The sequence below is a fragment of the Onishia taeanensis genome, from assembly GCF_900100755.1.
Classification (GTDB): domain Bacteria; phylum Pseudomonadota; class Gammaproteobacteria; order Pseudomonadales; family Halomonadaceae; genus Onishia; species Onishia taeanensis.
Map to the genome: position 1 here is coordinate 1 of NZ_FNCI01000013.1, position 108,828 is coordinate 108,828.

Annotated in this window: 97 protein-coding genes; 44 read left to right on the plus strand and 53 right to left on the minus strand. The window is 62.2% G+C overall.

The annotated features are described in order from the left end of the window. The coding region (locus tag BLR71_RS13805; RefSeq protein WP_139172640.1) for a helix-turn-helix domain-containing protein at positions 1-464 on the minus strand (464 nt) is incomplete at its 3' end. A gap of 151 nt (positions 465-615) precedes the next feature. Here BLR71_RS13805 and BLR71_RS13810 point away from each other — a divergent pair. Further along, positions 616-1,392 carry a hypothetical protein gene (locus tag BLR71_RS13810; RefSeq protein ID WP_217629334.1) on the plus strand — a complete coding sequence of 259 codons (777 nt, stop codon included), beginning with the start codon at positions 616-618 and terminating at the stop codon, positions 1,390-1,392. 592 nt (positions 1,393-1,984) lie between these two features. Here BLR71_RS13810 and BLR71_RS13815 read toward each other — a convergent pair. The 3 genes from BLR71_RS13815 to BLR71_RS13825 all read right to left on the minus strand — a co-directional run bounded on the left by BLR71_RS13815 (position 1,985) and on the right by BLR71_RS13825 (position 5,186). Beyond that, positions 1,985-2,476, minus strand: coding sequence for a methylated-DNA--[protein]-cysteine S-methyltransferase (locus BLR71_RS13815; protein ID WP_092527584.1), 492 nt, complete (start codon positions 2,474-2,476; stop codon positions 1,985-1,987). After that, positions 2,466-3,890, minus strand: a complete 1,425-nt coding sequence (locus tag BLR71_RS13820) for a DNA-3-methyladenine glycosylase 2 family protein (protein WP_092527587.1) — start codon at positions 3,888-3,890, stop codon at positions 2,466-2,468. The genes BLR71_RS13815 and BLR71_RS13820 overlap by 11 nt, the downstream gene beginning before the upstream one ends. A 147-nt stretch (positions 3,891-4,037) precedes the next feature. Then, complete coding sequence (locus BLR71_RS13825; RefSeq protein WP_175491687.1) at positions 4,038-5,186, minus strand: PD-(D/E)XK nuclease family protein; 1,149 nt, start codon at positions 5,184-5,186, stop codon at positions 4,038-4,040. A 292-nt stretch (positions 5,187-5,478) separates the two neighbouring features. Between BLR71_RS13825 and BLR71_RS13830 the strand changes: the two genes are divergently transcribed. Further along, positions 5,479-5,991, plus strand: a complete 513-nt coding sequence (locus BLR71_RS13830) for an opioid growth factor receptor-related protein (protein ID WP_092527593.1) — start codon at positions 5,479-5,481, stop codon at positions 5,989-5,991. A 329-nt stretch (positions 5,992-6,320) separates the two neighbouring features. Here the strand turns inward: BLR71_RS13830 and BLR71_RS13835 are convergent, their stop codons facing one another. The 7 genes from BLR71_RS13835 to rhtA all read right to left on the minus strand — a co-directional run bounded on the left by BLR71_RS13835 (position 6,321) and on the right by rhtA (position 11,028). Beyond that, positions 6,321-6,752, minus strand: coding sequence for a DUF7282 domain-containing protein (locus BLR71_RS13835; RefSeq protein WP_092527596.1), 432 nt, complete (start codon positions 6,750-6,752; stop codon positions 6,321-6,323). Positions 6,753-6,875: 123 nt separating this feature from the next. Continuing rightward, positions 6,876-7,655, minus strand: coding sequence for an anti-sigma factor (locus BLR71_RS13840; RefSeq protein ID WP_092527599.1), 780 nt, complete (start codon positions 7,653-7,655; stop codon positions 6,876-6,878). Beyond that, complete coding sequence (locus BLR71_RS13845; RefSeq protein WP_092527602.1) at positions 7,652-8,245, minus strand: sigma-70 family RNA polymerase sigma factor; 594 nt, start codon at positions 8,243-8,245, stop codon at positions 7,652-7,654. Before BLR71_RS13845 ends, BLR71_RS13840 begins: the two co-directional genes overlap by 4 nt. A 174-nt stretch (positions 8,246-8,419) precedes the next feature. Continuing rightward, entirely contained in the window at positions 8,420-8,764 is a 345-nt protein-coding gene (locus BLR71_RS13850) for an AzlD domain-containing protein (protein WP_092527605.1), read from the minus strand. After that, on the minus strand, positions 8,757-9,482 hold the full coding sequence (locus BLR71_RS13855; RefSeq protein WP_092527608.1) for an AzlC family ABC transporter permease: 726 nt from the start codon (positions 9,480-9,482) through the stop codon (positions 8,757-8,759). The genes BLR71_RS13850 and BLR71_RS13855 overlap by 8 nt, the downstream gene beginning before the upstream one ends. Next, positions 9,479-10,006 carry a helix-turn-helix domain-containing protein gene (locus tag BLR71_RS13860; protein WP_092527611.1) on the minus strand — a complete coding sequence of 176 codons (528 nt, stop codon included), beginning with the start codon at positions 10,004-10,006 and terminating at the stop codon, positions 9,479-9,481. The genes BLR71_RS13855 and BLR71_RS13860 overlap by 4 nt, the downstream gene beginning before the upstream one ends. 143 nt (positions 10,007-10,149) lie before the next feature. After that, positions 10,150-11,028, minus strand: a complete 879-nt coding sequence (rhtA, locus tag BLR71_RS13865; protein WP_092527614.1) for a threonine/homoserine exporter RhtA — start codon at positions 11,026-11,028, stop codon at positions 10,150-10,152. Between the two features lie 60 nt (positions 11,029-11,088). Here rhtA and BLR71_RS13870 point away from each other — a divergent pair, with 60 nt between their 5' ends. Then, positions 11,089-11,670 (plus strand): helix-turn-helix domain-containing protein, encoded by a 582-nt coding sequence (locus tag BLR71_RS13870; protein ID WP_092527617.1) that lies wholly within the window; start codon positions 11,089-11,091, stop codon positions 11,668-11,670. 144 nt (positions 11,671-11,814) lie between these two features. On the opposite strand, the gene BLR71_RS17765 is transcribed toward BLR71_RS13870, so the two are convergent. Both BLR71_RS17765 and BLR71_RS13875 read right to left on the minus strand, forming a co-directional pair. After that, a complete protein-coding gene (locus BLR71_RS17765; RefSeq protein ID WP_217629335.1) occupies positions 11,815-11,943 on the minus strand; it encodes a putative transporter small subunit in 129 nt (42 codons plus the stop codon). Between the two features lie 77 nt (positions 11,944-12,020). Continuing rightward, positions 12,021-13,673, minus strand: a complete 1,653-nt coding sequence (locus BLR71_RS13875; protein WP_369700305.1) for a sodium:solute symporter family protein — start codon at positions 13,671-13,673, stop codon at positions 12,021-12,023. 792 nt (positions 13,674-14,465) lie between these two features. On the opposite strand from BLR71_RS13875, the gene BLR71_RS13880 reads away from it, so the two are divergent. Next, on the plus strand, positions 14,466-15,422 hold the full coding sequence (locus tag BLR71_RS13880) for an NAD(P)-dependent oxidoreductase (protein ID WP_092527623.1): 957 nt from the start codon (positions 14,466-14,468) through the stop codon (positions 15,420-15,422). A gap of 92 nt (positions 15,423-15,514) precedes the next feature. Then, complete coding sequence (locus BLR71_RS13885) at positions 15,515-16,282, plus strand: class II aldolase/adducin family protein (RefSeq protein WP_092527626.1); 768 nt, start codon at positions 15,515-15,517, stop codon at positions 16,280-16,282. A gap of 175 nt (positions 16,283-16,457) precedes the next feature. Here the strand turns inward: BLR71_RS13885 and BLR71_RS13890 are convergent, their stop codons facing one another. From BLR71_RS13890 to BLR71_RS13905, 4 genes are all read right to left on the minus strand, one after another. Continuing rightward, the gene (locus tag BLR71_RS13890) at positions 16,458-17,288 is read right to left on the minus strand and encodes an ABC transporter permease (protein WP_092527629.1); all 831 of its coding nucleotides are present in this window, start codon (positions 17,286-17,288) and stop codon (positions 16,458-16,460) included. Between the two features lie 9 nt (positions 17,289-17,297). Then, positions 17,298-18,017 carry an ABC transporter permease gene (locus BLR71_RS13895; RefSeq protein ID WP_092527632.1) on the minus strand — a complete coding sequence of 240 codons (720 nt, stop codon included), beginning with the start codon at positions 18,015-18,017 and terminating at the stop codon, positions 17,298-17,300. Positions 18,018-18,117: 100 nt separating this feature from the next. After that, positions 18,118-18,894, minus strand: coding sequence for a transporter substrate-binding domain-containing protein (locus BLR71_RS13900; RefSeq protein WP_092527635.1), 777 nt, complete (start codon positions 18,892-18,894; stop codon positions 18,118-18,120). Positions 18,895-19,019: 125 nt separating this feature from the next. Next, positions 19,020-19,790 carry an ABC transporter ATP-binding protein gene (locus BLR71_RS13905; RefSeq protein WP_092527639.1) on the minus strand — a complete coding sequence of 257 codons (771 nt, stop codon included), beginning with the start codon at positions 19,788-19,790 and terminating at the stop codon, positions 19,020-19,022. 364 nt (positions 19,791-20,154) lie between these two features. Here BLR71_RS13905 and BLR71_RS13910 point away from each other — a divergent pair, with 364 nt between their 5' ends. After that, the gene (locus BLR71_RS13910; protein WP_175491688.1) at positions 20,155-20,832 is read left to right on the plus strand and encodes a TetR family transcriptional regulator C-terminal domain-containing protein; all 678 of its coding nucleotides are present in this window, start codon (positions 20,155-20,157) and stop codon (positions 20,830-20,832) included. Positions 20,833-20,842: 10 nt separating this feature from the next. Continuing rightward, positions 20,843-22,063: a pyridoxal phosphate-dependent aminotransferase gene (locus BLR71_RS13915; protein ID WP_092527645.1), complete on the plus strand. Its 1,221-nt coding sequence runs from the start codon at positions 20,843-20,845 to the stop codon at positions 22,061-22,063. Between the two features lie 93 nt (positions 22,064-22,156). On the opposite strand, the gene sstT is transcribed toward BLR71_RS13915, so the two are convergent. From sstT to BLR71_RS13960, 9 genes are all read right to left on the minus strand, one after another. After that, positions 22,157-23,386 carry a serine/threonine transporter SstT gene (sstT, locus tag BLR71_RS13920; RefSeq protein WP_092527838.1) on the minus strand — a complete coding sequence of 410 codons (1,230 nt, stop codon included), beginning with the start codon at positions 23,384-23,386 and terminating at the stop codon, positions 22,157-22,159. A 191-nt stretch (positions 23,387-23,577) separates the two neighbouring features. Next, on the minus strand, positions 23,578-23,985 hold the full coding sequence (locus BLR71_RS13925; protein WP_092527648.1) for a gamma-glutamylcyclotransferase family protein: 408 nt from the start codon (positions 23,983-23,985) through the stop codon (positions 23,578-23,580). 57 nt (positions 23,986-24,042) lie between these two features. Continuing rightward, positions 24,043-24,633: a gamma-glutamylcyclotransferase gene (locus tag BLR71_RS13930; protein ID WP_092527651.1), complete on the minus strand. Its 591-nt coding sequence runs from the start codon at positions 24,631-24,633 to the stop codon at positions 24,043-24,045. A gap of 179 nt (positions 24,634-24,812) precedes the next feature. Continuing rightward, positions 24,813-25,016, minus strand: coding sequence for a cold-shock protein (locus BLR71_RS13935; RefSeq protein ID WP_092527654.1), 204 nt, complete (start codon positions 25,014-25,016; stop codon positions 24,813-24,815). A 245-nt stretch (positions 25,017-25,261) separates the two neighbouring features. Further along, positions 25,262-26,503 (minus strand): metal-dependent hydrolase family protein, encoded by a 1,242-nt coding sequence (locus tag BLR71_RS13940; protein ID WP_092527657.1) that lies wholly within the window; start codon positions 26,501-26,503, stop codon positions 25,262-25,264. A 22-nt stretch (positions 26,504-26,525) separates the two neighbouring features. Continuing rightward, complete coding sequence (locus BLR71_RS13945; protein ID WP_092527660.1) at positions 26,526-27,833, minus strand: TRAP transporter large permease; 1,308 nt, start codon at positions 27,831-27,833, stop codon at positions 26,526-26,528. A 10-nt stretch (positions 27,834-27,843) separates the two neighbouring features. Then, complete coding sequence (locus tag BLR71_RS13950; protein ID WP_092527663.1) at positions 27,844-28,350, minus strand: TRAP transporter small permease; 507 nt, start codon at positions 28,348-28,350, stop codon at positions 27,844-27,846. Then, the gene (locus BLR71_RS13955; protein ID WP_092527666.1) at positions 28,347-28,979 is read right to left on the minus strand and encodes a TetR/AcrR family transcriptional regulator; all 633 of its coding nucleotides are present in this window, start codon (positions 28,977-28,979) and stop codon (positions 28,347-28,349) included. Before BLR71_RS13955 ends, BLR71_RS13950 begins: the two co-directional genes overlap by 4 nt. 119 nt (positions 28,980-29,098) lie before the next feature. Next, positions 29,099-30,235 (minus strand): C4-dicarboxylate TRAP transporter substrate-binding protein, encoded by a 1,137-nt coding sequence (locus BLR71_RS13960; protein WP_092527669.1) that lies wholly within the window; start codon positions 30,233-30,235, stop codon positions 29,099-29,101. A gap of 207 nt (positions 30,236-30,442) precedes the next feature. Here BLR71_RS13960 and BLR71_RS13965 point away from each other — a divergent pair, with 207 nt between their 5' ends. Further along, the gene (locus tag BLR71_RS13965; protein ID WP_092527672.1) at positions 30,443-31,171 is read left to right on the plus strand and encodes an AzlC family ABC transporter permease; all 729 of its coding nucleotides are present in this window, start codon (positions 30,443-30,445) and stop codon (positions 31,169-31,171) included. Further along, positions 31,168-31,503 carry an AzlD family protein gene (locus tag BLR71_RS13970; protein WP_245696478.1) on the plus strand — a complete coding sequence of 112 codons (336 nt, stop codon included), beginning with the start codon at positions 31,168-31,170 and terminating at the stop codon, positions 31,501-31,503. The genes BLR71_RS13965 and BLR71_RS13970 overlap by 4 nt, the downstream gene beginning before the upstream one ends. 68 nt (positions 31,504-31,571) lie before the next feature. Here BLR71_RS13970 and BLR71_RS13975 read toward each other — a convergent pair whose 3' ends face one another. From BLR71_RS13975 to BLR71_RS13995, 5 genes are all read right to left on the minus strand, one after another. Further along, entirely contained in the window at positions 31,572-31,898 is a 327-nt protein-coding gene (locus tag BLR71_RS13975) for a YnfA family protein (RefSeq protein ID WP_092527675.1), read from the minus strand. Between the two features lie 92 nt (positions 31,899-31,990). Continuing rightward, a complete protein-coding gene (locus tag BLR71_RS13980; RefSeq protein WP_092527678.1) occupies positions 31,991-33,649 on the minus strand; it encodes an FMN-binding glutamate synthase family protein in 1,659 nt (552 codons plus the stop codon). A 173-nt stretch (positions 33,650-33,822) separates the two neighbouring features. Next, the gene (locus tag BLR71_RS13985) at positions 33,823-34,185 is read right to left on the minus strand and encodes a DUF6164 family protein (protein WP_092527681.1); all 363 of its coding nucleotides are present in this window, start codon (positions 34,183-34,185) and stop codon (positions 33,823-33,825) included. Beyond that, on the minus strand, positions 34,185-35,048 hold the full coding sequence (locus BLR71_RS13990; protein WP_245696480.1) for a murein L,D-transpeptidase catalytic domain family protein: 864 nt from the start codon (positions 35,046-35,048) through the stop codon (positions 34,185-34,187). Before BLR71_RS13990 ends, BLR71_RS13985 begins: the two co-directional genes overlap by 1 nt. Positions 35,049-35,238: 190 nt before the next feature. Continuing rightward, positions 35,239-35,733, minus strand: a complete 495-nt coding sequence (locus tag BLR71_RS13995; protein WP_092527684.1) for an arsinothricin resistance N-acetyltransferase ArsN1 family B — start codon at positions 35,731-35,733, stop codon at positions 35,239-35,241. 127 nt (positions 35,734-35,860) lie between these two features. Between BLR71_RS13995 and BLR71_RS14000 the strand changes: the two genes are divergently transcribed. The 9 genes from BLR71_RS14000 (at position 35,861) to BLR71_RS14040 (ending at position 43,015) form a co-directional block, all read left to right on the plus strand. Continuing rightward, entirely contained in the window at positions 35,861-36,220 is a 360-nt protein-coding gene (locus BLR71_RS14000) for an ArsR/SmtB family transcription factor (protein ID WP_092527687.1), read from the plus strand. Then, complete coding sequence (gene arsC, locus BLR71_RS14005; protein ID WP_092527690.1) at positions 36,217-36,630, plus strand: arsenate reductase (glutaredoxin); 414 nt, start codon at positions 36,217-36,219, stop codon at positions 36,628-36,630. Before BLR71_RS14000 ends, arsC begins: the two co-directional genes overlap by 4 nt. Next, positions 36,627-37,343, plus strand: a complete 717-nt coding sequence (gene arsH, locus BLR71_RS14010) for an arsenical resistance protein ArsH (RefSeq protein WP_092527693.1) — start codon at positions 36,627-36,629, stop codon at positions 37,341-37,343. The genes arsC and arsH overlap by 4 nt, the downstream gene beginning before the upstream one ends. Before the next feature lie 11 nt (positions 37,344-37,354). Next, positions 37,355-38,665: an arsenic transporter gene (locus BLR71_RS14015; protein WP_092527696.1), complete on the plus strand. Its 1,311-nt coding sequence runs from the start codon at positions 37,355-37,357 to the stop codon at positions 38,663-38,665. A gap of 299 nt (positions 38,666-38,964) precedes the next feature. Beyond that, positions 38,965-39,171: a cold-shock protein gene (locus tag BLR71_RS14020; protein ID WP_092527699.1), complete on the plus strand. Its 207-nt coding sequence runs from the start codon at positions 38,965-38,967 to the stop codon at positions 39,169-39,171. 283 nt (positions 39,172-39,454) lie between these two features. Next, the gene (locus BLR71_RS14025) at positions 39,455-41,224 is read left to right on the plus strand and encodes an SLC13 family permease (RefSeq protein WP_092527702.1); all 1,770 of its coding nucleotides are present in this window, start codon (positions 39,455-39,457) and stop codon (positions 41,222-41,224) included. Between the two features lie 87 nt (positions 41,225-41,311). Further along, positions 41,312-42,004 (plus strand): alpha/beta hydrolase, encoded by a 693-nt coding sequence (locus tag BLR71_RS14030; protein WP_092527705.1) that lies wholly within the window; start codon positions 41,312-41,314, stop codon positions 42,002-42,004. A 10-nt stretch (positions 42,005-42,014) separates the two neighbouring features. Beyond that, entirely contained in the window at positions 42,015-42,647 is a 633-nt protein-coding gene (locus tag BLR71_RS14035) for a DUF938 domain-containing protein (protein WP_092527708.1), read from the plus strand. Positions 42,648-42,793: 146 nt separating this feature from the next. Further along, positions 42,794-43,015: a hypothetical protein gene (locus tag BLR71_RS14040; protein ID WP_092527711.1), complete on the plus strand. Its 222-nt coding sequence runs from the start codon at positions 42,794-42,796 to the stop codon at positions 43,013-43,015. A 112-nt stretch (positions 43,016-43,127) separates the two neighbouring features. On the opposite strand, the gene BLR71_RS14045 is transcribed toward BLR71_RS14040, so the two are convergent. From BLR71_RS14045 to BLR71_RS14070, 6 genes are all read right to left on the minus strand, one after another. Then, complete coding sequence (locus tag BLR71_RS14045; RefSeq protein ID WP_092527714.1) at positions 43,128-44,540, minus strand: PhoH family protein; 1,413 nt, start codon at positions 44,538-44,540, stop codon at positions 43,128-43,130. 307 nt (positions 44,541-44,847) lie between these two features. Continuing rightward, positions 44,848-45,225 (minus strand): nitrite reductase small subunit NirD, encoded by a 378-nt coding sequence (gene nirD / locus BLR71_RS14050; protein WP_092527717.1) that lies wholly within the window; start codon positions 45,223-45,225, stop codon positions 44,848-44,850. 174 nt (positions 45,226-45,399) lie between these two features. Further along, positions 45,400-47,982, minus strand: a complete 2,583-nt coding sequence (gene nirB, locus BLR71_RS14055; RefSeq protein WP_092527720.1) for a nitrite reductase large subunit NirB — start codon at positions 47,980-47,982, stop codon at positions 45,400-45,402. Beyond that, positions 47,979-49,325 (minus strand): NAD(P)/FAD-dependent oxidoreductase, encoded by a 1,347-nt coding sequence (locus tag BLR71_RS14060; protein ID WP_092527723.1) that lies wholly within the window; start codon positions 49,323-49,325, stop codon positions 47,979-47,981. The genes nirB and BLR71_RS14060 overlap by 4 nt, the downstream gene beginning before the upstream one ends. Before the next feature lie 345 nt (positions 49,326-49,670). After that, positions 49,671-50,696, minus strand: coding sequence for a CmpA/NrtA family ABC transporter substrate-binding protein (locus tag BLR71_RS14065; protein WP_092527726.1), 1,026 nt, complete (start codon positions 50,694-50,696; stop codon positions 49,671-49,673). Next, positions 50,693-51,286 (minus strand): ANTAR domain-containing response regulator, encoded by a 594-nt coding sequence (locus BLR71_RS14070; RefSeq protein ID WP_092527729.1) that lies wholly within the window; start codon positions 51,284-51,286, stop codon positions 50,693-50,695. Before BLR71_RS14070 ends, BLR71_RS14065 begins: the two co-directional genes overlap by 4 nt. 516 nt (positions 51,287-51,802) lie before the next feature. Here BLR71_RS14070 and BLR71_RS14075 point away from each other — a divergent pair. The 14 genes from BLR71_RS14075 to BLR71_RS14140 all read left to right on the plus strand — a co-directional run bounded on the left by BLR71_RS14075 (position 51,803) and on the right by BLR71_RS14140 (position 66,705). Beyond that, positions 51,803-54,553 carry a nitrate reductase gene (locus tag BLR71_RS14075; protein WP_092527732.1) on the plus strand — a complete coding sequence of 917 codons (2,751 nt, stop codon included), beginning with the start codon at positions 51,803-51,805 and terminating at the stop codon, positions 54,551-54,553. A 12-nt stretch (positions 54,554-54,565) separates the two neighbouring features. After that, the gene (gene cobA, locus BLR71_RS14080) at positions 54,566-55,531 is read left to right on the plus strand and encodes a uroporphyrinogen-III C-methyltransferase (protein WP_245696482.1); all 966 of its coding nucleotides are present in this window, start codon (positions 54,566-54,568) and stop codon (positions 55,529-55,531) included. 436 nt (positions 55,532-55,967) lie between these two features. Then, positions 55,968-57,956: a methyl-accepting chemotaxis protein gene (locus BLR71_RS14085; protein ID WP_245696484.1), complete on the plus strand. Its 1,989-nt coding sequence runs from the start codon at positions 55,968-55,970 to the stop codon at positions 57,954-57,956. 289 nt (positions 57,957-58,245) lie between these two features. Then, on the plus strand, positions 58,246-59,229 hold the full coding sequence (locus BLR71_RS14090) for a DnaJ C-terminal domain-containing protein (protein ID WP_245696485.1): 984 nt from the start codon (positions 58,246-58,248) through the stop codon (positions 59,227-59,229). After that, positions 59,216-59,539 carry a chaperone modulator CbpM gene (locus tag BLR71_RS14095; protein WP_092527738.1) on the plus strand — a complete coding sequence of 108 codons (324 nt, stop codon included), beginning with the start codon at positions 59,216-59,218 and terminating at the stop codon, positions 59,537-59,539. Before BLR71_RS14090 ends, BLR71_RS14095 begins: the two co-directional genes overlap by 14 nt. Continuing rightward, a complete protein-coding gene (gene atpD / locus BLR71_RS14100) occupies positions 59,536-61,116 on the plus strand; it encodes a F0F1 ATP synthase subunit beta (protein WP_092527741.1) in 1,581 nt (526 codons plus the stop codon). The genes BLR71_RS14095 and atpD overlap by 4 nt, the downstream gene beginning before the upstream one ends. Then, positions 61,091-61,513 (plus strand): F0F1 ATP synthase subunit epsilon, encoded by a 423-nt coding sequence (locus BLR71_RS14105; RefSeq protein ID WP_245696486.1) that lies wholly within the window; start codon positions 61,091-61,093, stop codon positions 61,511-61,513. The genes atpD and BLR71_RS14105 overlap by 26 nt, the downstream gene beginning before the upstream one ends. Then, entirely contained in the window at positions 61,506-61,910 is a 405-nt protein-coding gene (locus BLR71_RS14110; protein WP_092527744.1) for an AtpZ/AtpI family protein, read from the plus strand. The genes BLR71_RS14105 and BLR71_RS14110 overlap by 8 nt, the downstream gene beginning before the upstream one ends. Next, positions 61,903-62,259, plus strand: a complete 357-nt coding sequence (locus BLR71_RS14115; RefSeq protein ID WP_217629337.1) for an ATP synthase subunit I — start codon at positions 61,903-61,905, stop codon at positions 62,257-62,259. The genes BLR71_RS14110 and BLR71_RS14115 overlap by 8 nt, the downstream gene beginning before the upstream one ends. Continuing rightward, on the plus strand, positions 62,243-62,959 hold the full coding sequence (locus BLR71_RS14120; protein ID WP_092527747.1) for a F0F1 ATP synthase subunit A: 717 nt from the start codon (positions 62,243-62,245) through the stop codon (positions 62,957-62,959). Before BLR71_RS14115 ends, BLR71_RS14120 begins: the two co-directional genes overlap by 17 nt. Positions 62,960-63,056: 97 nt before the next feature. Further along, the gene (locus BLR71_RS14125) at positions 63,057-63,338 is read left to right on the plus strand and encodes a F0F1 ATP synthase subunit C (protein ID WP_092527749.1); all 282 of its coding nucleotides are present in this window, start codon (positions 63,057-63,059) and stop codon (positions 63,336-63,338) included. Positions 63,339-63,341: 3 nt separating this feature from the next. Continuing rightward, positions 63,342-64,160, plus strand: a complete 819-nt coding sequence (locus BLR71_RS14130) for a F0F1 ATP synthase subunit B family protein (protein ID WP_092527752.1) — start codon at positions 63,342-63,344, stop codon at positions 64,158-64,160. A 71-nt stretch (positions 64,161-64,231) separates the two neighbouring features. Further along, positions 64,232-65,803, plus strand: a complete 1,572-nt coding sequence (locus BLR71_RS14135) for an alternate F1F0 ATPase, F1 subunit alpha (protein WP_092527859.1) — start codon at positions 64,232-64,234, stop codon at positions 65,801-65,803. Next, positions 65,800-66,705, plus strand: a complete 906-nt coding sequence (locus BLR71_RS14140) for a F0F1 ATP synthase subunit gamma (protein ID WP_092527755.1) — start codon at positions 65,800-65,802, stop codon at positions 66,703-66,705. The genes BLR71_RS14135 and BLR71_RS14140 overlap by 4 nt, the downstream gene beginning before the upstream one ends. A 37-nt stretch (positions 66,706-66,742) precedes the next feature. Here BLR71_RS14140 and BLR71_RS14145 read toward each other — a convergent pair whose 3' ends face one another. After that, positions 66,743-67,675, minus strand: coding sequence for a LysR substrate-binding domain-containing protein (locus BLR71_RS14145; RefSeq protein WP_092527758.1), 933 nt, complete (start codon positions 67,673-67,675; stop codon positions 66,743-66,745). Positions 67,676-67,771: 96 nt separating this feature from the next. Here BLR71_RS14145 and BLR71_RS14150 point away from each other — a divergent pair, with 96 nt between their 5' ends. After that, positions 67,772-68,713, plus strand: coding sequence for a DMT family transporter (locus BLR71_RS14150; protein ID WP_092527761.1), 942 nt, complete (start codon positions 67,772-67,774; stop codon positions 68,711-68,713). A 74-nt stretch (positions 68,714-68,787) separates the two neighbouring features. Here the strand turns inward: BLR71_RS14150 and BLR71_RS14155 are convergent, their stop codons facing one another. After that, entirely contained in the window at positions 68,788-69,264 is a 477-nt protein-coding gene (locus tag BLR71_RS14155; RefSeq protein WP_092527764.1) for a peroxiredoxin, read from the minus strand. An 820-nt stretch (positions 69,265-70,084) separates the two neighbouring features. Between BLR71_RS14155 and BLR71_RS14160 the strand changes: the two genes are divergently transcribed. The 5 genes from BLR71_RS14160 to BLR71_RS18025 all read left to right on the plus strand — a co-directional run bounded on the left by BLR71_RS14160 (position 70,085) and on the right by BLR71_RS18025 (position 84,260). Then, complete coding sequence (locus BLR71_RS14160; RefSeq protein WP_092527767.1) at positions 70,085-71,869, plus strand: type I secretion system permease/ATPase; 1,785 nt, start codon at positions 70,085-70,087, stop codon at positions 71,867-71,869. Between the two features lies 1 nt (position 71,870). Next, positions 71,871-73,259, plus strand: a complete 1,389-nt coding sequence (locus BLR71_RS14165; RefSeq protein WP_092527770.1) for an HlyD family type I secretion periplasmic adaptor subunit — start codon at positions 71,871-71,873, stop codon at positions 73,257-73,259. After that, on the plus strand, positions 73,259-74,791 hold the full coding sequence (locus tag BLR71_RS14170; protein WP_092527773.1) for a TolC family outer membrane protein: 1,533 nt from the start codon (positions 73,259-73,261) through the stop codon (positions 74,789-74,791). Before BLR71_RS14165 ends, BLR71_RS14170 begins: the two co-directional genes overlap by 1 nt. Before the next feature lie 87 nt (positions 74,792-74,878). Continuing rightward, on the plus strand, positions 74,879-75,634 hold the full coding sequence (locus tag BLR71_RS14175; protein ID WP_092527778.1) for a hypothetical protein: 756 nt from the start codon (positions 74,879-74,881) through the stop codon (positions 75,632-75,634). A 49-nt stretch (positions 75,635-75,683) separates the two neighbouring features. Then, the gene (locus tag BLR71_RS18025; RefSeq protein ID WP_092527781.1) at positions 75,684-84,260 is read left to right on the plus strand and encodes a calcium-binding protein; all 8,577 of its coding nucleotides are present in this window, start codon (positions 75,684-75,686) and stop codon (positions 84,258-84,260) included. 106 nt (positions 84,261-84,366) lie between these two features. Here BLR71_RS18025 and mmuM read toward each other — a convergent pair whose 3' ends face one another. The 7 genes from mmuM to BLR71_RS14215 form a co-directional block, all read right to left on the minus strand. After that, positions 84,367-85,326, minus strand: coding sequence for a homocysteine S-methyltransferase (gene mmuM / locus BLR71_RS14185; protein WP_092527784.1), 960 nt, complete (start codon positions 85,324-85,326; stop codon positions 84,367-84,369). A 110-nt stretch (positions 85,327-85,436) separates the two neighbouring features. Beyond that, complete coding sequence (locus tag BLR71_RS14190) at positions 85,437-87,284, minus strand: ABC transporter ATP-binding protein (protein ID WP_092527787.1); 1,848 nt, start codon at positions 87,282-87,284, stop codon at positions 85,437-85,439. 130 nt (positions 87,285-87,414) lie between these two features. Then, on the minus strand, positions 87,415-88,383 hold the full coding sequence (gene tal / locus BLR71_RS14195) for a transaldolase (protein WP_092527790.1): 969 nt from the start codon (positions 88,381-88,383) through the stop codon (positions 87,415-87,417). A 60-nt stretch (positions 88,384-88,443) separates the two neighbouring features. Further along, positions 88,444-89,115 (minus strand): nucleoside triphosphate hydrolase, encoded by a 672-nt coding sequence (locus BLR71_RS14200; protein WP_092527793.1) that lies wholly within the window; start codon positions 89,113-89,115, stop codon positions 88,444-88,446. Between the two features lie 3 nt (positions 89,116-89,118). Beyond that, positions 89,119-89,904 carry an ATP-binding cassette domain-containing protein gene (locus BLR71_RS14205; RefSeq protein WP_245696487.1) on the minus strand — a complete coding sequence of 262 codons (786 nt, stop codon included), beginning with the start codon at positions 89,902-89,904 and terminating at the stop codon, positions 89,119-89,121. Then, positions 89,904-90,977 (minus strand): ABC transporter permease, encoded by a 1,074-nt coding sequence (locus BLR71_RS14210; RefSeq protein ID WP_092527799.1) that lies wholly within the window; start codon positions 90,975-90,977, stop codon positions 89,904-89,906. Before BLR71_RS14210 ends, BLR71_RS14205 begins: the two co-directional genes overlap by 1 nt. Before the next feature lie 80 nt (positions 90,978-91,057). Further along, positions 91,058-92,098, minus strand: coding sequence for a sugar ABC transporter substrate-binding protein (locus BLR71_RS14215; RefSeq protein WP_217629338.1), 1,041 nt, complete (start codon positions 92,096-92,098; stop codon positions 91,058-91,060). Between the two features lie 408 nt (positions 92,099-92,506). Between BLR71_RS14215 and BLR71_RS14220 the strand changes: the two genes are divergently transcribed. Then, a complete protein-coding gene (locus BLR71_RS14220; RefSeq protein ID WP_092527802.1) occupies positions 92,507-93,751 on the plus strand; it encodes an ROK family transcriptional regulator in 1,245 nt (414 codons plus the stop codon). Between the two features lie 33 nt (positions 93,752-93,784). Here the strand turns inward: BLR71_RS14220 and BLR71_RS14225 are convergent, their stop codons facing one another. After that, positions 93,785-95,206: an aminotransferase-like domain-containing protein gene (locus BLR71_RS14225; protein ID WP_092527805.1), complete on the minus strand. Its 1,422-nt coding sequence runs from the start codon at positions 95,204-95,206 to the stop codon at positions 93,785-93,787. A 230-nt stretch (positions 95,207-95,436) separates the two neighbouring features. On the opposite strand from BLR71_RS14225, the gene BLR71_RS14230 reads away from it, so the two are divergent. Further along, positions 95,437-96,057: a LysE family translocator gene (locus BLR71_RS14230; protein WP_092527808.1), complete on the plus strand. Its 621-nt coding sequence runs from the start codon at positions 95,437-95,439 to the stop codon at positions 96,055-96,057. 82 nt (positions 96,058-96,139) lie between these two features. On the opposite strand, the gene BLR71_RS14235 is transcribed toward BLR71_RS14230, so the two are convergent. The 4 genes from BLR71_RS14235 to BLR71_RS14250 all read right to left on the minus strand — a co-directional run bounded on the left by BLR71_RS14235 (position 96,140) and on the right by BLR71_RS14250 (position 101,490). Continuing rightward, the gene (locus BLR71_RS14235; protein WP_092527811.1) at positions 96,140-96,829 is read right to left on the minus strand and encodes an SDR family oxidoreductase; all 690 of its coding nucleotides are present in this window, start codon (positions 96,827-96,829) and stop codon (positions 96,140-96,142) included. A 141-nt stretch (positions 96,830-96,970) separates the two neighbouring features. Further along, complete coding sequence (locus BLR71_RS14240) at positions 96,971-98,320, minus strand: MFS transporter (protein ID WP_092527814.1); 1,350 nt, start codon at positions 98,318-98,320, stop codon at positions 96,971-96,973. Positions 98,321-98,661: 341 nt separating this feature from the next. Continuing rightward, complete coding sequence (locus BLR71_RS14245) at positions 98,662-100,392, minus strand: peptidoglycan DD-metalloendopeptidase family protein (RefSeq protein ID WP_092527817.1); 1,731 nt, start codon at positions 100,390-100,392, stop codon at positions 98,662-98,664. Positions 100,393-100,629: 237 nt separating this feature from the next. Continuing rightward, on the minus strand, positions 100,630-101,490 hold the full coding sequence (locus BLR71_RS14250) for a pirin family protein (RefSeq protein ID WP_092527820.1): 861 nt from the start codon (positions 101,488-101,490) through the stop codon (positions 100,630-100,632). A 107-nt stretch (positions 101,491-101,597) separates the two neighbouring features. Between BLR71_RS14250 and BLR71_RS14255 the strand changes: the two genes are divergently transcribed. Together BLR71_RS14255 and BLR71_RS14260 are read left to right on the plus strand one after the other, a co-directional pair. Next, on the plus strand, positions 101,598-102,506 hold the full coding sequence (locus tag BLR71_RS14255) for a LysR family transcriptional regulator (protein ID WP_092527823.1): 909 nt from the start codon (positions 101,598-101,600) through the stop codon (positions 102,504-102,506). 102 nt (positions 102,507-102,608) lie between these two features. Then, positions 102,609-103,613 (plus strand): glutathione S-transferase family protein, encoded by a 1,005-nt coding sequence (locus BLR71_RS14260; RefSeq protein WP_092527826.1) that lies wholly within the window; start codon positions 102,609-102,611, stop codon positions 103,611-103,613. 351 nt (positions 103,614-103,964) lie between these two features. On the opposite strand, the gene BLR71_RS14265 is transcribed toward BLR71_RS14260, so the two are convergent. Then, the gene (locus BLR71_RS14265; RefSeq protein ID WP_092527829.1) at positions 103,965-104,414 is read right to left on the minus strand and encodes a YaiI/YqxD family protein; all 450 of its coding nucleotides are present in this window, start codon (positions 104,412-104,414) and stop codon (positions 103,965-103,967) included. Between the two features lie 530 nt (positions 104,415-104,944). On the opposite strand from BLR71_RS14265, the gene BLR71_RS14270 reads away from it, so the two are divergent. Next, a complete protein-coding gene (locus BLR71_RS14270) occupies positions 104,945-106,645 on the plus strand; it encodes a DEAD/DEAH box helicase (protein ID WP_092527832.1) in 1,701 nt (566 codons plus the stop codon). 230 nt (positions 106,646-106,875) lie between these two features. Further along, complete coding sequence (locus BLR71_RS14275; RefSeq protein WP_092527835.1) at positions 106,876-107,865, plus strand: DMT family transporter; 990 nt, start codon at positions 106,876-106,878, stop codon at positions 107,863-107,865. An 8-nt stretch (positions 107,866-107,873) separates the two neighbouring features. On the opposite strand, the gene BLR71_RS14280 is transcribed toward BLR71_RS14275, so the two are convergent. Continuing rightward, positions 107,874-108,828 (minus strand): aldehyde dehydrogenase family protein (locus tag BLR71_RS14280; protein WP_139172642.1); only part of this gene is annotated, 955 nt, incomplete at its 5' end.

Below are 108,828 nucleotides of genomic sequence, written 5' to 3' on the forward strand. Positions count from 1 at the left end.
CGGGTTGTATCACGGTCGGGCGCATTGGCCAGGCCCCGACGCACAGCGCGTTCCATGATGTTGTCGATGGCAGTCCAGCTCAGGCGCAACTGCTTACTGACCGCAGAGGTCGAGGCTGCCCTGAGCCAACTGATAACGAAGGCTTCAAACAGCAATGTGTACCGGCTGTTCTGCTCAGCCCAGGGCACACTGATCGTCAGGCAACCATGCTCGGGACACTGCACACGAGGGACTTGAGCAACGACTTGCGTTCGAAACTGACAGGTATCGAGGTGTCGCCAACGACGTTCCCGGGAGTCGTAGCCCGGGCAGGCATGACCACAGCGGGGGCAGTCAAGCTTGGCGCTGCGATCCAGACTGACCTGAACGACGACTTCTCCCTGATCCTTATCCAGTTCGATGCCTGAGACAAACCAGGGAGAGAGGAGTCCCAGGATCTGTTCGTAGAGAGTGCATTGATCCAACGTTAGTCACCATCCATCGGATTAATCGGATGGGATAACAGTGACCAAAATTGGCAGGTAAATAAAGGGTTACCCACCAGAAGAAGTGAAGAGCCATAGAAAAACATCTATCTACTTCCCCCTTGGGCAGGTACAAGAAGGAGTTCTAGGCTTGGACTCCGTTGCTCATTCTAGAAGATGGCATCTGTGGCGAAAGGTGGGATATCCATTCTGGTTCTCTCCACAGTTTTCAGGTGTTGAGCTAACGGAAATCGCTCATGAAATGGAGAAATATCTTAGCCGAGAGGTAAAAAACATACCTCCGATGAAAGTGAATATGCTGTTTCAATACAAGCGTCCGCAGTATATCACTATGTCGACGGGCGCCGAGTGGCACTTGTGGAACAGAAAGTATTTCCGGTATGACCTGTACGCTCAGCAACATGCCTTGCTCTCACATATAGAAAAGAAATTCGGTAACGATGCTGTAGTTCTTTATGCCGCTCCTTCTGTCCTAGATGTGAGCGAATTGGTCAAGCTTAAGAGGGTTGGCTCAATCATTGATAGCACTAACTTCAGGCGCGCATGCGAATTAGATGGGCACCACAGGAACACTTATATCAGGGCGGGTACATACTCACAGGCTTGCAGCGAACCAGAGCGGATCGATAACTTCAGTCTGATCGAAATGATTGAAACGGTAGAACCGAGCCAGTTACGGGATAACGACGAGTTGATCGTTAATTTCGCCAAGAAAATCGATTCGGCAATGAGTGAGGTTAAAGGGCTGGGGTGTTTTAAAACCGCATTCGAAGATCGCATGAATGAGTTCAGAGATTACGAGCTTGAGCAGTTCGATATTATCTACGCAATGCTTACTATGGCAGTGTTCAGAGAGATTACTGGGTGCCAATGGTTGATACCATTTGACGGGCGAAAAAGTGCATAAATAGGCCAAGTACAGCGATATCTTTTTCGTTTCGGCTTCGCCTCCACAACCAAGCTGCGCGTGTTGGCGGCGTTGGTGAATGGTGAAGTTGTATATCAGAAAATCACAAAGTCCGCTTATGGCTAAGCGGTCAGCATGCCTCTGAGAGAAGCAATTTTGCGCCCCTCATAGGCATGCTGTTCGAGGGGGGAGGTCCTTGAGCGGTACACCAGCGGTACACACACCAGCTTCGTGTGCTATCCTCAGCTTTCGCTAAGCTACTGATTCCAAAGAGCTGTACCTTTCGCTTGATTTCGGTTGCTTTCCTTTGGATTTCAATAACCTATTGTTTTAAAAGCGAACTCATAATCCCTTGGTCGTCAGTTCGAGTCTGACTGGGCCCACCAAAAATCAGCAAGTCACCTCGCTTTATCCCCTCTTCGCTGTACCGTTTTTCTTCAAGTGTCCGCCTTGTTTTCCCCGTACTTTGGGCTCTGAATCTGGGCGCTTTGGCTAGATGATTGGCATACATATGCGCCTAGCGCATGGTGATCTCGATCTCGCTGCGATACCTTCAGACGCAAGTGATGACGGCGAAACGGCCCAGGTGCTTTCAGTTAAGCGGGAAGGCCGTTTCGCCGCTCTCATGCGCCAATAACCACTGCTTGCGGCCGATGCCGCCGGCGTAGCCGGTGAGGCGGCCGTTGCTGCCGATCACCCGGTGGCAGGGCACCACGATGGCCAGCGGATTGCGGCCGTTGGCCGCGCCTACTGCGCGCTGCCCGCCCTTGCAGCCGAGCTGCTCGGCAATTTCGGCGTAGCTGCGCGTCTCGCCATAGGGAATACCGGCCAATGCCTGCCAGACCCGGCGTTGGAAGTCGGTGCCTTTTGGACCTAGCGGCAGCTCGAAGGTCCGGCGGCTGCCCGCGAAGTATTCGGCGAGCTGGGTGCGGGCCTGCGCGGTGTGGGCGTTGGGTCGGGCCGGTTCGTTCTCTTCCATGACGAAGGCGATCTCGGTTAGCCCGGCGTCGGAGGCACTTAGGCGAATCAAGCCGAGCGTCTCGTCCTTCGGTGGGCGGAAATAGTCCAGGGCATCATCGTGCATTGTCTTGGCTCCTCGTGGCTTCGGGGTCGTATGACCATAGCTGCAGGGTCAGGTAGCTGCGCCAGGGTGCCCCTCGGGCCGGGTCGGCGCCCGCCAGGCGGGGCAGGGCGCGGCGCACACCGGCGTCGCCGTCCAGCCAGATATCGGGAGCGCTGGTGCCGCGCAGCGCCGCATAATGGGCTGTCCAGGGGCCGATGCCCTTGAGCGATGTCCAGGCCAGCGGGTCTTCGTCGGCCTTGCCCTCGGCGAACCAGCTGGCGAGGCGCTTGAGTGTCGCCTTGCGGGCGCCGGGCATGCGTAGCTCGTCGAGTTCGCTTGCGGCGACGGCATTAGGCGTCGGGAAATGCCGGCCTAGATCGCCGGCCGGTTCGCCTAGGGCCTCGACTAGCCGGGTGACCAGGCCCCGGGCGGCATCGGTCGAGACCTGCTGGCCGAGAATGGCGCGTACTCCGGCCTCGAAGGGCGACCAGAGCCCGGGTAGCCTGAGTCCCTCGATAAGCGCGAGATCAGGAAAGGCGTCGGCCAGGTGGGCCTCGATGGTGGTGGTGTCGGCGTCCAGGTCCAGCACCCGGCGAACATGCCTCACTACTGGTGACAGTGCGCGCAGGTCGTCGAGCTCGAGCCGGACCCGAAAGGCGTGGCGCTGTGGTACGTGCTCGGCGGTGAAGCTGCCCTTGGCGATGGCCTTCTCATCGCCCCAGCGGATATGCCGTCCATAGTGGTCGTCGCCGACCCACTCCAGGCCGGGAATGGCGCGGCTGGCGTGAAAGTCGCGCATCGCCGACCAGGCATAGGGCGGGCGGTAGGCCAGCCACAGCGTCAGCGCTTCGCTGCACTGGCTGGCGTTGTCGCTGCCCTTGGCCGTGCGGCGTAGCGTCCGCGGCGCCAAGCCGATGCGGGTCACGAAAGCGTCGTTGAAGCGTCGCAGGCTGCGAAAGCCGCTGGCGTAGGCGATGTCGGTGATCGGCAGCGCGGTCTGGTGCAGCAGCTGCTTGGCGAACAGGCATTGGCGGTACTGGGCGTAGGCCTTGGGCGAGACGCCGAATGCGTCTTGGAAAAGCCGCCGCAGGTGACGCTCGCCGACGCCGAGGCGCTCGCAAAGATCACCCAGCGAGCCATCGCGTAGGGCGCCGTCGTCGATCAGTCGCAGGGCACGTTCCAGGGTGGTGCGGGTGCCGCGCCAGGCGGGGGAGTCCGGTGCGCTGTCCGGCCGGCAGCGCAGGCAGGGCCTGAAGCCCGCCTCGGCAGCGGTCAGCGGGCCATCGAAATAGCGGACGTTGGCTTCTTGGGGCAGCCTGGCGGGGCAGATCGGCCGGCAGTAGATGCCGGTGGTGGTCACGCCGACCACGAAGCGGCCGTCGAAGCGGACATCTCGCGCTAGGCGGGCCTGACGGCACTCGGCGGAATCCAGCATGTCGGTGCTCCTGTTGCCGACGTTTCATCGCCAGTGTAACGCGCCAGGGCCACGAGACTCGCCGGAATCGGACGTCTATGCCGCCAAGGTGGTCGGGCCTACCCAGGCCGAGCTGGTCGCTGTGCCCACTCGTCAATGGCTTCAAGCTCATGTATTGGCCAAGAGCGTTGCTTGGTGTCGGACCTCGTCGGTCAGTGCCTTCAGGGCGCTATTGCGTTCTAGTAGCGCTATGGCGTCGCGAACGGCGTGGCGAATCGCGTCGCGCTGTTCTTTCATGGTGGTCGTTCCCCGTAGCACCTCGAGTAGGGGCGTCTCCAGGTACAGGGGGTGATGGCGATTGGCCGGGGAGTCCTCGAGGTGGTTATAGAAGTGCCAGCCTTTGTGGGGCGTCAGCTCTTCTAACTGTTGCACGAGTCGCTGGTAGGCCGAGAGCCCTGGGTAGATGTCGTGCAGCTTGTACGAAAAGTCGAGGATGACGCTTAGCATCATCTGGTCGGTATGCCGTTCATGCACGCGGTGGTCGCGGCCATCGAGAATCACGCCGACGAACAGGCCCGGCATCCAGTTGAGTGGGCCGCCCGCAGGGATTAGTTCAAAACCCAGCCGGCCCCAGCGAGTGCCAGGCACGCGTCCTTCATAACGCTCTATGAGCGGCCATTCCTCGCCCGCCAGCGGTGTCAGCGCGGCCGTCAGCTGTTCCGGAAAACGCCATGCTACCGGGTAGAAAGCCACTGCCTGATGGCTGATCGGCGCCGCCGGATGCAAGCCTTCGTGCTTCAGCAGGGCAAGGAAGCTTGCGATATGAAACCGCTCGGTGGGGGGCGTCAGTGTCTCGTGCTTCGCCTGTAGCAGCCGATAAACGTCTTCCCAACACAGGCAGCCGTGGGCTTCCGGCCGATGCTGGCCGGTATTGGCGGAGATCACGATCACCCTGGCGGCCCGGCCGGGAAATTCCGATGCCGCCAGTTTGCGATATTTGTTGATCTGCTCGGCCGAGAGAGGGGCGTGTACCTTATGCTCGAAGATAAGTGCACCACCCGGCCATTGGGCGAGCATGTCGAGGCGGGACCCGGGATAAGATCTTTGCGTGTCCCAGGTGACGTCCTGGTCGGCATTGGGCAGTTCGATGCGATCCGCTTCTGGCAAGCGCGCCATGACCTTGTCGAGAAAGGCATCGGCGACTTCACGGGAGTTGCGGAGCAGCCAAGCGAAAATCTCGGTGATATAGTCCTCGAGGCTATCGCGGCCTTCTCGGGGCCGATAGCGACGGAGGTTGACCAGCAGGGAATCGTCCATCAATGCAGTCCAGAAAGGTGAGGTGCAGGCGCGGATATCAGGAAGTGGCCGGGGCGCCATCCAGGCGGTGTAGCGATGGCCATTAGACTTTTCCTTTAGTTACAACAAAGTCTTGCGATGAAATCATGGCGATAGAGTGAGGTCCAACACGTCACTCGCCGATTGGCTCAGGACGTAAAAGACCGGAAAGCAACGTTAGATTATCCTTATACTTTGGCGTCCCTGAGGCGGTAAGTAAGCTGACCTCACTCGCCCTGCTGAAGCACCATCCTCTCCCTCAAGGACGACAGCAATGAGCACCCCCGATACGCAGCTCCTCGCCTTCTATCGCGGAGAAGGCAGTGATCACCAAGGGCGGCGGATTCACGACATCTGGGAACTGTCGCCGTTCTGGCTGGAGCACACCCACGACTACATTCAGTGGCTGTTTCCGATTCCCGAGGCAGGGCGCTTCAACAGCTTCGCTCCGCTGCTGGGAGAGGGCGCGCGTGCCGCCTTTGCCGAGGATGAAGTCCTAAGAGCCAATCAGCGGCGCTCACTGGATACCATGCTGGCATTCTTCGGATTGACGCGCAGGGAACTCGTCATCGAAGCGCTACCCGAGCTCAATATGCGGGAACATATCTGGCTGAAGCGCGGTGGCCATAACCACCTGAGGATCTCGCGAATCATCCGCAGCCTGCATCTGTGTCACCAGCCCGAGCTGGCGGCCGCCTTCCAGCAGGCGGTGATCGAGATCGGTACCACCCAGGGTATCGTGTCCGAGCAGTCGCTTGCTTACTGGCAAGCGGCCACGAACACCTGATGCTTTTCTCCAGGGAATGAGGCGTCATCAGGGCGCTTGGACGCTCGTCGCACCTAGCAGGCTTGCCGGCGCCATAAGGCGAATCTTGGCCACGACTAAGTGGATATCGTTTCCGTGGGTGAGAACCACAAGCCGTGCTTAACAAGCTGAACTCAACAAGCAGAGCTCAACAGGGAGAGCTCAACAGGGAGAGTGCCGATGTATGGCGTATTGCTTCTCTGCGGCGGATTGGCAGGGGAGACCGAAGGCTTGGGGAAGCCGAGGGAATAAGCGACAACGAAACGGGGCCGCTAAAGGCGGCCCCGATATATCGCGATGAAAGGATGGCATTATTCGGCGGTAATGACCTTCATCACCAGGTTGCCATCCATCTTGATCGGGCCGTCTTCTTTGGCGCCCAGGGTATACTCGAAGGCGCCGGTCTTCATGCCGCCTGCTTCGCTGTGCACCATCAGCATTAGGTGGTCACCGGGCATGACGTCTTCGGTCAGAATAGCGGCCACGTCCATGTTTTCGCCTTCCTTGAGCGGGGCATAGCCAACCACCGGGCCCGGCTTCATGTCTTCGCCGGTGCGGTGGACGACCAGCCAACCGTTCTCGTTGGCCATGACTTTCTCTGCCGTCACGGTACCGCCTGAAACGGACTGATCATCGGCCCACACCGCTGGGTGCATGTCGCCGTGGTCGGCAGCCTGTGCGAAGCCGGCACCGGCGAGCAGAGAAACGGATACGAAGGCGCTTGCCATTAGTTTGTTGATCATTTTTCTCTCTCCTTGGTCTGTCGTCGCTATCGAGTCACAGCCCACTCGAGCCCCGTGGCTCAAGTGGGTGTGATGGTAGTTACGCAAGGAGTGCGTGCGGGGTTTCAGGCTCAGCGAAAAAAATTACAGCCGCTGAGCGCCGGCCTGGCCGGTGGGGTAGAGATAGCCGTGAATGGCGGGGCCCGTGGGCTGGCCGGTGGGAGAGCCGCCGCTGGGTTCGATGCTGATGCCGAAGGTCGCGCGCTTCAGAAGTGCCGGGTCGTAGTCGCTCAGGGCGCCGGCATCCAGGCTCAGGTCGTCGTTCAGCACCCCCACCGAGCGGGGGTTGGGCCCGAGCGAGTCTTCCTTGATCCATAGCTGGTAGGACTTGTTCGCTAGCGGCTCGGCGGACACCGGCAAGACGTTCAACTGCTTATTGGAAAGGTCGACGGATAGCATGAACGCCGGCTGGCGGTCGTCCTCCTGGAAAACGGCGACGAACGAAGGATCGCTGGGCGCCTTGTTCAGTGGCCCGGCGAGGATGATGGCGAGCACCAGGGCCGCCGCGGTGGCAAGGCCGGTGCTCCATTGCCAGCGGACCAGTCGCCGCTGCAGGGTCGCAACCTGGGGATGGTCGCTCGCACGGGTCTCTTTTTGTGCGGCGTTCTGTTTTGCTTGAGCCTCTTGGGCCTCGGCTTCGATGGCACGGATGCGCTGTTCGATTCTTTCCTTGAGCTCGGGGCCGGGAGCGACGGCGACGGCTTCGTCGCCCAGGGGGGCGAGGCGCGCTTCCCAGGCCTGAATCAGTGCCTCCAGCTCGGGTTCCTGCTGGCGCCGCCTGGCCACGTCGGCGCGGGTATCGGCGTCCAGGGTACCCAGTGCGTACTCGGCGGCGAGCATGTCGAGATCGTCGTGTTGGGTCATGATGCCAGGCACCCCTTGAGCTGCTTAAGCGCGCGATGCAGCCATGTCTTGACGGTATTCACCGGCTGGTCGAAATGGGTGGCCAGGTCTGACCGGGACCAGCCTTCCAGATAGGCGAGCCTGACCATGTCCTGTCGGCCGTCCTCGAGGGTATCGAGGCAGCGATACAGGCGCTGGGCATCCTGCTCTTGATGCAGCTCGTCCTGGGCGGACGGTCCCTCGTCGGGCGCTTGCGCAAGGGCTTCCTCGGGTTCCCGATAGCCCTTGGGCTGGCGGCGCAGCTCGTCGATGGCCAGGTGGCGGGCGATGGTCACCATCCAGGTGATGGGTGAGGCGCGCCCTGCGTCGAAGACGGCGGCCTGCCGCCAGATCTTCACGTAGGCTTCCTGTAACACATCATCGGCGCTGCCTCTGTCTCGCAAGATACGCAGCACTGCGCCATAAAGTTTCGCCGAGGTGGCGTCATAGAGGTCCGCAAAGGCCTGGCGATCCTTTTGGGCCACGCGGTCGAGCAGGCCGCATAGATGCGCAATGCCAGCGGCAGGCGGCGAAGAAGCGGCGGTCGAGGAAGGCCGCGAAGCATTGGGCATACAGGGGTCTCTTGTCGGGAAGCCAACACGCTATTTAACAGCGACTGCCAACGGCTAATGAAGTTTGGCGGTCACCCGGCAAGAGTGCTGCTTAGGGCTTGCACCGGTCAAGATGGCAAGGCCGTTCGGCCATCGGGATGAAGGCTGCACTCAGCAGGCGGATGGCGCTGTGCGCTAAACGAGGCCGGCAAGGATCACGACCGCGCCGAAGGCCGCGACGCCGGCGGCGATGGGCCAGCCCAGCGAGCGGGTGAACCGCCAGGTGATCAGGGTGGTGGCGACGCCGATCAAGGTTGCCAGCCAAGAAAGGGCATCGGGATGGCGCGGTACCAGCGAGACCCCGAAAAGAGCGGCGATCATCAGCGGACCCAGAATGCCGAGCCACTGAGGTAAGGCTTCGCTGCCATTCTCGCCGTCATGCTGGCGGAGTCTGCGGCGCATCCACAGCAGCGGAACCAGGCGCAGCAGCAGGGTACCGGTGGCCGAGGCCAGTACGGCCAACCAGAGGGCGTTACTCATCGTCACCTCCTGCCCGGGCGGTATCGGCCTTCACCAGATAGAAGCATAAGGCCCCGCAGGCGGCGGCGAAGGGGATGCCTAAGTTGGTGTAGCCGGCCAGGGTGCACAGCAGCGCCACCAGGATGCTGCTGCCCAATGCCAGGCTCCAGCGCCAGGAGGTGAAGCGGGGTACCACCAGCACCAGGAAGAGCGCCGGCAAGGCGAAGGGCATGATCTCGCCGAGCAGCGGCCAGCGGGCCATTAGCCAGTTGCCGGCCACGGCGCCCAGGGCGGTGCCGGCGATCCAGCTCGCCCAGGCCAGCAGCGCGGCCCCGGTGAACCAGCCGAGGCGCTGCGCTTCGGGCAGTTGCGGCAGGCGGTGATGGGCCAGGGCGAAGACTTGGTCGGTGAGGCCGTGCATCAGCCAGGGCCACCAGCGGCTGGCGGTCAGCCAGGGCGCCAAGTTGGGGCCGTAGACCACATGGCGCAGGTTGATCAGCAACGTCATGGCGATGACCAGCCACAGGGGCGCACCGCCAGCCACCATGCCGACGAAGAGGAACTGTGAGGCGCCGGCATAGATCAGCGTCGAGACGGCGACCGCCTCCCAGGGGCTGAAGCCGGCCTGTACGCTAATCAGGCCGAAGGAGACGGCTACTGGCACATAGCCGCCCAGCAGAGGAATGGCCTCGCGTAGGCCGACCAGCCAGGGCCGGGGAGAGGCGGCTAGCTGGCTCATGGGGTGCCTCCTTCGGCGTAGACGATGGTGACGAGCAGCGTGGCCCAATCCTCATGGGTGCGGTAGAGGTGCGGGCGGTCCGCCGCAAAGGCGATCGTGTCGCCGGCCCGCAGCACGCGAGTCGCGTCTTCCGAGCCAGCCTCCAGCGTCCCGCTGATGAGGGTGAGGGTCTCCTGAGCGCCCGGCGTGTGCGCCTCGGCATGGCGCGAGGTGTGGGGCGCGCAGCGCATCCAGTAGACGTCCACCTGGGGGCGATCCTTGCCCTGGTCGATCAGCCGTACCTGCACGCCGTCCTCGCCCAGGGGCACGGCGATAGGCGCCACCAGGGTGCCGAAGGGCACGTTTAGCTGCACTGCCAGGCGCCAGATGGTGTCCAGGGTCGGGTTGCCGTTGCCCTGCTCGAGGCGCGACAGATTTGACTTGGCGATGCCAGCGGCAGCGGCTAGCTGCGACAGCGACAGTCCCTGTTCCTGACGCAGCCGCTGCAGGTGCTGGCCCAGGGTGCCAAGCGAGAGGTGGTCCACGTGACGCGCTCCTTGAGAGTTCCTTCCAAGCCTGTGCATGACAGGCTATGTTCAATAGAAAGATTGTTCTATATAAAGAACGTTCTATAAAAGGAACGAGGCGCTGTCAAGCCCAAGCGGGCGCGGCTGAGTCGTTAAGGCTGTCAGCCGGCCGCCACGGCAGGCACCGGCTTCTGGCCGGTCAGGGTGGTGCCGATGGAGGCGGCGATCACCAGGGCGATGGCGAGCCATTGGGTCAGGCTCAGCGCCTGGCCGAGGAAGACGAGGCCGGAAAGTGCCGCGACGGCGGGTTCCAGGCTCATCAGGGTGCCGAAGGTGTGGGTCGGAAGCTTCGGCATGGCGATCATCTCGAGGGTGTAAGGCAAGGCGGTGGAGAGCACCGCCACCCCCAAGGCCAGCGGCAAGAGCGCCGGCGAGAACATCGCGGTGCCGACCTCGACGAGCCCGATCGGGAAGAAGATCAGCGCGGCGATGGTGATGCCGAGCGCGGCGGTCTGGGTGCCGTGGTCGGTGCCGGCCTTCTGGCCGAAGAGGATATACAGCGCCCAGCAGACCCCGGCGCCCAGCGCGTAGGCGGCGCCTATCGGGTCCACGTCCCAACCGCTTTCGCCGCCGAGCAGCAGCAACAAGATCAGCCCGCTGATCGCCATCGCCACCCAGCACAGGTCGAGCCAGCGCCGGGAGTTGAGCAGGGCTACCGCCAGCGGGCCGGTGAACTCCAGCGCCACGGCGATACCCAACGGAATGCGATTCAGCGCCTGATAGAAGAGCAGGTTCATCAGCCCAAGTGCGGCGCCGTAGATCGCGATGGTGCGCCAGCCGCGGGCATTGATCCGGCGCCGCCAGGGGCGCAGCACGGCCAGCAGGATGAGGGACGCGATCAGTAGACGCATGGCGGTGGTGCCGGTTGGGCCGATAGCCGGAAACAGCGAGGTGGCAAGCGAGGCGCCGCTCTGGATCGAGGTCATGGCCACGATCAGGATCGCTACCGGCCACAGCCGGGCCCGCATAGATGCACTCATGCTACGCTCCCTTCCTATCGAGTTTCAGTAAATCAGGTCTCAGTGCCGGGAAGTGTAGCGATGAGCAGTATATTGCACAATGGGGCGGACGAAGAAACGTCGCGCCCGGACGTGCTGGTGCACGTGGCGGCCAATGTGCGCCGCCTGCGTAAGGCCTCCGGCCTTAGCCAGCAAGCGCTGGCCGAGGCGGCGGGGGTCAGCCGACGGATGCTGGTCAGCATCGAGCGCGGCGACGTCAACGTCAGCCTGACCACGCTCGACCGGCTGGCCGAGGCGCTGGGGGTGATCTTCCACGTGCTGGTGCAGCCACCGGAGACCGAGGATTCCGCCTACATCGACGAAATCGCCTGGGCCGGGCGCTCGCCGGAAAGCTACGGCCGGCTACTGGCCAGCAAGGCAACGAATGAAGTCGAGCTGTGGCGCTGGCAGCTGGCGCCGAGCGAGCGCTATGCCTCCGAGCCTGATGCCAATGGCTGGCACGAAATGATCGTGGTGGTCGAGGGCACTCTAACGCTGCGTATTGGCGAGCAAGAGCTGACCCTTCAGGAGGGGGAGTTCCACGTCTTCCCGAGCGACCAGCCCTATGCCTATTGCAACGAGAGCGAGGCCACCGTGGGCTTCATTCGCAACGTGCTGCATTGATTTCGCAGCGCACAGCACTGAGCTCGTGACGTGGATTCGCAAGGTGTTGCACGAGCCACCGCGGGGCGCGGCGGCTCGTGGGGGTAACGGTACCTGAGCGTGGCGTTACCTTACATCACACCGGCTGGCATCACGCCTTAGGCGTCAGACCAGTTCGCGTTGCTCCTGGCGGGCATCGCGACGGTCGCGGAGTACGGCGCGACAGATCAGTACCAGCACGCCGAGGGTCAGGGCGGGCCAGATCAGTACATAGAAGGCAAACAGTGCGGTCATGGAAAGACTCCTGTTGGCGGGGCGCCGGCGCTCCGGCGCCCCTGATGATGGGATAAGCGGACGATCAACGAGCCGGCTCAGCGCGAGGCGCTTGCCAGGCGATCCCCGGCGGTCTTTCCGGTATCGCTGCCGGCACCGCTCGAGCTCATTGCGTCGTCATAATCGCCCACGCGTTGGGCGATGGTGTCGAAGTCGAAGCGCTGGCGGCTCATCAGGCTCATCACCACGCACACCAGGGTGCTGGTGCCGTAGGCGGTCAGCGAGGCCAGCAGCACGGTGTAGTCACGCAGGAAGTTGGTCGCGAACACCAGCATGGCCAACATGGCCAGCACCCCGGCGATCAGCCCGGCGGCGCGGCCCAGGAAGCCAAACACCATCAAGGCAATGATGATGCCGCCACCGATGCTGGCCAGGCCCTCGAAGGCCAGGGCGGTCAGACCGCTCATGGGCAGCAGCTCGAAGCGCGCGATGCAGAAGGTGACCATGGCCACCAGCACCGAGGTAGTGAAGGCGGCGTTGGTCACCCGGTTCCAGAAGCAGCTGGCGATCACCGGGAAGACGATCGCCCCCCAGAGCGCGCCGACGAAGACCAGCATCACCAGGATATCGAGCGAGAAGCTGGCGAAGACGATGCCCACCGCGGTGGCGATGATCATGGTCAGGCGACCGACCAGCAGCATGCGCTTGGGGTCGGCCTTGCCGCGGGCGATGTTCTTGCCGTAGACGTCGGCCATCATGATCGCGGACAGCGCCGAGAGGTCGGAGTCGGCGGTGGACGACAGCGAGCCGATCACCAGCACGAAGAACAGTGCGATGAATACCGGTGGCAGGTAGCCGGAGACCATCTGCGGAATCAGGTTGTTCATGTCGCCGTCGAGCGGCTGGATGCCAAGCGTCAGGGCCATCAGGCCGATCATGCCAAGGCCGATGACGATGGCGCCGTAGCCCACGGTGGCGGTGATGAAGGTCGGCTTGATGTGCTCTTCGTTGACCGCGAACAGGCGCTGGGAAATGGTCTGGTTGCCGATGGCGTAGGCCAGCACGGCGACGAAGAAGGGCGCGCCCTGATTGAGAATCGCATCGACCGAGAAGAAGTTGGCCTGCTCAGGCGTCAGGTTGTCCAGACCGGCCACCAGCTCGCTGGGCCCGCCCATGGCGAAGAACACGGCAGGGATGATCACCACCGCGATGGCCATCAGCGCCACCAGCTGGGCGAAGTCAGTCAGCACCGAGGCACGAAATCCGGACCATAGGGTATACAGCAACACGCCGATGCCGGCGATGATCACCCCGGCCTGGAAAGAAAGCGGCGAGAGCACCGAGACCAGGGCGCCGGCGGCGGTGAAGTTCACCATCAGGCTGATGATGCTGCCAAGCACGTTGGAGAAGGCCAGGATCAGCTGGCTCGAGGAGCCGTGGCGGGCATGGATCAGCTCGCCGAGGGTGTGGGCGTTGGGGGCCAGCTTGCGAAAGCGCCGCCCGAACGGATAGATGAATAGGATCATCAGCGCGCCCCACAGGCCGTAGTGGATGGGCCCCGAGACGCCATAGGTGTAGCCGGAGGTGGCCGCGGCGTAGAAGGAGGCGGCCCAGATCCAGGTGGCGGTCATGCTGGCCGCGCCGATGCCGAAGCCGACCCGGTGATTGGAGACCATGAAGGCGTCGGCGTCTTCTTTCTTCTTGCGGATGCCGAGCGTGAGGAGATAGGTGCCGCCGTAGAAGGCGAACATCAGCAGTAGCACGGTGCTGGTCGAGAACTGGTGAAGAGACAGACTGTTCAAGGGCATTCCTCGGTTGATGGGAACGCAGGCACTCATCGACCGGTCGTCTCGTCTGCTGCGCAAAGCAGAGACGAGCGGCGGCCCGCAGAGGCGGCGTCGTTGGATCGTTTCAGGATCGCGAAGGGGCGGCGGCCATGCGGCGTCAGTGAGATGACGCAGGCGCAGGAGGCCCCGGAGATATCGGCTCAGGCTGAGCCGATCAGGCATCGCCGATCAGGCGCTTCCCGGCAGGCAGGTCGGTGGTGGGCGTCGTGGCATGCAGTGCCCTTGAGAAAATGCGGGGGTCGACATGGGTTCCCTCTTGTTCGCTGACTGTGTAGGCCGGGGCTGACGCCAGTGTCTGGCAGTGGCAGAGGCCTATCGCGTCACCGTTGAAGCGAGATTTATGCGCGTTTTAGCAAGATTGATACGACAGGGCGCGTTGCCCACTCGGGCCGCCGTGCTGACGCTGATGCCCGAAGAAGGGCGCTACCTTAATGATTTGTGCCGACCAAGTCCAATCAACTCTCAGCATGAAGTGAATGGTCGGGAGTGTCTGCGAACGTGCCTGGCCAAGCTGGGCAAGGGTGACTGCTGATCTCGTTGGTCCAGGTTGACTGCGGGGGCGGCCTGCCATCCGCTGCACAAGCAGTGATTGTCCGGTCGCTCCATGGCACCGGAGTCCAATTTATTATACATTTGGGTAACAAGAGGCTGCTTGGCAGCCACTGCTCATCTGTAATGTGAATCGAAGGAAGCTGTATGACTAACGCGAACCCGATCCTGGGCGTCTATCTGAGTGATTCACTCGACCTGGATGCCGTCTATGGTGACGCTCTGCGCAGCGCTGCCGATGACGTCGTTCTGCGTCACCCGCACGAAATCGACAACCCTGAAGACGTGCGCTTTGCGATCTGCTGGTTGCCGGGCGAGCAGGCCTTCGAGGCCTACCCCAACCTGACGCTGGCCATGTCGATCGGCGCCGGTGTCGATGCCCTGCTGGCGCACCCAGGCCTTGGCGATGGGGTACAGATCGCCCGGGTGCGCGACCCGCATCAGGCCGACCTGATGGCAGGCTTTGCCGCGCACGAGGTGCTCCACCGCGAACGCGAGTTCGCAACGCTTGAGCGCAATGCCGCCAAGGCCCACTGGGAGCCGCTGCCGATGCGCGCGCCGGCCTCCGCCAAGGTGGCGGTGCTGGGGCATGGCACCATGGGGCGCGCTGTGGTCGAAGCGGTGGCCGCGCTAGGTTTTTCCGTGCGCGTGGCCTGCCGCAGCCAGCCACAAGCTCCGGTCAAGGGCGTGACCTACCTGACCGGCGAGCGCGCGGTGATGGAGGCATCAAATGGCGCCGATTATCTGATCAATGTGCTGCCGCTGACGGCATCTACCGAGAACGTGCTCGGCAAGGCTCTGTTCGCGAAGCTTGCCAAGGGTGCCTGGCTGGTGCAGATCGGCCGCGGCGAGCACTTGGTCGAAGATGATCTGGTCGCGGCTATCGAGAGTGGCCAGCTTTCTGGAGCGAGCCTGGATGTCTTCAGGGGAGAGCCGCTGCCTGCCGATCATCCCTTCTGGCAGAATGAGCGCCTGCGCATCACGCCGCATATCGCCAGTGACTCCCTGCCAGAGGTGGTCGCGGGGCAGGTCATCGACACCGCCCGTGCCCTGCGCGACGACCAGCCGCTGGCGATGGGCGTCGATCGCGCTCGCGGTTACTGAAGTCACCCCTTTTCTTTGGCTATAGAAGAGCTTTGGCTAAAGAGCTCTCGCTAATGAGCTTTCGCTACGGAATTTTCGCTAAGGAGCGTCCGATGAGTCTCGATCAGCCCAAGCGCGCCACGATCAGCAACACCGAACGAGAGGCCCGCATCGCGCTGGCGGCCTGCTATCGCCTGGCCGCCCACTACCGCATGACAGACCTGATCTATACCCATATCACCGCGCGGGTGCCGGGTGAGAAAGGTCACTTCCTAATCAACCCCTATGGCTGGCGCTGGGAAGAGATCACCGCCTCCTCGCTGGTGAAGATCGACGTCGACGGTCGCAAGGTCGATGACAGCCCGGAGGCAGTGAACCCGGCCGGCTTCACCATCCATTCGGCGATCCATGGCGCCAGCCATGACGCGGCCTGGGTGATGCATACCCACACCCGAGCCGGGGTGGCGGTGTCGTCGCTGGAACAAGGTCTTGAGACGCGGCTCAACCAGATCTCGCTGCAGTTTCACGAGCGGGTGTCGTACCACGACTACGAGGGCATCGCCCTGGACCTGGCTGAGCGCGAGCGCATCGTGGCAAGCCTTGGCAACAACCCGGCGCTGGTGCTGCGCAATCATGGCCTATTGACCACTGGCGCTTCGGCCGCCGAGATGTTCAACAACATGTTCTATCTCGAGCGCGCCTGCGAGCTGCAGGTAGCGGCGCAGTCCACCGGCCAGCCGCTGCGGTTGGTATCGGAAGACACCGCCCACCATGTGGCCCGCCAGTACGATCAGACTATCCATGAAGATGGTGACCTCGAGCTCGAGTGGGCAGCGCATCTGCGTACCCTCGAAGCGCTGGATCCGAGCTATCGCGACTGAGCGGCCTGGACAGGGGACCGAGAGACTCATTAGTAGAGAGGCTGGTCGACAGAGGCAGGGCGTCTGGTGAGACGCCAGTAGGACGAGAAAAGGGGGCGGCCATTTGGCCGCCCCCTTTTTTTGTGGTGCATCGTCTCTTGAGGCCAGTGCCCCCGGCAAGCCGGGCAGGCGGCCGTCAGTGCGGTACGCGGTTCTCGAGCCAGCGCAGGCCGACGATCAGGATGCCGCTCAGGCACAGATAGACGGCGACTAGGAACAGCAGCGGTTCATAGGTCAGGTAGGTGGTCTGGCGCACCTGGGTGATCACCGCATAGAGATCCATCACCGTGATGGTGGCGACCAGAGGCGTGGACTTGAGCTGCAGGATGATCTCGCCGGTCAGCGTTGGCAGGGCACGGTGCAGGGCGCGTGGAAACCAGACGCGGGTAAAGACCTTGATCCGTGACATGCCGAAGGCCTCGGCGGCTTCCAGCTCGCCGTGGGGCACGCCAGCAAAGGCGCCGCGCATGATCTCGCCCTGGTAGGCGGCGAACGACACGGTCAGGGCGATGAAGCCATAGGGCCAGGCTTGGCGCAGGTAGTCCCAGGCCCAGGAGTCACGGATCTCCGGGAACTGGCCGAACAGCGCGCCCAGGCCGAAATAGAACAGCCACAGCTGCAGGAGCAGTGGGGTGCCGCGGATCACGGTGCAGAAACCGGTGGCCAGCCAGCGTAGCGGCCAGACACCGCTGACCTGCGCAAGCCCTAGGGGCAGGGCGAACAGAAAGCCTACGACCACGCTTGAGAACAGCATGATCAGGGTCATCTGCAGCCCTTCCCAAAGCTTGGGCAGGTAGCGGGGCAGCCAGCTCCAGTCCATCAACAGGATCGCGGCCACCAGGCCTGCTATGAACAGCGCCAGCAGAATGAGGCGATGGGGCTCGAGCAGGCCCGACAGCTTGGTGATTGGGCTCGTTCGCGAGGGGCGCACGAGCGACGCGAGAGAGTGGGGTTCAGACACAGGCATTCCTTGAAGTCAGCGTGCGGAGACAAGACCGCGCCGTGCGTAACGCTCGAAGCGGCGCAGGGCGAGGTTCGACACCAGCGTCAGCGCCAGGTACAGCACGCCCGCGGCCAGGAAGAACATGATGTAGGACTGTGTGGCACCGGCGGCCTGGCGGGTCACCAAGGTCAGCTCACTGAAGCCGATCACGGCCAGCAGGGCGGTGTCCTTGGTGGCGATCATCCACAGGTTGGCCATGCCGGGCAGGGCATGCGGCGTCATGGCCGGCAGCGTGACCCGGCGCAGCACCTTGCTGGGCGGCATGCCGAAGGCATGAGCCGCTTCGATCTGGCCGCGGGGGATGGCCAGAATAGCGCCGCGAATGACCTCGGTCGCATAGCCGCCCTGCACTAGGCCGATGACCAGGATGCCGGCAGTCAGGCCGTCGATATTGACGCTACCGAAGCCCATGGCGGTCGAGGCCCGGCTCAGAAGGTCGGTGCCGACGTAATAGAACAGCAGCATTAGTACCAGTTCGGGCACGGCGCGGATCACCATGGTGTAGATTTCCAGCAGGTCGCGGACGACCTTGTTGCCGTAGAGCTTGCCGGTGGCGCCGAAGATGCCGATCAGGATGCCCAGCAGATAGCCACCTGCCGCCAGCTCGATCGAGCGCAGGAACCCGACCAGCAGCACCTTGCCCCAGCCGGGGGGCTCAAAGGCCAGCAGGCTTAAGTCGAAGACGGTCGTCATGGATGGCGATTATCCTTGTGAGTAACGGATGTCCAACGAATGTCCAAGTAAAGACGGAAAGACAAAGGCCGCCACTAGGGCGGCCTTCGCAGGTGGGCAATTAGCCGCCGTAGATGTCGAAATCGAAGTAGGGCGCGGTGATGTCCTCATAGGTGCCATCGGCACGCATCGCCTCGATGGCCGCATTGACGCGTTCCTTGAGCTCGGTATCGCCCTGGCGCAGGCCTACCCCGATGCCCTCGCTCATCAGCTCAGCATCGCTTGCCACGGCACCGCGGTATTCACAGCAGGACTGGCCGGTCTCGGAGTTGATGAAGGTCTGAACGGCCAGGGTGTCGGCGACCACCGCGTCCAGGCGGCCGGCGACCAGGTCCTGAAGCTCTTCATTGAGGGTCTGATAGACCTTCAGGTTGGCCGTGTCGGCGAAATGCTTGCGCGCGTACTGTTCCTGGTTGGTGCCCGACTGAATGCCCAGATAAGCGCCTTCAACGCCCTCGGCAGTGGGCTGCACGTCGCTTGATTTGAGCGCCACGATGCCGGTGGGGCTGGCGTAATACTTGTCGGAGAAGGCGATCTGCTCGGCGCGTTCCGGGGTAATCGACATCGAGCCAATGATCATGTCGATCTTGCCGGTTTTAAGAGCCGGAATGATGCCTTCCCAAGCGACTGGCGCAAGCTCGCACTTGGCCTCAAGGCGGTTACATAGCTCGTCGATGAAGTCGATTTCCCAGCCCGACCATTCACCGGCAGCATCCGGCGAGTAGAAGGGGGGGTAGGGCTCGGCAGACAGGCCGATCTTGTAGGTATCGGCCAGAACCGGTGCAGCGAAAAGGCTCAGGCCGATCAGGCTGGCGGTCGCGGTGAGTGTCTTGAACATGGGGATTACCTCTCTTGTTTTAGGCGTTCTTGGCAGACGGGTTACATCTGCCGTTTAGGGTGTTTACGCGTGTCGTTTATGACGCCGTCGTTGATAAAGCTGTGTTGATAAAGAAAGGCCGGCGGTCAGGCCACCGAACTGATGAACTGCTTCAAGTACGGCGACCGGGGATCGCCAAAGATCTGATCGGGCGGGCCCTGCTCTTCGATGACGCCTTCTCGGAGGAACACCACGTGGCTTGCCACGTCGCGAGCGAAGGCCATCTCGTGGGTCACCAGCATCATGGTGCGCTGCTCGGCGGCCAGATCGCGGATCACGGATAGCACCTCGCCGACCAGCTCCGGATCGAGCGCCGAGGTGGGTTCATCGAACAACATGGCCAGCGGATCGACCGCCAGCACCCGGGCAATGGCGGCGCGTTGCTGCTGCCCGCCGGATAGGAAGCCCGGATACATCGACTTCTGGCTGCCCAGTCCGACTCGGTTGAGCAGCTTCTCGGCGCGATGAACGGCCTCGTCGCGCTTCATGCCCAGTACGTGGATGGGTACCTCGATGACGTTTTCCAGCACCGTGCGGTGCGGCCAGAGGTTGAAGTTCTGAAAGACCATGCCGAGGTGGGCGCGGATGCGCTGGACCTGACGGCGGTCGGCGATTTCCATATCGCCATGGCGAGAGGTTCGCATGCGATAGGTTTCGCCTTGAATCGCCACCTCGCCCGATGTCGGGCGTTCCAGCAGGTTGATGCATCTTAGCAGCGTCGATTTACCCGAGCCCGAGCCGCCAATGATGGCGACGATATCGCCCTGGCCGGCGGTCAGGGAAATGCCCTTCAGGACCTCGAGGGAGCCGAATCGCTTGCGCAGGTCGCGTATCTCTATTGCAGGTTCGTTTGCCATTGATTCTCTCGTCTCTGGGGGCGCCCATCTGCCTCCTGGAGGGGGAAGTGTCGTCATTTAGCAGGCGCTTGCAATTAGTTCCTTGTTATACGACAGTATAACTGTAAGCCAAGTACGGCGAGATTCAAAGCCTCAATATTAAACGAAAGGCTAGCTAGGCGCTTTAGGGTCGGCAGTTTCAAGGGCAGATCTGGTGTCAAAATCACCAATTTTTTCAGCACCTTGATGTATGTAGGGGCGCCCACGCGCAGCGGTCTTTATGAAGCGGTCTTTGTGAGGTGAGCTTTATGAAGCCGAGTGGGTGGGCGGCCTATATGCAGTGAAGCGCCGAGAGGGATGCTTCTTACCGGAAACGATGGAGACTATGAGCAGGAAATCATTTCAGCGTTGGTCCATGGATGCGCGGCGCCGCAGCTTGCTCGAAGCCACTCTGGACTGTGTCGCTGAGCACGGCATGAGCGGTGCCAGCGCTCGGCGGGTGGCCGAGCGTGCCGGCGTGACGGCGGGGTTGATTCGCCATTACTTCGGTTCCAAGGACGCGATGGTAAGTGCTGCCTACGGCTACCTGATCGGGCAACTGACCGGCGAAGCCGAGGAATCGGCAGAGAAAGCCGGCGAGGAGCCCGAGCAACGCCTGGCACGCTTCATCGTCGCCAACGTGACGGCGCCCAACCTGTCGCCCCGCAAGGTGGCGCTCTGGGCCACGTTCATCGGCCGTGTACGCACCGATCCTGGCTATGCCGACATCCACCGTGAGAGCTATCGCGAATTCCTGATCCTGCTGGAAACGCTGATTCATCCGCTGCTGCTGGCGCTCAAGCGTCCCGCGGACCCTGTCACCTGCCAGCACTACGCCATTGCGCTGAATGCGCTGATCGATGGCTTGTGGCTGGAAGGCGGGCTCGGGCACGGCCTTTATGACACGGCGCTGCTGCCAAGGATTGCGCTGAGTGCGGCAGAGGGCATCCTCGCACTGCCGGCCAATACTCTGATGCAGCATATCGCCGCCCCCTCAATATCTTCTCAACACGCAACACGATAGGAAACGTTTCATGCGCTACGCATCGATTACTGATCGCCTGTATGACCTCGGTGGCGACAAATGGGCGGTACACAACGCCGCTAGAGCGCGCCAGGCCAAAGGCGAAGAACTCATCGAATTGAGCATCGGCGAGCCGGATATCACCACCGACCCGGCCCTGGTCGAGCACTGCATCGATGCCCTGCGGGCCGGGCGCACGCGCTATTCCAACGGGCGCGGCGAGCCGGGCCTAGTGGATGCGTTGATCGAGAGCTATGCGCCGCGCTTCCCCGGCATCGGCGAAGAGAACGTGCTGTGCTTCCCCGGTACCCAGACCGCGCTATTCGCGGTGATCCTGGCGCTGGCCGGTGAGGGAGATGGCGTGCTGAGCGGCGACCCGTACTACGCCACCTATGAAGGGGTGATTCGTGCCGCAGGGGCTCATCTTCAGCCGGTGCCGCTGCGCATGGAGCACGACTTCATCATGCAGCCTGACGATCTGGCCGCCGCCATCACCCCGGAAAGCCGGGTGCTGATGCTCAATACGCCGCATAACCCCACCGGCGCGGTGTTGGATCGCGAGACGCTGGAGCAGTTGGGCAAGCTGTGCATCGAGCACGATCTGTGGATCCTCTGCGATGAGGTCTACGAGGCGCTGATCTTCGACGGCGACTTCGTCTCGCCGCTGGAAATCGAGGCGCTTCGCGAGCGCACCGTGGTGGTGTCCTCGATCTCCAAGAGCCATGCGGCCACCGGCTTCCGCAGCGGCTGGTCGATCGGCCCGGTGGAGTTTTCGCGGCGCCTGCTGCCGATTTCGGAAACCATGCTGTTCGGCAACCAGCCGTTCATTGCCGACATGACCGAGGCGGCTCTGCGCCAGCATTTCGATACCGCCGATCGCCTCTGTGAAGCGCTGGGCCGTCGCGCCAAGCTGCTGCACGAGGCCGTCGGCCGGGTGCCCGCGCTGTCGTCGAGCCTCCCGCAGGGCGGCATGTTCCTGATGATCGATGTCGCGAAGACCGGTCTGGACGGCGAGGCTTTCGCCTGGCGGCTGCTCGAAGAACAAGGGGTGGCGGTGATGCCGGGAGCCTCTTTCGGCGATAGCGCCACGACCCTGATTCGGGTGGCGCTAACGGTACCGGATGAAGTGCTGATGCAAGCCGTCGACAAAATGGCGACGCTTTGCCAGCGCTTGGACGGCAAGGATCTGGACGCTGAGACCCACCAGACCGAGGCCAGCAACCCGGCCTGATCACTGCCGGATGGGCCTTTCTACCCCGCCATGGTGTCTGCCATGGCGGGGTTTTTCGTTCCAGAGCGGACGGCTGGAAGCGGGACGGGTGGTTCAGTCGCGCTCGGTGGCCGCGTCACCGGCCCGACAGGCGGCGGCGGTGAACAGCACGTCAGTGGAGGAGTTCAGCGCCGTTTCGGTGGAATCCTGAACCACGCTGATCACAAAGCCAATCGCCACGACCTGCATGGCCACGTCGGTGGAAATGCCGAACAGGTTGGCGGCCATGGGGATGATCAGCAGCGAGCCGCCGGCCACGCCGGAGACACCGCAGGCGGCCAGCGCCGATACGATGCATAGCAGCAGCGCAGTGGCGAAGTCGACGCTGATGCCCAGGGTATGAGCAGCGGCCAGGGTGATCACGGTGATGGTGACCGCCGCACCGGACATATTGATGGTGGCGCCCAGCGGGATCGAGATCGAATAGGTGTCGGCGTGCAGGTCAAGGCGCTTGCACAGCTCCAGGTTGACCGGAATGTTGGCCGCCGAGCTACGGGTGAAGAAGGCAGTGATGGCGCTGCCGCGCAGGCAGGCGAAGACCAGCGGATAAGGATTACGACGCGTCTTCAGGAACACGATCAGCGGGTTGGTCACCAGTGCCACGAACAGCATGCAGCCGACGATCACCAGCAGCAGCTGGCCGTAATCGAGCAGTGCACCGAGGCCTGCGCTGGCAAGGGTGCCGGCCACCAGGCCGAAGATGCCCAGCGGTGCCAGGCGGATCACCCAGCGAATGATCTGCGATACCGCATCGGCAAGGTCAGCAAGCAGGGCGCGGGTGCTATCGCTTGCCTGGCGCAGCGTCAGGCCAAGGCCGGCCGACCAGACCAGAATGGCGATGAAGTTGGCATTCATCAGCGCGCTGACCGGGTTGTCGACGGCGCTCAACACTAGGTTCTTGAGGATCTCATCGACCCCACCGGGCGGGTTGCCGGTGGCCTGAGGAGCGTCCAGTGTTAGGGTGGTCGGGAAAGCGAAGCTCGCCACCACGGCGACCAGCGCGGCCGCCAGCGTGCCGATCAGATAAAGCACCAGCACCCCGCGGATGTGGGTCTGCTGGCCGCGCTGATGGCTGGCGATGGCCGCCGTGACTAAGACGAAGACCAGAATCGGTGCCACGGCCTTGAGGGCAGAAATGAACACTTGCCCCAGCAGTGACGCCGACTGGGCGAGATCGGGTGAGGTGGTAGCCAGCAGGATGCCGCAGACGATGCCGATGGCAATTTGAGCGATCAGCCCTATCCGCTGCAGGGGGCGGAAGAGGGTGTTAAGGGTTGCGATCATGACGCGTCTCTTGGAGGGTTCGGGATCGTGGGTTGCACGCAGAAGCCAGGAGTGCGCGGCGCGATTGGGTCCACCTGCCAGCCGCGCCGGGCCAAAACGGGCGCGGTATTCTACCATTCCCGTCGCCGCCGCGTCGGCGATCATCCCTATATCCCGCTTGAGAGCGATGCTGTCGTTGCCGTCAGGCTTGCCTAATTGCCGGACGATTTATCGCTGGGCGACCAGCCGCCTTGGCGAATCGCCGGATAGCCGGCCACGTCGAGGTTGTAAAGATACAGCCAGGCCGGGCCGAAGGCGGTGTCGTGGACGATGCGGTCGTAGGTGCCGGAGTGCGGCGCACGAACCCGGTAGTCTTCCAGCCGGTCGAGGCCGGACATGCAGCGGCTATCGACCCGGAATACCTCGATGTCGATCCCGCGAGAAGGCTCGAGCCTGGCGCCAGGGTAGGGGCCCAGGTCGTAGAGAGTGGCGGTCGTCAGGGTGTCTTCACCGACGAACTCGGCGCCCTCCAACCAGTGGTGGTTGCGCAGGCCACGCTTCAGGGTGCCGTAGACGGCGACCAGTGGCGTGCGCTGAATGGCGATGGCGGGAGAGGACATGGCTCACCTGAAATTCACGAGTGGCTTGGTGTCATATCTGAAAGGCGGTGCGGCCTCTCAGCCAGCGATTTTCCCATCGAGGTGGCGTGCCAGGGAGACCACATGCTCGTCGTGATGGCCTAGCCGCTCCAGCGCTGCCGCCAGGTTGAGCAGGTAGTCGCGGTTCGGGCCGCTGGCGCCTTGGGCCATGGCAATCTGGCGGGCGATGGCGTCATGGGGCGCGTCGCCGAGAAAGGCGGCGTTGTCTTCGGTGGCGAGATAGACCAGGCCTTCCGCCGACTCGCTGGCTCGACTGTCTTCATGGGCATCATCGAAGTGCAGTTCGGTGACCACGCGCAGATAGCCGTTCTTCTCCCGCACATCGAGAGGGCCGAGGGTTTCCGGTGTGATGCGATAGGCCATGCCGTGGCAGATGGCACCTGGGGCGCGCACCAGGGTCGCCACGCGCCCTGGGGCTTCGGGTGTGCCGCGATGGTCGTGGGAGCCTTGCCAGAAGCGGCGCACCCAGCCGCGAATATGCGCCGGGCGACGTTCCAGGTAGGGAAAGTCGGCTTTCCAGATCAATGAGCCATAGCCGAACAGCCAGATTTCCTGGTGTCCGTCGAAATGGGTCATTTGCTGGTTGATATGGGTGGTGTCGATCGTCATGGGCGTCCTGAGTAGCGTCACGCAGAGGTGTCGATTCTACCATTCGCCGGGAGGGGGGATGCATCTACCACACAAACGCAACTCTTTACCTCTCAAACGCAACAAGGCCCGCCGAAGCGGGCCTTGTACCTCAAACCTAGGGTTTGAGAGGCTTTCTAATCTCGACAGGAAGTCGGAGTTTAGATGGCCTTGATGTTTGACGCCTGCAGGCCTTTCTTGCCCTGGGTGACGTCAAAGGAAACTTCCTGGCCGTCCTGCAGAGACTTGAAGCCTTCTGCTTGGATCTCGGAGAAGTGTGCGAACAGGTCGTCGCCACCGTCTGCCGGAGAAATGAAGCCGAAACCTTTAGTGTCGTTGAACCACTTAACTGTGCCAGTTGCCATTTTCAATATCCTTACGCGCAAAAGCGCTCTTACAGTTGCCGGGTGATACCCGAGAAATAGTGGGTAAAACAAAGGAGATATACACCAGGGCTACCGAAGGACTTCGATTACAACTGACTATATTCAACTTGCTAACCAACTGAGATGCATCTTTCCACGTTGGGACCGCCGGGTCAACATTAATTTACGAGGATCCCCTGAGGGCGCGTGCGGCAATCTCGGCACGCGCCCAGCCAGGCCGGGGCTTACAGCGTGTTCTTGTAGATCTTGCCGCCTTTCATGATCATCAGTAGCTGCTGGTCAGGCTGCGTCAGCACGGAAATATCATCCAGCGGGTTGTCACGCAGGACGATCAGATCGCCACGGGCGCCGGGGATCACTTCGCCGAAGTCGCCGCGATTGCCATAGGCGTCGGCGGCGTTGCAGGTCGCGGCGCGGATCAGGTCATCCGCCGGCACCACGTCCTTGCGCAGCAGGAACTCGTTGAGCTGGTGGCATTGCATGCGACCCAGCAGGTCTGAGCCGTATAGCATCTTCACGCCGTGGCGTTGGGCCATTTCCAGGGCCTTGGCGCCGGCATCCAGCACGTCATAGACCTTCTGCTGGAGGTGTGGCGCCATGCCGGCCTCGACGCCTTCCCGGGCCAGGGCATCGTAGGTGGATAGGGTCGGCGTCAGATAGGCATCGTGCTCAAGGAACAGCCGGCAGCTTTCTTCGTCCATCAGGTTGCCATGCTCGATCGTCTTCACGCCGCGGGGAATCAGCCGGTTGATGGCGCGAGCGGTATAGGCATGGGCCATGGTGTGGATGTTGGCGGCGGTGGCTTCCTCGACGATGGCATCGATCTCCTCCAGCGAGAACTGGGTGCTGTCGATACGATCGGTGGGGGAGGAGACGCCGCCGGACGCCATGATCTTGAGCTGAGTGGCGCCCTTGCGGATCTCATCCCGAGCGGCGCGGCGCACCTCGCTGACGCCGTCGCAGACACGCCCGAGTCCCGAGCAGCAGAAGCAGCCCTCGAAGGTCTGTTGGCCTGGGCCGCGCATGTCGCCGTGGCCGCCGGTCTGTGACAGCGCCCGGCCGGCATACAACAGGCGCGGGCCGATCAGGCTGTCTTCCTCGACGGCGTTGGCCAGGCCATGATCGGCGCCGCCGGCATCACGCACGCTGGTAAAGCCGCGCATTAGCATGTCTTTCAGCAGCTCGCTGGATTTTGCCCCCACATAGAAAGGCGACAGCGTTTCGAGCAGCGCGAAATTCGGCGTAATGGCGGTGACGTGGACGTGGGAGTCGACCAGGCCGGGCATCAGATAGCGGCCTTCGAGGTCGATGACCTGATCGTCTTCGCCTTCGAGCGGGCCGGCACCGAGCGCGACGATGCGGCCATCCTGAATGCGCACCTGTTGGTCAGCCAGCACCTTACCCTGACGGGTATCGATGACGTTGGCATTGATGAAGCGGGTACGGGGGGCGTGTGTTGTCGTCATTGTTTTTCCTTGGACTGGCGAATCAGAACATTTGTTGTGGGAGATAGAGCGAGAGAGCCGGAATCATCACGATCAGCAGCAGGGCGATGATGTCCATGGCGATGAACCAGCTGACACCGCGAAAGACCTCTTGAAGGGAGACGCTTTTGCCTAGCGCGCCCTTGATGACGTAGACGTTCAGGCCGATGGGGGGCGTGACCAGGCCGACCTCGAGCAGCTTGACGACGATGATGCCGAACCACACCAGGTTCAGATCGGCTCCCTCGACCAGCGGCAGGATCAACGGCAGGGTCAGCAGCAGTAGCCCGATGGAGTCGATGAACATGCCTAGCACCAGGTAGATCACGGCAACGGCGAGGATGATCCACCAGCTCTCGGTGCTGACACTCAGGATCATCTCCGAGAAGGCCGTGGGCACACCGCTCAGGGCCAGAAAGCGGGTGAAGAACAGCGAGCCGATCAGGATGATGAAGATGCTGGCGGTGCTGACTGCGGTTTGCACCAGCGCCTGCTTGAGGGCCTCTATCGTCAGCGTGCGCCGGGACAGGGCGATCAGCGCGGCGATGGAGGTACCGACGGCACCCGCCTCGGTCGGCGAGAAAATGCCGCTGAAGATACCGCCCAGTACGGCGCCGATCAGCAGCGGCAAGGGCCAGATTTCCTTGAACGCATCCCACTTCTCCTGCCAGCTCGATTGCACATTGGCATGGCCGGCGAGGCTGGGTTTGAGGTGCGTTCGCACCATGATCATGACGATGTAGAGTAGCGCCGAGACGATACCGGGCAGGAAGCCGGCCATGAAAAGCTGACCAACCGACACCTGTGCATAAACGCCGTACAGCACCAGCAGCACGCTGGGCGGAATCAGCGACCCCAGGGTGCCAGAGGCCGCCACGGTGCCGGTGGCCAGGCCACGGTCATAGTTGTGCTTGAGCATCTCCGGCACGGCGATGCGCGACATGGCCGCCGAGGTGGCCACGCTCGAGCCCGAGGCTGCTGCAAAGAAGGCCGAGGCCATGACGCTGGAGACCGCCAGTCCGCCCGGTAGGCGAGCCATGTACAGGCGCATGGCCTGAAACAGACCCTGGGTCATGTTGGTGGTGGTGCACAGATAGCCCATGAACAGGAACATGGGGGCAGCGGTCAGCTCCCAGGTGCCGGCAAAGTCGAAGGGGGTCGCGGAAATCATGCCCCAGGCGATCGAGAAGTTGGTGATCTGGCTGATGCCGACGATCGATACCAGGCCCAGCGTCACGCCGATAGGCACGCGCAAGGCGATCAGGGCCAGGGCGATGGCAATGCCTGCCACGCCGATCTCGAGATTGGTCATGCTGATGCTCCTAGAGGGCGTGACGCAGGCGAATGGCCTTGATCATGTTGGCAAGGGTTGCCAGGCACATGGCGGCGAAACCGAGCGGCAACGCCCAGCGGCTGGGCCACAGGTAGAAGGTGAAGTTGGCCATGGCAGTTTCCAGTCTGCCGGTGGCGCGCACGGCATCCAGCAGGCTCTGGTAGCCAAGCAGGCCGAAATAGGCGAGCCCCAGCAGGCCGGCAAAAAGATAGAGGCCGAGCTGCACGCCAGCGGGAAACCGGCCGACCAGCACGTCGACACTGATATGCTCACGCTGCAGTTCCACGTAGGCCAAAGGCAGGAAGACCACGCCGATCATGTAATAGAAGGACACCACCTCCAGCGTGCCGGGAAAGGAGGTGCCTATCAGGAAGCGCAGGGTGACATCCAGGGTGACGTGCAGCGCCATCAAGGCCAAAAACAGGGTCGATGCCGCAAGCGTTGCCTTGCTCAGCCAGGTGCTGAAGACCTCGAGTCGGGTTTCCTCGGTCGTCATATGTGAATCCTCCGCTGCGGCGCGCTGCGTTCGCTGAACCCCTGGTCGATCAGGGTCTGTTTCCAGAAGGTCAGCATGTCGCGATAGAGCGCCGGGTCGTCGCGCCAGATGCTCTGAGCGCCCATGCCTCGCATCATGCACAGGGTGGCGTTCAGGGCGACGCGTTTCTCGTGAGAGCTGTGCCGGGTGCTGATCAGCAGCTGTTCCCAGATGGCCTCGAGTGAGGCATTGAAGCGGGCGGCCAGAGGTTCGAGCACTTCCTTGATCGACGCGTCGGTACGGGCCGCCGTGAGGTATTCCAGGGTGACCATGTAAAGGTTGCCCTTGAAGTGTTCATGCAGGGTGTCGATCAGCGTATCGAAGTCCAGGGTGCCCGCCTTGATGCCGTCAGCCATTTCTTTGACGCTGACCACCTCCTGGTTGAGCAGGTCTTCCAGGGCGGCCTGCATCAACGCTTCCTTGGAGGGGTAGTGGTGCATCAGTGCGCCCCTCGAAACGCCTGCCTGGCGTGCCACGTCGACCGTCGAGGTGGCGCGGATGCCTTTCTCCAGGATGCATTCCAGCGTGCCCCGCATGATCTTCGCTTGAGTCTGGCGCGAGCGTTCTTCCTGTGTCTGGCGTTGGCTCATCGGTGTGCCTCCTCGGTTGGCTAGGCAATGTCTGCAAAGTACTGCGCTCGTCGACTTTTCAGGCACAGCCTAAGGGTCGCCAAAGGGGCCGCCGAGAGCGGCCCCGGGAGTTGGCGGTTTCAGTAAATGCCGTAGTCGGCGGGCAGGGTGTCGTAGATCTCGCGCATGGCCAGTTCTGCCAGGGCGTCTTCGTCATGACGGTCTACGTCGGCAAGCAGTTTGACCCACTTGGCATGGGTGGCCAGGAAGTCGTCGATCAGGGCATGGGAGTCTTCGATGCCGTATTTGTCAGTTGCCGTGTCATAGACGCCCGTCAGTGCCTGCTCGCGGAACGCTTCGACGGACGCCATCAGATCCGCTTCAGGCTCATAGACATGGTTGCCCTTGGCAATCGCTTCTTCGAGGGCGGCATCTGCGGTGTCCAGGTACTCAACGATCATGCGGGTCATTGCCTTGGCGGTGGCTTGCTTGAAGACATCGCGCTGGTCGTCGCTGAGATCGGCCCAGAACGACGGGTTGAAGCCCCACTGTGGGCCTGACCAGTACATGCCGGTCGGCAACAGGGTGGTGTATTCGGCGACTTCCCACAGCGAGCGGTCGATCAGGTCGTTGGCGGCGTTGGTGGCGCAGTCCAGCGAGCCGCGATCCAGGCCACTGTACATCTCGCTGGAGGGCACGTTGACGGGTATGCCGCCTGCCTGCTCGACCCAGGCCGAGACCGTGGAGCCGGCGGTGCGAATCCGCTTGCCGCGCAGTTCCTCGAGGTTACGCACCGGCTCGCGGCAGAACAGCACATAGGGCGGGGTGTTGTAAGCGCCGAGATAGACAATGCCGACGTCTTCCCATTCCTGGAGCTGGACGGGGTTATGGGTGCTGAAGTCGGTGACGGCGAGAATGCCGACCAGCGGGTCATCGAAATTGAAGCCCAGCTCCTGAATGGCATTGGCGACCGGCAGTTCGGACGGCGTGTAGACGGCGGCGTGGTGAGCTACCTGCACCACATTGTCGCGGATGCCCTGCAGGTTGGCGCGCGGCGCCAGCAGCACGGTGCCGGTGAAGACTTCCGGCTGCAGTTCGCCGTCGGATAGTTCTTTGACGGTCTCCGCCCACTCGATATAGCCGTAACGAGAGTGCGGGTGCTGCTGGTCGTAAAAGGAATTGGCGATGAAGGACGTGGCGGCCATGGCCGAGGTCGCGAAGGCAGGAAGGGCAAGAGCGGCCACTCCCAAGGCAAGTCGGGTGGACTTGAAATGCATGATTCTCTCCAGTGCCGTGACGGTCGGCAGATTGTTGCTATTGTGGTACCAGTCACCTGGGCAAGGCGCAGAGTGGCGCCTTGAAATTGAGCCTAGTTCGCACTCATGAAAAAAACAAGCAGGCCTGTTTGTTTTTATTGGGGCCGTTAGCGGCTAGGCTAGAACCAGCGCTTTATGGCGTTTTCATCACCCTCAGGAGGGGCGAGCATGACATCTTCGCTCGAGTCGGCGGCGGCTATCCTGGATCGACCCGGCACTTGGCGCGGGGTGCGCCAGATGCTGCCGCTCGCCGCCTTTACCGTTGCCTTCGGGCTGGCGTTCGGCGTGGCGGCCGCCCAAAAGGGGCTGCATGGTTGGGAGGCCATGTTGATGAGCGCGCTGATGTTCTCGGGCCCCTCGCAATTTGCCGTGCTCGAGCTATGGGCCTTCCCGCTGCCCCTGCTGGCCCTGGCGCTGACGACCATGGCCATCCATACCCGCCATCTGTTGATGAGCGCGGCCTTGCACCCCTGGTTGCACGGCCTGCCCAAACGCCAGCAGTTTGCGGCGGTCTTTTTCTTGACCGATTCCAGCTGGGCCATGGCGCTGGGTGAATATCAGCGTGGCGAGCGTAACGTGGGCCTGCTGTTGGGTGGCGGCATTGCCCTGTGGGTGGCCTGGGTGGTGGGTAGCGGTATCGGGCTGATGTTTGGAGGGCGTTTGGCCGAGCCGGAGCGCTATGGGCTCGACGTGATCATGCTGTGTTTCCTGCTGGTGATCGTCGTCGGCGGCGTTCCGCGGCGGGACATGTTGCTGCCGTGGGGGGCGGCGGCGCTGAGTGCTTTGCTGGCCTATTACTGGTTACCGCCCTACCTTCATGTGGTGGTGGGGGCCTTGGTGGGGGGCGGCGTTGCCGTGCTGTGGCCTGCCGCTTCTGCTCGCCGGGCGGCATCATGATGGGAGCCTTTGCAAGCGCGAGCGGTGCGGCCTCGCTGGTGGCGATCATCATGATGATCATGATTGCGCTGGTGTCGCGCATCGGTGGGCTCATGATCATGTCGCGGCTACCCATCGGCCCCAAGGTGCGACGCTTCGTCGATGCCATGGCAACCTCGGTGTTGATCGCCGTGATCACCCCGATGATCGTCGACGGCGATGGCGGCGCGCGGGTAGCGGCCGTGGTTGCCGGCGCCGTGGCGATTTGGCTGCGAAGCCCACTGGTGGCGATTGCCCTGGGGATGATCAGTGCCGCCCTGTGGCGATTCGTGATGGCCACGGGGGGCGGGTGAGAAAAGCCAGCGGATGGCCTTGCGAATGGGAGTCTGAGTTGAGGTTGAGCCTGACAGAGCGCTGAGGCTCAGGCGCTGCGCGGCCCTAGCAGGATGATCCCCGCACCGATCAGGCACAGGGCCGCACCGATCAGATCCCAGCGGTCCGGCGCGCGCTGCTCGACAAGCCACAACCAGACGAGCGAGGTGGCGATATAGACCCCGCCATAGGCGGCATAGGCCCGCCCGGCGTAGTCGGCATCGGTGAGGCTTAACAGCCAGGCGAACAGGGCCAGGCTTGCTACCCCCGGCAGCAGCCAACCAAGCGGCTTATCGAGCCGCCACCAGGACCAGAAGGCGAAGCAGCCGGCGATCTCTGCCAGGGCAGCGGCCACGTAGAGCAGCGGGGTGGGCATGCGAGGGCTCCTGCGAAGGTTTGGCGGATCAGGTGCAGACGAGTCGGTGCTCCTGGTCGCCATCGGCTCATTGGTCTTGCATCAGGCATTGCCTAGTAAAGCTTGCTGGTTCGGCGGTCGCTCAACACCTCAGGCGGTGTAAACGACTCGGCGCTGGCTTGTTCCCAGTAGCTGTCGAATACCTGGTGATCGGGCTGGTGGGTGAGCAGCGACCCCGGCGCCAGATAGTTGAACATCTGGTCGAAGGCGCGGATCTCGTGGTCGGAGACCCGGCGCAGGATGTGTTCGGGCCCGAGCTCGCTGGGCGAGTTTAGGCCGGCGGCGGCCAGCATCTCGGCCATGGCCTTCATGGTGTTGTCGTGGAAATGCTGGACCCGGACGCTCTTGTTGGCCACGTCCAGGTGGGCGCTGCGCCGCGGGTCCTGGGTGGCCACGCCACTGGGACAGCGATCGGTGTGGCAGGCTCGGGCCTGGATGCAGCCCAGCGCGAACATGTAGCCGCGGGCGGCGTTGCACCAGTCGGCGCCCAGCGCGATGGTTCGCGCGATATCGAAGGCCGAGATCAGTTTGCCCGCGGCGCCGACCTTGATCGTTTCGCGCAGATTGGTGCCGACAAGGGTGTTGTGTACCAGCAGCAGCGCCTCGGTGAGGGGCATGCCCATGCGGTTGATGAATTCCAGCGGTGCCGCCCCGGTGCCGCCTTCGCCGCCGTCGACGACGATGAAGTCCGGGTGTTCGCCGGTGGCGAGCATCGCCTTGACCAGGCCGAACCACTCCCAGGGGTGGCCAATGGCTAGCTTGATGCCCACCGGCTTGCCGCCTGAAAGCTCGCGCAGGCGAATGATGAAGGCGATCAGCTCGCGGGGCGTGGTGAAGGCGGTGTGGGCAGAGGGGGACACCACGTCTTCGCCGGCCTTCACGCCTCGGGTCGAGGCGATCTCGTCGGTGACCTTGGCTGCGGGCAGAATGCCGCCGTGGCCGGGCTTGGCGCCCTGACTGAGCTTGATCTCGATCATCTTCACCTCGGGCCGGGTTGCGCCCTCGATGAAACGCTCCTCATCGAAGTGCCCATCCAGGGTGCGACAGCCGAAGTAGCCCGAGCCGATTTCCCATACCAGGTCGCCGCCCTGGAGGTGATAGGGCGAGATCGCACCTTCGCCGGTATCGTGATAGAAGCCGCCCCGAGCGGCGCCCAGGTTCAGCGACTCGATGGCATTGCCGGAGAGCGAGCCGAAGCTCATCGCCGAGATATTGAACACGCTGGCCGAGTAGGGCTGGGCGCGACCGGCGCCGATCGTCACCCGGAAGTCATGGCCATTGATCGGCTTGGGGGCCAGCGACGGATTGATCCATTCATAGCCCGGCGCATACATGTCCAGCAAGGAGCCAAAGGGTTTCTTGTTCATGCTGTTCTTGGCGCGCTGGTAGACGGCGTCACGCTGCTCTCGGGAGAAGGGGCGCGGTTCGGTATCCGACTGGATGAAGTACTGACGAATCTCGGGGCCGATCGCTTCGAGGCCGTAGCGAAAGTGGGCGAGAATCGGGTAATTGCGGCTCACCGTGCGCCGGCGCTGGCGTAAGTCATAGGTACCCAGCACCACCAGGGCGGCGAAGACTAGCGCCGCCAGGCCCCAAAGCGGACTGATGGCCATCAGGGCGAGGCTCGTGATCAGACCGATAATGCTGGCACCGTAGGCGGCATAGCGGGATAGGCTGCGCCATTCTGGCAGGCGAGCAAGTAATGAGGGCATGCGACAAGCTCCTGAGCGGTCTGCGGTAGTCGTGGGCCAGGTTCGGGCCATGTTGGCGATGAGGGCAGTGATCGATATTACTAAAGGTCGTTCAATGGCCTGCGGTTTTATAACCTGTGGTGACTTGGGCGCTCGCTCCCAGCCCTGGGGTCTAGAACCTAGAGCCCAAGGGGCTAGAACGTCAGAAAGAAAGGCAGCAGGCTTAGCCCCAACAACAGGCCAAGCGCGATCAGGGTGACCAGCACGCCGGTAGGATGCTGGCGCACTCTATCCCAGATGCTGGGCGCCTCGCCTCTTTGCTGAGCCTCGGCGTATTCCCGGTGCACCCGCTCATAGAGGGATTGCTGGTAGGCGTCGATCAGGCCACGAGCCTCTTCGAGGCGCGATTCGTCGACCAGCCAGAGGGCCGGCACCGAAAGCTTCCAGCGGCCGGCTTCGGTCTCGTAGACCTCGAGACCATGTTCGGCCAGCAGAGCACGAACCTCTTGGGCCTCTTCTTCCGGCACGTCACGCAGGTGAAAGAGCAAGGCGGCCATCAGTTGTCGCCCCCCTGGCCGCGCTCCTGCTGCATGACCAGCATGGGGTCGCCGGTATCCACGGCCTGGCTAAACGCCAGGTCGCGCTGCCCCGCCCCGGATTGGCAGGCCAGGAACTCGGAGTGGTCGAGCCACTGCGGGTCCGGGTAGTAGGCGAACAGGTACTGGTTGTCCTCGAGGCTGTCGATCAGCGGCTTGGCCACCTCGCTGGGTACCGCCGGGCAGCCCCAGCTGCGGCCCAATCGGCCATTGGCCGCGATGAAGTCCTCGCTGACGTAATCGGCACCGTGTATGACGATCGCCCGTTCAAAGGCCCGGTCGTTGATGCCGGGTTCCAGGCCTTCCAGACGCAGGGAATAGCCGTTGCGGCCGGTATAGCTCTGCTTGGTGCGAAAGAGCCCCAGGCTCGATTGATGGCTGTCCGCCATGTTGGAGAAGTCACTGGCAAATTCCTGACCCGTTCCCTTGCCGTGGGATACCAGCTCCTTGAACAGCAGTCGTTGCTGCTGAAGATCGAAAACCCAGAGGCGCTTTTCGTTGGCCGAGCGCGAGAAGTCGATGACCGCCAATCGCTTGGCATCGGGGTCGGCGCAGTTGAGTGCCTGGGCCGCCAGTTTCAGTACCTGGGGCGAGGCTCCGGGCGCCAACTGCTCTAGGATCCGGGAAAGTGACTGCGGCGCTATCCGAGCGTACTGTTGAGAATGCTCTGGAGAGTGCTCTTGAGACTGCCCTTGAGAGAATGACTGGGCCTGAGCCGGCGCCGCCAGGCCCAGGGCGACAAGACTCAGCATGGCAAGGCTCAGCATTGTGGTGCCTAGCTTGGTCAGAAGCGGTTCTGGGCGCCAAGGCGGGGTCGTCGACATGGCAAAAAGCTCCTTCCACGGCGGCATAGCCGGTGGGTGATAAATCCTTAGAATAGGAAAAAGGCCATGTGACGGGGCCTCGACGTAGATGTCGGCCATTATGACAACGCGAAGGGGCCTCGCCAAACGAACGATGGCTCGCAGATATCGAGTGCGAACATGCTGCTCTGGGAACCTCGTCGTTGAGGCGCTATTGAGCGTTCAGTGTGCCCTGCCAGTAGCCCACGTCCAGCCAGCGGCCAAACTTGAAGCCGACTTCGCCTAGGTGGGCGACTTTTTCCATGCCCATCTTTTCATGCAGGGCAACGCTGGCGTCGTTGGGCAGTGCGATCAGGCCAATGGCGGTGTGGATGCCCCGCCCGCGCAGCTCGGCAAACAGGGCCTCGTAGAGCCGCGACCCCTGACCCCGGCGGACCCGCTCGTGTTCCAGGTACACGGTCACTTCCACGCTGTAGCGATATGCCGGCCGCGTGATCCATTGACCGGCGTAGGCAAACCCGATGACCTGCTCCGATGCTTCCAGAACCAGCCAGGGCAGGCCGTGATCCTGGCAGGCCTGGATACGAGTGGCCATGATCTCAGCGGTGACCGGCTCTTCCTCGAAGGTGATGACCGTTTGCTCGATGTAATGGTTGTAGATGTCGGCGATGCGCCCTGCATCTTCAAGCGTGGCGTTCCTGATCATGGATCTCTCCTGTCCTTGGCTGGTCTCGCATCGGGCTGTTGCATCAAACGATCAATTTATCAGCACCTCACGCGCAAATCATCGGTGTGGATTGTGCGCACAACAATATGTCGATAAACTCCGACATATGGACACGAACAATGCTATCGACATCTTCGCCGCCCTGGCCCAGGCCACTCGGCAGGAGGCCTTTCGCCTGCTGGTTGCCAATGAACCGGAAGGCTTGCCGGCCGGCGAAGTCGCCCGGCTGCTGGCGGTGCCTCACAACACCATGTCATCGCACTTGGCCGTACTGGCACGGGCGGGGCTGGTGCGCTCGCAACGCCAGAGCCGGTCGGTCATCTATCGGGCCAACCTGGACGCCATTCGCGACACGGTGCAGTTCCTGGTGCAGGACTGCTGCGGCGGGCGCCCCGACGTCTGCCAGCCGCTGCTCGATAGCCTGCAGCCATGCTGCCCACCGCCTGCCAACGGAGCATCTTCATGACTGTCACGATCTACCACAACCCGGACTGCGGCACCTCTCGCAATACCCTCGCCATGATCCGTGCATCCGGCGAGGAACCGCAGGTGATCGAGTACCTGAAAACTCCACCAACCCGGGAAACGCTGCTTGAGCTGCTGCTGGCAATGGCGATACCGCCCCGGGAACTGCTGCGCCGCAAGGGAACGCCTTACGACGAGCTGGGGCTTGACGACCCTGCGCTGAGCGACGAGCAGTTGATCGACGCCATGATGGCTCATCCCATCCTGATCAATCGCCCGATTGTCGTCTCCGAAAAGGGCACGAAGCTGTGCCGTCCCTCCGAAGCGGTGCTCCCCCTGCTCGACAACCCGGTGTCGACGTTCACCAAGGAAGACGGCGACGTGATTCACTTTGACGGGAGCGCGTCATGAGTCTGGCGGACCTGCCCAATATCGATCCTGAGCAGTTGCACCCCATCGACCATGCCTGCCTTGCCGGCCCGGACGCGCCACGCCATGCACCGCGCATCCTGGTCCTGTATGGCTCCCTGCGGGAACGGTCCTACTCGCGCCTGCTGGCGGAGGAAGCCGCGCGCCTGCTGCGCTGGTTCGGCTGCGAGGTGCGCACCTTCGACCCGCAGGACCTGCCGCTGCCGGATGGCGCCGATACCGACCACCCCAAAGTCGCTGAACTGCGGGAACTGGCCAGCTGGTCGGAAGGCATGGTCTGGGTCAGCCCGGAACGTCATGGCGCCATGACGGCGGTGATGAAAGCTCAGATCGACTGGATTCCGCTGGCCCTCGGCGGTGTCCGCCCGACCCAAGGCAAAACCCTCGCCGTGATGCAGGTCTGTGGCGGCAGCCAGAGTTTCAACGCCGTTAACCAGTTGCGGGTGCTGGGTCGATGGATGCGGATGTTGACCATTCCCAACCAGTCCTCGGTGCCGAAAGCCTTTACCGAGTTCGACGATGCCGGGCGCATGGCATCGTCCCCTTACTACCGGCGGGTGGTCGACGTGTGTGAGGAACTGGTGAAGTTCACCTGGCTGACCCGCGGTCACGGCGCCTACCTGACCGACCGCTATTCGGAGCGGGTGGAAAGCGCCGAACAAGTGTCCCAACGCGTTAATCAAGGTTCGCTCTAGGGGTTAATACGATGCTTGCTTTGCTGATTTTTATCGCGACCTTGGTGCTCGTGATCTGGCAACCCCGCGGCCTGGGGATCGGCTGGAGCGCCCTGGGCGGTGCGGCCCTGGCCCTGGCGACCGGCGTGGTCCACTGGCCCGATGTCGCCCTGGTCTGGGACATCGTTTGGGATGCCACCTTCACCTTTGTGGCGCTGATCATCATCTCGCTGATCCTCGATGAGGCCGGCTTTTTCTCCTGGGCCGCGCTGCATGTGGCCCGCTGGGGCGGGGGGCGAGGGCATGTGCTCTTCCCACTGATCATCCTGCTGGGGGCCTTCATCGCCGCCTTCTTTGCCAACGACGGCGCGGCCCTGCTGCTAACGCCGATCGTGGTGGGCATTTTGATGCGGCTGGAATTCAGCGCAACGGCAGCCCTGGCCTTCATCATCGCCACCGGCTTCGTCGCCGATTCCACCAGCCTGCCGCTGATCATTTCCAACCTGGTCAATATCGTCACCGCCAACTACTTCGATGTGTCCTTCGTGCGCTATGCGCAGGTGATGGTGCCGGTGAACCTGGCGTCGCTGGTGGCCACGCTGGCGGTGCTCTGGCTTTATTTTGGCCGTCGAATCCCTTCACACTACGACACTTCGACCCTGGCCGAGCCGTCTTCGGCCATCCGCGACCGGCAGGTATTTCACGCCGCATTCCCGATGCTGGTCCTATTGATGCTGGCCTATTTCGTGACCGCGCCGCTGGATATTCCCATTGCCCTGGTGACGGGCGTGGCGGCCCTGGCCCTGATGGCCATTGCCGGGCGCTGGTATGTGGCCAAGCGGGGGCGGGTCATCTCCCTTAAGCGGGTCTTGCAACAGGCGCCCTGGCAGATCGTGCTGTTCTCGGTGGGGATGTATCTGGTGGTTTACGGCCTCGGCAATGCCGGCCTGACCCATAGGGCGGCACAGGCCATCACCTGGCTGGGGGAACAGGGGCCCGTTATCGCCACCGTGGGCACCGGCTTCTTGACGGCGGTGTTGGCCTCGATCATGAACAACATGCCATCGACGCTGGTAGGCGCCCTGGCCATCGAGCAGGCCCAGGTGACGCCGCTGGTCCGAGAGTTGATGGTCTACGCCAACGTGATCGGCAATGACCTGGGCCCAAAGTTCACGCCGATCGGCAGTCTCGCCACCCTGCTGTGGCTGCACGTCCTGGCGCGCACCGGCCATCGCATCAGTTGGGGGCAATACATGAAGGTGGGGCTGATCATCACTCCACCCGTGTTGCTGGCGACCCTGCTGGCCCTCGCGTTCTGGCTGCCGGTGGTCAGCAGCCACTGAGCGACAGTCGATAATCGAGGGCTAGCGTCGTTTGTGGTGGGCGTACGAGCACCCGCCCAGATGCCCATGAACGGGGCGTTACAGAGCGCGCTGCGCGGGGCAAAAAAGGGCGTAAAAATTTGTTTGACGGGCCCTGAGCGCGCATGCATAGTTCGATGAGTTGGTCGGCAAGATGCATTTCGTCAGTAGTACTCGAACTCGCTGTAATTGCTTCGGTAGTCTGGTGAATATCGTACTTGTTTTGCCCACTCACTTCGGGTAATTCCCGGTTCATCATCAGCTATTCGAGGATTTCGACAATGGCAACTGGCACAGTTAAGTGGTTCAACGACACCAAGGGCTACGGCTTCATTTCTCCGGAAGATAACGGCGACGACCTGTTCGCGCACTTCTCCGAGATTCAGGCTGACGGCTTCAAGACCCTGCAGGACGGCCAGAAGGTTTCCTTCGACGTCACCCAGGGCAAGAAAGGCCTGCAGGCTTCCAACATCAAGGTCATCGACTGAACCGCGACCTTGATGCATTGCGGCTGGCTCGCTAGCCAGTCGCTTGGCAAGGCCCGCTTCCGGCGGGCCTTGTGCGTTTTACCGCCCGACAACGCCGCGCGGGTTTCTCTTGCCTGCGGTCCTGCCTGCTTTTCTTCTCGCTTGCCTCAAGGGTTCGTTATCGCGCCCCGCGCTTGAGTGTGCGATCGCGCTATTGGGAATAACGAAATTTCTACAAATAACTTTTCGCTATATTCGCAAGGCGTCACAATAGGCTACTTTCGATTTTTCTGGTGGGTGGTCGATGTCTTTGGATGCCTGGCTTGCCGTTGCCGTGGTGGTTGCCGTCTTCCCGATGATGGCGCTGACCCGGATCGGTACCGACATGATTCTTCTGGGTGCGGTCGTGGTGCTGATGACCTTCGGTGTGATTGGCCCGGATCAGGCGCTGGCGGGGTTCTCGAGCAGTGGCCTGTTCACGGTGGCCTTCATGTACGTGCTGGTGGCCAGCATCCGCGAGACCGGTGGCATCGATCTGATCATCCGCCATGGCCTGGGCCGGCCCGGCAGTGAAGCGGCTGCCCAGTGGCGGTTGCTGGTGCCGGTAGCCACCATGAGCGGCTTTCTCAATAATACGCCGGTGGTCGCGACCTATATTCCGGCGGTACTGGGCTGGAGCCGACGCATCCGTCAGCCGGCCTCGCGCTTTCTGATGCCGCTGAGCTTTGCCTCCATTCTTGGCGGTACGGTATCGCTGCTCGGCACCAGCACTAACCTGGTGGTCAATGGCCTGCTCGGCGAGCGCTATCCTGAGCTGAGCCTGGGGCTCTTCGACATCGCCTGGGTGGGGGTGCCGATGGCAGTGGTCGGTGTGATCTACCTGGCACTGGTGGGGCGACACTTGTTGCCCCGCGGCGGTGGTACCGCTCAGGCCTTCGAGAACCCGCGAGAGTTCACCATCGAGATGGAGGTCGATCCCGAAGGGCCGCTGGTCGACAAGAGCGTCGAGCAGGCGGGACTTCGTCACCTGGAAGACCTGTTTCTGGTCGAGATCGAGCGCGGCGGTAACGTGGTTAGCGTGGTGGGCCCGGGGGAGATGCTCAAGGGCAACGACCGGCTGGTGTTTGCCGGCACCTCGGCAGGCGCGGTGGAGCTGCAGCAGATCCGTGGGCTGATGCCTTCGCGGCAGGGCGAGCTGAGCCTCGAGAAAGACTACAAGGAGCGCCGGCTGGTCGAGGTGGTGGTCTCCGATCAGTGCCAGTTCGTTGGTCAGCGCATCCGCGAGGGGCATTTTCGCACCCTCTATGGCGCGGCCGTGCTGGCGGTGTGCCGTGGTGGCGAACGAGTCGCCGGCAACCTGGGCCAGATACGCCTGCAACCCGCTGACGTGCTGCTGCTCGAGGCCCGCCCGCCGTTCATCGAGCGTCACCGACAGTCTCGCGACTTCCTGCTGATCAGCCAGGTCAACGGCCAGGCGCGGCCGGTGCACGAGAAGGCCTGGCTCGCCTGGAGCATCCTCGGTGGCGTGGTGGTGCTGGCGACCTTCGGCGTGATGAGCATGCTCAACGCCGCGATGCTGGGTGCAGCCCTGGCCGTGATCACCGGCTGTTGCTCGGTGGGGGCCGCCAAGCGCGGCATGGACACCCAGGTGCTGCTGACCATCGCGGCCTCCTTCGGGCTCGGCGCGGCCCTTGAGAGCTCCGGCGCGGCGGCGGCGATGGCCAGTTCCGCCCTGGGGTTGGTAGATGCCAGTCCCTGGCTGCTGTTGGTGGGCGTCTATGTGCTGGTGGCCTTGCTTACCGCGCTGGTGACCAACAATGCGGCGGCGGTGATTACCTTCCCCATCGTGACGGCGGCCGCCGAAAACCTCGGCGTGAGCCCGATGCCCTATGTGATTGCGGTGATGTTTGCCGCCTCGGCGAGCTTCATCACCCCGATCGGTTATCAGACCAACCTGATGGTCTACGGGCCCGGCGGTTATCGCTTCCGCGATTATCTGCGGGTCGGCGGGCCGCTGAACCTGATCACCGCGGCGGTGGCGCTGGGGCTGATTCCGCAGATCTGGTCCTTTTAGGCCCTATCCGGCCACGGTCGGCGCTCGCCGCGGCGGGGGCGGCTGGGGTAGGGTAACGGCAACGTTTTTCCTGCTAGGAGCCCTCTGATGAGCACTTCCAACGAGCGCGTGATAGAGCCTGCCGGCGGCCGACCGGCCAATGCCAGCCTCATCCTTCTGCATGGCCTGGGCGCCGACGGCAATGATCTGGCGCCGATCGTGCCGGCGTTCACGCTGCCCGATAGCGTATCGCTGCGCACGGTGCTGCCCCATGCGCCCCGTCTGCCCGTCACCGTGAACGGCGGCATGCAGATGCCCGCCTGGTACGACATCCTCGAGATGAATCTCGGGCGCCGGGTCGACGAGACCCAGTTGCGGGCCTCCGCCAAGCGCGTGCATGAGATGATCGATGCGGAGATCGCGCGTGGCATCGACAGCCGCCGTATTATTCTGGCCGGTTTCTCTCAGGGCGGCGCCGTGGCCTATGAGGCGGCGTTGACCTATCCCGAGCCCCTCGGTGGCCTGCTGGCGCTGTCGACTTACTTCGCGACCGCGGACTCCATCGTGCCCAGTGACGCCAACCGTGACCTGCCCATCGAGGTGCATCACGGCACCTTCGACCCGGTGGTGCCGGAGTCGCTGGGGCGCGAAGGTGCCAAGCGCGCCGAGGCCATGGGGCACCCGCTGACCTATCGCAGTTACCCCATGCAGCATGCGATCTGTCCGCAGCAGATCACCGACATCAGTACCTGGCTGGGCGAGCGCCTGGGCGAGGGCGTCGATGCGTCGGCCAACAGTTAAAGGAACCGCGATGTACTCTGATTCCCGTCTATCGAGCCCGGCAGTGGCGCGCAATCGCGCCCCGATTCTTGAGGTGCTCGAGCCTGCGCTGCAAGAGGTGCTGAGCGCGTGCGGTGCCGACCGCCTGCGAGTGCTGGAACTGGCCAGCGGTAGCGGTGAGCATGCGCTGTATTTCTCCCAGGCATTGCCCTGGGTCGACTGGCAGCCCAGCGACCCGAGCGCCGAGGCGGTCGCCTCGATTCGCGCCTGGCGGACGGAGCAGGGCACGGCCAATCTGGCCGAGCCGCTGACCCTGGATGTCACCCGCCGGCCCTGGCCGCTGGAGAGCATCGATGCACTGGTGGCCATTAACCTCGTTCACATCTCGCCCTGGGAGGTGACCGAAGCGTTGATGGCCGAGGCCGGCGAGCGTCTGCCGCCGGGTGGTCTGCTTTTCCTCTATGGCCCTTATCGCCGCGACGGCCAGCACACGGCCCCCAGCAACGAGGCCTTCGATGCCTCGCTGCGCACACGGGATTCGCGCTGGGGCATTCGCGATCTGGAAGCGGTGCTGGCCTGCGCACAGGCCGAAGGCCTGACGCTAGACAAGGTCGTCGAGATGCCGGCGAATAACCTGAGCGTGGTCCTGCGCAAACAAAAGTAAAGCCAAGGGGAATGCCAAGAGGAATGCCCGGTACCGGGAACCTCTCAGCGGTGTCAGTGTTTTATAAGGTAGCGCCGGCTTGAAGTCTTGGCTGATTGCCCAGATCATTCATTGACGACACCACCAGACCTTCCCAGGAGACATGCATGCCCGATCTATCCGAAGACTTCCGCCTGCCGGTCGGTTGCCCCAACTGCGCAAGCCACCGCATGCGGGTATCTCAGGTGCACAATCCTGACGACAAGGTGTTCTGCGCTTCCTGCAACACGCCGGTGTGCCTCTATCACGAGGCCGAGGAGATCATTCGCAAGGGCGCGGGCAGCGAGAGCGAAGCCTTGCTCGAGGAAGCCGCCAACCGCCAGCGCTGAACCGCGCGCTAGCCGCGCAGACAGGGCGGCTAGCAAGACGCGCAATGTTAGACTGGAATGTAAGACGCCCGCCTGATGGCGGGCGTTTTTGGTTGCAGGTAAAGCAGGTGGGTTAAAGCAGTTCCTCACCCGCCAGGGCCAGCCGCGAGCGCTCGACGCTTCTCAGCGTGATGTGCCCCGCGTGGGGCCAGTCGCGGAAGTTTTGCACCACTGCCGCCATGCCGCAGGTGTTGGCAGTGAGGTAGGGCGTGTCGATCTGGCCGACGTTGCCCAGGCAGACGATCTTGGTGTTGCGCCCGGCGCGGGTGATCAGGGCTTTCAACTGCTTGGGGGTGAAGTTCTGCGCTTCGTCGATGATCAGGAAGGTGTCATTGAGGGTGCGGCCGCGCATGAAGCCCGGCGAGCGGATTTGCACCCGCGAGCCGATCAGCGACCGGGTGGCGTCATTATTCCAGCTCGATGAGCCGTCTTTCTCGTCACGCAGCAGGTTATCCATGTTGTCATGGAAGGCGCCCATCCAGGGCGACATCTTTTCTTCCTCGGTGCCGGGCAAGAAGCCGATGTCCTCGCCCATGGGAATCGGCGCTCGCGTGAAGACGATGCGCTCGAAGCCCTTCATGTCCAGCGTTTGCTGAAGCGCTGCCGCCAGGGTCATGAAGGTCTTGCCGGTGCCTGCGTTGCCGGCAATGGTCACCAGGTCGATATCCGGGTCCATCAGCAGGTTGAGGGTGAAGTTTTGGCGGCTGTCGTGGGCGTGTACGCCCCAGACGCCGGCGTGATGACGATAGTTGGCGAGTAGCTGCAGCCGCGCGCTGTTGGGGCCCAGCTCACGGATGATGGCTTCGAAGTTGGCGCCGTTTTCACAGTCAGAGACCAGCATGCCGACATGCCAGTCACTGGGCATCTCGCCGCTTAGCTGGTAGTAGGTGTGGTGGTCGGCGCGCTCGACCTTGACCTCGACATTGAGCGCCTCCCATAGCCCCATGGCATGCTCGCCGGCATCCGGGTATACCTTGGCGCCCTCGCTCATGACGTCCTGGTCAGAGAAGGCGCGGTCGTTGAGGTAGTCCTCCACCGGCACCTTGAGCGCGGCGGCCTTGACGCGAAGATTGATGTCCTTGGTGACCAGAATGACCGAGGCATCCGGGCGCTCATCACGTAGCCGACAGGTTTCGGCGAGGATGCGGTTGTCCGGACTGTCTTCCAGGTTGTCCAGCGGTTTCAGATCGTTATAGCAGAGAAAGCGCAGGCGTCCGGTGACGCCGATGGAGCCGGGAATCGGTATGCCGGCCTGGATCTCGTCGAAGCCGACTTGGCTGGTGATATCGGAGAGGGTGCGGCTGACTTGGCGGGCGGTACGGGCGATCTCGCGAATGCCGTTCTTGTGCTTGTCGAGTTCCTCCAGAACGGTCATGGGAATGACCACATCGTGCTCTTCGAAATGATAAAGGGCGGCAGGATCGTGAATCAGAACGTTAGTGTCTAGCACGTAAAGCCGGGTGGCTTTCTTGTCGATTCGTACCATCGGCAGGAACACTCCTTGGTTAACGGCAGTTCCGACACTGGCATTTAGCCCTTACGAGGGCATGACAGTTCAAACCTGGTCTCGGCCGGTGTCGCTTCTCCTGTCCTTGCGGTCGTTTGACTCCTCCTGTCGCTGGGGGGCGTTACCCAATAGCTTTAGCATGCACCCAGTGCGCGCGATTCGCCAACCCGATGTCTTTCACGTTGTGGCGACGCTGTGCCTAGTTGACCAGGGTTGGGTCGATGCCCTCGATATTCCGGATGGTGCAGACGACCGGCTCGAGGGCCTGTCCACGCCCAAAGCGCTCTCAGCCCAGGTCGATCAGCACCCGTTCTCCATCGAAGCGCAGCGGCCAGCAGCGCAGCCGCACCGCTTCGTCTTCCACGCATTGGCCGTCCTTGAGCCGAAAATGCTGCTTGTAGATCGGTGAGGCCACTACCGGCTCCCCTTGGATATCGCCGACGATGCCCCTGGCGATGACGTTGGCGTCGGAGAAGGGGTCGTGGTGATCAACGGCGAAGAGCTCGGTGGCTTGGCCGGGCAGGTAGAACACGGCCACCTGCACCGGTCCCTCTGGTGTTTCAGTCCAGGCGGCGACGCCGGAGTGGGCGACCAGGTCGGCCTTGGTGCAAAGGGGCTGCCACGTCTGGGTCATTGTCTGGTCTTGTGCGGTTGCGGCGGTCATGGAGGGTTCCTCGAGAAGATGGTGTCGGGTAGTTGGTGGGGTCAGCTTATCCGGCGACAAGCCCCGCGAGGGCGCTAGGAACTAATCCATGGGCGCTACTTTGGCCACCCATGGCCAAAACCCCCTCGCTTGGCCTTGTCCCCGGCGGTCATCCCGGTGTTGGCAACGACTCGTTTACGCCGGACGCAGCTGGCCGCGCTCCTCGGTGACGATGATGTCCGGGTCCGGGCGCGAGTCGTTGACGAAGCTGCGGAAGCGCTTGAGCTTCTCGGGGTCGTCGAGGGCGTTGGCCCACTCGCATTCGTAGCTGCCGATGACGTGGCGCATCTGGCTTTCCAGTTCCTCGCCCAGCCCCAGGCTGTCGTCGATCACCACGTCCTTGAGGTAGTCGAGTCCACCCTCGAGATTCTCGCGCCACACCGAGGTGCGCTGCAGGCGGTCAGCGGTCCGCACGTAGAACATCAGGAAGCGGTCGATGGTGCGGATCAGCGCCTCGTCGTCGAGGTCGGTAGCGAACAGTTCGCCGTGGCGGGGGCGCATGCCGCCGTTGCCGCATACGTAGAGGTTCCAGCCGTTTTCGGTGGCGATCACGCCGACGTCCTTGCTCTGGGCCTCTGCGCACTCGCGGGTGCAACCGGAGACGGCGAACTTGATCTTGTGCGGTGAGCGCAGGCCCTTGTAGCGGTTTTCCAGGTAGATCGCCATGCCCACGCTGTCTTGCACGCCGTAGCGGCACCAGGTGCTGCCAACACAGGATTTCACGGTGCGCAGTGACTTGCCGTAGGCGTGACCGGTCTCGAAACCCTCGGCGATCAGCTCGCTCCAGATATCCGGCAACTGCTCGAGGCGGGCGCCGAACAGGTCGACACGCTGGCCGCCGGTGATCTTGGTATAGAGCCCGTACTTCTCGCCGACCTCGCCCAGCACGCGCAGCTTGCTTGGGGTGATCTCGCCGCCGGGAATGCGCGGCACCACCGAATAGGTGCCGTTCTTCTGCATGTTGGCCATGAAGGTATCGTTGGTGTCCTGCAGTGGCACATGGGCGGCATCGGTGATCGGCTCGTTAAAGCAGGAGGCGAGGATCGAGGCCACCGCCGGCTTGCAGATGTCGCAGCCAAGTATCGGGGCTGATGAAGAGCCAAGTTTCGGGGCTGATGAAGAGCCCAGGCTCGGTGTCGACGAGGCACCGTGCTTTTCGATCAACTCGCTGAAGGTCTTGATGCCCTCGACACGGACGATCGAATAGAGCTCCTGACGGGTGTGGGTGAAGTGCTCGCAGATCGAGTGATCGACCTCCACGCCGCGGGCCTCGAGTTCATGGTCGACCACGCTCTTGAGCAGGGCGGTGCAGCCGCCGCAGCCGGTGCTGGCCTTGGTCTCTGACTTGATGGCGCCCAGGTCGCAGGCACCGGCATCGATGGTCTCGCAGATCTTGCCCTTGGTGACATTGTGGCAGGAGCAGATGGTCGCGCCCTCGGGCAGGGCGTCGGCGCCGAGGGTGGGGGCGCCCTCGACGCTGGGGAGGATCAGCGAGGCCGGGTCCGCCGGTAGCGCGATGCCGTTCTGAGCGTATTGCAAGAGGGTATCGTAGGAGGCGTTGTCGCCCACCAGCACCGCGCCGATCACGCGCTTGCCATCGCCGCTGACCACCAGCCGACGATAGACGCAAGTTGCCTCGTCGCTGTAGCGATAGCTGATGGCGCCGTCGGTTGTGCCGTGGGCATCGCCGATCGAACCGACATCGACACCCAGTAGCTTGAGCTTGGTGGACATGTCGGCGCCCGCGAAACGCTCGCCGGCAGGCTCTGGCCCGCGAAAGGGGCCGGACAGGGCGTCGGCCGCGCAGCGCGCCATGGTATAGCCCGGCGCCACCAGGCCGAAGATGCGGTTGTCCCACAGTGCGCACTCGCCGATAGCGAAGATCTCCGGGTCCGAGGTGCGACATTCGTCGTCGATGACGATGCCGCCGCGCTCGCCGATCTCCAGCCGACATTCGCGGGCCAGGGTGTCCTGCGGGCGGATACCGGCGGAAAACACGATCAGGTCGGTCTCCAGGTATTCACCGTCCTGGAAGGTCATGCGATAGCGATAGTCGTCGCCGGCGGTGATCTCGGTGGTGGCGCGGTTGAGATGCACGCCCACGCCGAGTTCCTCGATCTTTTCGCGCAGTGCCGTGCCGCCCTGGTCGTCGAGCTGGACCGGCATCAGGCGCGGGGCGAACTCCACCACATGCGCCTCCAGCTCCAGCGACTTCAGCGCATTGGCGGCCTCCAGGCCCAGCAGGCCGCCGCCTACGACCACGCCGCGCCGGGCATCGGTCGCCGCCGCGCGGATGGTGTCCAGGTCGTCCAGGGTACGGTAGACCAGCCGGTTGGGCTGGCCCGTCTCGGCGCCGGGGATCGGCGGCACGAACGGGTAGGAGCCGGTGGCCAGCACCAGGCTGTCGTAGCGATAGCGGCCCTGGTCGGTGACGACCTCACGGTTTTCGCGGTCGATGCGGCTCACCGCCTCGCCGAGGCGCAGGGTGATGTCGTGGGTGGCATAGAAGTCCGCCTCGCCGAGCGCCAGGTCGGCGGCATCGCGGCCGCTGAAGTATTCCGAGAGGTGCACTCGGTCATAGGCCGGGTGGCGTTCCTCGCCGAATACGGTGATGCGGAAGTGATCGACACTGCCGCGCTCGACCAGTTGCTCGACCAGGTGATGGCCGACCATGCCGTTACCGATGATGATCAGGTCTTGGGGAGTGGGCGTCGTCATGCGGCGGCCTCCTGAGTGGCGTTGTTGGAAGGGGCGTTCTCGAGCAAGGGGACGGCATCGCCGGCCCCGAACAGTAGGGCTTGGCGGCCAGCCGACAGGTCTTGTCCGGCTAGCGACTGTTCGAAGTACCAGGGACCGGCGGCGGTATCGCCGTAGAGCACGGCCCCCTCGAGTCGGTTGTCGCGCAGCAGCAGGCGGCGATAGTCGCCCTGCTGCGGGTCGTGGTAGCAGAGCACCTCGTGGTCGTCCTCGGGCTCGATGGGGCCGAAGGCGTAAAGCGAGACGCCGCTGATCTTGAGCTTGGTGGCGGTAGGGCGTTCGACGTAGCCAGCCACTGGTGCCGCGTCTTTATCACGGCAGAGGTGATCGGCTAGGACCTCGACTTGGCGCCAGATCGGTTCCACCAGGCCGTAGGTGGTGCCCCGGAACTGGCAGCATTCGCCGAGGGCGTGGATGGCTGGGTCCGAGGCGGTGAGGTGTGCGTCGACCACGATGGCGCGGTCCACTTCTAGGCCGGCGGCGCGGCCCAGCTCGGCATTGGGGGTGATACCGGCGGCGATCACCACGCAGTCGGCGGCGAGGCGTCGCCCGTCTTCCAGGTTCACGGCCCTGACTCGCCCCTCGGCATCGCCCTCCAGATTGGCCAGACGGGCACCGGTGATAATCCCCAGGCCGCGCCGGGTCAGCTCGTCTTCCAGTAGCCCGGCGGCGGTGGCATCGAGTTGGCGGTTCATCAAACGATTCGCGCGCTGCAGCACCTTGACCGTCAATTCCGGGGGCGACTGGCCTTCGTCATCGCAGCTGCGCTCGGTCTGGGTCCGCGCCTGCTTGCGCAACCCCTCGGCGGCCTCGAGGCCCAGCAGCCCACCGCCGACCACCACCGCGTGGCCGCCCTGCTCGGCGGCACGGGTTAGCGCGGCGACATCGCCAAGGTCGCGAAAGCCGTGCACGCCCTCAAGGTCGATACCCTCAATGGCGGGTATGGCCGGGCGCGAGCCGGTTGCCATCACCAGTCGGTCGTAGCGGAGGGTGTCGCCGCCGCTGGTGACGAGGCGACGTGCCTGGCGGTCGATCTCGACGACTCGCTGGCCGAGCTTCAGGTCGATGCCATGTTCGCTGTACCAGCGGGTATCCCGCAGGGTCAGGGCCTCACGATCCATCTCCCCGGCCAGCCATGGCGATAGCAGAATGCGGTTATAGGCCGGGGCGGTTTCCTCGCCGATCACGGTGATACGCCCCGGGCGACCGGGGCGTTCGAGCAGGGCCTCCAGCAGGCGGTGGCCGGCCATGCCATTGCCGATGATCACTAGATGCTCGGGGCAAGATGTCGGGTGAGGGGTCATGGCGCCTCTCCTCCAGCGGTCGGGTCCTTGCCGTGTGTCGTTATGCGGCCGGCTCGTTATGTTGAGTGCGGCGCTAAACGCACGGCATAAAAAAACGCCCGGCCGGGCACTGCCGCGTGGTGCGGCAGTACCTGGCCGGACGTCTTCGTCCGTGGCTGAGCGGCGACCGCCATTGGTCGCTACTAGCCCGTCGGGGTCACCCCTGGCGTTAGGGGCGATACTGTTGGATGCAATGCATGGAGCCTGCCAAGGGCCCCTGTGGTAGATTTTTTTATTTTATAAGCAGTGGGTTAAGCCAGATGAGAAGGCGCCGGCCGGCTTGGCCGACGCCTCTTAAGGCGCACATCATTGGTGCGTGGCGGCATCGAAGTGCACGGGGGAGTAGCATTCATCGAGGGTGGCTCGATCCAGGTGACGACCGTTGTCGCGCATCTGCTGATCCATTTGCTCGGCAAAGAGCCCGGCGGCCTCGACATCGGGTCGCAGCACGCCCGGCCCGTAGAGCTGCTGGCAGATCGGCGGCTCGTCCAGCGGCAGGTGCGAAAGATGGCTTATCGAGCGGTCCAGGTAGGGCGGCAGGGCCAGCCACTCCCGGGCCTGGCGCCGGTGAGCGGGGTCGGCCGCGAGCCACTCGCTGGCCTCCCAGATCGCACGAATCAGGCGGGATAGGGTGGCGGGGTAGCGGTTGGCCCAGGAGCGGGTCACGCCCAGCACTTTTTCCGCAGGCGTGCCCCACAGCTGGGCTCCGGTAGCGACGATACGGCCGGCCTGTTGCGATTCAGCAAGCGAGCCCCAGGGTTCACCCACGCAGAAGCCATCGATGCTTCCGGCCTCCAGGGCCTCGACCGTTTGCGATGGAGGCAGGACGGTCAGCGTTACGTCCCGGTCTGGGTTCAGGCCACCGAGGCTCAGCCAGTGGCGCAGTTGATAGTGCTGGCAGGAATGCGGGTAGACCATGGCCAGGGTCAGCTTGCGGTCGGTTTGTCGGCTCAAGTAGTCGGCGAGGGCGCGAGCACTGTCGGCCGGGCCCTGCCGATGGTCGGCGCCGCTGGCATCGGCAAGCCCATTGGCGAGGACGATGGCGTTGCCGTTACGCCCCAGGGTGATCGGCGCCAGGGTGTCGCAGGGCGCGCGGCCGAGACCAAGGCTCATTGCCAGCGGCAGCGGGGCCAGCATCTGGGCGCCATCCAGCAGGCCGGCGGCGACCCGGTCGCGTAGGGTTGACCAGGCGTTCTGGCGCGACAGGGTAACCTCGATGCCCTGGGCGGCGAAGAAGCCCTGCTCCCGGGCGACCACCAGCAGGGCGCAGTCGAGCAGCGGCACGAAACCCAGCGTCAGCCGGTCGAGTTCGGCATCTTGCAGCATAGTCATTGGCCCTTCTCCAGGGGTTCGAGAATATCGATGACGCTCTTGGCGACCTCGAAGATGCGCTGACTGCGATCCATGGCGATCTTGCGCAGCATGCGGTAGGCCTCTTCTTCTCCGCAGTTCTGGTGTTGCATCAACAGGCCCTTGGCACGTTCGATGCGCTTGCGTTCAGCAAGCTTGTTGCGCGCCTTGTCGAGCTCGGTGCGCATCGACTGGAAGGCATCGAAGCGGGCGATGGCGACATCGATGATGGCGCGCACCCTGCCCGGTACCAAGCCATCGACCACATAGGCGCTGACCCCGGACTTGAGTGCCGCTTGCATGATGTCGGAGTCGTGCTGGTCGGCGAAGAAGACCACCGGGCGGGGGTTCTCCCGATTGAGCAGCGCCATGCTGTCGAGGGTGTCGCGGTCGGGGGACTCCATGTCGATGATCACCACGTCGGGCTCGTGGCGGGCGACCATCTCGTTGAGACTGGTGGGGTTCTGCAGCCGACAGATGACTTGGTGGCCCTCTGCGGTGAGTGCCTCCTCGACCATGGCGGCGCGTACAACCTCGTCGTCGACCAGCAGGATGTTGAGTGGTGGGGGCATGGCGGTGACTCGCGATGTTCGATGGATGTCATGCAGCGTCTACCGGGTCATGCAAGGAATGTTCCGTCTAGTCGCATTTTTTAGCGAAGATGCACTGATGCGGCGCAGTTGGCGCAGCCTTTTACAGCGCGTGCAGCGCTCGACGTTGGCGGGAAGACAGTCGCGGGGAAATCTGGTGAGTGAGCTGTGATGGTGCGATATCGTGCTGAGATGTCGCCTGATGGTGCGTCGTATGAGGCTAGGCCGACCGAGCCCGCGCTCGATTGACTGCACTCGCAAGCCGAGCAGCCCCGTCGCGGCGGGCCCTGGCCGGGATACAGGCTCTTGGCCGTCTTTAGTTGGCATGTGGCTTGCTAGGTAGAGGCTAACAACGAGGCGCCAATGACGGCGCGCTCATCCAGACAATGGCGTCCGGCTCCCTGCCTCTCACGGCAGCGGAGCCGGGCGCTTTTTTTAAGGGGCGGCCCGGCGGCGAGGTGCGATAGACCACGGGCGATCAGGAAAGGAGAGAGCCGTATGCATCAGGTGCGGACGACCTGCCCCTACTGCGGCGTCGGCTGTGGTGTCGTGGCCGATATAGCGGATGGGATCATGACTTCGGTCGACGGCGACCGAGAACACCCCGCCAACTTCGGCCGGCTCTGCGTCAAGGGCTCGGCGCTACACGAGACGCTGGGCGAGCCGGGACGGCTGACCCGGCCTCGGGTCGATGGTCGTGAGGTCGACTGGGACGCGGCGTTGGATACCGTGGCGGAAAGGCTTACTGCCACTCGCCAGGCGCATGGCGATGAGGCGGTGGCGGCCTACCTGTCCGGTCAACTGCTGACCGAGGATTACTATGTGGCCAACAAGCTCTTCAAGGGCTTCCTTGGCACCCCGCATCTGGATACCAACTCGCGGCTGTGCATGGCGTCGGCAGTGGCCGGCTACAAACGTTCCTTCGGCGCCGATGCCGTGCCCAGCAACTACGAGGATCTGGAAGAGGCGGAGCTGGTGGTGCTGGTGGGCTCGAATCTGGCCTGGAACCATCCGGTCATCTACCAGCGCCTGCGCACCGCCAAGGCTCGCAATCCGCTGATGCGGGTGGTGGTGATCGACCCTCGGGTCACCGACAGCTGCGAGATAGCCGATCTCTACCTGGGCCTGGCGCCGGGCAGCGATGCACGCCTGTTCAACGGCTTGCTGGCCTTCATGGCGGACAAGGGACGCCTCGATCGCGTCTACCTGGAAGGCCACGCCGATGGCCTGGACGAGGCGCTGGCCGCTGCCCGGGAAGGCGACGCCTCGGTGGAGGCGGTGGCCGCTGCCCGGGAAGGCGACGCCTCGGTGGAGGCGGTGGCCATCGATTGTGATCTCGACCCCGAGGCGTTGCAGACCTTCTACTACTGGTTCGCCAGCCAACTGCACGTGGTCACCCTCTATTCCCAGGGCATCAACCAGTCGAGCAGCGGCACCGACAAGTGCAACGCCATCATCAACTGCCACCTGGCCGGCGGCAAGATTGGCCTGCCGGGTGCCGGCCCTTTCTCGATCACCGGCCAGCCCAATGCCATGGGCGGGCGCGAGGTCGGCGGACTGGCCAACCAGTTGGCCGCTCATATGGACTATGACACCCCCGGCGCCCTCGATCGGGTCACGCGCTTCTGGGCCACCGAGTCTCTAACGCCGACCCTGCCGGAGGGGCCCGGCCACAAGGCGGTGGCGCTGTTCGAGGCCATCGAACGCGGCGAGGTGCAGGCGCTATGGGTGATGGCCACCAATCCGGCCGTCAGCCTGCCGGAGGCCAACCGGGTGCGCGCGGCGCTGGCCAAGTGCCCGCTGGTGATCGTCTCCGAGTGCATGGCCAATACCGATCTGATCGCCTATGCCGACATCGTGCTGCCGGCGTCTTCCTGGTCGGAGAAGGATGGCACGGTCACCAACTCCGAGCGTTGCATCTCGCGCCAGCGCGGCATGCTGCCGCCTCCCGGCGAGGCTCGCCACGACTGGTGGATCATCAGCCAGGTAGCAAAGCGCCTGGGGTATGGCGAAGCCTTCGACTACAGCCATCCCGCCGAGATCTTCGATGAGCACGCCCGCCTTTCCGGTTTCGAGAATGACGCGGCCGCGCGCGGCAAGGGCTTTCGTCTGTTCGACATCTCGGGTCTGGCCGGGCTCGATCGCGACGGCTACGACGCCTTGGCGCCGATCCAGTGGCCGGTCAATGCCGCCGCGCCCAAGGGCACCGCCCGCCTGTTCGAGGATGGGCGCTTCGCCACGCCGAGCGGGCGGGCCCGCTTGCTGCCGGTGCGCCCACGGGGACCGGCTCAGGCGCTCGATGACACCCGCCCCCTGCGGCTCAACACCGGCCGGGTGCGCGATCAGTGGCACACCATGACCCGCACCGGTCGTGCTCCGCGGCTCATGAACCATCGTGCCGAGCCTTTTATAGAGGTGCATCCCGAGGATGCGCTGGCGGCAGGCCTCGGCGACCAGCAACTGGCGCGGCTCAGTGGTGCCGACGGTGACTACCTGGGGCGGGTTCGGCTTGCCAAGGGCCAGCGGCGTGGCGAGGTCTTCGTGCCCATGCACTGGACCGATCAATTCAGCAAGAGGGCCCGCATGGGCGGACTGCTCAGTGCCCACCTCGATCCATTCTCCGGCCAGCCGGAATCCAAGCATGGCGCCGTAGCGCTGGACCCGCTTCAGCTTTGCTGGGAGGCCACACTGCTGGTGGCCGCCGACCTGACTGCCGAGGCCGCCTGGCGAGACGAAGCCACCTATTGGTCGCGTATCCCGCTGGCCCATGGCGAGCGCTGGCAGCTCGCCGGTGGCGAGACTGACAAGGGGGCTGCCGATCTCGACGACTGGCTGGCGCGGCTATCGGCCTGGCTGCCGGTGGCGCCGACCCTGTGGTGCTCCGACCCGACGAGCGGCCGGCTGCGTGCTGCGGGAGTCGCCGATGGTCGTCTGCGCTGGTGGTTAATGGTGGGTCCGCCAGCGGAGTTGCCGGGGCTTTCCTGGTTGGACGAGCGCCTCGCCGAGGCAGCACGTGGGGATTGCCTCACCGATGACGCGCGGCGGCGACTGCTGGCCGGCTGCGCCAGCGGCGAGGCCGATGCCGGCCCGCTGGTCTGCAGCTGTCATCAGGTCGGTCAGAAATCCATCGTCGCGGCCATTCAGGACGGGGATGCCAGTGTCGAGGCATTGGGTGCCCGGCTCGCCTGCGGCACCCAATGCGGCAGCTGCATTCCCGAACTCAAATCCCTTATCGAAGAAAGTGCCTAACAGGAGCCTGTCATGCGGACGTTGACAAGAAGCGGGAAAAACAAGCCCTTTGAGGCCATGAGCGTGCTGGTTCGCCTGGGTCATGCCCTGTCTCGGGCTATTTCACGGGCCATGCCACGGGGAATATTGAGAGAGCCGCTGGGCACCGTAGGCCCGGCGGTCGATGCCCTTGGCACGCGATACAACACGGTGGCTGGTCGCTGTCGCGCCGGCACGGTGTATCTGGTCGGCGCCGGCAGCGGCGATTGCGAGCTCTTGACCCTGAAGGCCGCGCGGCTACTTCAAGAGGCCGATGCGGTGGTCTACGACCGCCTGATCGGCGACGACGTTCTGGCGCTGATTCCACCTCGCCGGGAGCGCTATTACGTCGGCAAGGCCCGAGGCCAGCACAGCGTGCCCCAGGCCGAGATCGGCGCGCTACTGGTACGACTGGCCCAGGAAGGCAAATCGGTGGTGCGTCTGAAGGGGGGTGATCCCGGCGTCTTCGGGCGCATGGGCGAAGAGCTTGCGGAACTCGGCGCCGCCCAGGTACCCGCCGAGATCGTGCCCGGCATTACCGCGGCTTCGGCGGCCGCCGCCAGCCTTGGCATTCCGCTCACCGACCGGGCCCATGCCCAGCAGCTGCGGTTGGTCACCGCCCAGCTGTGTCGCGAGGGCGGCGAGCCGGACTGGGCATCGCTTGCCCGCCGCGACGAGACCCTGGTGTTCTACATGGGGCTATCGAAGGTTGAGGCGATCTGCGCCGGGCTGCGCGGTGCCGGGCTTCCCGATGACTGGCCGATCATGCTGGTTGCTAATGCCAGCCTGCCCGAGCAGGCGGCTCTTACCGGCACCCTGGCCGACATGCCCGGGCGTCTCGCGGCATCGCCGTTGCCGTCGCCGTGCCTGATCGTGGTGGGCAGCGTGGTCGGCATGGTCGAGCACTCACCGGTGGCCTTGGCAGACCAATACCCGCCGTTTGGACATCGCCGACCATGACGCAGGCAATGAGGTTGGCGTCGCAGGTGTCGGAGAAAGGTGCCGCTGATTGTTGAGTGGCAGATATGCGCAGGGGGCGTAGACGGCGCTTCATTTTTTGATATGGATCAATGTTGCCATCTTGTTGTTTTCCTTACTCGTGACCTTTTCGGTCTAAAAAACCGTATTTTTGGATCTATAAGGTATATGTCACCCCCTTGTATTTTTTATTTAACTGTAATTATTAAAAAGCATAGATTTTTGAGCCTTTTTTTATGGTAATTACAGATGATTTTTCTTTTTGGCCGTAGGCTTCGGGCGGTGAAAGCATTTGGCTGATCTGCCGATGAGTCATCGATGTAGGGCGGGTGGCGACAAGGAATAAAGCGACCCGAAAAAAGAATTCAAGCTCAATAACCTCGAGCAAAGCCCAAGATTTCAAGAAGAGTGATTGTTGATGAAGAATTTACTCAACCGCATAACCATGGGGCGAAAGTTCGTGCTGACGCTGGCACTTCCTTTGCTTGCCATGGCTTACTTTGCGATCAGCGGTATCGTCGAACGCCAGCAAATGGCCACTAGCATGAAGCATCTTCAGTCGCTTACTGCCATGGCGCAGCAGGCTGGCGACCTCGTGCATCAGCTTCAGCGTGAGCGGGGTATGACGGCAGGCTTTCTAGGCAGTGAGGGGAAAATTTTTGGCGGGAAGCTGCGTGAGCAGCGACAGTCTACCGACTTTCAGGCCAAGGCCTTTGAGCGTCACGTTGAAGGGTTGAGTGATGACAACCTAGGCACTGAAATGCTGGATCATATTGGTGCCATTCGCCAACAGCTGACATCCATAGACGGGCTGCGTCAAAGCGTGGACGGGTTTACGGTGCCCACTGGCGAGGTCATCGCGAACTATACCAATCTCAATGCCGATCTGATGGAAGTGGTCGCCATGATGAGCCATGCCACTCAGCAAGCGAGTGTCTCTCGTCGTCTTGGCGCTTACTATAATCTGTTGAAAGCCAAGGATCTCGCCGGTATCGAGAGAGCTGTATTGTCGAGTGCCTTCGGCGCCGATCAAATAAGCCCGGCGACGTTTCAGCGCTTCTTGAGCCTGATCGGCAAAGAACAAGCATTTTTAGCGAGTTTTCGCGCCATGGCTGAAGATGCCATGAGTCAACGCCTCGATGACGCCTTGTCCGGGCCTGATATCGAGCGATTAAAGGAGCTGCGTGAGTTGGTCATGCAGCGTGCTGACCAGGGTGGCTTCGGTGTCGACCCTGAGCAATGGTTCGAATGGCAGACGGTCAAGCTTGGCCGCCTGAAGGCCGTGGAGGATGCCGTGGCCGAGGATGTGTTGGCCACCACCGGCGATCTGTATGAAACGGCGCGCAATGATTTGCTGCGGTATGTCGTGATTGCCCTCCTGGCCTTTGGCTTGGCGACACTGTTGGCAACGCTGATCGTGCGAAGTATCACTGTGCCTCTCAAGCATGCGCTTGCCAGCATCCAATCGCGGGGTGGCGACTTGACCCTGCGCCTGGATGTGACAGGTAGCGATGAGCTGTCGCAACTCTATCGAGCCTTCAATGAATCCACTGCTAGTACCGAGCAGTTGGTGGCGAATACCAAGCAGACGGCGATGAGTGTGAAAGTGGCGAGCGGCGAAATCGCCAAAGGGAATCAGGACTTGGCCCAGCGTACCGAGGAGCAGTCAGCCTCGTTGGTGGAAACCGCATCAAGCATGGAGCAAATGACCGCTACCGTGCATCAGACCACCGACAATGCCCGTGAAGCACAGAAAGTGTCTGACGAAGTGGCTGAACAGGCACGGCAGGCCAGCCAAGTGGCGACTCAGGCGCGTGCGGCGATGACTCAGCTTCACGAGGCGAATCAGCAGGTCGCCAGTATCATTTCCACCATCGATAATATTGCCTTTCAGACTAACCTGCTGGCACTCAATGCATCGGTTGAGGCGGCACGCGCGGGTGAGCATGGACGTGGCTTTGCCGTGGTGGCCGCTGAAGTTCGCAATCTGGCGAGTCGGAGTGCCAGTGAAGCCGACCATATCCGCAAGCTGATCGACAACAACGTGGCCAAGGTCAATGAAGGCGACACCTTGGTCACCAATACCAGCGATACACTGGAAGCTATCGCCGATCGAGTGAAGCAGATGGCTGGGCTGGTAGCCGAGATTACGGCGGCAACCACGGAAGAATCCTCTGGCATCGAGCAAATCAATCAAGCCATGACGCAACTCGAGGAAGTGACGCAGCATAACGCTGCACTGGTGGAGCAGATGGCGGCGGCGAGCAAGTCGCTGGATGAACAGTCCGATGACTTGGGCGAAACGATCGGTCGATTCAAGGTCAGCCCTGACCTGGAGCAAGGCATGAGCCGTCAGGAGAGCAGGCCTATGCTCGTGAGCAATCGACAAACAGAAGAGGCGTTCTGATCACGCTCGACTAACTACCCCGGTGTTCTGTGGCTAGGCCACGTCATCCCACCTCTAGCGCTGATGAGCCACGTCGGTCTGTTTCTCGACTGACGTGGCTTTTTTCATATGTCGGCTTATGTCGTGCTCACCAAACGAGTTTTTTCGCGCTTTGTCGTGGTGATAAGTACGTTCTGGATGAGCGCTCACTCCCCGGCTGCCGAGAATGCTGCGCAAATGGCCATGACTTGAGCCATATCATTCTCTGAACGAGCGTTTTCAACTAGCTTTGAGACATCGGCGTTCATTCGTGGCACGCCGCCACGCTTGCTCGGAGTCCGGCCAGTTGGAATTCAAGGATTACTATCAGACGCTCGGGGTAGCCAAGACCGCTACCGCCGAGGAGATCAAGAAGGCCTATCGCAAGCTGGCCCGCAAGTACCACCCCGATGTCAGCAAGGAGCCAGATGCCGAGGATCGCATGCAGGCGATCAACGAGGCCAAAGAGGTGCTGGGGGATCCCGAGAAGCGCGCTGCCTATGACCAACTGGGCCAGAACTATCGGGCCGGTCAGGATTTCAGGCCGCCACCGGACTGGGATGCGGGCTTCGAATTCACCGGCCGCGGCTTCGACGGGGCTGAGGCGGACGAATTCAGCGACTTCTTTGCCAACCTGTTCGGTCAGGCCGGACGCCGCAGGCAACACGGCCAGGGGTACCGCATGCGCGGCGAGGACCGCCACGCCAAGGTGGTGATCGACCTGGCCGATGCCTATCAGGGTGCGACGCGCACCATCAGCCTGCAGGTGCCCGAAATGGATGCTCAGGGCCGGGTAGTGACCCGTCAGCACAGCCTCAGTGTCAAGATTCCCAAGGGCGTCAAGGAAGGCCAGCACATTCGCCTGACCGGGCAGGGTAGCCCGGGCATGGGCGGCGGTCCGCCGGGCGATCTGTTTCTGGAAATCCACTTTCACCCCGACCAGGCGTTTCGCGTCGAGGGCCGCGATGTCTACGCCAGTGTGCCGGTGACACCTTGGGAGGCGGCTTTGGGCGCCAGCATCGAAACACCTACGCCCGCAGGGCCGGTCAGGCTCAAGGTGCCTGCTGGCTCGCAGAGTGGGCGTCGACTACGGCTAAAGGGACGCGGCATTCCTGGGCAGGAGCCAGGCGATCTCTATGTGGAACTCACGGTGGTGCTGCCGCCGGCGGATACCGACAAGGCCCGCGAGCTTTACGCCACCATGGCACGGGAGCTCGATTTCGATCCGAGGAGGGCAGGTCATGGCAGACGATAAAGCCGTGCGTGGTGAGTTGATCGATGAGGCCACGCTGACCCTCGAGGAGCTGGCCCGGGCCTGTGCGGTGGAGGCCGACTGGGTCATCGAACGGGTCGAGAGCGGCCTGCTGGCCGATGGCAGCCGCTATGTGAGACGTCAACGCTTAACCAGCCAGCGCTTCACCAGCCGAGACCTGACCCGGGCCCGGCGCCTGCGCCAGGTCGAACGTGACTTCGAGGCCGAGCCGGAGCTCGCCGCACTGGTCGCCGACCTGCTCGAGGAGGTCGAGCGGCTGCGTACCCGGCTTCGCGCAACGGGAGCGGAATGAAAAGCGGGGCAGCCGTGAGTGGGCCTGAGGCCAACCGCGGCGTGGTGTCGGCGGTGCGCGGCAGCGTGGTCGAAGTGCATTTCGATGCCCGCCTGCCAGCGATTCACAGCATCCTGCGGGCTGGCGCCGAGCAGCAGATCGTCATCGAGGTACTGGTGCAGCTCGATGACCACCGGCTGCGTGGCATCGCCCTGACCCCGACTCAGGGGCTGGCTCGCGGCATGCCGGTGGTCGATAGCGGTGGCCCGCTGAAGGCCCCGGTGGGGCGCCAGACCCTGTCGCGGATGTTCGATGTCTTCGGCCGGCCCATTGATCGCCTGCCCGCCCCGGCACCGGTCGAATGGCGCTCGGTGCACCGGGCCCCGCCGCCGCTGGCGAGTCGCTCGACCCAGTCGGCGATCTTTCTGACAGGTATCAAGCTGATCGACGTGCTGGTGCCGCTGGAGCGCGGCGGCAAGGCGGGCCTGTTCGGCGGCGCCGGGGTCGGCAAGACGGTGCTGCTCACCGAGATGATTCACAACATGCTGGGCACCCAGCAGGGCGTCAGCCTGTTCTGCGGCATCGGTGAGCGCTGTCGCGAGGGCGAAGAGCTCTACCGGGAGATGAAGGAGGCCGGGGTGCTGCCCAACATGGTGATGGTGTTCGCGCAGATGAACGAACCGCCCGGGGCGCGTTTCCGGGTCGGCCATGCGGCCCTGACCATGGCCGAGTACTTCCGCGACGACGAGCAGCGCGACGTATTGCTCTTGATCGACAACATCTTCCGCTTCATCCAGGCCGGCGCCGAGGTGTCGGGGCTGATGGGCCAGATGCCCTCGCGGCTCGGCTACCAGCCGACCATGGGCACCGAGCTCTCGGGGCTCGAGGAGCGCATCGCCAATACCGATAGCGGCGCCATCACCTCGATTCAGGCGGTCTATGTACCGGCGGACGACTTCACCGACCCGGCGGCGGTGCACACCTTTTCGCACCTCTCGGCTTCCATCGTGCTGTCGCGCAAGCGGGCCAGCGAAGGCCTGTATCCGGCCATCGACCCACTGCAGTCGAGCTCCAAGATGGCGACCCCCGGCATCGTCGGCGAGCGCCACTACCGGCTGGCCCAGGAAATTCGACGGACTCTCGCCCAGTACGCAGAGCTCAAGGACATTATCGCCATGCTCGGCCTCGAACAGCTTTCTCCAGAGGATCGTAAGGTGGTGGCCCGGGCCCGCCGCCTGGAGCGCTTCCTCACCCAGCCGTTCTTCACCACCGAGCAGTTCACCGGCCTTAGCGGTCGCCTGGTCAGCCTAGAGGATGCCCTGGAGGGCTGTGAACGGATTCTCGCCGACGAGTTCCAGAACGTGCCGGAAAGCGCCCTCTATATGATCGGCGCCATCGATGAAGTGAAGCTCAAGGCTGACGATGAAGCCAAGCGCAAGACGGATGACGCGAGCCGAGGTAACCCTGGCCTAGCCAGGGCCAACCAAGAAGCCAAGGTCAGCGAAGAGGCAACGCATAACGCGCAGACGGGGAAAGCGGGCAAGGAGAAGGCGAGCCAGCAGGAGGCCGGACATGTCGACTCAAGCGACGACGCCTGACGGCTTGATGACCCTCAAGGTGCTACTGCCGTTTCAGGTATTCGTCGAAACCGCAGGAGTGTCGCGGATCGTGGCCGAGACCGTCGAAGGCTATGTCGGCCTGCTGCCCCGGCGGCTTGACTGTGTGGCTGCGCTCGCGCCGGGCATTCTGATCTACGAGACCGCCGCAGAAGGTGAGCGCTATGTTGCCGTGGACGAAGGCGTGATGGTCAAGGCCGGCTCAATGGTGCTGGTATCGGTACGCAGGGCGCTGATGGGCCGCGATCTTGCTGCACTGCATGTGGCGGTAGAGCAGGCCTTCCTCAGCGTGGACGAGCAGGAAAAACGGGTGCGTTCGGTGATGGCCAAGCTGGAAAGCGGCTTTCTCAAGCGCTTCGCAGGCTTCGAACATGACTGAGGCACCGAAGCATGGCAGCGACAAGGGCAAGCCGAGCCTCTCCGAGCAGGTCGGGGCCAAGGCGGCGCGCAAGCTCAAGGCTCGCCGCCACAGAAGCCAGGGCGTCTGGTTCGGGCTTGGCATGATGGGGTTGATCGGCTGGTCGGTGGTGGTGCCGACCCTGGCTGGCGCGATGATTGGAGTATGGCTCGACAAGCGTCATCCGGGGCCGCCGTCCTGGACATTGACGCTACTGCTGGTCGGGTTGGTGATTGGCTGCTGGAATGCCTGGCACTGGGTGTCCAAGGAAGACCGGGCCATCCACGATGCGCAGCGCAACGGCGATGAGGATGAGCCCAGGCCCCAGACAGAGGCTAAGCCCCCACCGGGTAATAGCGAGGAGCAGCGGCGTGACTGAGCGATTCAACGCTTTTGGCCCGATAGTATACGAGGCGCTGTGGGCCTGGGCTCCGGCGTGGCTGGCGGGCCTGGCGCTTGGCGCCTTCTTCTTCGGAGGGCTCTACTGGACCGTTCGCCACGGGCTCGTCTCGACGCGGCCGGCACGGTGGTTTGTGATCAGTCTCGCGGTGCGCCTGGTGGTGACTCTCTATGGCTTCTATCTGGTGGCCGGTGATCAGTGGCCGCGGTTGCTGGCCTGCCTGGTCGGTTTTCTGATCGCCCGCGTGGCGGTCACCTGGCTCACCCGAGGGCCCCGCTCAGCGAATGCCGCCCCGGCCAAGGAGGCCCGTCATGCGCCTGAGCCCTGATGAGATCATCTTCTGGCAGTTCGGCATGCTCAAGCTCAATGCCACCATCCTCTACACTTGGGGACTGATGCTGGTGCTGGTGATCGGCGCTTGGCTGATTACCCGCCGGCTATCGAGCGGCCATCAGCGTTCGCGCTGGCAGAACCTGCTGGAAATCATCGTCACCGGTATCATGGGCCAGATCCGCGACGTGGGCCTCGATCAGCCGCGCCATTATATCGGCTTCATCGGCACCCTCTTTCTGTTCGTGGCCGCGGCGAGTCTCGCCACCATCTTGCCGGGCTATGAGCCGCCGACCGGCTCGCTGTCGACCACCGTGGCCCTGGCACTGACGGTATTCGTCGCGGTGCCGTTCTTCGGTATTGCCGAGCAGGGCCTCGGCGGCTATCTGCGCTCCTACACGCAGCCGACGGTGGTAATGCTGCCCTTCAACATCATCAGCGAGCTGTCGCGGACCCTGGCACTGGCGGTGCGCCTGTTCGGCAACATGATGAGCGGCACCCTGATCATCGCGATTCTGCTCTCCATCACGCCCTTCCTGTTCCCGATCATCATGAACTTGCTGGGTCTGCTCACCGGCATGGTGCAGGCGTATATCTTCAGCATCCTGGCCACCGTCTACATCGCGGCGGCCACCCGCACGCGAAAACCCGAACCCAAGGTCGCCGCGCCGGCCGACGACCAGCCCCCGCCGGAATAGTCGCGGCTATGCCAAAACGGGCCCTGTGCTTTTGCGCCTCTGATCGCTTTTATGCAATGCGCCTCGCTACGGATCAAAACGCCTCACGGAGACTTCTATGGACAGCATGACGCTCATCGCGGTGATCTCGATCTTCACCGCCGGCATTACCACCGGCATTGGCACCATGGGACCGGCGTTCAGCGAGGGGAGGGCGGTCGCGACTGCCCTGACGTCACTGGCCCAGCAGCCGGACGCCTCGGCCACCATTACCCGCACCCTGTTCGTTGGCCTGGCAATGATCGAGTCCACCGCCATCTACTGCTTCGTGGTCTCGATGATCTTGATCTTCGCCAACCCCTTCTGGAATCACGCCATTACGCTGGGCTCGGGGTCCTGAGTCATGATTATCGACTGGTTTACGGTGCTGGCTCAGCTGCTCAATTTCGCCATTCTGGTGTGGCTGATGAAGCGTTTTCTCTATCAGCCGATTCTGAATGCCATTGACGCTCGGGAAAGCCGGATCGCGGCGACCCTGGCCGATGCCGATGCTCGGCAGGCCAAGGCCGATAAGGAGCGCGAGCGCTTCAAGGCGAGCAATGCCGAACTGGAGGCACAGCGCACGGCGTTGATGGCTAAGGCAAGCGAAGAGGCGGCGGCCGAACGCGCGCGGCTGCTCGAGGAGGCTCGTCAGGCCGCCGATGCCATGCGCGATCAGCGCCAGCGTGCGCTGCGCACCGAGGCCGAGCGGCTAAACCAGACGCTGCGGCGCCAGACCCAAGACGAGGTGTTTGCGATGACGCGCCAGGCGCTGTGTGACATGGCCGATGAGGGGCTGGAAGCGCGCCTGGTCGCGGTCTTCCTCAAGCGCTTCGATGAGATGGATGAGGACACCGAGCAGCGCTTCGGTGCGGCGCTCGAGAGTGCGCCTGACAAGGGCGCATCGTCCGTCAGGGTGCGTAGCGCCTTTCCCCTGCCCGACGCCCAACGGGCGGCGATTCGCGAGGCGCTCACGCGGCGCTTTCCCGCTGCGTTTACCCTGGAGGCCTTGGCAACCGGCAGTCTTCTCGGGTTCAAGGTGGCGCCGGAGGTGATCAGCGGCATTGAGCTCAGCGTCAATGGCCAGCAGCTCACCTGGAGCCTCGAGGGCTACCTCGAGGCCCAGCAAGAGGCCGTCGCCGCGCTTTTCAAGGATAGGGTCACGCCGGACGCCGCGTCATGAAGGATGAGCCCCCCAAAACCGGCACCCAAAGCGAGTCTGACGCCGTGAAGGCGTCGGGTCCTGGTGACGTCATGCCCGGACCACCGGCAAGCCTCGAGGCCGTCTTCACCGAGGCCTTCGCCGACCTTCGCGAGGTGCGGGAGAGCACGACCTATGCGCTGTCGACCCACGAAGTGGGCATCGTCACCAGCGTTTCCACGGGCATCGCCCGGGTCGCGGGCCTTCCCAACGTCGGCTTCGAGGAACTGTTGCGCTTTCCCGGTGAGATCTATGGCATTGCCTTCAACATCGACGAGGACGATATCGGGGTGGTGCTGCTGGGCAACTACTGGCAGCTTCAGGCCGGTGATGACGTTGAGCGCACCGGCCGGGTAGTGGATGTGGCGGTGGGCGAGGGCTTGCTTGGACGCATCATCGACCCGCTGGGGCGCGCGTTGGACGGTCAGGGTGCGCTTGTCTCCGATGAGCGCCTGCCCATTGAGCGGCCGGCGACGGCGATCATGGATCGCGCCCGGGTCAGTGAGCCGCTGCAAACCGGCCTCAAGGTCATCGATGCGCTGATCCCGATTGGTCGCGGCCAGCGTGAGCTGATTCTTGGCGACCGTCAGACCGGCAAGACCGCTATCGCGCTGGACGCCATCCTCAATCAGCGCGGTCAGGACCTGGTCTGCGTCTACTGCGCGATTGGCCAGCGGGCCTCGGCGGTGGCCAAGGCGGTGGCCGTGCTGCGTGACAATGAAGCGCTTGCCTATACCGTGGTGGTGGTCACCGAAGGCAATCAGCCGCCGGGACTTTCCTATATTGCGCCCTATGCGGCGACCAGCATCGCCGAGTACTTCATGGAGGCTGGCCGCGATGTGCTGATCGTCTACGACGACCTTACCCAGCACGCCCGTGCCTATCGCGAACTGTCGCTGTTGCTGCGCCGCCCGCCGGGTCGCGAGGCGTTCCCCGGCGACATCTTCTACATCCATTCGCGGCTGTTGGAGCGCGCTACCCACCTGCGCGAGGAACGGGGCGGCGGCTCGCTCACCGCCCTGCCGATCATCGAAACCGAGGCCCAGAATATTGCCGCCTACATTCCCACCAATCTGATCTCGATTACCGATGGCCAGATCTATCTGTCACCGACGCTGTTCGAGCTTGGCGTGCTGCCTGCGGTGGATATCGGCCAGTCGGTATCGCGGGTCGGTGGCAAGGCTCAGCGGGCCGCCTATCGAGTGGCGGCCGGTGATCTAAAGCTGGCCTACGCCCAGTTCGAGGAGCTCGAGACCTTCGTGCGCTTTGGTGCCCGCCTCGACGAGGCTACGCGACAGGTGCTCGAACATGGCCGGCGCATTCGCGCCTGTCTCAAGCAGCCGGCCTTCGCGCCGGTTTCAGTGCCAGCGCAGATCACCCTGCTACTGGCGCTCGGCGAAGGGCTATTCGACTCGCTGCCCCTCGAGAAGATGCCGGCCGCCGAGCAGGCTCTGTATGATGCGGCCGCGACGCTGCCCGAGACGATATGCGAGCGTTTTATTAGCGCCAACACCCTGAGCGATGAAGACCGTCAGGCGGTACTCGACGTGGTCCGCCAGGCGCTGCTTCCGTTTCAGCCGGTCGCCGACGATGCGGCTATCGCCGCCAAGGAGGGGGCGTCGTGATCGAGACCATGGGCAGCCTGCGCCGCAAGATCGACAGTGCCGAGGACCTGCAGTCGGTGGTGCAGACCATGAAAGCGCTGGCGGCCTCGAGCATCGGCCAGTACGAGCACGCAGTGACGGCCCTTGCCGACTACACCCGAACCGTGGAGCTGGGGCTTTCGGCCTGCTTTCGCGAGGCGGCCCTGGCAACGCCGGCGCTAGAGAATACCAGCCCCGGCACTGGTGCTGGGAATGGCGCGGCAACGGGGCCGGTCAGTGCCGTGGTGTTCGGCTCCGACCAGGGCTTGGTGGGGCAGTTCAACGACCTAGTGGCCGACGAGGCGTGTCGTGTGCTCGGCGCATTGCCGGGTACGCCGGAGGTGTGGGCGGTGGGCGAACGGGCGTACGCCCGGTTGGCCGATGCGGGGCTCGAGCCGGCCGGACAGTTCGGCGTGCCGGGCTCGGTGGAGGGGATCGCACCGCTAGTCGGGCAGATCCAGCTTGAAAGTGACGCCCACCGCGATGCCGGCGTTTTCTACGTTTTCCACAACAGACCCAAGCGGGGCTCGCTGTATGAGCCGACCCACCAACGTCTGCTGCCACTCGATGCGGCCTGGCAGCGGCGCCTGTCCAATATTCCCTGGCCGACCCACAACCTGCCCGAGGTGCTCTGCCAGAGCGGCGTCACCCTGCGCGGGCTGATCCATGAATACCTGTTCATTTCGCTGTATCAGGCCTGTGCCGAGTCGCTTGCCAGCGAGAACGCCAGCCGGCTGGCGGCGATGGAGCGCGCCGATCGCAATATCGATGAACTACTGGAGACGCTTCACGGCACCCTGCATCGCCTGCGTCAGAGCTCGATTGATGCCGAGCTTTTTGACGTCGTGTCGGGGTTCGAGGCACAGCCCAAGGATGGCAGCTGAGCAAGCCCCCTGATGACGCTGGCGAACACGCCCATCACTAGGCCTGGTCTCGGAACTGCTGTGCCTCATCGCTTAACCAGTCGATGAAACGTTGCACGAGGGGAGGGGCGCTACCGGCGGCGGGCAGGATCAAGTCGTAGGTGAATGGCGAGCCGATCACGTAGCGGTCTCCGAAAGGTCGCACCAATACACCACTCGCCAAGCGGTCGGCGACCACGGCGGGATTGGCAAGCATCACGCCGCGCCCGGCGATGGCCTGATCGAGGGCCAGCCCCGAGAGCGAATAGCGCCGCTGGATAGGTACCTCAATATCGGCTAGGCCGGCGGCGTCAAACCAGGCCCGCCATCCTGGAAAATCAATGCCCTGCGGTGATTCCCAGGCCACCTCGAGCAGCGGGTAAGCGAGCAGGTCGGCGGGCGTTTCGATGGTGGCGTATTCCAATATTGCCGGGGCGCAGACCGGGAATAGCTGGTCATCGAACAGCCGAACGCTCTCAACACCCGGCCAAGGCCCCTGACCATAGCGAATCGCCAGTCGCCCTCCGTCACCCTGCCAGGTGGGTGAGATCAGCTCAGGGCTGGCATCCAACGTGATGTGCAGGCGCTGTTCCTGTGCTTCGAAGTCCGCCAGGCGCGGTAATAGCCAGAACTGTGTGAATGACGGTGGTGCACTCAGCACCAGCGTCTTTTCCGTGCGTTTGTGTTCGCTCGCCGCTCTGACACCGGCGGCAATCCGCTCAAGTCCGGCTTCTACTTCCTCGGCCAGCCGACGCCCGGCGTCATTGAGAATAACGCCGTTGGGATGGCGCTCGAAAAGCGTCAGGGCGAGCCGATCCTCGAGCTGTTTGATCTGCCGGCTAACCGCACCGGGTGTCACACCCAGCCGGTCCGCGGCGGTCTTGAAGCTGCCCTCTCGAGCGGCTTCCACGAAGGCACGTAGCGCGTTGAGGGGCAGCCTTTCGATTCGCATAGCGTGATTTTTCCTAAGCCTAGAGGGACAGATTAATCGTTTGGAGTCGGTGCCGGCAAATGCTGAACTGGGCGCTCTTTCTCACAGGAGTCGCTCATGAAATCCTCGCGTCTTACCTCGCATGATGGCGCCGTTTCAGCATGTGCTTTGCAGCGCCGCTCCTTGGATAGCCAGGCCGGTGTGTTGATGACGCTGTTCTGTCTGGCGCTGGGGGCGCAGCAGGTGGCAATCAAGGCCGTGGCCAGCGATATTCCGCCCCTGGCGCAGGTGGGGTGGCGCTCGCTGATTGCCGCTGGGCTGGTATTGGCGTTTGCCTACTGGCGCGGGGTGCGGTTCAGCGACTTTCGTGCCGGCTTGGGGCCGGGTGTGTTGGTGGGGCTAGGCTTCGCCGCCGAATTCGGCTTTGTGGCCTGGGGGCTGAACTACACCCTGGCCTCTCATATGTCGGTGTTTCTCTATACCGCACCGGTCTTTGCCGCGCTTGGCTTGCACCTTTGGGTGCCGGGTGAACAGTTGGCTCGGCGCCAATGGTGGGGAATAGGGCTGGCATTCGCCGGCATGCTGATCGCCATGGCGCCAACCACGCAGCAGGTCGATGCCTGGTCGGTACTGCTGGGCGATGGACTGGGGCTCTTGGCCGGTTTGTCCTGGGCCGCCACTACGCTGGTATTGCGCCGCTCCTCGCTTTCCGAGGCGCCGCCGGTGCAAACGCTGTGCTATCAGTTGGGCGTTGCGGCGGTGGTACTGCTGCCATTATCGGCGTGGTTGGGGTATCTCGACGCTATCACGCTGACGGGGCCGGTGGTGGCGAGCATGGCGTTTCAGACGTTGGTGATCTCATGCGCTGCGCTATTGCTGTGGTTTGCGCTGATGCGCCGTTACTGGGCATCGCAACTCGGGGTGTTCTCGTTTCTTTCGCCGGTGTTTGGCGTGCTATTCGGCGTCATGCTGTTGGGCGAACCGCTGACGTTGAATTTCGTCGCCGGAGGCATCGCCATTCTGATGGGGATTCTGCTGGTTAGCGGTAAGGGTGTGTGATGCCAGTCGTTGATCGAGCCGGCAAGCAGGGGGTAGGTGCGCCGAGCCGGTGTCGCCGGCTCGGCTTTCGAACGTTATAGCTTGCTTAGAACGGTATCGGCGCTGCTTTCGTCAACGCCCTTGGCGTCGACGCCCAGGTATTCCACCACGCCGTCGTTGGCGATCAGCGCAAAGCGCTTGCTGCGGATACCCATGCCACCCGCGCTTACATCCATGTCGAGCCCCAGGGCCTTGGCGAACTCGGCGTTGCCATCGGCGAGCATGGTGATTTGCTGGGCGTTCTGGTCTTTCTGCCAGGCATCCATCACGAAGGCGTCGTTGACCGCCATGCAAGCGATGGTGTCCACACCCTTGGCGAGGATGTCGTCGGCCTTGATCACGAAGCCGGGCATATGGGTGTTAGAGCAGCCCGGCGTGAAGGCACCAGGGACGGCAAACAGCACCACCTTCTTGCCGGCAAAGAGCTCGCCCAGGTCGATGTCTTCCGGGCCATTGGCGCCGTTGGTCTTGATGGTGACGTCGGGGATCTTATCGCCTACGGAAATACTCATGCGGCGCTTCCTTTCTTGGGAAATGGCACGGTCGGCTGGTTGCAGACCGTGGACCTTAACTCTAGCAAGGGCGTCGCCGAGGGCAAAACCAACGCGCATGCCAAGCAACGGGGCGAGCCATTTACCGCCAGCTTATTTCCTCGTAGAGAGTGAAGAAACGCTCTTGTCGCTAAGCGGCTATCGCCAAGTCTTGCTGCTATACATCATGCTACTGGCTTCATTCCCTAATCACGACGCTTTCGACTATCAGGTCGATGACGCGCTGCTGGATGATCTGCAGTTCGAGCGCGACGTTTCAGTCGGTTACCAGCATCCTCCTGCACGGTATAGGCCTGTCGTCCTTACAAGAGTTGTGTGTTCAGTGTCATGGTCCTTCGCTTAACGAGGGCATGTCCTGCAGAAAATGATCTCCATAGGCGTTGAGCCATTTTAGACTTCTTGCGTAAGCGAAATCTTACGTCTTGTGAATCTTATGCTGACATCATGGGAACCAGAAGTTGCGTTATGGTACATCTTGTTACACGCTGAGGCCGATAAACTTCCTATATAGCAGTGTTGTTTTCAACAACCAAAATGGCTTGGAGGTTTAAGCCTCGGGTAATTATTGCAGTATCAAGAAAGTAATATGAGATTTTAACTTTGCAATCGAGTCTTAGTCTTGAGCTTACAGCTTTTCATTGAAGGTGTCGTCCAGTGAATTTTTAGATCTAGCGATCAGTTTAAAGCACCACCCGTCGATGAGTACTGAATAACGCAAGCCTGAGCTGGTTGCTTGAATCCAGGAAACTCACTTACCGGTTACATCTGAGCGAGCCGTTACATGTCGTCACCCCAGTCACCCACCGATTTACAGTTGGCACTGAAAAGCTGCCGAGGTTCTTTCTTTATGGTGGGCTGTTTTAGCATGTTCATCAATTTGCTGATGCTCGTGCCACCGCTCTATATGTTACAGGTTTATGACCGGGTTATTTCCTCACGGAGTGAGTCGACACTGCTAATGCTGACATTGGTGGTGGTGTTTCTATTTTTTGTCATGGGCGGGTTGGAGTTCATCCGCTCGCGCATCTTGGTGCGTGTCGGCAACCGGCTAGATATGCAAGTCAGTGAACGCCTTTACGCAGCAATGTTCCGTCGAGGCGTACTGAGCGCTGGACAGCAAACGGCGCAACCGCTCAGCGACTTGAACAACTTGCGTCAGTTCTTAACTGGCAATGGGCTGTTTGCCTTTTTCGATGCGCCATGGACACCGGTCTTCATCGGGGTACTGTTTCTTTTCGATGTCTGGTTCGGTGTTTTTGCGACCATTGCAGCACTGATTCTGCTTACGCTGGCTATCGCCAACGAGAAGTCGACCAAGGAACTTCTCGCCGAAGCCAACAGGGAGAATATCAAGGCGCAGGATCTTGCTAATTCCAACTTGCGCAATGCCGAGGTGCTGCATGCCATGGGCATGCTTCCCGGTATTATGGGGCGCTGGTCGGCGCGGCATCACCATTTTCTCGCCAAACAGTCACAAGCGAGTGACCGTGCTGGCCTGCTTTCGAACATCTCGAAAGTACTGCGTTTGATGTTCCAGTCGCTCATTCTTGGGTTGGGGGCCTTGCTGGTCCTTGAGGGTGACTTGACGCCGGGTATGATGATCGCGGGCTCGATTCTCATGGGGCGCGCCTTGGCACCGATAGACCAGATGATCGGTAGCTGGAAGAGCTTCGTCAGTGCGCGCACCGCTTATCATCGCCTCAACGAATTGTTCGAAAAGGTGCCTGCTGATCAGCGGCGGATGTCGCTGCCGGCACCTGAAGGCCGCCTTTCGGTCGAAGGCATTGCCGCCGCACCGCCCGGTGTGCGCATGGCGACGATTCGCGGTATCAACTTTGCCATTGAGCCGGGCGAGCATGTCGGCATCATAGGCCCCAGCGCCGCCGGCAAGTCTACCCTGGCACGAGTGCTGCTTGGCATCTGGCCTACGCAGATCGGTACGGTGCGCTTGGACGGCGCGGATATAAGCCAATGGAATCGGGATGAACTAGGCCCTCACATTGGTTACTTGCCTCAGGATATCGAACTCTTCGACGGTACTATCAGCGAGAACATCGCGCGCTTTGGCGAGATCGATGCCGAAAAGGTCGTCGCGGCAGCCAAGAAGTCTGGCGTTCACGAGATGATTTTAGAACTGCCTAACGGCTACGACACCTATATCAACTCTAGCAGTGGTTCGCTTTCCGGTGGTCAGCGTCAGCGCATTGGTCTGGCACGAGCCCTTTATGCCTCGCCGTCGCTCGTGGTGCTCGACGAGCCAAACTCCAACCTCGACGAAAGCGGTGAACGGGCTTTGAGCCAAGCCATCGGAATGCTCAAACGAGAAGGAGTTACGCTGTTTGTGATCAGTCATCGGCAGAGCGTGCTCAAGCTTGTCGATCAGCTACTGGTACTGAAGGATGGTCAGGTCAACATGTTCGGTCCCCGTGACCAAGTAGTGGCGAGATTTGCACAAAAGGGCAGTCACAACCAGGCACAGGACACGAACGGCCGTTTAAAAGCCGTTCATGCCTCGCAAAGAAGCCAGACCGCTCCACGTCGCAACGATTCCACGCCGGAGGCCTAACATGGCGCATAAAGATTCCTCACTAGAGGTTCAAGCGGCATCCGAGCGTCGTGCTGCCTCTCCCGAGACCTACAATAGCGCTAGCATCGTTCCGCAGCAGTATCCTCCAATCGGCGATAAGCGCTATCGGCGAATCGGGTTACTCATCTTACTGCTGGCCTTCGGCGGATTCGGTGGCTGGTCCCTATGGGCCCAACTCGCTGTGGCGGTCGTCGCCCCCGGGGCGGTTTCGGTCGAGTCCTTCAAGAAGACGATCCAGCATTACGAGGGGGGGATCGTGAGTGAACTGCCCGTCAACGATGGTGATCACGTCGAAGTGGGGGACTCTCTGGTTGTGCTTGACAAAACCCAGGCCCAATCACAACTGTCGATCGCAAAGTCGCAGTATCTGATCAATCGCGCCGCCGAGGTCCGGCTGCTTGCCGAGCAGTCTGGCGAAAGCACGCTTCGTTTTCCGGCGGAACTCGTTGAGTCCGATACCCCACGCGTGCAGGAAGTGGTCGGCGTGCAGCGGGCGCTCTTTGCCGCACGCCAGCAGGCACAGCAAGGCAGGCTGGAAGGTCTAGACGAGCAGATCGAGCAAATGCACGGCCAAATAGAGGGGCTAGAACAACAGATTGGCATCAACCGGCAGCGCATCTTATCCCTGAAGGATGAAGCGGACGACTTTCGTTCGTTGTTCAAAGAGGGCCTGGGCGACAATCAACGGCTACGCGAGTTGGAACGTCAGATTCTCGAATACCAAGGCCGCAATGCTCAACATGCCTCTGAGATTGCGCGCTTGAAGTCGCAAATCAGCGAAAACAGGGTACAGAAGCAAGTTACACGCCAGGAGTACCAAAAGGAAATCGGTGAACAGCTACGCCAGGCGCAATCGCAGATCGCCGACGCCGAGGAGCGCATCACCGCATTGAGCGACCAAGTCAAGCGTACCACTATTACTGCGCCAGTCTCCGGCACTGTAGTCGGTATGAAGGTGCATACCATCGGGGCCGTTGTCCGTTCAGGCGATCCCATCATGGATATCGTTCCCAGTAACGATGGCTTCGTCGTCGAAGCACGGGTGCCTGATCGGGACATCGATAATATCTACAAGGGACAGGAAGCTGAGATCCGCTTCAGTGCTTTCAACCAGCGTCTGACCAATGTCATTGAAGGCGAAGTTGCCAATGTCTCGGCGGATACCTTCGAAGATGAAGCGACGGGTGCCATGTTCTACAAGGCGCGTGTTCGCGTATCCGAAGAAGGGCGCCAGGACATGACCGACAATATGCAACTGCTCGCTGGCATGCCCGCCGAAGTATTGATCAAGACCGGGGAGCGCACTTTTGCCAGTTATATCGCCAAGCCGATTACCGATATGCTGTCACGTGCGATGCGGGAGGAATGATGCGAGTTCGACACTGCCTCTTAACATTGGCCCTTGGCATCGTACTGCATTACCCTGCGCTGGCTCAGGAAGAGAGGCGATCACTGCTCGATCTTTCCGCATACGATAACGCCGCTGACAACGCTCAGGCCTCACCGGCGCTAATGGATGCTAAGGGCAGTCCCATACTGCCTTCACTGCCGCAACTGTTTGAGCAGGCGCTACGCCATGATGCCGACCTTTCCCAGGAGCGCTACCAGCTCGATGCCACCCGGCAAGGCATTCCCAAGGCACAGGCGGGATTGTTGCCCCAGGTCGAGGCAAGCGCCACCTACAACTATCAGAAGTCACAAAACTATTACACCGACAATCCCAGTTACGATCCGGGAAACGACCGCGTCAACCCGGACTATGAAGCGCGCTATCAAGGCCGTACTAAGGATGCAGTTTGGCAAGTCCAACTGACACAGCCACTGTTCAGCATGGAGAGATGGCGCCAGGTCGATAGAGCCGAGGCTCAGGTCGAAGTCGGCGAACTCAAGCTGGCGGTGGGTGAGCGCAACCTAGCCCTAAAAGTCGCTGAGGCCTACCTGAATGCCTTTCTTGCCTCGCGCAAGCTGGGATTGCTGGACTCCAAACGAGAATCCTTTGCAGCTCAGAGCCGGCAAGCGCAACGTGCTTACGATCTTGGTGTGGGAGATCGCATCAATCTTCTCGAGGCCCAGTCGCGCCTCGATCAAGCCATCGCCGACCAGATCAAGGCCGAGAACGAACTGGCTAACGGCCTGAGCGACCTGCAGCGGCTGACTGGGCAACTGCCGAATTTCGGCGCGCCCGCGCTTGGTGACCTGACGCGGGCCGATGTCGCTACCAACTGGGGTGACACCGATACTTGGCTTGAGCGTGCCAAGGCCAACCTTCAGGTTCAGTTGGCACGTGCGCAGCGCCGTGCCGCCCAGGCCGATACTGGCGTGCGCAGCGCAGGTCACTACCCTGAGCTCAATCTCAATGTTAGCTACTCTGATCGCGCCTCAAACGATCCATTTCGCGAAAGCCAAGACGCCGCAGCCTCGTTGCAACTCGCGGTACCCATTTACCAGGGCGGTTACACCACGTCCGATGTGCGCCAGAGCGAGCTGACCGTAAAGGCCAGGCAGGCCGCTGTAACCAATGAGCTCAATTTGGCGCGACAGGAAGCGCGCAAGCGCCTGCGCAGCCTTCAGGGCGATGTGCGCCAGCTTGACGCGCTGCAGCAATCCATTCAGTCCAGCCGTTTGTTCCTGGAAGCGGCTGAAAAAGGTGAGCAATTAGGCATGCGCGACCTGGTGGACGTTCTCGATGCTCGCGCCGAACTATATGACCTGAGAATTAAATTTGTCGAAGCGCTATGTCAGTACTTGCTTGACGACCTTAATCTTCATGCATCGGTAGGTGAGTTGGATACTCCGGATCTGGTAGATGCCATGGCACTTCTTGTCCGTATTACGGGCGAGGGCGACATGTCTCAAATATCAGATGTGACACGGTTAAATAGGTTTGAGGCTAACGGCTAGTTTCTTAGTTATCTCGGCGTGCTTTCTCAGGGTATGCCAATCATTTAGGGAATATCGAGTGAATATCCAACTCTTTAAGGAAATGTTATGCGCTACCTGATTTTGATGTACGTCATCATGACCCTAGGCTTCTTCTGGAATTTAAAGTGGTCGCTGGTCGTGTTCACGCTCACCTGGGTGCTGTGCCTTGTCTTCAAGAGCTATCTGCCGTCGGTGCCCTATCCGCGCATCGACCAGCGATACCTGTACCCCGGGCCGAAGCCTGGGCTGATTTTCTACTCGTTTTTCGTCTCGCCGGCGCTACTGGCCGCAGCGCTCTATCAGGGCATGCTGCTAGTCGATCCGGCCTACCTGCGCTCGGAGTTGCCCTTAGCTGATCTGGGGGCCTTCACCCGAGTTTTGCTGTTCGATCGGGACAACGACTTTGCCTACCCCGATCCTGTACAGGGCCTAGAAACGGTGTATCTGCTACGGGGAATGCTGACCACCTATTTCATTGTTTTTGTTTACTTCGTGGCGCACTGGTTTTGCTTCTACGTGGAGGGTTTTCGGAATATCAAGCAGGAGCCACACCCGCCGCAAAGCCCCTTGGACTTCTCTTTCTGGAAGTGGGTTTGCTTGTTTGTGGGGCTGATCATTGTGTGTGTTACGAACTCTTTATTTTTCATTTTAATGATAGGTATGGAGCCATGGGGAACCCGAGGGTCGGGAATTATAGTGTACCTGACCAATCACTGGCCGCTGGCGTTACTGATGCAATATTTTTTCTGGTGTGCCGCCTGGGTAAGCGTGTGGATGATGATCAATGCCTTATCGATGAAGTGTTTGAGGACAAGCGTTTGATATCAAGCGTTTGAAATATCAATAAATCATATGCGCAGGAGAAGCAAGGATGGCAACCGACAACTCCAATGCTGTTGAGAATGGTGGTGATACCCAGTCCCCGGGCGATTATGATGCATCCATGGAGAAGCTCGCCGAGCTGACCCTTGATCCCGATGTCCAGGATGCACTAACCCTAAGCGTCGATGGCACTACCCAACTGTCTGCTCAGGCCAAGCTCGAAAAGGCCGGCCGCCTGCTGTCCGATGGCTGGATGGGTGGGTCTCTGGGAATCGACGACCTGGCGGCGCAGATAGAGGCGGGGAGCCTGACGAAATCGGCTGCGCTGCAGAAGTATTCGGGGACGGCGTTTTCGTTGGGGATATCGGCCTATAACATCGCTATGGCTCCCGAAGGGCAGAAGTTGGACCAGAGTAATAAAGAGGCCGCTTCCCAAATGATCAGTATAGCTAGCGGTGCAATGGCTTCTGCACTTATGGTTGCAGGCGGCATCTACGGCACGCCGGCGATCGTTGGCGGACTTGCAGTGTCATCCGTGATATCAGGAATAATTCAATCCAGATGGGGTGAAGCCGTTGAGTCGGGGCTAGAAAGCGTTGGCGACTGGCTGGTCGACCAGAAAGACAGCATTGTCACCAGCGTTGAAGAACGTATCGGCGAGCTCAATCGTTACCTGAATGATAAACTCGTCGAATGGAATCCGCTGGGGATAATGACCGACGATGACGATCTGCCGACTTTCGATCAGGCTGAGCGTATGGGCTCGCCGATCGTTATCGACCTGGATGGCGATGGCCTCGAAACCCTGTCTAGAGAAGACGGCGTCCACTTCGATCACGACGGCAATGGCCTGGCCGAGAAGAGCGGGTGGGTGGCAGCAGATGATGGCCTGCTGGTACGCGATCTCAATGACAATGGCCAGATTGACGGCGGCCAAGAGCTGTTCGGCGATCAAACCTTATTAAGTGACGGCAGCCGTGCGGCCAATGGCTTCGAGGCTCTGGCCGAACTAGATAGCAACGGCGATGGTCGGATAGATGCCGAGGAGGCCGATCAGCAGGGCATCCTGATCTGGCGTGACACCAACGGCGACGGCAAGGCGCAGGCGGATGAACTGCTGAGCTTCTCCGAGGCAGGGCTGGCATCGGTAGCCGTCGGCTACAGCGAGGTCACGGAAGCGGATGGGCAGGGAAATGACATCCGTCAGCGCGGCGAAGCGCAGACCGAGTCGGGGGAAACACGCGACGCTGCGGATATCTGGTTTTCCGTCGACCCGCAGGACACCCAGGCGCTCGACGATCTGCCGCTGAGCGATTCGGTTGCTGTCCTGCCGGACGTGCCCGCCTTTGGCAATGTGCTCGACCTGCAGCAGGCAATGATTCTCAATGCCAAACTCGAATCCCTGGTTCAGCATTTCGTCGATGCCGACTCGGATGCGGCGCGTCAGGCACTGCTCGAACCGCTGATATATCAGTGGACTGGGGCGGCCGACACCGACCCGAACAGCCGTGACGAATACGGCAGTGTCTATATGGATGCGCGCAAGGTCGTAGCGCTAGAAGCCCTAGTTGGGCGCGGTTACGACAGCGGCCAAGGCGGCAATTACGTTCAGGGGCCACAGGCGGCCAGCATACTCGAAGCGCAGTTTGCACGCTTCGAGAGTTTTGTGAAGGGCCAACTGCTGATGCGCAGCGAGTTTCAAGAAGTGTTTGATACTCTCACGACGACCATTAAGTTTGATAACGACTCTCTGCATCTCGCGCTGGATACCGACGCGTTCATCGCGACGCTACGCGAAAAAGTCGATGCAGGCCATGAGGAAGAAGTGGTCAATATCCTCAAGGCCTTGCGTGGCGCTGATAACTACTCCACTCAACTTCAGGACGTTTCCGAGGTCTTGAGCTCCGACGAGATTCTGGCTTCGTGGATGCGGATTCGAGCTGCAAGCACAGGTAGCGATGGAGAAGATTTTTTAGAGGGTACTCGCGGCAACGACTTTGTGGATGGCCAGAAAGGAGACGATCGTCTACAAGGTGGCGCAGGAGACGATATCTATCGCTATGATCTCGGTGATGGCAGCGACATCATCTACGATACCGGCGGCCAGGATACGCTGGCATTTGGCGCCGGCATCACCCCGGATGATCTGATCGTCACCCGCGATGCGACCACGCTCTTCCTCACGCTGCCCGACGGGGCGGGCGGCACTGCAACACTGCGACTGGATCGCGTTTTCGACTTCGATGGCAATCTGCGCGACACGGCAGTCGAGCGCTTCACCTTTGCTGATAGCAGTACCTTGACGGTCGAGCAACTGATCGAACGAATCGATCAGGCTGCGACCGAAGAGGGCGATCAACTTTATGGATTCAGTGGCGACGATACCTTCGATGGCCTGGAGGGTGACGACCGCATCGCGGGTGGCTCGGGTAACGACACTCTGAAGGGTGGCGATGGCGATGACGTTCTGCAAGGTGCGGCAGACAATGACGATATTCGCGGTGGCAATGGTGCCGATGTGCTGCAAGGTGGCGATGGTGCTGACCATCTAGAAGGTGGTGTCGGTGACGATACCTTGGAGGGCGGCAAGGGCTCGGATACCTATCGCTTCGCCGCCGGCTGGGGCTCTGATGTCATTCGAGACGTGGGCCATTATCGTGACTATCAGGCCGATACTGATGTGATCGCCTTTGGCGAGGGTATCTCGCCTTCGGAGATCGCGATCAGCCGTAGCGGCGACGACTTGATCCTGATGCGAGCTGGAAGCGATGACCGTATCCAGGTGGATAACTATTTCCAGAACGATGGCAATGGTCGCTACGCGGTGGAGACGGTCCGCTTCGCGGATGGCACTGAATGGTCGGTTGCGGATGTGAAGGCGCAGGTGCTGTTACACACCGATGGTGACGATGATCTGACTGGCTATGCCTCAGACGATGAGATCATTGGTGGTAGTGGCGATGACATTATTCGTGGCAGAGCGGGTGACGATACGCTTCGCGGTGATGAGGGCAACGATACCCTATATGGGGAAGAAGGCAGCGATACCTACCGCTTCGAGCAAGGCTGGGGCTCGGATCGCATTCGTGACGACGCGGGCTATTATCGTGACTATCAGGCCGATACGGATGTGATCGCCTTTGGCGAGGGCATCGCGCCTTCGGAGATCGCGCTCAGCCGTAGCGGGGACGACTTGATTCTGACCCGCAATGGTAGCGATGACCGTATCCAGGTGGATGGCTATTTTCAGAACGATGGCAATGGTCGCTACGCGGTGGAGACGGTCCGCTTCGCGGATGGCACTGAATGGTCGGTAGCGGATGTGAAGGCGCAGATGCTGATACCCACCGACGGCGCCGATGACCTGATGGGCTATGCCTCAGACGATGACATCCGTGGTGGTGGTGGCGACGACACCATTCGTGGTGGAGAGGGTGACGATACGCTTCGCGGTGATGAGGGCAACGATACCCTATATGGAGAAAAAGGCAGCGATACATACCGCTTCGAGCAAGGCTGGGGCTCGGATCGTATTCGGGACGTGGGCTCCTATTGGCACTATCAGGCCGATACGGATGTGATCGCCTTTGGCGAGGGCATTTTGCCTTCAGAGATTGCGCTCAGCCGTAGCGGGGGCGACTTGATTCTGACCCGCAATGGTAGCGATGACCGTATCCAGGTGGATGACTATTTTCAGAACGATGGTGATAGTCCCTTTGCAGTGGAGACGATCCGCTTCGCGGATGGCACCGAGTGGTCGGTAGCGGATGTGAAGGCACAGGTACTGACACCCACCGATGGCGACGATTATTTGATTGGCTATGCCTCGGACGACGAGTTGCACGGTGGCAACGGTGCTGACCGGCTAGAAGGTGGTGCCGGTGATGATACGCTTCTCGGTGATGACGGTGCGGACCGTCTTGAGGGCAACGAGGGTGATGATCTCTTGCAAGGCGGTATTGGTGACGACCGGCTTTATGGAGGCAATGGCGCTGATGTACTCGTAGGGTCTGCAGGCAACGATACTCTGTATGGCGGAGAAGGTAGCGATACCTATCGCTTCGAGCGGGGCTGGGGCTCGGATCGCATTACGGACAGTGGCGACTATTACGACTACCAGAGCGCCGCGGATGTGATCGCCTTTGGTGAGGACATCCTGCCTTCAGAGATTGCGGTCAGCCGTAGCGGTAGCGACTTGATTCTAACCCGCAATGGTAGCGATGACCGTATCCAGGTGGATGACTATTTCCATGACGATGGTAATAGTCGCTACGCATTGGAGACGATCCGCTTCGCGGATGGCACCGAGTGGTCGGTAGCGGATGTGAAGGCGCAGGTACTGACACCCACCGACGGTGACGATTATTTGATTGGCTATGCCTCGGACGACGAGTTGCACGGTGGACGCGGTGCTGACCGGCTAGAAGGTGGTGGCGGTAACGATACGCTTCGCGGTGATGAAGGTGCGGACCGCCTTGAGGGCAACGAGGGTGATGATCTTTTGCAAGGCGGTATTGGTGACGACCGGCTTTATGGAGGTAATGGCGCTGATGTACTCGTAGGGTCTGCAGGCAACGATACCCTGTATGGCGGAGAAGGTAGCGATACCTACCGCTTCGATAAGGGCTGGGGCTCTGATGTCATTCGAGACATTGGCCATTATCGTGACTATCAGGCCGACACGGACGTGATTGCCTTCGGTGTGGACATCCTGCCTTCGGAGGTCGCGATCAGCCGTAGCGGTGACGACTTGATTCTGGCCCGCAATGGTAGCGATGACCGTATCCAGGTGGATAATTATTTCCAGAACGATGGTAATAGTCGCTACGGGGTAGAGACGATCCGGTTTGCGGAGGGCACCGAGTGGTCGGTAGCGGATGTGAAGGCACAGGTACTGACACCCACCGACGGTGACGATTATTTGATTGGCTATGCCTCGGATGACGAGTTGCAAGGTGGCAGCGGTGCTGATCGCCTAGAAGGTCGTGCCGGGAACGATACGCTTCGCGGTGATGAAGGTGCGGACCGCCTCGAGGGCAACGAGGGTGATGACCTCTTGCAAGGCGGTATTGGTGACGACCGGCTTTATGGAGGCAATGGCGCTGATGTGCTCGTAGGGGCTGCGGGCAACGATATCCTATATGGGGGGAGGGGAAGCGACACATACCGCTTTGAACATGGCTGGGGCGCGGATCGTATTGAGGACAGCGGTGATCTTGAGGGCTACCATGCCGACACGGACGTGATTGCCTTTGGCGAGGGCATCTCGCCTTCGGAAATCGTCTTGAGCCGCAGTGACGACAGCAATAGTTTGGATAGCAACCGTGAAAACTTGATCCTGACACGAACTGGCAGCAATGACCGTATCCAGGTGAATGGTTATTTCCAGAACGATGGCAATAATCGCTTCGCGGTGGAAACGATCCGCTTCGCTGATGGCACCGAGTGGTCGGTGGCGGATGTGAAGTCAAAGTTGCTGACATCCAGTGATGGCGGCGATGAACTGATTGGTTATTCCTCGGACGATGAGATTGACGGCGGTGCTGGCGATGATGCACTGCAAGGTCGTGAGGGTGACGATACGCTGCGCGGTGATGATGGTGCGGACCGCCTTGAGGGCGGCAGTGGTAATGATTCATTACTGGGTGGCAGTGGTAATGATGAGCTCTATGGCGGCAAAGGTGACGATCTTCTCGAAGGTGGTACCGGCAACGACATCCTAAATGGGAAAGAAGGTAGCGATACCTATTCCTTTGATCGTGGCTGGGGCACGGACCGTATTCAGGACGAGGGCCACTATAGTGACTATCGTGACTCAACAGATGTGATCGCCTTTGGCGAGGGCATCGCGCCTTCGGAGATCGCGGTCAGCCGTAGAGGCAACAACCTGATTTTGGAACTGACCGGTACTGACGATCGTATCGAGGTGGTTGAGTACTTTCATAACGATGGCGACAGCCCTTATGCGGTTGAAACGATCCGCTTCTCGGATGGGACCGAGTGGTCGGTAGCGGATGTCTTGCGCACCGTGACACAGGGGACGTCCGGAGACGATAGGCTCTTCGGCGGTTATGAAGATGATCATTTGTCGGGCCTGGAAGGAGATGATGTTATCCATGGAGGTGACGGCAATGATTACCTTGAGGGTAACGAGGGCAACGATCGCTTGGATGGCGGCCTGGGCATAGATCAGCTCGATGGTGGTCAAGGCGATGACACGCTCACGGGACGAGGAGCCTTGATCGGTGGCTTGGGGAACGATCACCTCACGGCGACGGAATATGGCCCTTGGAATCAGGGTAAGGGCTCACTGATCGTGGGTGGTCGAGGGAATGATGTACTGCAAGGCTCTTTTGCCGACGATACCTATCTTTTCGCCAAGGGCGATGGTCACGACATCTTGACGGAAACGCGCCGGGACGAAGCGTACAGTAATGTCATGCCTTCAACGGATACCCTGAAATTCAGCAGCGGTGTTCGTGCCGAAGACTTGAGCTTTTTCCGCCAAGATGATCACTTGCTCATCGTGAACGGCGACGACTCGATTCAGATTCGGTATTGGTTCGTCGAGTCGACAGATCACTTCAAGATCAATCGCTTCCAATTTGAAGATAGTGGTGAAGAGTGGTCGGTAGCTGATGTCGAGAAGTTAGTCGTGACGCTGGGTAACGAGGAGGCAGACGAGCTTGTCGGTTATCGCGAACAGTCGGACGAGATAAAGGCCGGTGGCGGAGATGATAAGGTCTGGGGGCGTGAAGGTGACGATACGCTAGACGGTGAAGCCGGTAACGACTACCTGCGTGGAGGCTCCGGCGACGATACGATATTGGGGGGTGACGGCGACGATCAGCTACAGGGGGATGCCGGTAATGATCACCTGAAAGGTGGTGGCGGTGATGATGTATATGTCTATGCGCCCGGCGATGGTCATGAGCTAATCGATAATGCTGGAGGAGGCACCGACTGGCTGATTTTTAACGGCGGCATAGGCGAGGAGCGCCTGAGCTTTTCCCGTGACGATGACGACCTATTGATCGCCATTGATGATGGTAGTGAAGGGACCGTGCGCGTAAGCGGGCATTTCCTCGGCTCGGAATCTGCTATCGATTGGGTGCAGGGCGACGGAGGCTATGGCATTCCAGCCTCGCGAATCAACCGTGAGGTGGCAGCAGCAGCCAGTCGCAACGAAGCCTGGAGCCCAGGAGGACAACCCGACGAGACAGGGGGTGACAGTAACGAAACCAGCGACCCAACCGAAGACGATGCTGCGCTAGATGATGTTGACGGAAACGAACTCACTGGTAACTCGGCTTCGGATATCATCGTCGGCGGCAACCGTGATGATTGGCTCGACGGTCGGGGTGGTAATGACCGCTTGTCCGGAGGTAACGGAAACGATGTCTATCGATTCAGTGGTGGGGTTGCGCATATTCGAGATACGTCTGGCGTAGACCGTGTCATCGTCGATAGTCGTATTACCTTCAATGATGTCGCTTCGGGTCTGCAACGGTCAGGAAATGACTTGCATTTAAGGGTCAGCGAAAGCGCGGATCGCATTACTGTCGAAGACTTCTTTGCGGATGGTAATGCTGTCATTGAGACCATAGAGTTCGAGGCAGGTGGTCAACTGACGGCGACACAGATATTCGATGCATTCGGTGTCTCTGCGCCTGAGGCTAAGCCAGCGCTGCGCCATTTAGTGGCTGATGACCCGGCGGGGAGTGTTCTGAATGGTAGTGACGAGAATGAACTGATCCAGGGCGGTAATGGCAATGATACCCTGGCAGGTCATCTCGGAGATGATGTTCTGGAGGGTGGTCGAGGCGATGATCGCTATGTATTCACCACCGGGGACGGACAAGATGTGATCAACAATCAGGGTGGTGGCTTCGATACGTTGTGGTTCGAGGACATCGGTTTTCAACAAGTTGCCAATAACCTTATGAGGACCAATGACGACCTGAAGCTGTCACCGAGCGATGGTGATAGTGTGTTGATAAAAGAGTTCTTCCTGGGCGGAGACCAAGCGATTGATAGCATTGCATTCTCTGAGGGGGGAAGCATTTCCAAAGCTCAGATATTCAATGCTTTCGGTGTCACTAACCCTGATCCGGTGGGCTCACCTGATTATACAGGATTGCCTGATTCGACGAGTCTTGATCGTGAAGTGGCTGGCAGTGCACATAGCGAAACGATCATTACCTCTTCCGGAAGAGAGCTGATCGACGCTGGGGCGGGAGACGATGTATTACGTGGCAATGGTGGCGATGATTATCTTATCGGAGGCGATGGCGCTGACCAATATGTCTTCGGTGTTGGTGACGGCCACGACACCATCAACAACTTCTCCCGCGATGAGCAGCCCGATACTCTCTACTTTGAGGGTATTGACTTCGAGGCACTGCTCTTCTCCCGAGATGGAGACGACCTCTCGATCGCAATGAATGGCCGTGATGACCAAGTCACTGTAGATAACTGGTATGTCGATGAGACCTACCGCCTGGCTAGCATTGAGACCGATGAGGGAGACGTTCTAGAGGGTGATTCACTACTTCCGCTGGAAACGCTTGAGTCTGGCGCTGGTGTGTTGGGCGTTAACGCAGAGAACGAGTTGACGCTAGTGTAGCCTCTCGCCCTGCTTATACGGGGCAGCGTTTGTTTCGTCCACAGCGGCTGTCGACAGTGTGTCGTCAGCCGCTTTGGTTTGATACCCCTCTTCTTAGCTGCCTTGGCTATTTCCCATCGCGGCGATGCTGGGCGAGTGTCGCGATGTCGTCTGGGCCGGTGCGGCAGCAGCCACCGATCACTGTGGCACCGGCGGCCAGCCAGCGCGGGGCGCCTTCAGCCAGGTTCGAGGGTGCCTGAGCGCTTGCACAGCCGGCCAGCCAGCGCTTGGTTTCGGCATCGTAGTGCTCGCCGGAATTGGGGTAGACGATGATCGGCAGATTGCACTGGGCGCGGATCTCGCCGATTAGCGACTCGATATGCTCGAGTGACGTGCAGTTGATGCCGATGGCGCAGATGCCGGGGTGGTCACGCAGCGCGCGTGCGCACTCAGCAATCGGGGTGCCATCGCTGATGTGCTGGCCGTCGCGGGCGGAAAAAGTGATCCAGGCCTGTGTGCCGGGGCGTTCTGCGACCAGCTCGGCAAGCGCGAGCGCCTCATCTAGGCTCGGCAGGGTCTCGATGGCCAGCAGGTCCGGTTGCGTTTCGAGCAGGGTGGCGAGGCGCGGACGATGGAAGTCGGCGAGTGCCGCCCGATCAAGGCCATAGTCGCCGCGATATTCGCTGCCATCGGCCAGATAAGCGCCATAGGGCCCTACCGAGGCGGCCACCAGCGGATAGGGCCGCTCATCGCTTGTGTGTGTGGCCCAGTGGGCATCGCGGGCTTCTTGGGCTAGCGTCACCGAACGCTGAATCAGCGCTTCGGCGCTGGCCGCATCGAGCCCCAGGCGCATGAAGCCTTCGACAGTGGCCTGATAGCTGGCGGTGATGGCGATATCCGCGCCCGCCGAAAAGTACGCCGCGTGCACGTCGCGAATGGCCGCCGGGTCATCGCGCAGCAGGCGAGCCGACCAGAGGTCGCCGCTAAGGTCATGTCCGCGGGTTTGAAGCTCCGTGGCCAGGGCCCCGTCGACGATTAGGTAGGGCGCGCGGGCGAGTCCGGCGGAGATAGGGTCTTGGGTCGGCATCAGGCCGCCTCCTTTTCGGTGTTAGGCATCGACTGGAGACGCATGATAAAGAAACTGGCCGGATAACATCATGATGAAGTGATGTTTTTTATAGATTCCTTGCAGTGCGATCACCGATACCCCTCGGCCTGCAGGCGGAACAGCTTGGCATAGCGGCCGTTCTCGGCCAGCAGGCGCTCGTGGTCGCCACGCTCGATGATCCGTCCCCGGTCGATGACCAGTATCTGGTCGGCGGCGCGTACGGTCGAAAAGCGGTGCGAGATCAGAATGGTCATCTTGTCCTTACGGTGTTCGCGGAAGCGGGCATAGACCCGGGCCTCAGCGGCGGCGTCCATGGCCGCCGTGGGTTCGTCGAGCACCAGGATATCGGCGTCTTCGCGCATGTAGGCCCGCGACAAGGCCACCTTCTGCCACTGCCCGCCGGAGAGTTCCTGGCCGCCCTTGAACCAGCGCCCGAGCTGGGTTTCATAGCCCGCCGGCATCTGGGCGATGAAGTCGTCGGCAAGTCCGTGTTCGGCGGCATAGCGCCAGCGGGCTTCGTCGGAGAAGGCATCGACGTTGCCGACGCCGAGGTTTTCGCCCACCTGTAGCTGATAGCGCACGAAGTCCTGGAAGATCACGCCGATGCGTCGGCGCAGGGCCTGAACGTCCCAGTCCTGAAGCGGACTGCCGTCGAGCAGAATGCGGCCTTCGCTGGGTGGGTATAACCGCGTCAGCAGCTTGATCAGGGTGGTCTTGCCGGAGCCATTTTCACCGACCAGCGCCAGGCTTTGGCCCGGGCGAAGGTGAAGGCTGATATCGGCGAGCACCGGCGTTTCGGCGCCGGGGTAGGTGAAGCTGACCTGCTCGAAGCGGATACCGTCGCCGGGATGCTCGCCTTGGGTAAGGGTGCCGGCGTCTTTCTCCACCGGCTGCTCCAGGTATTCATAGAGATTCGAGAGGTAGAGGTTATCCTCGTACATGCCGCTGACGGCGGTGAGGCTCGCCGAGAGCGCCGACTGGCCCTGCTTGAAGACCATCAGATACATGGTCATCTGGCCAAGGGTCAGCCGTCCGATCACGGTATCGATCACCACCCAGGCATAGGCGCCGTAGAAGGTCAGGGTGCCCAGCAGGCCGAGCAAGAAGCCCCAGGTGTCGCGGCGAATCGTCAGGCGCCGATCCTCGGCGTAAAGGCCCTTGAAGATGTCCCGATAGCGCTTCAGGAACAAGGGTTCGAGACCGAAGAGCTTGACCTCCTTGATGCTGTCTTCCCGGGCCAGCACGGTCTCCAGGTACATCTGCATGCGTGTCTGCGGCGAGCGCCAGCGAAACAGCCGGAAGGCATCGCCGGAGAATTTCGCCTCGGAGATGAACACCGGCAGGGCGCCGACTATCAGGATGGCGATCGCCCAGGGGGAAAACTGCACCAGCAGTACTGCGAAACTGGCAAGCGAGATGCCGTTCTGCAAGAGCCCGAAGGTCTTGTTGACCAGCGCCAGTGGTCGGGTCGAGGCCTCGCGGCGGGCCCTGGTCAGCTTGTCGTAGAACTCCGAGTCCTCGAACTGGGCAAGCGAGAGGGTGCCGGCCTTCTCCAGAATCATCACGTTGACCTTCTGGCCAAGCAGCGCGCGCAAAAGCGACTGCTGGGCCGAGAGCCCGCGCTGGGCCAGGTCGATCAGGGCAATGATCAGCCCCTCGAGCGCCACGTATTTAAGCACCGGCAGGGCGCTGTCGAGCAGTACCGGCTGGTCTGCCGCCTTGTAGCCGTCCATGGCGGCCACGACCGCATCGACGATCAACTGCCCGACATAGGCCGCGACCGCCGGCAGTACGCCGGCGACCAGGGTGCAAAGTGCCAGCCCCAGCGTTAGGCCTCTGGAGGTCTCCCATACCAGTGACAGGGCGCGACGGCTGTAGCGAAACACGCCGATGAAGCTCGAGAGGCGAGCCGGCGTGGAGGAGGGCGGTGGTGACAAGATAAGCGTCCTTGGCGGCAATGGCCCCAGTGTATCAGCCGGCGCCTATCGAGCACTTGCCGCCAATCTCACCGGGGCTGACTGAGTTGCTGAGCGATCACGGTCCACCAAGACATGCCGCTGATCGCTACTATGCCTGTCGGTTGGCGAGGCGGTCGTGCAACAGCGACTCGAGCTTCACCTGATCGGCCTCGAAGCCGCGGATGCCCTCGGCCAGCTTTTCGGTCGCCATGGCATCCTCGTTGAGCTCCCAGCGGAAGGCCGCTTCGCTCAGAGGCGACGGGCGGCTGTCGCGTTCGCCAGTGTCGCTCAATTCCGGCGTGACGCTGCCCTCGCGCTCGGCCAGTTCCTCGAGCAGCGCGGGGCTGATGGTCAGGCGGTCGCAGCCGGCCAGTGCCAGTATCTCGCCGCTGTTGCGAAAGCTGGCGCCCATCACCACGGTTGGATATTCGAGCCGGCGGAAGTAGTCATAGATGGCCCGTACCGACTGCACGCCGGGTTCCTCTTCGGGCGCATAGGCGGTGTCCGGGTTGGCCTTGCGATACCAGTCCAGAATCCGCCCAACGAATGGCGAGATCAAGAAGACGCCGGCTTCGGCGCAGGCGCGGGCCTGGGCGAAGTTGAAGATCAACGTCAGGTTGCAGGGGATGCCTTCGCGCTCCAGTACCTCGGCGGCGCGGATCCCCTCCCAGGTGGAAGCCAGCTTGATCAGGATGCGCTCACGCCCGATGCCGGCCTCTTCATACAGGGCCACCAGTCGCCGGGCCTTGGCGATGCTGCCCTCGGTATCGAAGGACAGCCGGGCATTGACCTCGGTCGAGACCCGGCCGGGCACGTGGTCGAGAATCAGGGTCCCCATCGCGACGATCAGCCGGTCGCAGGCCTCGTCTACCGCCTCATTACGGGTGCCATTGTGGCTGCCGGCGGCATGCAGGATGTCGTCGAGCAGCGCATCGTACTGACCGGACTTCACCGCCTTGAGAATCAGCGAGGGATTGGTGGTGGCATCCTGGGGTGCGAAGCGGCGGATAGCGTCGAGATCACCGGTATCGGCGACCACGGTGCTGTGTTGTTTCAGATCTTCGAGCAGGTTAGGCATGAGATTTCCTCCAGCATAAGACGTTGTCGATCAGGGGCTGCGGTCTGGCCGTGCAGTCCGTCACGGGGCGCTGTCCTGCTGTGTCAGGTGAAGGTCAGCGCTGCGACTGTTGCCGAGCACGGTGGCGGCGTTTTTCAGATCGTTGTCTTGCGCCTTGGCGGTGGCGGCTGCAGGGGAGAAGCCAAAGCTCAGCCAACGTTGCACGAGGCGCTCCTCAAGGGCCTCGATCGGCGGGGCCAGAAACACCGAGGCATCGAACCACTCGGCCAGCGCCTGCCATGGCGGCGTATCGAGCAGCAAATAGTTGCCCTCGATCACCACGATGGGGGTCGTCGCCTTGAGAAGCCCCGCGTCCGGCAGGGCGCAGTCGAGGGCTCTATCGAAGAGCGGATAGGGCGTATCGGCCTCGGCTGCCCTGAGGCGGCGGACCAACTCCACCAAGCCATGCGCATCGAAGGTTTCCGGCGCCCCCTTGCGTGCCAGCAGGCCACGCGCCTTCAGGATCTCGTTGTCGAGATGGAAACCGTCCATGGGCAGCAGCGCCGCTCGGGGTTCGCCGCCTGACTCGGCGTTCAGCCGTTCGACGACCTCGCTGGCAAGGGTTGACTTGCCCGAGCCGGGCGGCCCGGCGATGGCGATGAGCAGGCGCTTGCCGGAAGGCTGCGTCCGTTCGATCAATGCCCGCTCGATCAATGCCAGTACGGCGTCGCTATCGGTAGGTGCGGGTGCCATCGATCAGCTCGCCTCGGCCAGTTGAGAAGGGTCCTTCGCGCCAGTCATCAGGGCGACGGCATCGTTCATGGTGCAATCCTCGGGGCGAATCACGCAGAGCCGCTTGCCCAGCCGGTGGATATGAATGCGATCGGCGACTTCGAAGACGTGGGGCATGTTATGGCTGATGAGAACGATCGGGATGCCCCGCGAGCGCACTTCCAGAATGAGGTCCAGCACGCGACGGCTTTCCTTCACGCCGAGGGCCGCCGTGGGTTCGTCGAGAATGATGACCTTGGAGCCGAAGGCGGCGGCACGCGCTACGGCCACCCCTTGCCGTTGGCCGCCGGAGAGCGTCTCGATGGCCTGGCGGATGTTCTGGATCGTCATCAGCCCCAGCTCGCTGAGCTTCTCGCGGGCGAGCCGCTCCATGGCCGGTCGATCCAGTTGCCGAAACCACTTGCCCATGATGCCCGGCTTTCTGATCTCGCGGCCCATGAACATGTTGTCGGCGATCGACAGGGCGGGCGACATCGCCAGTTGCTGATAGACCGTTTCGATGCCCTGTTCGCGGGCATCCAGCGGGGAGGAGAACTTGACGCGCTGGTCGTCGAGGTAGACCTCGCCCTCGTCGGGCGTGATAGCGCCGGAGAGCGCCTTTATCAGGGACGACTTGCCGGCGCCGTTGTCGCCGATCACTGCCAGGATCTCGCCCGGATAGAGCTCGAAGTCGCAGTGGTCGATGGCGGTGACGCGGCCGTAGCGCTTGACGAGATTCTTGGCTTGCAGAATGGGAGCTTGTGCTTGCATTAGACGGACACCTTTCTGATCCATTGGTCCACGGCGACCGCGCCGATGATGAGCACGCCGATGAGCAGGTAGGTCCACTGGGCATCGGCGCCGAGCAGTCGTAGACCGAGGGTGAAGACGCCGACGATGAGGGCGCCGAACAGGCTGCCGAGGATCGACCCGCGACCGCCGAACAGCGAGATGCCCCCGATGACCACGGCGGTGATGGATTCGATGTTGGTGAGCTGCCCGGCGGTCGGTGAGACCGAGCCGATACGTCCGATCAGTGCCCAGCCGGCGAAGGCGCAGATCAATCCGGAGAGCATATAGACCGAGATGATCACCCGGTCCGTCTTCACGCCGGAAAGTGCGGCGGCCTCCTTGTCGTCACCCACGGCATAGACATGCCGCCCCCAGGCGGTATGGCGCAGGGCGTAAGTGAGCACCAGCACCAGCGCCACCATGAAGACGACCCCGACGGTGAAGACCGCGCCGCCGATGTTGAATTTCTCGCCGAACAGCTGCAGCAGCGGCGCATGGGTCTCGATATCCTGGGCGCGAATCGTTTCATTGGCGGAATAGAGGAAGTTCGCGGCCAGCACGATCTGCCACATGCCCAGCGTCACGATGAAGGGTGGAAGCTTGACCTTGGATACCAGCATGCCGCTGACCCAGCCGCAGAACATGCCGCACATCAGGCCGGCAAGAATGCTGACCGGAGCCGGGATCCCATAACGAAAGGTGAACTGCCCCATGACGACAGACGAAATCACCATGATCGCCCCCACCGACAGGTCGATGCCGGCGGTGAGAATGATCAGGCTCTGGGCGGCCGCGACGATGCCGACGATCTGTACCTGCTGCAGGATCAAGGTCAGCGCGAAGGGCGAGAAGAACTTGGAGCCCAGCAAGGCGCCAAAGAGCAGGATCGAGAGCAGCAGCACGATCATGGGCACGAGCGCCGGATTCATGTGCAGCGCGTGCTGCAGACGGTAGGCAAGGCCGGTGCGATGGGGCTGGAACTCGGCAACGGCTTCGCTGGCATCAATGCGAGCGGCGTTGCTTTCTTGTCGCGTCACTTCAGGTTTGGCCATGACGTCCTCGTGGAATTGATATGACGATCGCTGGGTGAAGGGGAGGCGTGGTGCGCCTCCCGTGGTTCATTGGTGGGTCATCAGCCCCAGCAACGTTCCATGCCTTCGGCAGACGAAATGGAATCCACGTCGTCGACGGGCTGGTCGGTGACCAGCGAAACGCCGGTATCGAAGAAATCCTTGCCCGGTGTCGGCTCCGGCTTGATGCCCTCGTCGGCCCAGGTCTTGATGGCTTCGATACCCAGTGATGCCATGCGCAAGGGGTACTGTTGGGCGGTGGCGCCGATCACGCCGTCTCTGACGTTGGCGACGCCGGAGCAACTGCCATCGACCGACACGATCATGACTTCGTTCTCGCGCCCCATGGCCTTCAGCGCCTGGTAGGCCCCGGCGGCGGCCGGTTCGTTGATCGTGTAGACCACGTCGATCATCGGGTCTTCGACCAGCAGGTTCTCCATGCCTTCACGCCCGCCTTCCTCGTTGCCATCCGAGGTGTCCTGGCCGACGATCCGCGGGTCCGTCTCGTCCCCCCACTTTTTGGGATCGCCGAGGTCGATGCCGAAGCCCTGCAGGAAGCCCTGGTTGCGCAGCACGCCGACCGCGGGTTGGCTGACGTTCACGTTGAGCAGGCCGATGCGGGCATCGTCGGCGTCGTCGCCGAGCCGGCTGGCCGCCCAGGTGCCGATCAGCTCACCGGCCTTGAAGTTGTCGGTCGCAAAGGTAGCGTCGGCGGCGTCTATCGGGTCGAGAGGGGTATCCAAGGCGATGACGAGGATGCCGGCGTCACGGGCCTGTTGCACCGCTGACACGATGGCTGAGGTATCTGAGGCCGTTAGCAGGATGCCGTCTGCGCCGTCGGCGATGCAGGTCTCGATCGCCTGCACCTGCGTCTTGTGATCGCCGTCGATTCTGCCGGCAAAGGACTTGAGCTCCATTCCCAGCTCTTCAGCCTTGGCGCTGGCGCCTTCGCGCATCTTGACGAAGAAGGGGTTGGTTTCGGTCTTGGTGATCAAGCAGGCGCTGGTGGTGTCATCGTCGGCCATGGCGGTGCCCGCCACGCTCATGCTGGCAAGTGCCGTGGCGGCCACCAGGGCGGCCATGCGGGTCTTGGTTGTTGGCATTGTTATTGGCATTGCTGTCCTTCCGTTTCGAGTCGAGGAATGTCGTTGAGTCTTTTTATTACTTCATTTTGAAGTAATTAGTATTCGGGACGACAATTGGTGTGGTATCCAGGTCAGGAACCTGGTGCGACAGGCCTCTGCACAGCTCTCTTTACTTAGCTCTCGTTACTTAGCTCTCGATGCCGGGCTCTCGTGCGTTATCCTCTGACCTGTCTTTTGCCTTACACCTCGGACGGTGTGGTATCGGTATAGGTGCTGCGCGCAGGGGCAGTCAACCGAAGCGGCGGCTTTTGGGACCAAAGTACAAGGACCCGGCCGTGGCTTGTAGAGCGTGATGGCGGCAAGAGGGGCGACGGCTTTGCTATCGTCTCGGGCGTTGCCGTTGTTTTCTGAACCTAGAGGGGCAGTATGAAAAATAAAGAGGGCGACCAGCCCGATGCCCAAGCGAGCACGCACCCGCTGAAAGGCTCGAACCTGACGACGGTGAGAGGGGTCAACGAACGCTTGGTGCTGCACCTGGTGCGCAGTCACGGAAAGCTCACCAAGGCCGATGCGACCCGGATGACGGGCCTGTCAGCGAATGCCGTCTCGGTCATCTTTCGTGCGTTGGAGGCGGATGGACTGCTGCTGCGCTGCTCACCGATTCGCGGGCGCATCGGGCAGCCCTCGGTTCCCATGATGCTGAATCCCGAGGCACGCCATTACGTGGGACTCAAGATCGGGCGACGCACCTTCGAACTGGTCGTCGTCAACTTCGTGGGCGAGGTGCTCGCCCACCGCAGCGAGGCCCATGCGTATCCCACACCAGCCGCGACGAAACGCTTCTTGAGCCAACACTTGGCCACGCTAGTGAGCTCTGCCGGCATAGCGCAGCACGACATCGCCGCGATGAATATCGCCATGCCTTTCGAACTATGGAGCTGGGTCGCTGAATTCGGCGCCCCTCAGCAGGAGATGGACGCCTGGCGGCGTTTCGATCCGGTGGCGGAGTTCAAGGATGTTGTCCCCTGGCCCATCACCGTGGAAAACGACGGTAACGCGGCCTGCCGGGCCGAACTGGTGTTTGGGCCTCCCGAAACGGCCCAGGATTTCGTCTACTTCTTCGTGGGTTCCTTTATCGGCGGGGGAGTGGTCCTGAACGGCAGCGTCTTCCCCGGGCGCAGCGGTAATTCAGGCGGCTTTGGTCCACTGCGGGTGCCCGACGAACCCGGAGGCGATCGTCTGGTCGATCATGCGTCCCTGGTCGTCCTCGAGCGCATGATCGTGGACCAGGGCGGCGATCCGGCCCGTGACATTCCGCCCGAGGCCGATGATTGGGACGCCGTGGAATCCTGTCTACAGCCATGGATCAGGCGGGCGGGGCGGAGTCTGGCCCATGCGATTATCTCTTCTCTGGCGGTCATCGACTTTCAGGCCGTGGTGATCGACGGCGCCTTTCCGCCCGCGGTTCGCAAGCGCCTCGTCGATGAGGTGGAACGCCAGCTCGATCGGCTGGATATGCAGGGCATAACTCGGCCCGATATCAAGCCGGGGCACTTCGGCGGCATCGCCCGTGCTCTCGGCGCCGCCGCCTATCAGATATCGACGGAATACATGATCGATCAGAACACCCTCCTGCGGCAGAATCCGTCGACGTCCGGCCTTCCACTGTAATGGCTGATGAGCAACTGAGCCGGCCTTGACCGCTCACACCAGCGGCGAGTCCCGCCGGGGTTCCTCGTCGAGCAATGCGGCCAGCCTCGTTAGGCCCTCATCTAGCTGGGCGCGCTCGGCGGGCGGCGTCACGCAGATGCGCACCGCCTGAGGCGCCGGCTGGCTGCCCACGCAGAAGGGGTCTGCGCCGATCACCGTTACGCCGCGTTCCGCGGCCCGGGCCACGAAGTCCACGGCCCGCCAGGGCTCCGGCAGCGTCAACCAGGCATAAAAGCTGCAGGGGTGGGCGCTTATTTCATGGCCCTTGAGGCGCTCGGCAAGCAGCTGCTGGCGTTCGGCCACCTCCTGCCATTGCCAATCAATCAGCGTTTTCGCCTCGGGGCTGGTCAGCCATTCGACGGCGGCGCTGGCCATCAGCTCGGGCGTGGCCCAGTACTGGGCGCGCAAGGCCGCAGCGAGGCGTGACATCAGGTTGGCCGGGGCATGTATGGCGCCCATCCGCAGGCCGCCGGCGAGCAGCTTGGAGACGCTGAAGATATACAGCGAGCGCTCCGGCGCCAGCCGGTAGAGGGGGACGCCGCGCCGCTCGGCGGTCACGAACTGTACGCCATCTTCCACTAACAGCAGGTCGTGGCGCCGGGCGATCTCGACGATCGCCTCTCGGCGCGCCTGCCCCATTCGGGCGCCGGTGGGGTTGTTGTGCTCGGGCATCAGGTACAGCAGGCGAATCTTCTGCTGCAGGCAGAGCCGTTCGAGTGCCTGGGGGAGGATGCCTTGGTCGTCCATCGGCACCGCCAGGTGCTTGAGACCGAGCTGGCGGGCGGCGGCGATCATGCCCGGGTAGGTCATCGCCGCCGAGGCTACGGCCTCGCCGGGCTGCACTAGCGCCTGTAGGGCCAGATAGTCCGCATGCTGGCCGCCACTGGTCAGGATCAGCTCGTCGGCAGCCATGGGGAGGCCCTGTTCCGTCAGCCAGTCGGCTAGTCTTTCGCGGCTCGTCTGACTGCCCTGTTCAGGGTGGTAAGCAAGGGCGGCATCAATGGCGCCTGGGCGATGAGCCAGGCGCTCCATCACTGCGGCGAGCTGCTGAGCGCGCATGGGATGAGGAATCGGCACACTCAGCGATAGGTCGACGCTGCCGTCGGTGGCTTGGGACAAGTGGTGAAAGCTCGGCGCATCCGACGCCAGGCTGCGTACCCGGGTGCCGCTGCCGACCTTGGCTTCGACCAGGCCGCGGCGCTCGGCCTCTCGGTAGGCGCGGGTAATGGTGCCGACGGTCACCTTGAGGGCGTCCGCCAGCAGGCGCTGTGGTGGTAAGCGCTCGCCGGGGGCGAGGGTGCCGGCGGCGATGTCGGCGGCCAGCCGCTCGACCAGTGCCTGGTAGAGCGGAGCAGCGGCAGCATCGAGGTCGGGCAGCCAGTGACAGCGGGCGCGGGCCTTGGTCTGAATAGTCATGTGGCGATGTTCCAGCAGGCAGATGAAGGGGCGAGTCGGGTGGCCGCCGGGCAAGAATCGGGCAATGTCAGGGTGACAAAGCATTGCTTGATCGGCGCTGACGGCGGCGCATACTGAAATTGTGCGCACAATTGCCGTATTTGTCAGGCGGTTTAGATAAATTGTACCCCTACAATAAAAGCGATTCCGCCAACTCCCGATGCCAATCCCACGACTTAAAGGAGCCTGCCATGTCCGCCCCGCTGCCCGAACTGCTCGCGCTGATCGGCCCGATGATGCTGTTTTCCATCAGCATGTCGGCCACGCCGGGCCCCAACAACATGATGCTGACCGCTTCGGGCGCCAACTACGGCTTCCTGCGGACCCTGCCGCATATGTTGGGTATCTCGATTGGGGTCATGGTGTTGATGGGGGCGGTGGCGCTGGGATTGGGAGCCCTTTTCGAGCGGTGGCCGCCGTTGCAGCAGGGCCTCAAGGTCGCCGGTAGCGCCTATCTGCTGTGGTTGGCCTACAAGATCGCCACCGCGCCGCCGCCGGATCAGCGCGAGCCGGACGACGATGCGCGACCACTGACCTTCTGGCAGGCCGCCGCCTTCCAGTTTGCCAATCCCAAGGCCTGGGTGATGGCGATCTCGGGAATCGCGTCTTTCACCTTGTCCGGCGATGCCTTTCTGGCCTCTGCGGTGGCGGTAATTCTGGTCATGGGCATGACCAACCTGCCGTCGATCGCGCTGTGGGCAGGCTTCGGCGTGGCCGTCGGCAAGATGATGAAGACGCGTCGCCACTGGCGGGTCTTCAATGCGGTGATGGGGCTGTTGACCGCCGCCTGCGTGCTGATGATTCTGAGCTAAGGCTCAGGCTGGTTTCGGCGTCATGGAATGAGCGGCGGGTTTTAAGCCTTGAGTCGGCTAGTCCAGATTAAGAAGAGCGGGGCTAGCGCTCGACTGGCGGGGTGGGGCGCACCAGTATCTCGTTGACGTCGACGTGGGGCGGTTGATTGATGGCATAGAGCACCGCGTTGGCGATGTCCTTGTCTTCCAGCGCTTGCGAGGGCGGCTCATCGAAGAAGGGCGTGTCGACCATGCCGGGCTCGATCAGCGTCACGCGGATGCCGCTGCCACGCAGCTCTTCGCGCACGTTATAGCCGATGCCGGTTACCGCCCATTTGGTGGCGCCGTACATCGAACCGGGAATGGTCGCGCGCCCTGCCGCCGAGCCGGTTAGCAGCACATGGCCGCGGGTCTTCTGAAGCGCCGGCAAGCAGGCCTGTAGCGTCAGGCCCACGCCGTAAATATTGGTCAGGATCATATCCCTCCAGGCTTCATGATCGGCGCCCGAGAAGCCGCCCGGTGAGCCACCGCGCCCGGCATTGGCGAATACCGCATCGATACGCCCGAAACGCTCAAGTGCTTCCTCGACCATACTTTGCTGATCGTCCATCGAGGTGACGTCGCAACTGACGGTCAGCACATTTTCAGGACCCAGCTCTTGGGCCAGCGCTTCGAGCTTGCTGACACTGCGGGCGGCCAGCACCAGTCGGAAGCCATCACGGGAAGCGGCGCGGGCAGTGGCGGCGCCAATACCACTGGAAGCGCCGGTAATCAGCAGGACGCGATCATTCATACGAACTTCCTCTACTCGAAACCCATATACCTCCAGCATGGCGAAGGCTGCCAGTGTGTGCAATGGTTTTGCTGCTAACGAAAAATGCCACCGCCACCCGTTATGGTGGCGGCGACATTTTCGCTACGAGGCATAGCTAGGCTAGCGCAGAGAGATGGCTGCAGTGGGATGTTCGCCGGCGGCATCTTGATAGGCGGAATTGACCTCGCTCTCAACGTCGGCAGAGAAGCGGACCACCAGGGCACAGAGTGAGGCAATGATCACGGCGATGCCGAGATAGAAGAGGCCTTCCTGATAGGTGAGTGCCTCGGTGCGGAACAGAAAGCCTGCGGCGACGGCCCCGGCGTTGCCACCGGCGCCGACAATACCGGCGACGGCGCCCAGTGCCTTCTGGTTGATAAAGGGCACGACACCGAAGGTAGCGCCCTCGGCCATCTGCACGAACAGGCTGAATACCAGCATGATGCCGATGGCGAGCGCCAGGATGTGCATCTGCGAGAAGAACATCAGCGCCACCCCTTCGCATAGCATGGCAATGAACAGCCAGCGCACTCGACCCTTGAGCCCGGCATTGCGCGCGAAGAGGTCGGAGAAGACGCCGCCCAGGGTGCGGGCGAAGAGGTTCATCAGCCCGAACAGGCCGGCGATCAGGCCGGCGCTTGCCAGCGTCAGCTCGAAGTTATCGAAGAAATAGATGGCGGCGATGTTGTTGATGGTTAGCTCGACGCCGAAACAGGCGGCATAGACCACGAAAAGAGCCCAAACGCGGATGTCCTTGGCGGCGGTTGCAAAGCTCGCGCCCATGCCATTTTCGCCGCTGGCGGGCGGCAGTTCGCCCCGGGCTCGCAGGTCCTCGAAGTTGCCGTCCGGCGCGTCCTGGGTGAAGAAGTAGTAGGCGATGCCGGTGAAGAATAGCACCACGCCCGGCACGACCATGGCCAGGCGCCAGCCAAGTGCCTCGTTGACCCCAAGCATCAGGATGCCTGAGAAGATCAGCGGCATCACGATCTGGGTCGTACCGCCGCCCAGGTTGCCCCAGCCGGCCGAGGTGGCGTTGGCGGTACCCACTACGTTGGGGGCGAACATGATCGACGTATGGTACTGGGTGATCACGAAGGAGGCGCCGATGGCGCCGATGGCCAGGCGTGCGAGGAAGAAGGACTCGAAGCTGTCGGCTAGGCCGATGCACATGACCGGTAGCGAGCCCAGGCACAGTAGCCAAGTATAGGCGCGGCGTGGACCGATCTTGTCGCAGAGGACCCCAATCGCCAGGCGCACGATCACGGTAATGGCCACCGAGGCGATGATGGTATTGCCGATCTGGGTCTTGGTCAGGCCCAGGTCGTCACGTACCACTGCCATCAGAGGGGCGATGCCAAACCAGCCGAAGAAGCAGATGTGGAAGGCAAACCAGGAGAAATGGAAGGCCCGCATCTGCGGCGTTTTCCAGTTCAATAGGCGAATCTTGTTGGCTTTGTTTCGGATTTCCATAGAGACATACCTTGCCGAATGACGTTCGAACACACGATCTTGGGCCTTCGCCGTTGAAGGTTGAGTCCGACGCACTCGTACCCCTATGGAGCCTGGTCTACGCCTAGTACTGATTGATATTGACTAGGCAAAAATTCCGCCATTTTAATATTTTTATATTATTTTCATTGTCTTATGTTTTTTACGGTCAGCGGTGGTGGGCATTGAATGAGCGCTGATGGTGCAGATTGCACCGCGAGATGACAGTGACTCACCGTCAGGAAGCAGAGAGGTAACAAAAACCCCGCCATAGCGACGCTATGGCGGGGTTTTTGGTTCGCGGCTGATGACGGCGAGCTAAGTCAGCTGTCGTCGCCGCTCTGCCGGGTGCTTGCCTGTGCGATGGCGGAGGTGCTGCCATCGTTTTCCAGGCGGGCCAGCATCGGTTCTGCTTCGCGCTTGAAAGCGGCCAGAGCGGGACCGGAGAGGCTCTGGTTTTCCGGCAGGTCGACGCGCATGGCATCGACCCGGTTGCCGTTGGCGATCACCTCGTAGTGCAGGTGGGCGCCCGTGCTGCGACCGGTGTTGCCGGAAAGGGCGATGCGCTCTCCCATGGTGACGCGCTCGCCTTCGCTAACCAGGCGCTTCGACAGGTGCAGGTAGCGTGTCTTGTAACCGTTGTCGTGGCGAACCACCAGGTAGTTGCCTGCCAAGCGATGGTAAGCGGATTTGACCACACGGCCATCGGCTGGCGCTCGCACGGTGGAGCCCGACGGCATGGCAAAGTCGGTGCCGTAGTGCGGGCTGATGCGCCCGGTGATCGGGTGCTTGCGGCGCAGGTTGAACGACGAGCTGATCCGGTAATGACCGTCGAAAGGGTAGCGGTTGAAGGCAGGGTCGAGGCTATGGCCATCCGGGGTGTAGAAGCGGTTATCGTCGCTATTGCGCACCACCGTCAAGTCCATCCGCGCGCCTTGGTAGCGCACGGCGAGAATGCGCGAGTCGAGGCTTTTGCCGTCGATGATGTCGGACTCGACCAGGACCTGGAAGGCATCGCCACGGCGGGTGTCGCGACGGAAGTCGAGCTTTTTGGATAGCACGTTGGTCAGCTCGGCCACCTCGGCCGAGTTAAGACCGGTCGCCTGGGCCGACTGCCCGAAGCTGCCGCTGACGGTGCCCGAGAACAGCCGCTGGGTCGCCTCGCCGGCTTTCTCGATATCGGCGATCTCGAAGGCTTGCTGCTCGTCTTCTGCCCGTTCGATCAGATAGCCAGTGCGGGCATTCTTCATGATGCGCAGGGCCATCAGTTGGCCGTCTTCATCGACCTTGTAGTCGAAGTTCTGACCCACTCGCCAGCGGGTCAAGACGTTCTTGTCCGGCATGGAATCGAGAAGCTGCATGACTTCGCTATAGCCGAGACCCAGGGTGCGCTCGGCGAGCACGGCGAAGGTGTCGCCGGGCTGCACGGTATAGGTTTCCCACTGGGGAACGAAGTTCTGGTGGGCAACGATCTCCGCTTCAAGCGACGGGTCATCGTCAATCAGCCATAGCGGGTCGGCGGAGAAGTCATCGTAGGAAGTGCCACCTTCGGCGCCACCGTCCACGTTGATTTCGGTCAGGTGACTGGCCAATTGCAGGACGCCGGCATCCAGTGTCGGCGGCTCGCCGGCGACGAGCCCAGCGGTATCATCGACGGTGGTGCTATCGCCTTGCTCGATGACCTGGGGGGAGGCGTCGAATGACGTCAGGTCGCGTGCGTCAGAACCATCCAGGGTGCCGGCATGCGCCTTGGCCAGGAAATTGATATCGACGATTTCCTGCGCCTTGAGGGTGTTGAGGGGGATATAGCCCTCATTGTCACTGCGCAGCGAAGGGCGTTCTTGTCCGGGCGTGGAAGCCGTTTCGACGACTTGCGTCGCGTCAGAGTTGCCGATGGGCATCTCGACGACGGTGAATTCGGTGTTGTCGGTCTCATCATCCGAGGCCGACACGGTGGAATAGAGTTGCTGCGCGCCTAGCACGGCCACCATGGTGGCAACGGGTAACAAAAGAAACTTGTGCGTGCGCGGTAGCGAATGAAGGATTCGCAACATAATGAGTAAAGGCCAGTAAGGATCAAATGGATATAAAAAGGCATCAGAACCTTACCCCATGGCGTATTAGCTGCCTAGTCTGTACGCACATACAGTAAGCGGTAATTCACACCCATTCGCCCAGGGTTTGGGAAGTGTCGTCACTAATTGGATGGAATGCCAGAAAATTAACACTGTTTCATCGAGAAACCTTGATTAATGTCCTGGCATTTTCTTGAGGCGGGGCCGTGCCGGGAATCAGCCGGTCAGGGTGCCATCACGGTAGTCGCGCAGTGCCTGCTGTAATTCCGCCTCTGAGTTCATCACGAATGGCCCGTAATGGGCGATCGGTTCACGATGTGGCGTACCCGCCAGCAGTAGGGCCTGAGCGCCGTTGGGGCTCGAAAGTGACAGGCTGTCGCCCTTGCTCAGGCGCACCAGCTCACCGGCGGAGACGCTCTCGCCGGCAATGGCTACTGTGCCATCGAACACATAGGCCAGCAGGGTGGGGGCATCGGCCTCGAGCGCAAGCGATGCGCCCTCATCAAGGTGCAGGTGCGCCACGGCGCCCTGACCGGCGAGTGCTTCCAGTGGGCCGTCAATGGCTTCGCCGTTGCTGGTCTGCCAGTGCCCGCCCAGCGCGGTGAGGCGTGCGCCATCCTGTGTCAGGTGTGGCATCTCTGCGGCCTTCACATCGCGATAGGTGGCAGGGCTCAGCTTGTCGCGACTCGCTAGGCTCAGCCACAGCTGGAACGCATGCAAACCCTGATGGTCAGTCAGCGGCATTTCCGAGTGGATAATGCCGCGCCCGGTGTGCATCCACTGAGCGTCGCCAGCCTCGATGGTGCTCGAGTGGCCCAGGTGGTCTTCATGGGTCAGGCCACCGTGAATCACGTAGGTAAGGGTCTGGATGCCTCGGTGCGGGTGCGGGGGAAAGCCGCCGATGTAATCGTCGGGGCGATCCGAGCCCAGTTCATCGAGCATCAAGAAAGGGTCGAGGCCGCCGCCAAAGTCGTGCAGGCGCTTGATCTTGACGCCATCACCGTCTTGGCTGGGCTGAGCGGCGAGCCGGCGTTCGATGCGACGGTCGCTGCCTTGTGTATCGTGGGTAGCGCTCATGAGAAATCCTCCGCCAAAGCGTCTGGTGTCGATGGCATGAATTGTTGATCATGAATACGGCGCAACGATAGCGCATAGTTTTGCTCAAAAGGTTCGAGGAAATCGAAATGTCCCGAGTGACGCTTTCCCAGTGGCGGATGCTGGCGGCGGTCGTCGATCACGGTGGCTTTGCCCGTGCTTCGCTCGTCGTGCACAAGAGCCCCTCGACGCTCAACCACGCCGTGCACAAGCTCGAGGAGCAACTGGGTGTCAAGGTGCTGGAACCGGTGGGGCGCAATGTGCGGCTCACCGAGGCCGGCGAGATGCTGCTGCGACGGGCCCGCCAACTGATCGAAAGCGCCGAGGCCCTCGAGGACGTGGCCGACAGCCTCGCCGAGGGGCTGGAGGCGGAGGTGGTGTTGGCCATCGACCAGATATTTCCGCCGGACGTGCTGGCCCAGGCGCTGGAGCGTTTCTCGGCGGCCTTCCCACATGTGCGCATACAGCTGCACGAGACGGTGCTTAACGGCGGGGTCGAGATGCTTTACGACGGCCGGGCCGATTTGGTCGCCTCGGGGCTGGCGGCGCAGGGATTTCTCGGCGAGCCCCTGGCCACGGTGACCTTCCTCGCCGTGGCCCATCCCGACCACGCCCTGCATCAGCTAGGCCGGCCGCTCGACCTGCGTGATCTGGAGCAACATCGCCAGCTGGTGGTGCGCGACTCGGCGCAGCGGGAGGCGATGAATGCGGGCTGGCTGAAGGCCGAGCAGCGCTGGACGGTCAGCCACCTGGCCACTTCGGTTGACATGCTCAAGCGTGGCCTGGGATTCGCCTGGGTACCGAAGACCCTGATCGAGCCGGCCCTGGAGCGCGGTGAGCTCCTGCCGCTGCCATTGCTGGTCGGCGGTGTGCGCCAGGTGCCGTTTCAGTTGATCCATCGCGATCGCGACCGGGCCGGTCCGGCGACCCGCGCCATGGCCGCAGCGCTGATGCAGTCGGTCAGCGAGTGGGAAAAGGCGCAAGCGGCAGCACAATGATTCGAAAGCATCGAATGGAATCCCGGAAAATACGCGCTTGAGCGTCGAAAGAATGGGCGTAGGCTGCACAGTCATACGCGACATCTAACTTGAGGAGGGCTTATGGGCCTGTTGATCGACGGCGAGTGGCACGACCAGTGGTACGACACCAAGAAGCACGGCGGCGAGTTCGTCCGCGAGTCCGCCCAGCTACGCGATTGGGTGACCGCCGATGGCAGCGAGGGGCCAGATGGACAGCCGGGTAGGCTGGCCGAGCCGAACCGCTACCACCTTTATGTGTCGCTTGCCTGCCCCTGGGCTCACCGTGCCCTGATCATGCGCCACCTCAAGGGACTCGATGATGTGATCGGTACCTCGCACGTGAGTCCGCTGATGCTGGACCAGGGCTGGAGCTACAACCAGGAAGAAGGTTCGAGCGGTGACCCCATCAATGGTGTGAGCTATCACCGCGAGCTTTACACCCTCACCGACCCGCACTATACGGGCCGCGTCACGGTGCCGGCGCTGTGGGACAAGACCGCCGGCAATATCGTCAGCAATGAATCCGCCGATCTGCTGCGCATGTTCAACGGCGCCTTCGACGACATCACCGGCAACCGTCTGGACTTCTATCCCGCCGATCTGCGCGAGACCATCGATGCGGTGAACGCCGACGTCTACGACCACATCAACAATGGCGTCTACAAGTCAGGCTTTGCCACCGACCAAGCCGTCTACGAGAAGCACGTGACCGCGCTCTTCGATGCCCTCGACCGGATGGAAGCGCGCCTTGACGAGCAGCGCTATCTGGCCGGCGAGTGGTTGACCGAGGCGGACATCCGCTTGTTCACCACGCTGATCCGTTTCGATGCCGTCTATCACGGCCACTTCAAGTGCAATATCCGGCGTATCGAGGACTATCCAAATCTCTCGAACTATGTCCGCGAGCTGTACCAGTGGCCGGGGGTCAAGGAAACGGTGAACCTGGACCACATCAAGCGCCACTACTATTACAGCCACGACAACATCAACCCGACCCGCATCGTGCCCAAGGGCCCAGCGCTCGACCTGGAGCGGCCCCATGACCGCGAGCGCCTGCCGGGACAGGGCATCAGGGAGAAGGCGTGACGCCTGGTGGGGTGGCGCGGCTAACCCGTGGACAGGCCTTCGCGAAGGCGCTGTAAACCCTTCCCTGGGCGCTACATTCTTCATCCCTGAAGAATGACCTTCGCTCAGACCTGTTCCCGGCGCCGCTCAGATCCCACGTTTCTCCGCTTAGGGGCGGCCCAAGCGGTCGTCTCAGGCGTTCTTGGCCAACCAGCGGTCCAGGGCGTTGGCGAACTCTCGGCGGTCGACGTCCCAGCAGTTCTGAGTCAGAGGAGCCCTTGGGACCGCCGGTGTGCTCACCGCTCGAGCGCATGGTTTCCATGCAGGCCCTTATCATGCGCTGCATCTGTACCGGGTACAGATGCGTTGTTTTCACCGGTTCTTGGCCAACCAGCGGTCCAGAGCGTTGGCGAACTCTCGGCGGTCGACGTCGGAATAGCCCTTGGGACCGCCGGTGTGCTCACCGCTCGAGCGCATGGTTTCCATGAAATCCCGCATCTGTACACGTGCGCGGATATTGCTGCGATCCAGCGCTTCGCCGCGATTGGTCATCACCGCTGCTCCCTTGTCGATCGCTTCCTGTGCCAGCGGCAGGTCGGCGGTCACCAGCAGGTCTCCCGGGACGAGGCGGCGAACGATCTCGTCGTCGGCGGCGTCGAAGCCGCTTGCTACCGCCAGCGGCTTGACCCAGGGCGAGGGCGGCAGCGGCACTTGATGGTTGGCGACGAACCAAGTCGCTGTCTGGGTGCGCTCGGCGGCGCGCACGATGATGTCGCGTGCGACACGCGGGCAGGCGTCGGCATCGACCCACAGGCTAGGCATTCACGGCTCCGAAAAGACTGGCATGGCAAAGGTCTCGATGATAGCATGCGCTCTCCTCGCATGTGTTGACCCCCACCATCATGACGAATTGCACCCGCCTCGCTAGGTTGGGATGGCAAGCTTTCGCAAGACGCCAGGCGCGATGATCCGCGACCAAGCGCTGTGACCGGGCTCGCCAAGTGTTCGCCCGGGGCAGGCCCAAGGCCTCGCCCAGTGCGTCTGGATTTGTAGATGGAGCGCCCACTGCCTGTCGGCAAGGTGCACAAGGTCGCCACAGCGGTTCGCCGAGAGTTTCCGGCAAGCCCCCGCGCTTGTCGAGGCTCGTTTGATTCGGGCAATGCCCGCGTCTCGACGTGAACCGAATGCCAGGTGCGACCGGCGTCCCAGATTCCGCCCGAGCCAGCCCCCGCATGGGGTGGTTCGCATTCGACCCTACAGGCTCTCATCGAACCTGTGCTATTGCGTGTTCCGGGTCGGGGACGCCACCAAACTCTGTTGCCGGTACTGACCGGCCTACCAAGGTGTGATTGATGACCTCGACTTCTGTCGCCTCGCCGAGCTTCGGCGAACTGGCACTGCTGCCTGCCGTGCTGACTGCCCTCGAAACGCTGGGCTACGAAACTCCCTCCCCGATCCAGGCGCAGACCATTCCTGCCCTGCTCGAAGGCCGTGACATGATCGGCCAGGCTCAGACCGGTACCGGCAAGACTGCGGCCTTCGCACTGCCGATCCTGTCTCGCATCGACCTCGCTCGCCGCGAGCCCCAGGTGCTGGTGATGGCCCCGACCCGCGAACTGGCTCAGCAGGTTGCCGTGTCCTTCACCAAGTACGGCCAGAACCTTCAGGGCCTGCAGGTCGCTACCCTGTGTGGTGGCCAGGAATATCGTGAACAGCTCGGCGCGCTCAAGCGTGGCGCACAGGTCGTGGTCGGTACCCCGGGCCGCATCATCGATCACCTGGATCGTGGCAGCCTGAAGCTTGACGGCCTGTCCGCCCTGGTGCTCGACGAAGCCGACGAAATGCTGCGCATGGGCTTCATTGATGACGTCAAGCGCGTCGTCGCCGATACCCCGAAAGACGCCCAGCGGGTGTTCTTCTCCGCGACCCTGCCGGCTGAGATCGAGCGCATCGTCAATCGCTATCTGGTCGACCCGGTCAAGGTCACTATCGAATCGGCCAAGGGCACTGCCGACAGCATCGATCAGCGTCTGGTGCGTGCCGAAGGTGGCGCCAAGCTCGAGGCACTGTCGCGCATCCTCGAAGTGGAGCCGGTCGATGGCGCCATCGTCTTCGTGCGTACCCGCGCCGCCTGCACCACCCTGGTCGAGCAGCTGACCGCCCGCGGCGTCAATGCCGCTGGCCTGTCCGGCGATCTGGACCAGAGCCTGCGCGAGCGCACCATCACCCGCCTCAAGCGTGGCAAGGTCGATGTGCTGATCGCGACAGACGTGGCCGCTCGTGGCCTCGACGTGCCGCGTATCACCCACGTCATCAACTACGATCTGCCGCAGGACTCCGAAGCCTATACTCACCGTATCGGCCGTACCGGTCGTGCTGGGCGTAGCGGCGTGGCGATCACCTTCGCCGGCTTCCGCGAAACCCGCAAGGTGCGCTGGATCGAGCAGGCCACCGGTCAGCACATGAGCGACATGGCGCTGCCCGATGAGGCGGCCATCCGCGCTCACCGCGACGAGATATTCCACCAGCGTGTGGTCGGTACTCTGACCGCCGGCAGCGACGAGCAGCGTGCGCTGGTCGAGCGCATGGTCGCCGAAGGGCATGATCCGGTTGAGCTGGCCTGTGCCTTCGCCGCCATGGCGCGCGCCGACGAAGCGCCCATCGGTCGCCTGCAGGCACCGAAGGATCGCAACAACGATCGCGCCGCTCGTGATGGCAAGCCGAAGCGTCGTGACAGCGCTCCGCGCGAAGGCATGACACGCTATCGCGTTGCCGTTGGCCACAAGGACGGCGTCAAGCCGGGCCAACTGGTCGGCGCGCTGGCTAACGAAGGTGGCATCGAAGGCGCCCGCATCGGCCGCATCGACATCCGCAATGCCTTCTCAGTGGTCGAGCTGCCGAGCAGCCTGCCCGCCAGCATCCTCAGCAAGATGGCACGCGCCAAGGTTGGCGGCCGTCCGCTGGAGATCAGCGAAGACAGCGGCGCGCCGGAACGCGCACCGCGCCGTCGCAACAACGACGACGCACCCGTGCGTCGCCGTTCGCAGGCCTGATCACAGGTCCACCCGTAGCGAGAGCCTGAACGAGGCTCTCCGACCAAAGGGTGATGGCGCCGCGATAGCCGTTATCGGATAGTCGATGGCGCCAAGGTAACAACCGCGCAGGCTGGGGATATCCCCAGCCTGCGTTTTTTTATGGCCAGTTTTTGTAGATGGTTTTTATAGATAGTTTTTATTGATTGTTTTATGGACGGTCCATGGATGGGATCAAGGAGAGGACAAGGATGTGGCAACGACTGTCGTGGCGGCTGCGCGGTTATTTGATCACCGGGCTGGGTGTGTTGCTGCTGTCGCCGGATGCGCTCTTCGTCAAGGACACTGACGTCGAGGTCGCCACCTTTATGTTCTGGCGGGCCCTGATGCTCGGGTCGGTGCTGAGCCTGGTGGCCCTGGCACGCTACGGGCGCAAGTTGCCGGCGGCGGTGCGCGCCTGCGGCCCGGCGGCGTTCTGGTGCCCGCTGGCCTTCGCCGTCGGCGCCTGGAGTTTCGTGATTGCCAACCGCATGACGGCGGCCGGCAACGTCTTGGTGATCCAGAATCTGGCGCCGCTCATCGCCGGGCTGATCGGCCTTCTGGTCTATGGCCAGCGGCTGCGCCGCCAGACCTGGGTGATCATCTTGCTGTGCGTGGCCGGTGCCTGCCTGATGGCGGCCGGCGAAGTCGGTCGGGGCAACCCGCTTGGGCTGATAGTGGCGCTGTGCCTACCGTTTGCGCTGGCCATCAACACCACGGTGGCCAGCGCCCAGAAGGGCGTCGATACCACCGTTATCCTGCCGCTGGGCTGTGTGATGATCCTGCTGCCGGCTTTGCCTCTGGGCGGTGCTATGCTGCCGTCCAGCGATGATCTTCAGCGTCTCGCGCTACTCAGCCTGGTCTTTCTGCCGGGCGCCTACTTATGCATTCAGACCGGCCCGCGCTACCTGGCAGGTGCCGAGGTCAGCCTGATGATGCTGCTCGAGACCCTGGCCGGGACCCTGCTGGTCTGGTGGTGGATCGGCGAGGCGCCGGCACTCTTGGCCTTCGTCGGCGGTGCGCTGATCATCGTCTCGCTGCTGGGCGGGGGGGTGCTGGACCTGGTGCGCCAGCGACGCAAGGCCGCGGCCGGCGCGCTGGATCCTCAGGCATTGCTGGAGGAAGAGGCTGGTGGTAATGCGTCCACCAGCCCGAACTCCGACCCCGGGCTATTACACCCGGAGGCCGGAGAGAGGTTTTGAGCGACTCCTTAAACCTCGCGATTGCCGTCGACCAGGCGGCTGACGCCGGCCGGGTTGCCGTCACGCAGCGCTTCGGGCAGTAGGCCCTGGGGCAGGTTCTGGTAGCAGACCGGGCGCAGGAAGCGGTGGATCGCCGCACTGCCCACCGAGGTGGTGCGCGAGTCTGAGGTTGCCGGGTACGGGCCGCCATGGACCATGGCGTGACAGACCTCGACGCCGGTCGGCCAACCGTTGGCCATCACCCGGCCGGCACGACGCTCCAGCACCGGCAGCAAGCCGCGGGCCGCCTCCAGGTCGCCATCGTCCATCTGCAGGGTCGCGGTGAGCTGGCCTTCCAGATGCTCGGCCACACGCTTCACCTCGGCCTGATCGGCACATTCCACCACCAGCGAGGTGGCCCCGAAGACCTCGGCCTGCAGGGCCTCGTCGGTCAGGAAGTCCTCGGCGGAGGCCACGAACAGCCCTACCTGACAGGCATTGGGGCCGTCGCCGGCCGGGCCGCGCGCCACTTCGCGAGCATGGCTGCTGGCCACCAGGCCATCCACGCCCTGCACGTAAGCATCATGAATGCCCGGGGTCAGCATGGTCTGGGCGGCAGCGCCCTTCACCGCCTCGCCGGCGGACGCCACGAAGGCATCGAGTGCTTCGCCCTTCACGGCGATCACCAGGCCGGGGTTGGTGCAGAACTGACCGGCGCCCATGTTAAGCGAGCCCACGAAGGCCTCACCCAGTTCCTTGCCGCGAGCCTTGAGGGCTTCAGGCAGCAGGAAGACCGGATTGATAGAGCTCATCTCGGCATAGACCGGGATCGGCTCCGGGCGTTCCTGGGCCGCCTTGGCTAGCGCCGTACCGCCGTTGCGCGAGCCCGTGAAGCCCACCGCCTTGATGCGCGCATCGCGGACCAGGGCCTGGCCGATGTCATTGCCGGAGCCGTAGATCAGCGAGAACACGCCCTCGGGCAGC

Bases quoted from the DNA above. Each gene is read 5' to 3' on its own strand.
- BLR71_RS13995 (WP_092527684.1), bottom strand. From the start codon at position 35,733: ATGATCAGGAACGCCACGCTTGAAGATGCAGGGCGCATCGCCGACATC.
- BLR71_RS14265 (WP_092527829.1), bottom strand. From the start codon at position 104,414: ATGCCTAGCCTGTGGGTCGATGCCGACGCCTGCCCGCGTGTCGCACGC.
- atpD (WP_092527741.1), top strand. From the start codon at position 59,536: ATGAAAAGCGGGGCAGCCGTGAGTGGGCCTGAGGCCAACCGCGGCGTG.
- BLR71_RS13895 (WP_092527632.1), bottom strand. From the start codon at position 18,017: ATGACGACCGTCTTCGACTTAAGCCTGCTGGCCTTTGAGCCCCCCGGC.
- BLR71_RS14215 (WP_217629338.1), bottom strand. From the start codon at position 92,098: ATGCCAACAACCAAGACCCGCATGGCCGCCCTGGTGGCCGCCACGGCA.
- BLR71_RS14125 (WP_092527749.1), top strand. From the start codon at position 63,057: ATGGACAGCATGACGCTCATCGCGGTGATCTCGATCTTCACCGCCGGC.
- BLR71_RS13990 (WP_245696480.1), bottom strand. From the start codon at position 35,048: ATGTCGACGACCCCGCCTTGGCGCCCAGAACCGCTTCTGACCAAGCTA.
- BLR71_RS13900 (WP_092527635.1), bottom strand. From the start codon at position 18,894: ATGTTCAAGACACTCACCGCGACCGCCAGCCTGATCGGCCTGAGCCTT.
- BLR71_RS13885 (WP_092527626.1), top strand. From the start codon at position 15,515: ATGAGTCTCGATCAGCCCAAGCGCGCCACGATCAGCAACACCGAACGA.
- BLR71_RS13875 (WP_369700305.1), bottom strand. From the start codon at position 13,673: ATGTTCGCCTTCTACGGCGGCACCTATCTCCTCACGCTCGGCATCCGC.
- BLR71_RS14160 (WP_092527767.1), top strand. From the start codon at position 70,085: ATGTCGTCACCCCAGTCACCCACCGATTTACAGTTGGCACTGAAAAGC.
- rhtA (WP_092527614.1), bottom strand. From the start codon at position 11,028: ATGAGTGCATCTATGCGGGCCCGGCTGTGGCCGGTAGCGATCCTGATC.
- BLR71_RS14135 (WP_092527859.1), top strand. From the start codon at position 64,232: ATGCCCGGACCACCGGCAAGCCTCGAGGCCGTCTTCACCGAGGCCTTC.
- BLR71_RS13955 (WP_092527666.1), bottom strand. From the start codon at position 28,979: ATGAGCCAACGCCAGACACAGGAAGAACGCTCGCGCCAGACTCAAGCG.
- BLR71_RS13850 (WP_092527605.1), bottom strand. From the start codon at position 8,764: ATGAGTAACGCCCTCTGGTTGGCCGTACTGGCCTCGGCCACCGGTACC.
- BLR71_RS13985 (WP_092527681.1), bottom strand. From the start codon at position 34,185: ATGGCCGCCTTGCTCTTTCACCTGCGTGACGTGCCGGAAGAAGAGGCC.
- BLR71_RS14030 (WP_092527705.1), top strand. From the start codon at position 41,312: ATGAGCACTTCCAACGAGCGCGTGATAGAGCCTGCCGGCGGCCGACCG.
- BLR71_RS14070 (WP_092527729.1), bottom strand. From the start codon at position 51,286: ATGCCCCCACCACTCAACATCCTGCTGGTCGACGACGAGGTTGTACGC.
- BLR71_RS14170 (WP_092527773.1), top strand. From the start codon at position 73,259: ATGCGAGTTCGACACTGCCTCTTAACATTGGCCCTTGGCATCGTACTG.
- BLR71_RS14085 (WP_245696484.1), top strand. From the start codon at position 55,968: ATGAAGAATTTACTCAACCGCATAACCATGGGGCGAAAGTTCGTGCTG.
- BLR71_RS14240 (WP_092527814.1), bottom strand. From the start codon at position 98,320: ATGGAAATCCGAAACAAAGCCAACAAGATTCGCCTATTGAACTGGAAA.
- BLR71_RS14255 (WP_092527823.1), top strand. From the start codon at position 101,598: ATGTCCCGAGTGACGCTTTCCCAGTGGCGGATGCTGGCGGCGGTCGTC.
- BLR71_RS14230 (WP_092527808.1), top strand. From the start codon at position 95,437: ATGTCCGCCCCGCTGCCCGAACTGCTCGCGCTGATCGGCCCGATGATG.
- BLR71_RS14040 (WP_092527711.1), top strand. From the start codon at position 42,794: ATGCCCGATCTATCCGAAGACTTCCGCCTGCCGGTCGGTTGCCCCAAC.
- BLR71_RS13940 (WP_092527657.1), bottom strand. From the start codon at position 26,503: ATGACGACAACACACGCCCCCCGTACCCGCTTCATCAATGCCAACGTC.
- BLR71_RS14075 (WP_092527732.1), top strand. From the start codon at position 51,803: ATGCATCAGGTGCGGACGACCTGCCCCTACTGCGGCGTCGGCTGTGGT.
- BLR71_RS13880 (WP_092527623.1), top strand. From the start codon at position 14,466: ATGACTAACGCGAACCCGATCCTGGGCGTCTATCTGAGTGATTCACTC.
- nirD (WP_092527717.1), bottom strand. From the start codon at position 45,225: ATGACCGCCGCAACCGCACAAGACCAGACAATGACCCAGACGTGGCAG.
- sstT (WP_092527838.1), bottom strand. From the start codon at position 23,386: ATGATCGCAACCCTTAACACCCTCTTCCGCCCCCTGCAGCGGATAGGG.
- BLR71_RS14150 (WP_092527761.1), top strand. From the start codon at position 67,772: ATGAAATCCTCGCGTCTTACCTCGCATGATGGCGCCGTTTCAGCATGT.
- BLR71_RS14260 (WP_092527826.1), top strand. From the start codon at position 102,609: ATGGGCCTGTTGATCGACGGCGAGTGGCACGACCAGTGGTACGACACC.
- BLR71_RS14000 (WP_092527687.1), top strand. From the start codon at position 35,861: ATGGACACGAACAATGCTATCGACATCTTCGCCGCCCTGGCCCAGGCC.
- BLR71_RS14015 (WP_092527696.1), top strand. From the start codon at position 37,355: ATGCTTGCTTTGCTGATTTTTATCGCGACCTTGGTGCTCGTGATCTGG.
- tal (WP_092527790.1), bottom strand. From the start codon at position 88,383: ATGCCTAACCTGCTCGAAGATCTGAAACAACACAGCACCGTGGTCGCC.
- BLR71_RS13930 (WP_092527651.1), bottom strand. From the start codon at position 24,633: ATGACGATCGACACCACCCATATCAACCAGCAAATGACCCATTTCGAC.
- BLR71_RS14105 (WP_245696486.1), top strand. From the start codon at position 61,091: ATGTCGACTCAAGCGACGACGCCTGACGGCTTGATGACCCTCAAGGTG.
- BLR71_RS14095 (WP_092527738.1), top strand. From the start codon at position 59,216: ATGGCAGACGATAAAGCCGTGCGTGGTGAGTTGATCGATGAGGCCACG.
- BLR71_RS13870 (WP_092527617.1), top strand. From the start codon at position 11,089: ATGAGCAGTATATTGCACAATGGGGCGGACGAAGAAACGTCGCGCCCG.
- BLR71_RS14045 (WP_092527714.1), bottom strand. From the start codon at position 44,540: ATGGTACGAATCGACAAGAAAGCCACCCGGCTTTACGTGCTAGACACT.
- BLR71_RS14275 (WP_092527835.1), top strand. From the start codon at position 106,876: ATGTGGCAACGACTGTCGTGGCGGCTGCGCGGTTATTTGATCACCGGG.
- BLR71_RS13975 (WP_092527675.1), bottom strand. From the start codon at position 31,898: ATGCCCACCCCGCTGCTCTACGTGGCCGCTGCCCTGGCAGAGATCGCC.
- mmuM (WP_092527784.1), bottom strand. From the start codon at position 85,326: ATGCCGACCCAAGACCCTATCTCCGCCGGACTCGCCCGCGCGCCCTAC.
- BLR71_RS13840 (WP_092527599.1), bottom strand. From the start codon at position 7,655: ATGACCCAACACGACGATCTCGACATGCTCGCCGCCGAGTACGCACTG.
- BLR71_RS14020 (WP_092527699.1), top strand. From the start codon at position 38,965: ATGGCAACTGGCACAGTTAAGTGGTTCAACGACACCAAGGGCTACGGC.
- BLR71_RS14235 (WP_092527811.1), bottom strand. From the start codon at position 96,829: ATGAATGATCGCGTCCTGCTGATTACCGGCGCTTCCAGTGGTATTGGC.
- BLR71_RS13965 (WP_092527672.1), top strand. From the start codon at position 30,443: ATGACATCTTCGCTCGAGTCGGCGGCGGCTATCCTGGATCGACCCGGC.
- BLR71_RS14165 (WP_092527770.1), top strand. From the start codon at position 71,871: ATGGCGCATAAAGATTCCTCACTAGAGGTTCAAGCGGCATCCGAGCGT.
- arsH (WP_092527693.1), top strand. From the start codon at position 36,627: ATGAGTCTGGCGGACCTGCCCAATATCGATCCTGAGCAGTTGCACCCC.
- BLR71_RS14270 (WP_092527832.1), top strand. From the start codon at position 104,945: ATGACCTCGACTTCTGTCGCCTCGCCGAGCTTCGGCGAACTGGCACTG.
- BLR71_RS13915 (WP_092527645.1), top strand. From the start codon at position 20,843: ATGCGCTACGCATCGATTACTGATCGCCTGTATGACCTCGGTGGCGAC.
- BLR71_RS14110 (WP_092527744.1), top strand. From the start codon at position 61,506: ATGACTGAGGCACCGAAGCATGGCAGCGACAAGGGCAAGCCGAGCCTC.
- BLR71_RS14035 (WP_092527708.1), top strand. From the start codon at position 42,015: ATGTACTCTGATTCCCGTCTATCGAGCCCGGCAGTGGCGCGCAATCGC.
- BLR71_RS13950 (WP_092527663.1), bottom strand. From the start codon at position 28,350: ATGACGACCGAGGAAACCCGACTCGAGGTCTTCAGCACCTGGCTGAGC.
- BLR71_RS13890 (WP_092527629.1), bottom strand. From the start codon at position 17,288: ATGCCTGTGTCTGAACCCCACTCTCTCGCGTCGCTCGTGCGCCCCTCG.
- BLR71_RS14220 (WP_092527802.1), top strand. From the start codon at position 92,507: ATGAAAAATAAAGAGGGCGACCAGCCCGATGCCCAAGCGAGCACGCAC.
- BLR71_RS13910 (WP_175491688.1), top strand. From the start codon at position 20,155: ATGAGCAGGAAATCATTTCAGCGTTGGTCCATGGATGCGCGGCGCCGC.
- BLR71_RS13935 (WP_092527654.1), bottom strand. From the start codon at position 25,016: ATGGCAACTGGCACAGTTAAGTGGTTCAACGACACTAAAGGTTTCGGC.
- BLR71_RS13830 (WP_092527593.1), top strand. From the start codon at position 5,479: ATGAGCACCCCCGATACGCAGCTCCTCGCCTTCTATCGCGGAGAAGGC.
- BLR71_RS14210 (WP_092527799.1), bottom strand. From the start codon at position 90,977: ATGGCCAAACCTGAAGTGACGCGACAAGAAAGCAACGCCGCTCGCATT.
- BLR71_RS14145 (WP_092527758.1), bottom strand. From the start codon at position 67,675: ATGCGAATCGAAAGGCTGCCCCTCAACGCGCTACGTGCCTTCGTGGAA.
- BLR71_RS14200 (WP_092527793.1), bottom strand. From the start codon at position 89,115: ATGGCACCCGCACCTACCGATAGCGACGCCGTACTGGCATTGATCGAG.
- BLR71_RS14225 (WP_092527805.1), bottom strand. From the start codon at position 95,206: ATGACTATTCAGACCAAGGCCCGCGCCCGCTGTCACTGGCTGCCCGAC.
- BLR71_RS17765 (WP_217629335.1), bottom strand. From the start codon at position 11,943: ATGACCGCACTGTTTGCCTTCTATGTACTGATCTGGCCCGCCCTGACC.
- BLR71_RS13960 (WP_092527669.1), bottom strand. From the start codon at position 30,235: ATGCATTTCAAGTCCACCCGACTTGCCTTGGGAGTGGCCGCTCTTGCC.
- BLR71_RS14175 (WP_092527778.1), top strand. From the start codon at position 74,879: ATGCGCTACCTGATTTTGATGTACGTCATCATGACCCTAGGCTTCTTC.
- BLR71_RS14065 (WP_092527726.1), bottom strand. From the start codon at position 50,696: ATGACTATGCTGCAAGATGCCGAACTCGACCGGCTGACGCTGGGTTTC.
- arsC (WP_092527690.1), top strand. From the start codon at position 36,217: ATGACTGTCACGATCTACCACAACCCGGACTGCGGCACCTCTCGCAAT.
- BLR71_RS14205 (WP_245696487.1), bottom strand. From the start codon at position 89,904: ATGCAAGCACAAGCTCCCATTCTGCAAGCCAAGAATCTCGTCAAGCGC.
- BLR71_RS13825 (WP_175491687.1), bottom strand. From the start codon at position 5,186: ATGGACGATTCCCTGCTGGTCAACCTCCGTCGCTATCGGCCCCGAGAA.
- BLR71_RS13835 (WP_092527596.1), bottom strand. From the start codon at position 6,752: ATGATCAACAAACTAATGGCAAGCGCCTTCGTATCCGTTTCTCTGCTC.
- BLR71_RS13845 (WP_092527602.1), bottom strand. From the start codon at position 8,245: ATGCCCAATGCTTCGCGGCCTTCCTCGACCGCCGCTTCTTCGCCGCCT.
- BLR71_RS14130 (WP_092527752.1), top strand. From the start codon at position 63,342: ATGATTATCGACTGGTTTACGGTGCTGGCTCAGCTGCTCAATTTCGCC.
- BLR71_RS14250 (WP_092527820.1), bottom strand. From the start codon at position 101,490: ATGAGCGCTACCCACGATACACAAGGCAGCGACCGTCGCATCGAACGC.
- BLR71_RS14245 (WP_092527817.1), bottom strand. From the start codon at position 100,392: ATGTTGCGAATCCTTCATTCGCTACCGCGCACGCACAAGTTTCTTTTG.
- BLR71_RS14025 (WP_092527702.1), top strand. From the start codon at position 39,455: ATGTCTTTGGATGCCTGGCTTGCCGTTGCCGTGGTGGTTGCCGTCTTC.
- BLR71_RS13855 (WP_092527608.1), bottom strand. From the start codon at position 9,482: ATGAGCCAGCTAGCCGCCTCTCCCCGGCCCTGGCTGGTCGGCCTACGC.
- BLR71_RS13925 (WP_092527648.1), bottom strand. From the start codon at position 23,985: ATGTCCTCTCCCGCCATCGCCATTCAGCGCACGCCACTGGTCGCCGTC.
- BLR71_RS13970 (WP_245696478.1), top strand. From the start codon at position 31,168: ATGATGGGAGCCTTTGCAAGCGCGAGCGGTGCGGCCTCGCTGGTGGCG.
- BLR71_RS13815 (WP_092527584.1), bottom strand. From the start codon at position 2,476: ATGCACGATGATGCCCTGGACTATTTCCGCCCACCGAAGGACGAGACG.
- nirB (WP_092527720.1), bottom strand. From the start codon at position 47,982: ATGACGACGCCCACTCCCCAAGACCTGATCATCATCGGTAACGGCATG.
- BLR71_RS13945 (WP_092527660.1), bottom strand. From the start codon at position 27,833: ATGACCAATCTCGAGATCGGCGTGGCAGGCATTGCCATCGCCCTGGCC.
- BLR71_RS13820 (WP_092527587.1), bottom strand. From the start codon at position 3,890: ATGCTGGATTCCGCCGAGTGCCGTCAGGCCCGCCTAGCGCGAGATGTC.
- BLR71_RS14120 (WP_092527747.1), top strand. From the start codon at position 62,243: ATGCGCCTGAGCCCTGATGAGATCATCTTCTGGCAGTTCGGCATGCTC.
- BLR71_RS13905 (WP_092527639.1), bottom strand. From the start codon at position 19,790: ATGGCAAACGAACCTGCAATAGAGATACGCGACCTGCGCAAGCGATTC.
- BLR71_RS14155 (WP_092527764.1), bottom strand. From the start codon at position 69,264: ATGAGTATTTCCGTAGGCGATAAGATCCCCGACGTCACCATCAAGACC.
- BLR71_RS18025 (WP_092527781.1), top strand. From the start codon at position 75,684: ATGGCAACCGACAACTCCAATGCTGTTGAGAATGGTGGTGATACCCAG.
- BLR71_RS13980 (WP_092527678.1), bottom strand. From the start codon at position 33,649: ATGCCCTCATTACTTGCTCGCCTGCCAGAATGGCGCAGCCTATCCCGC.
- cobA (WP_245696482.1), top strand. From the start codon at position 54,566: ATGCGGACGTTGACAAGAAGCGGGAAAAACAAGCCCTTTGAGGCCATG.
- BLR71_RS14060 (WP_092527723.1), bottom strand. From the start codon at position 49,325: ATGACCCCTCACCCGACATCTTGCCCCGAGCATCTAGTGATCATCGGC.